Annotated in this window: 66 protein-coding genes and 23 pseudogenes (1 of these 89 running past the window's edge); 28 read left to right on the top strand and 61 right to left on the bottom strand. The window is 58.0% G+C overall.

From position 1 onward, the window contains the following. From ACVMB0_RS00005 to ACVMB0_RS00045, 9 genes and pseudogenes are all read right to left on the bottom strand, one after another. On the bottom strand, nucleotides 1-1,239 hold a 1,239-nt coding region (locus ACVMB0_RS00005), incomplete at its 3' end, for a pyridoxal phosphate-dependent decarboxylase family protein (protein ID WP_461344838.1). A 45-nt stretch (nucleotides 1,240-1,284) separates the two neighbouring features. Then, nucleotides 1,285-3,006 (bottom strand): hydantoinase B/oxoprolinase family protein, encoded by a 1,722-nt coding sequence (locus ACVMB0_RS00010; protein WP_461344839.1) that lies wholly within the window; start codon nucleotides 3,004-3,006, stop codon nucleotides 1,285-1,287. Then, nucleotides 3,003-5,084 carry a hydantoinase/oxoprolinase family protein gene (locus ACVMB0_RS00015; protein WP_461344840.1) on the bottom strand — a complete coding sequence of 694 codons (2,082 nt, stop codon included), beginning with the start codon at nucleotides 5,082-5,084 and terminating at the stop codon, nucleotides 3,003-3,005. The genes ACVMB0_RS00010 and ACVMB0_RS00015 overlap by 4 nt, the downstream gene beginning before the upstream one ends. An 897-nt stretch (nucleotides 5,085-5,981) precedes the next feature. Next, entirely contained in the window at nucleotides 5,982-6,773 is a 792-nt protein-coding gene (locus ACVMB0_RS00020) for a shikimate dehydrogenase family protein (RefSeq protein WP_461344841.1), read from the bottom strand. 360 nt (nucleotides 6,774-7,133) lie between these two features. Further along, nucleotides 7,134-7,910 (bottom strand): annotated as a pseudogene (locus tag ACVMB0_RS00025) (SDR family oxidoreductase). Between the two features lie 137 nt (nucleotides 7,911-8,047). Further along, the gene (locus ACVMB0_RS00030) at nucleotides 8,048-8,839 is read right to left on the bottom strand and encodes an amino acid ABC transporter ATP-binding protein (protein WP_461344842.1); all 792 of its coding nucleotides are present in this window, start codon (nucleotides 8,837-8,839) and stop codon (nucleotides 8,048-8,050) included. Nucleotides 8,840-8,864: 25 nt separating this feature from the next. Next, complete coding sequence (locus tag ACVMB0_RS00035) at nucleotides 8,865-9,509, bottom strand: amino acid ABC transporter permease (protein WP_461344843.1); 645 nt, start codon at nucleotides 9,507-9,509, stop codon at nucleotides 8,865-8,867. Next, complete coding sequence (locus ACVMB0_RS00040) at nucleotides 9,506-10,219, bottom strand: amino acid ABC transporter permease (RefSeq protein WP_461344844.1); 714 nt, start codon at nucleotides 10,217-10,219, stop codon at nucleotides 9,506-9,508. The genes ACVMB0_RS00035 and ACVMB0_RS00040 overlap by 4 nt, the downstream gene beginning before the upstream one ends. A gap of 125 nt (nucleotides 10,220-10,344) precedes the next feature. Next, on the bottom strand, nucleotides 10,345-11,202 hold the full coding sequence (locus ACVMB0_RS00045; RefSeq protein ID WP_461344845.1) for a transporter substrate-binding domain-containing protein: 858 nt from the start codon (nucleotides 11,200-11,202) through the stop codon (nucleotides 10,345-10,347). A 651-nt stretch (nucleotides 11,203-11,853) separates the two neighbouring features. Between ACVMB0_RS00045 and ACVMB0_RS00050 the strand changes: the two genes are divergently transcribed. Together ACVMB0_RS00050 and ACVMB0_RS00055 are read left to right on the top strand one after the other, a co-directional pair. After that, nucleotides 11,854-13,059 (top strand): acyl-CoA dehydrogenase, encoded by a 1,206-nt coding sequence (locus ACVMB0_RS00050; protein ID WP_461344846.1) that lies wholly within the window; start codon nucleotides 11,854-11,856, stop codon nucleotides 13,057-13,059. A 34-nt stretch (nucleotides 13,060-13,093) separates the two neighbouring features. Next, a pseudogene (locus ACVMB0_RS00055) lies at nucleotides 13,094-13,841 on the top strand (MBL fold metallo-hydrolase); the annotation flags it as partial. Nucleotides 13,842-14,239: 398 nt separating this feature from the next. On the opposite strand, the gene ACVMB0_RS00060 reads toward ACVMB0_RS00055, so the two are convergent. From ACVMB0_RS00060 to ACVMB0_RS00115, 12 genes and pseudogenes are all read right to left on the bottom strand, one after another. Next, the gene (locus tag ACVMB0_RS00060) at nucleotides 14,240-15,226 is read right to left on the bottom strand and encodes a Gfo/Idh/MocA family protein (protein WP_461344847.1); all 987 of its coding nucleotides are present in this window, start codon (nucleotides 15,224-15,226) and stop codon (nucleotides 14,240-14,242) included. Nucleotides 15,227-15,372: 146 nt separating this feature from the next. Continuing rightward, complete coding sequence (locus ACVMB0_RS00065; RefSeq protein WP_461344848.1) at nucleotides 15,373-16,731, bottom strand: GMC family oxidoreductase; 1,359 nt, start codon at nucleotides 16,729-16,731, stop codon at nucleotides 15,373-15,375. Continuing rightward, the gene (locus ACVMB0_RS00070) at nucleotides 16,732-16,965 is read right to left on the bottom strand and encodes an NAD(P)-binding protein (protein WP_461344849.1); all 234 of its coding nucleotides are present in this window, start codon (nucleotides 16,963-16,965) and stop codon (nucleotides 16,732-16,734) included. A gap of 103 nt (nucleotides 16,966-17,068) precedes the next feature. Beyond that, nucleotides 17,069-18,004 (bottom strand): electron transfer flavoprotein subunit alpha/FixB family protein, encoded by a 936-nt coding sequence (locus ACVMB0_RS00075; protein WP_461344850.1) that lies wholly within the window; start codon nucleotides 18,002-18,004, stop codon nucleotides 17,069-17,071. Beyond that, nucleotides 18,004-18,753: an electron transfer flavoprotein subunit beta/FixA family protein gene (locus ACVMB0_RS00080; RefSeq protein ID WP_461344851.1), complete on the bottom strand. Its 750-nt coding sequence runs from the start codon at nucleotides 18,751-18,753 to the stop codon at nucleotides 18,004-18,006. Before ACVMB0_RS00080 ends, ACVMB0_RS00075 begins: the two co-directional genes overlap by 1 nt. Before the next feature lie 141 nt (nucleotides 18,754-18,894). Next, nucleotides 18,895-20,159 (bottom strand): annotated as a pseudogene (locus ACVMB0_RS00085) (Glu/Leu/Phe/Val family dehydrogenase). A gap of 237 nt (nucleotides 20,160-20,396) precedes the next feature. Next, the gene (locus ACVMB0_RS00090) at nucleotides 20,397-22,130 is read right to left on the bottom strand and encodes a hydantoinase B/oxoprolinase family protein (protein ID WP_461344852.1); all 1,734 of its coding nucleotides are present in this window, start codon (nucleotides 22,128-22,130) and stop codon (nucleotides 20,397-20,399) included. Nucleotides 22,131-22,249: 119 nt separating this feature from the next. Then, nucleotides 22,250-24,328 carry a hydantoinase/oxoprolinase family protein gene (locus ACVMB0_RS00095; protein WP_461344853.1) on the bottom strand — a complete coding sequence of 693 codons (2,079 nt, stop codon included), beginning with the start codon at nucleotides 24,326-24,328 and terminating at the stop codon, nucleotides 22,250-22,252. Nucleotides 24,329-24,405: 77 nt separating this feature from the next. Further along, nucleotides 24,406-25,674: an aspartate aminotransferase family protein gene (locus tag ACVMB0_RS00100; RefSeq protein WP_461344854.1), complete on the bottom strand. Its 1,269-nt coding sequence runs from the start codon at nucleotides 25,672-25,674 to the stop codon at nucleotides 24,406-24,408. A gap of 239 nt (nucleotides 25,675-25,913) precedes the next feature. Continuing rightward, nucleotides 25,914-26,885 (bottom strand): MurR/RpiR family transcriptional regulator, encoded by a 972-nt coding sequence (locus ACVMB0_RS00105; protein ID WP_461344855.1) that lies wholly within the window; start codon nucleotides 26,883-26,885, stop codon nucleotides 25,914-25,916. Nucleotides 26,886-27,078: 193 nt separating this feature from the next. Next, nucleotides 27,079-27,756, bottom strand: a complete 678-nt coding sequence (locus ACVMB0_RS00110; protein ID WP_461344856.1) for a fumarylacetoacetate hydrolase family protein — start codon at nucleotides 27,754-27,756, stop codon at nucleotides 27,079-27,081. Nucleotides 27,757-28,000: 244 nt separating this feature from the next. Beyond that, nucleotides 28,001-29,461, bottom strand: coding sequence for an FAD-binding oxidoreductase (locus ACVMB0_RS00115; RefSeq protein ID WP_461344857.1), 1,461 nt, complete (start codon nucleotides 29,459-29,461; stop codon nucleotides 28,001-28,003). A 1,591-nt stretch (nucleotides 29,462-31,052) separates the two neighbouring features. Here ACVMB0_RS00115 and ccrA point away from each other — a divergent pair. Next, nucleotides 31,053-32,210: a crotonyl-CoA carboxylase/reductase gene (ccrA, locus tag ACVMB0_RS00120; RefSeq protein WP_461349560.1), complete on the top strand. Its 1,158-nt coding sequence runs from the start codon at nucleotides 31,053-31,055 to the stop codon at nucleotides 32,208-32,210. Nucleotides 32,211-32,352: 142 nt separating this feature from the next. Continuing rightward, nucleotides 32,353-33,105, top strand: a pseudogene (locus ACVMB0_RS00125) (IS5 family transposase). Between the two features lie 124 nt (nucleotides 33,106-33,229). On the opposite strand, the gene ACVMB0_RS00130 reads toward ACVMB0_RS00125, so the two are convergent. Beyond that, nucleotides 33,230-34,768 (bottom strand): porin, encoded by a 1,539-nt coding sequence (locus ACVMB0_RS00130; protein ID WP_461344858.1) that lies wholly within the window; start codon nucleotides 34,766-34,768, stop codon nucleotides 33,230-33,232. Nucleotides 34,769-35,941: 1,173 nt separating this feature from the next. On the opposite strand from ACVMB0_RS00130, the gene ACVMB0_RS00135 reads away from it, so the two are divergent. Continuing rightward, the gene (locus ACVMB0_RS00135; protein ID WP_461344859.1) at nucleotides 35,942-36,346 is read left to right on the top strand and encodes a helix-turn-helix domain-containing protein; all 405 of its coding nucleotides are present in this window, start codon (nucleotides 35,942-35,944) and stop codon (nucleotides 36,344-36,346) included. A gap of 74 nt (nucleotides 36,347-36,420) precedes the next feature. On the opposite strand, the gene ACVMB0_RS00140 is transcribed toward ACVMB0_RS00135, so the two are convergent. Next, a complete protein-coding gene (locus tag ACVMB0_RS00140) occupies nucleotides 36,421-36,738 on the bottom strand; it encodes a hypothetical protein (RefSeq protein ID WP_461344860.1) in 318 nt (105 codons plus the stop codon). Between the two features lie 43 nt (nucleotides 36,739-36,781). Between ACVMB0_RS00140 and ACVMB0_RS00145 the strand changes: the two genes are divergently transcribed. From ACVMB0_RS00145 to ACVMB0_RS00160, 4 genes are all read left to right on the top strand, one after another. Further along, nucleotides 36,782-37,126 carry a transposase gene (locus ACVMB0_RS00145; protein WP_461344861.1) on the top strand — a complete coding sequence of 115 codons (345 nt, stop codon included), beginning with the start codon at nucleotides 36,782-36,784 and terminating at the stop codon, nucleotides 37,124-37,126. Nucleotides 37,127-37,204: 78 nt separating this feature from the next. Beyond that, the gene (gene tnpB, locus ACVMB0_RS00150; RefSeq protein WP_461344862.1) at nucleotides 37,205-37,552 is read left to right on the top strand and encodes an IS66 family insertion sequence element accessory protein TnpB; all 348 of its coding nucleotides are present in this window, start codon (nucleotides 37,205-37,207) and stop codon (nucleotides 37,550-37,552) included. A 71-nt stretch (nucleotides 37,553-37,623) separates the two neighbouring features. Further along, on the top strand, nucleotides 37,624-39,279 hold the full coding sequence (gene tnpC / locus ACVMB0_RS00155) for an IS66 family transposase (RefSeq protein WP_461344863.1): 1,656 nt from the start codon (nucleotides 37,624-37,626) through the stop codon (nucleotides 39,277-39,279). Beyond that, nucleotides 39,279-39,572 (top strand): hypothetical protein, encoded by a 294-nt coding sequence (locus tag ACVMB0_RS00160; RefSeq protein ID WP_461344864.1) that lies wholly within the window; start codon nucleotides 39,279-39,281, stop codon nucleotides 39,570-39,572. The genes tnpC and ACVMB0_RS00160 overlap by 1 nt, the downstream gene beginning before the upstream one ends. Before the next feature lie 139 nt (nucleotides 39,573-39,711). Here ACVMB0_RS00160 and ACVMB0_RS00165 read toward each other — a convergent pair whose 3' ends face one another. From ACVMB0_RS00165 to ACVMB0_RS00175, 3 genes are all read right to left on the bottom strand, one after another. Next, a complete protein-coding gene (locus ACVMB0_RS00165; RefSeq protein ID WP_461344865.1) occupies nucleotides 39,712-40,032 on the bottom strand; it encodes a hypothetical protein in 321 nt (106 codons plus the stop codon). Between the two features lie 1,452 nt (nucleotides 40,033-41,484). Next, complete coding sequence (locus ACVMB0_RS00170; protein WP_461344866.1) at nucleotides 41,485-43,947, bottom strand: CaiB/BaiF CoA transferase family protein; 2,463 nt, start codon at nucleotides 43,945-43,947, stop codon at nucleotides 41,485-41,487. Nucleotides 43,948-44,195: 248 nt separating this feature from the next. Then, the gene (locus tag ACVMB0_RS00175) at nucleotides 44,196-45,002 is read right to left on the bottom strand and encodes an SDR family NAD(P)-dependent oxidoreductase (protein WP_461344867.1); all 807 of its coding nucleotides are present in this window, start codon (nucleotides 45,000-45,002) and stop codon (nucleotides 44,196-44,198) included. Nucleotides 45,003-45,214: 212 nt separating this feature from the next. Between ACVMB0_RS00175 and ACVMB0_RS00180 the strand changes: the two are divergent. Further along, a pseudogene (locus tag ACVMB0_RS00180) lies at nucleotides 45,215-45,939 on the top strand (transposase); the annotation flags it as partial. Between the two features lie 137 nt (nucleotides 45,940-46,076). Here ACVMB0_RS00180 and ACVMB0_RS00185 read toward each other — a convergent pair. Further along, nucleotides 46,077-47,586 (bottom strand): annotated as a pseudogene (locus ACVMB0_RS00185) (ISNCY family transposase). Nucleotides 47,587-47,703: 117 nt separating this feature from the next. On the opposite strand from ACVMB0_RS00185, the pseudogene ACVMB0_RS00190 reads away from it, so the two are divergent. The 3 genes and pseudogenes from ACVMB0_RS00190 to ACVMB0_RS00200 all read left to right on the top strand — a co-directional run. Beyond that, a pseudogene (locus ACVMB0_RS00190) lies at nucleotides 47,704-48,155 on the top strand (IS5/IS1182 family transposase); the annotation flags it as partial. A 741-nt stretch (nucleotides 48,156-48,896) separates the two neighbouring features. After that, on the top strand, nucleotides 48,897-49,745 hold the full coding sequence (locus tag ACVMB0_RS00195) for an acyl-CoA thioesterase (RefSeq protein ID WP_461344868.1): 849 nt from the start codon (nucleotides 48,897-48,899) through the stop codon (nucleotides 49,743-49,745). Between the two features lie 890 nt (nucleotides 49,746-50,635). Continuing rightward, on the top strand, nucleotides 50,636-51,745 hold the full coding sequence (locus ACVMB0_RS00200; protein WP_461344869.1) for an IS110 family RNA-guided transposase: 1,110 nt from the start codon (nucleotides 50,636-50,638) through the stop codon (nucleotides 51,743-51,745). 1,602 nt (nucleotides 51,746-53,347) lie between these two features. Here the strand turns inward: ACVMB0_RS00200 and ACVMB0_RS00205 are convergent. Both ACVMB0_RS00205 and ectB read right to left on the bottom strand, forming a co-directional pair. Continuing rightward, complete coding sequence (locus ACVMB0_RS00205; protein ID WP_461344870.1) at nucleotides 53,348-54,391, bottom strand: ATP-grasp domain-containing protein; 1,044 nt, start codon at nucleotides 54,389-54,391, stop codon at nucleotides 53,348-53,350. Between the two features lie 588 nt (nucleotides 54,392-54,979). Further along, nucleotides 54,980-56,242 carry a diaminobutyrate--2-oxoglutarate transaminase gene (gene ectB, locus ACVMB0_RS00210; protein ID WP_461349561.1) on the bottom strand — a complete coding sequence of 421 codons (1,263 nt, stop codon included), beginning with the start codon at nucleotides 56,240-56,242 and terminating at the stop codon, nucleotides 54,980-54,982. 990 nt (nucleotides 56,243-57,232) lie between these two features. Here ectB and ACVMB0_RS00215 point away from each other — a divergent pair. Then, a pseudogene (locus tag ACVMB0_RS00215) lies at nucleotides 57,233-57,654 on the top strand (IS5 family transposase); the annotation flags it as partial. Between the two features lie 355 nt (nucleotides 57,655-58,009). Here the strand turns inward: ACVMB0_RS00215 and ACVMB0_RS00220 are convergent. The 4 genes and pseudogenes from ACVMB0_RS00220 to ACVMB0_RS00235 all read right to left on the bottom strand — a co-directional run. Then, nucleotides 58,010-58,166, bottom strand: a pseudogene (locus ACVMB0_RS00220) (ATP-binding protein); the annotation flags it as partial. Continuing rightward, nucleotides 58,133-58,657 carry a transposase domain-containing protein gene (locus ACVMB0_RS00225; protein ID WP_461344871.1) on the bottom strand — a complete coding sequence of 175 codons (525 nt, stop codon included), beginning with the start codon at nucleotides 58,655-58,657 and terminating at the stop codon, nucleotides 58,133-58,135. The gene ACVMB0_RS00225 and the pseudogene ACVMB0_RS00220, both read right to left, overlap by 34 nt. Nucleotides 58,658-58,800: 143 nt before the next feature. Beyond that, nucleotides 58,801-58,998: an IS66 family insertion sequence element accessory protein TnpB gene (tnpB, locus tag ACVMB0_RS00230; protein WP_461344872.1), complete on the bottom strand. Its 198-nt coding sequence runs from the start codon at nucleotides 58,996-58,998 to the stop codon at nucleotides 58,801-58,803. A 99-nt stretch (nucleotides 58,999-59,097) separates the two neighbouring features. Beyond that, on the bottom strand, nucleotides 59,098-59,283 hold the full coding sequence (locus ACVMB0_RS00235; RefSeq protein WP_461344873.1) for a transposase: 186 nt from the start codon (nucleotides 59,281-59,283) through the stop codon (nucleotides 59,098-59,100). 667 nt (nucleotides 59,284-59,950) lie between these two features. Between ACVMB0_RS00235 and ACVMB0_RS00240 the strand changes: the two genes are divergently transcribed. Together ACVMB0_RS00240 and ACVMB0_RS00245 are read left to right on the top strand one after the other, a co-directional pair. Then, complete coding sequence (locus ACVMB0_RS00240; RefSeq protein WP_461344874.1) at nucleotides 59,951-60,637, top strand: enoyl-CoA hydratase/isomerase family protein; 687 nt, start codon at nucleotides 59,951-59,953, stop codon at nucleotides 60,635-60,637. A 147-nt stretch (nucleotides 60,638-60,784) separates the two neighbouring features. Beyond that, nucleotides 60,785-61,355: pseudogene (locus ACVMB0_RS00245) on the top strand (transposase family protein); the annotation flags it as partial. A 476-nt stretch (nucleotides 61,356-61,831) separates the two neighbouring features. Here the strand turns inward: ACVMB0_RS00245 and ACVMB0_RS00250 are convergent. From ACVMB0_RS00250 to ACVMB0_RS00260, 3 genes and pseudogenes are all read right to left on the bottom strand, one after another. Next, nucleotides 61,832-62,650 carry an ABC transporter permease gene (locus ACVMB0_RS00250; protein ID WP_461344875.1) on the bottom strand — a complete coding sequence of 273 codons (819 nt, stop codon included), beginning with the start codon at nucleotides 62,648-62,650 and terminating at the stop codon, nucleotides 61,832-61,834. A gap of 109 nt (nucleotides 62,651-62,759) precedes the next feature. Further along, nucleotides 62,760-63,560 (bottom strand): ABC transporter ATP-binding protein, encoded by an 801-nt coding sequence (locus ACVMB0_RS00255; protein WP_461349562.1) that lies wholly within the window; start codon nucleotides 63,558-63,560, stop codon nucleotides 62,760-62,762. An 891-nt stretch (nucleotides 63,561-64,451) separates the two neighbouring features. Next, nucleotides 64,452-64,709 (bottom strand): annotated as a pseudogene (locus tag ACVMB0_RS00260) (transposase domain-containing protein); the annotation flags it as partial. Between the two features lie 488 nt (nucleotides 64,710-65,197). On the opposite strand from ACVMB0_RS00260, the pseudogene ACVMB0_RS00265 reads away from it, so the two are divergent. Beyond that, nucleotides 65,198-65,429: pseudogene (locus ACVMB0_RS00265) on the top strand (recombinase family protein); the annotation flags it as partial. Between the two features lie 657 nt (nucleotides 65,430-66,086). Here the strand turns inward: ACVMB0_RS00265 and ACVMB0_RS00270 are convergent. From ACVMB0_RS00270 to ACVMB0_RS00280, 3 genes are all read right to left on the bottom strand, one after another. Next, nucleotides 66,087-66,674 (bottom strand): IS630 family transposase, encoded by a 588-nt coding sequence (locus tag ACVMB0_RS00270; RefSeq protein ID WP_461344876.1) that lies wholly within the window; start codon nucleotides 66,672-66,674, stop codon nucleotides 66,087-66,089. A gap of 381 nt (nucleotides 66,675-67,055) precedes the next feature. Beyond that, a complete protein-coding gene (locus ACVMB0_RS00275) occupies nucleotides 67,056-67,241 on the bottom strand; it encodes an integrase core domain-containing protein (RefSeq protein ID WP_461344877.1) in 186 nt (61 codons plus the stop codon). A gap of 171 nt (nucleotides 67,242-67,412) precedes the next feature. After that, a complete protein-coding gene (locus ACVMB0_RS00280) occupies nucleotides 67,413-68,474 on the bottom strand; it encodes a D-alanine--D-alanine ligase (protein WP_461344878.1) in 1,062 nt (353 codons plus the stop codon). 188 nt (nucleotides 68,475-68,662) lie between these two features. Here ACVMB0_RS00280 and ACVMB0_RS00285 point away from each other — a divergent pair. Next, nucleotides 68,663-69,619: pseudogene (locus ACVMB0_RS00285) on the top strand (IS481 family transposase). Between the two features lie 361 nt (nucleotides 69,620-69,980). Here ACVMB0_RS00285 and ACVMB0_RS00290 read toward each other — a convergent pair. The 3 genes and pseudogenes from ACVMB0_RS00290 to tnpB (ACVMB0_RS00300) all read right to left on the bottom strand — a co-directional run. Further along, nucleotides 69,981-70,100 (bottom strand): annotated as a pseudogene (locus ACVMB0_RS00290) (3-methyl-2-oxobutanoate hydroxymethyltransferase); the annotation flags it as partial. A gap of 295 nt (nucleotides 70,101-70,395) precedes the next feature. After that, nucleotides 70,396-70,896: pseudogene (locus ACVMB0_RS00295) on the bottom strand (IS66 family transposase); the annotation flags it as partial. A 97-nt stretch (nucleotides 70,897-70,993) separates the two neighbouring features. Then, on the bottom strand, nucleotides 70,994-71,407 hold the full coding sequence (gene tnpB / locus ACVMB0_RS00300) for an IS66 family insertion sequence element accessory protein TnpB (protein WP_461344879.1): 414 nt from the start codon (nucleotides 71,405-71,407) through the stop codon (nucleotides 70,994-70,996). 47 nt (nucleotides 71,408-71,454) lie between these two features. Here tnpB (ACVMB0_RS00300) and ACVMB0_RS00305 point away from each other — a divergent pair. Then, a pseudogene (locus ACVMB0_RS00305) lies at nucleotides 71,455-72,551 on the top strand (IS3 family transposase); the annotation flags it as partial. A gap of 3 nt (nucleotides 72,552-72,554) precedes the next feature. Here the strand turns inward: ACVMB0_RS00305 and ACVMB0_RS00310 are convergent. The 10 genes and pseudogenes from ACVMB0_RS00310 to tnpA (ACVMB0_RS00355) form a co-directional block, all read right to left on the bottom strand. After that, entirely contained in the window at nucleotides 72,555-73,082 is a 528-nt protein-coding gene (locus tag ACVMB0_RS00310; protein WP_461344880.1) for a transposase, read from the bottom strand. Nucleotides 73,083-74,072: 990 nt separating this feature from the next. Continuing rightward, on the bottom strand, nucleotides 74,073-75,245 hold the full coding sequence (locus ACVMB0_RS00315) for a M20 aminoacylase family protein (protein ID WP_461344881.1): 1,173 nt from the start codon (nucleotides 75,243-75,245) through the stop codon (nucleotides 74,073-74,075). A gap of 44 nt (nucleotides 75,246-75,289) precedes the next feature. After that, nucleotides 75,290-76,276 carry an ABC transporter permease gene (locus ACVMB0_RS00320; RefSeq protein WP_461344882.1) on the bottom strand — a complete coding sequence of 329 codons (987 nt, stop codon included), beginning with the start codon at nucleotides 76,274-76,276 and terminating at the stop codon, nucleotides 75,290-75,292. Further along, nucleotides 76,269-77,276 carry an ABC transporter permease gene (locus tag ACVMB0_RS00325; RefSeq protein ID WP_461344883.1) on the bottom strand — a complete coding sequence of 336 codons (1,008 nt, stop codon included), beginning with the start codon at nucleotides 77,274-77,276 and terminating at the stop codon, nucleotides 76,269-76,271. Before ACVMB0_RS00325 ends, ACVMB0_RS00320 begins: the two co-directional genes overlap by 8 nt. A gap of 86 nt (nucleotides 77,277-77,362) precedes the next feature. Next, entirely contained in the window at nucleotides 77,363-79,063 is a 1,701-nt protein-coding gene (locus ACVMB0_RS00330) for a peptide ABC transporter substrate-binding protein (RefSeq protein ID WP_461349563.1), read from the bottom strand. 140 nt (nucleotides 79,064-79,203) lie between these two features. Further along, nucleotides 79,204-80,221: pseudogene (locus tag ACVMB0_RS00335) on the bottom strand (ABC transporter ATP-binding protein). Further along, a complete protein-coding gene (locus tag ACVMB0_RS00340) occupies nucleotides 80,214-81,173 on the bottom strand; it encodes an ABC transporter ATP-binding protein (protein WP_461349564.1) in 960 nt (319 codons plus the stop codon). Before ACVMB0_RS00340 ends, ACVMB0_RS00335 begins: the two are co-directional and overlap by 8 nt. 668 nt (nucleotides 81,174-81,841) lie before the next feature. Then, nucleotides 81,842-82,125, bottom strand: a pseudogene (locus ACVMB0_RS00345) (hypothetical protein). 350 nt (nucleotides 82,126-82,475) lie between these two features. Continuing rightward, nucleotides 82,476-83,363, bottom strand: a pseudogene (locus tag ACVMB0_RS00350) (IS110 family RNA-guided transposase); the annotation flags it as partial. 57 nt (nucleotides 83,364-83,420) lie between these two features. Further along, nucleotides 83,421-83,816 carry an IS66-like element accessory protein TnpA gene (gene tnpA / locus ACVMB0_RS00355; RefSeq protein WP_461344884.1) on the bottom strand — a complete coding sequence of 132 codons (396 nt, stop codon included), beginning with the start codon at nucleotides 83,814-83,816 and terminating at the stop codon, nucleotides 83,421-83,423. A gap of 277 nt (nucleotides 83,817-84,093) precedes the next feature. Here tnpA (ACVMB0_RS00355) and ACVMB0_RS00360 point away from each other — a divergent pair. Further along, nucleotides 84,094-84,565 (top strand): annotated as a pseudogene (locus ACVMB0_RS00360) (IS66 family transposase); the annotation flags it as partial. A 506-nt stretch (nucleotides 84,566-85,071) separates the two neighbouring features. On the opposite strand, the gene ACVMB0_RS00365 reads toward ACVMB0_RS00360, so the two are convergent. The 5 genes and pseudogenes from ACVMB0_RS00365 to ACVMB0_RS00385 all read right to left on the bottom strand — a co-directional run bounded on the left by ACVMB0_RS00365 (nucleotide 85,072) and on the right by ACVMB0_RS00385 (nucleotide 91,820). After that, entirely contained in the window at nucleotides 85,072-86,256 is a 1,185-nt protein-coding gene (locus ACVMB0_RS00365; protein ID WP_461344885.1) for a M20 family metallopeptidase, read from the bottom strand. A gap of 947 nt (nucleotides 86,257-87,203) precedes the next feature. Continuing rightward, nucleotides 87,204-88,429, bottom strand: a pseudogene (locus tag ACVMB0_RS00370) (IS3 family transposase). A gap of 257 nt (nucleotides 88,430-88,686) precedes the next feature. After that, nucleotides 88,687-90,076 (bottom strand): annotated as a pseudogene (locus ACVMB0_RS00375) (aminotransferase). A 9-nt stretch (nucleotides 90,077-90,085) separates the two neighbouring features. Then, nucleotides 90,086-91,344 (bottom strand): annotated as a pseudogene (locus ACVMB0_RS00380) (aldehyde dehydrogenase family protein). Continuing rightward, nucleotides 91,287-91,820 carry an aldehyde dehydrogenase family protein gene (locus tag ACVMB0_RS00385; protein WP_461344886.1) on the bottom strand — a complete coding sequence of 178 codons (534 nt, stop codon included), beginning with the start codon at nucleotides 91,818-91,820 and terminating at the stop codon, nucleotides 91,287-91,289. Before ACVMB0_RS00385 ends, ACVMB0_RS00380 begins: the two are co-directional and overlap by 58 nt. On the opposite strand from ACVMB0_RS00385, the gene ACVMB0_RS00390 reads away from it, so the two are divergent. Next, on the top strand, nucleotides 91,747-92,223 hold the full coding sequence (locus tag ACVMB0_RS00390) for an Lrp/AsnC family transcriptional regulator (RefSeq protein WP_461344887.1): 477 nt from the start codon (nucleotides 91,747-91,749) through the stop codon (nucleotides 92,221-92,223). The genes ACVMB0_RS00385 and ACVMB0_RS00390 overlap by 74 nt on opposite strands. Before the next feature lie 991 nt (nucleotides 92,224-93,214). Here the strand turns inward: ACVMB0_RS00390 and ACVMB0_RS00395 are convergent. Continuing rightward, on the bottom strand, nucleotides 93,215-94,108 hold the full coding sequence (locus ACVMB0_RS00395; protein ID WP_461344888.1) for a TauD/TfdA dioxygenase family protein: 894 nt from the start codon (nucleotides 94,106-94,108) through the stop codon (nucleotides 93,215-93,217). A gap of 1,441 nt (nucleotides 94,109-95,549) precedes the next feature. Between ACVMB0_RS00395 and ACVMB0_RS00400 the strand changes: the two genes are divergently transcribed. Next, entirely contained in the window at nucleotides 95,550-95,999 is a 450-nt protein-coding gene (locus tag ACVMB0_RS00400; RefSeq protein ID WP_461344889.1) for an avidin/streptavidin family protein, read from the top strand. Nucleotides 96,000-97,709: 1,710 nt separating this feature from the next. On the opposite strand, the gene ACVMB0_RS00405 is transcribed toward ACVMB0_RS00400, so the two are convergent. The 3 genes from ACVMB0_RS00405 to ACVMB0_RS00415 form a co-directional block, all read right to left on the bottom strand. Continuing rightward, on the bottom strand, nucleotides 97,710-99,959 hold the full coding sequence (locus ACVMB0_RS00405) for a di-heme-cytochrome C peroxidase (RefSeq protein ID WP_461344890.1): 2,250 nt from the start codon (nucleotides 99,957-99,959) through the stop codon (nucleotides 97,710-97,712). Nucleotides 99,960-100,023: 64 nt separating this feature from the next. After that, entirely contained in the window at nucleotides 100,024-101,394 is a 1,371-nt protein-coding gene (locus ACVMB0_RS00410) for a hypothetical protein (RefSeq protein WP_461344891.1), read from the bottom strand. Nucleotides 101,395-101,504: 110 nt separating this feature from the next. Next, entirely contained in the window at nucleotides 101,505-104,705 is a 3,201-nt protein-coding gene (locus ACVMB0_RS00415) for a hypothetical protein (protein WP_461344892.1), read from the bottom strand. A gap of 1,305 nt (nucleotides 104,706-106,010) precedes the next feature. On the opposite strand from ACVMB0_RS00415, the gene ACVMB0_RS00420 reads away from it, so the two are divergent. The 6 genes from ACVMB0_RS00420 to ACVMB0_RS00445 all read left to right on the top strand — a co-directional run. Beyond that, nucleotides 106,011-107,300 carry a hypothetical protein gene (locus tag ACVMB0_RS00420; protein WP_461344893.1) on the top strand — a complete coding sequence of 430 codons (1,290 nt, stop codon included), beginning with the start codon at nucleotides 106,011-106,013 and terminating at the stop codon, nucleotides 107,298-107,300. A gap of 87 nt (nucleotides 107,301-107,387) precedes the next feature. Then, on the top strand, nucleotides 107,388-109,064 hold the full coding sequence (locus tag ACVMB0_RS00425) for a hypothetical protein (protein ID WP_461344894.1): 1,677 nt from the start codon (nucleotides 107,388-107,390) through the stop codon (nucleotides 109,062-109,064). A gap of 477 nt (nucleotides 109,065-109,541) precedes the next feature. Beyond that, the gene (tnpA, locus tag ACVMB0_RS00430; RefSeq protein ID WP_461344895.1) at nucleotides 109,542-109,922 is read left to right on the top strand and encodes an IS66-like element accessory protein TnpA; all 381 of its coding nucleotides are present in this window, start codon (nucleotides 109,542-109,544) and stop codon (nucleotides 109,920-109,922) included. A 703-nt stretch (nucleotides 109,923-110,625) separates the two neighbouring features. Further along, entirely contained in the window at nucleotides 110,626-113,412 is a 2,787-nt protein-coding gene (locus tag ACVMB0_RS00435; RefSeq protein ID WP_461344896.1) for an ATP-binding domain-containing protein, read from the top strand. Between the two features lie 68 nt (nucleotides 113,413-113,480). After that, nucleotides 113,481-115,217, top strand: coding sequence for a ParB N-terminal domain-containing protein (locus ACVMB0_RS00440; RefSeq protein ID WP_461344897.1), 1,737 nt, complete (start codon nucleotides 113,481-113,483; stop codon nucleotides 115,215-115,217). A 4-nt stretch (nucleotides 115,218-115,221) separates the two neighbouring features. After that, on the top strand, nucleotides 115,222-115,343 hold the 5' end (the start) of the coding sequence (locus ACVMB0_RS00445) for an HNH endonuclease (protein WP_461344898.1). The gene runs 856 nt beyond the window's last position; 122 of the gene's 978 nt are visible here — the first part of the coding sequence; its start codon is at nucleotides 115,222-115,224; its stop codon lies beyond the right edge, outside the window.

The following is a 115,343-nucleotide window of genomic DNA, read 5'->3' on the forward strand; positions in this document are numbered from 1 at the left end:
GTAAGTGCGGAGATCGACTTTTCCGATTTCCTTGGTGCTTCGCACGTGATCGACGCATGCGGCCAGATCGGCAAAGTAGGCGTCGAGCGCGGGGGCGACGACGGGATTGAGGGCGATATGGACGGCTTTCGGCGTGATCGACTTGCCGACGAACCAGCCTTTTTCGGCCATGCGATCTGCGACCGCATAGATATCGACGTCCGGATCGACCGAATCGTACATCAGAATGCAGAGGTCGCTGGGCCGGAGCACCTGAAGACCATTGATCTGCTCGACGCCTGCGATAAACCGCTCCCGGGTTTCCATGATCACGCGGGCGATCTCGCGGTAACCGGCATGACCAAGTGTGTTCATCACCGCCCATGCTGATGCGATGGGACCGGCCGCCCGGCTCCCCTGGAAGGTATCGGTTACGTAAGTGCCGCGCGGCCAGTTGCTGAACTCAAAGCGCTGGTATTTTTGATAGTCGCGATCCGCAAACAGGACCAGGGACGCGCCCTTTGCCGCAAATCCATATTTGTGGATGTCGGCGGACAAGCTACAGACGCCGGGGACTGAGAGGTCAAAGGGAGGAATAGGATAGCCGAGTTCCCGCGCAAAGGGCGCCAGAAAGCCTCCTACGCAAGCATCGACGTGCAACCACAAGCCGCGCTTCTTAGCGAGCGCCCCGATCTCTTCGATGGGATCGAACACACCATGCGGATATCCAGGCGCTGAAGCGTAGACCATGCAGGTGCGCTCGTCGATCGCGGCCTCGAGTAAGCCAACGTCCGCACGGAAGTCGGATCGCAAAGGTGTGCGCACGACATCCATCCCGAGATAGTCGGCGGCCTTGTCAGCGGTTGCGTGACCGGAAACGGGCATCACGATCTTGGGGCGATCAATGCCTTTCTCCTTTCGTGCCCAGTCTCTGGCGGTTTTGATTGCGAGAAAGATGCTTTCGGTGCCGCCGCTGGTGAAGGTCCCTCCGGCGCGGGAGCCTCCGCCCAGAAGCCCAATGCCCATTTCGATGACTTCGGTCTCGAGAGTGGCGACGCTCGGAAACGCCTTGCGACCGAGCGCATTCTCAGTGAAGAACTCCATGTAAGCCTCTTGTGAGACCCGCATGAGTTCCTCAGTATAATGATAGACATAAACCGGCAGACGCCCATCTTTCCAGGCGTAGTCGCCCTGCTTCAGTTGACGCAAGCGACCTTTGAGCTCACTCCAGTCCGTTCCAGTTTGAGGCAGTGTAGCCATTGCTTTGGTACCTAATGTTTAATGGTCAGCGAGTGCGGTAAGCATTCAAGTGCCGGCGCGGAGCTGCCGAGTTTTGGCTTCGTCGATGCTGCATCCGTCGGGCGTGATGGCCACAGCATACTCTCGTTCGGCCGCCACAACGCTCACGATGCCATCGCGCACGTCACGCAACACGCGCGATGGATCGCGTGCTTTAGGGTCGCCATATCCGCTACCACTCGATGTGAGGGCATGAAAGGTCGCGGGTGCGTATCGTTCCACGCCATTTTTGGTCGCCTGAATTACTCTGCCATCCGGCAGTGAGACGGTTTGTTCTCCGATGGCACCTGGCTTGCCGCCGGCAGCACCGAAAGGCGTGCCGATTGGAATCGTGAAGGAATAATCGGCCGGCGTGAGCACCTCGACCTCGTAGTCGCATCCCGACCCACCACGAAAGCGGCCGGGACCGGCGTTGTCGCAACGAAACTCCTGGCGTCGGAAACGTACGGGGTACAGCTGTTCGTAGGTCTCGAGGTTGGGCAATGTGAGCCCGCCCAGGGTGATGAGACCGCCGATGATGTTGAAGCCATCGCGACCTTCAACGGCACCGCAGCCCCCCGCTGCGGGAAAGTTATGCATGACGTAGTGATCCCCGCTTGGGCGAAGACCTGACAAGATGGTCTGCACTCCGGGCCCCCAACTGGCCGAAGCGCGCTCGGGCAGAGCCTGTGCCAGCGCTTTCCAGAGCGCGTAGATAATCTCCCTTGCCACCGATATTGTGTTCATCGTCATTGGCGCGGGCGATCGCGCATTGACGAGAGTGCCTTCCGGCAGACGGATCTCGACACTGCGGAACGCGCCCTCATTCTTGGGCAGGTCGGGCTCGAAGAACGAGGCTAGCGCCATGAACACAGCCGACGTGCTGTTGGCGACCGAGCTGTTCTTGAAGCCGCGCATCTGGGGCGACGTGCCCTCGAAGTCGATGATCAGGCCAGACTCGCCGACTGTCAGCGTGAGGGCAATCCTGCTGTTAATTGGCTCAAAGCAATCATGCTCAACGGGCTCCTCCGCTTTCCAGGTCCCCTTCGTGAGCCGGGAGAAAGCGTCCCGAAAGCGTCGATTGGCGTGATCCAGCACGGCTTCGAAGAACTCGCCGGCCCGATCGGCGCCCAGCTCTTCGCCAAGCAAGGTGAGGCGCTCCGCGCCGATGCGGGTCGAGCCGATCATGGCGCGCACATCGCCATCGAGCGCTTCCGGCATTCGCGTGTTGAGCAGCAGCAGGCGCCACAGGTCCTCGCGCGGGCGACCCGCTTCGATCAACTTCAGGACCGGCAGCCGGATGCCTTCGTGAAAGATCTCCGTGGCGGCCGAATTGTAGGTGCCGGCAGCGCCGCCCCCGATGTCCACCTGATGCGCACGATTGCAGGCAAATGCGATAAGCTTGCCCCCCACGAACACCGGCCAGGCGATGACCCAGTCGGGCAAGTGATTGCCTCCGGCGGTGTAGGGGTCGCTCAAAAGAAAGACGTCGTCGGGCGTGATCGCGTCCTTGAAGTCGCGCAGGATTGCACGAACCGCAAAGCCGCCTCCGCCGGTATGGATCGGGATGCCGTCCGCCTGGCTCATTACAATGCCGCGGGCGTCGGCAATGAAGCAGGAGAAATCGTGGCTCTGGGTCAAATGCGGAGATCGGGCGGTGCGGGTCATCACCCCTCCCATCTGAAGCGCGATATGATCCAGCCGGTTCTGCACCAGCGCGAGCGTAATGGGATCCAGCGCGAGGTTCATAGAGCAGCTCCGATATGGACCAGGAAGTCGTCGGCGGGGTTGACCTCAACCACGTCCCTGGGGCCGACGAAGGCGGTGGTCGTCCGCTCTTCGATCAGCAGCGGTCCTTGCAGCTTGCAACCCGGGCGAAGATCGTCTCCATCGTAGACTGGGACATCCTGCCACCCATGCGTGGAATCAATCCACACGGAACGTTTTTGCCGCGGCACCGGTGGCTTTTGCTGTGGCTCTCGAGCAGGACGGGGCGACCAGTCCAGGCTGCCGCGGCCGACCACGCGCAAGGCCGTGATCTCAAGGCGACCGCCGGGCTGAATGTGCCCGAACAGACGCTGATGCTCGGCTTCGAAAGACTGTCGTGCCGCCGTCTCGTCAAAACGGTTCTCGCTTAAGCTGATCCGGACAGACCATTGCTGCCCCACATAGCGCAGATCGATCACGCGCTGGATCGCGCTCTTGTCGACAAAGCCCTGCCGGGACAGAGCGTCACGCGCCCTGGCCTCCAGCTGCACAAATCCAGCCTCCAGCGCCGATCGATCGACCCTGTCGAGGTCGGCGACAAAGACCTTCAGGTAATCCTGCCGCACGTCAGATTCCAATGTGCCCATGGCGCAGAAGGCACCGGCCGCACGCGGCAGCAATGCGCGCTTGCAACCCAGCGCGCGCGCGACGGCTGCGCCATGCATTGGCCCTGCTCCACCTGCGGCGACCAATGTGAAGTCGCCCGGGTTGTGCCCCCGCTCGATGCTGAGTCGCTCGACGGCGTGCAGCAGGTTTTGCTCCAAGAGACGGATCACACCAGCAGCCGCATCTTCGACAGAGAGGCCCAATGGACGTGCAAGCTTGTTCTCGATCGCACGCCGCGCCAGCTCGAAGTCGAGCTTCACCGCGCCACCCGCGAGCTTGCCTCCGCGCAACCGGCCGAGCACCAGCTGCGCATCTGTCACCGTAGGCTCTTCGCCGCCCAGTCCGTAGGCCGCAGGCCCAGGCTGTGCGCCAGCCCCGCGGGGGCCGACAGTCAACAGCCCCGCCGAGTCGACGGAGGCGATGGTCCCGCCGCCGGCGCCGACCGTATGGATCTCGACCGATGGAACCGTCAGATGATAACCATCGATCACCAGTTCGTCGCTGACCGGCACCTGGCCTTTGGCCATCACCATGACGTCGCAACTGGTGCCGCCGATCTCCATTGAGATGAAGTTGGGCGTATCGTCGGACGGAGCGCATCCCTTCAAGGCGCCTACTGCCGCTGCCGGGCCCGACAAAACGAGCATCACAGGACGGCTGGCGACTTCGGCGACCGAGACAGCACCGCCATTGCTCTGCAACATGAGCAGCGAACGAGGTAGACCAAGCTCGCGAAGTCTCGCGTCGAGGGCTTTGAGGTAGCGCGTGACCTTGGGAGCGACATAGGCGTTCATGACGGCCGTCGAGCCGCGCTCATACTCGCCCATGGTCGGCATGATCTCACTCGACAGCGAGATCCAGTCGCCATCCCAGCTCTTTGCCAGTGCCTCCCCAGCTTCGCGCTCGTGCCTGCTATCGAGAAAGCTGTTGAACAGACACACCGCGACCGATTCAACCCCTTCCTTCTTGAAGAGTGCGGCAGCACTGGCGACGTCCTCGATCGCCAGGGGCGCAAGCTCAGTGCCATCGGCAGCGATACGCCCGCCGACGGGCTGACGCAGATAACGGGGGACCAGAACCGGCGGAAATGGGGCGCGGTGGTCCCATTGGTTCTCGCGAATGCCGCGGCGGATCTCCAGGGAATCGCGGAAGCCGCTGGTGGTCAACATCCCCACCCGCGCACCCTTCTTCTCCAATATCGTATTGGTCGCGACCGTGGAGCCGTGCACAAACAAGGCGCAATCCCGCAGCAGCGAAGCGAGCGGCAGATCGAGCTCACTTGCCGCCAGCCGCACGACGTTGAGCACACCCTCGCTGGGATCGGCGGTAATCGACGGCGTCTTGAAGATCCGCACATGACCCGCGCTATCGCGCAGCACCATGTCCGTAAACGTGCCCCCAACATCAACGCCGATGCGCCAGGGTGCAACAATGGAGGAGGGAGAACCCGTCATCGCCAATCTTCTATGGTTTGAGGAGAAATTGACCGGGCACCGAGCACCCAAAAAGCTTGAATCTTCGTCCACAGCCACCTGGGATTGCGCTGACGGGTGCCTGTTTGTTCAGTTCGCTCTTGGGGCACAGGCGCATAGAGAGGCGCCTGACAACGGCGCTAAACAGCCGTTGACGAAAGTTGCTTACGTCGAGCATGGCCAGAGGCGCTCTCCAATCGCTGACACAAGCATATGAACCATTTGGTTCTGAGATTTGTCAATAGGGTCATTTGCTCCACTCGCACCTCTTGCTAGCGGCCTCGCGGTCAGACCAAAGCCGGCTATGTCGCAGAATGAGGGATCTTCCACTTCGCTTCGAGTCCTCAAGCTCAGACACAGGCGAATGCGCTTTTTGTGAGCGGTCGGAAGCCGCTTGTTGGTGAGATTCAGATCAAAGAGCAGTGTCGCGCTATTCGGTGACTTGAGGTGAGTGAGGCCCCGGCGGTATAGGGGCATATAGTCGTGAATGGCGCCGCCCGCTGCTACTTGCAGCGCATCCTTAGCGCGGCTCGATCCAATGCACACCGATCAGCAGCCGACGCGCGCTCGAAACCCGTTTCACGGCCGCACGCGCGTCGGAAAGTCTCCTCGCGATTTACCTGGGTCGGAGCAAGCAGCTGAAATTTCCAATTACATAGCAAGCCGTTCGTCCTACGCCGCCGATATTGCGCACGCGAGCCTCTTACTCTCAGAGTGAGAAATGGTCGCTCGCCGGAATTCAGTTCCACCCGAGACTAAGATTACAGTACCATGGCCGCGTATCACTGGCTAACGACGCTGCGCCCCTGGCGCCGTCGAGCTTCAAGCCCGCGACGGCAAACACGCAATACTCCAAGAAGCAGCCGCCGTGCAGATAATCTAGATGCCCAGAAAGTCAGCAACCTCGCCGATCTGCCCCTTGAGCATATGAATGCCCCGATGGATGCGGCAACCCTTAGCCTCAGCGGCATGAAGAAACGATGTCGTATCCGGCATCATGATGACTTCGGCAGCAACTTGTCCAGGCTTTAGCCGGTCGACATCAATCGGCGAGAGATCGGTTTCGCGCAATCCGAGAGACGTGCCGTTCACCACGAAATCTGCGGCGCTGATATCGTGGGGTGAACCCAAGATGCACTTGGCGGGATAAACCGTGTTGATTTGATCGACCAAGGCGAGAGCCTTATCTTCGGAGCGATTAGCAACTACGATTTGGGCAGCGCCAGCGTCGGCGAGAGCGGCGACGATGGCCTTCGCTGCCCCGCCCGCGCCTTGAATGTAAACGCTTGCGCCCGCAGGATCGAGCGACTGAGATTTAAGTCCCGCCACAAATCCCAAGCCATCAAAAGTCTCACCTTCCCAAGTCCCATCAGACGTTTTGCGTACCGCATTGACCGAGCCTGAGATCTTGGCCATCGGTCCCAAGTGATCGCACAGCGCCAACGTGAGCTCCTTGTGGGGAATTGTCAGGGTAAAACCCGGCAGGTTGCGCCATGTTTTAAGGCCTACCACAAATGTCGGTAGATCATCAGCTCGGACGTGGAATGGAACGAAGACTGCCCTGCTCCCGCGGTCGGCTATGATCTCATTCATTGCCTGCGGCGTTCTCACCTGGGCGATTGGATCAGCGATAATGCCATAAACCTTCGTGTTCCCGTCGATTACGAGCATGCGTCATACCTCCAACCACGCGTCATACCTCCAACCACTGGCGCCGGACATCCTCACGAGAGCGTAGCTCGTTGGCGCACATTAAACGATCTTGCCCAGTTCCATCCGCGACGGAAGCTTTCGCTCGACGAAAACAATACCGATGCTGCGGCGCTTCGTTTCAAGGATGAGCTGCGTCACTTCCGTCTGCCATTGCTTGTCCGGTTACGTCCAATGACAAAGCATCCAGCTCGATCATACCCCCTCGCGATGAAGGCGGCGAGATTCGCGTATTCGTTGGATGCTTCAAAGCGGTACTCATAGTCATCCAGACAGATTAGGCGCCATTAACACGCTGCCGGAGTTCACGCGGACTTCTGCTTAGCGCAGCGTTTCTTGATTACCGCAGAGACTGAGGGATTGGCCTGAAATGGTTCTGCCTGCATCAGAGATCAGAAACTGGATCATCTCCGCAATCTCCTGAGGCGGAATCATGCGCCGCAGCGAGACCAGCTTGAGCCATTGCCTTTCCATCTCGTCATACGGCAGGTTCTCTGCTTCTGCTTTCGCCGCAATAACGCGTTTTATACGTTCGCCATCAACGACCCCTGGCATAATCGCATTGATGCGCACACCCTCAGGACCCACCTCAATCGCCAACGACTTCATTAGTCCAACTAACGCCCACTTCGATGCAGAATAAGGCGTGCGGAGCGCGAAGCCGAGTCGCCCGGCCGTTGACGAGATAAAGATCACCGATCCGTCACGCTGCTTACGCAAGTAGGGAACTACGACCTTGCAAGCGACAAAGTGACTCTCGACGTTCACACGAAAGACATTGCTCCACTCGGACACATCCACGTCTTCGATATGCGCTGTTGGGCCGAAAATGCCAGCATTGTTTACAAGGGAATCGATTCCACCAAAGCGCTCAATCGCGGTTTCTAAAAAGCGCGTTTGCATACGCGCGTCGCCCACATCGACGACCTACGCGAAAATTCGAGGAAATTCCTTGCGGAGTCGATCGATACCTTCTTCGGAAATATCGCAAGTCGCGATTTCAGCTCCAGCAGAGATCAACTGCCTGATTACTGCTTGTCCAATGCCACCCGCTCCAGCCGTAATGATGACGCGTTTTCCCTTGACTGCAGTACGCATGTTTCAAGCTTCCTCTCAAGCCACTCACTCTTCCAAATACGTCGCCAAACTGTCGGGCAAGAAGTTGTCCATCGGGCTGACGATCGTACCCATGGACACATGACCCCGATCTCTTGAGACTTCGGCGAGCCTCTACGTCACCGGTGAAGAACCGATTGCAGGAAGCCTCGAGTTCGCTCGTGATTTGGATTGCTAAAGATCTGCTCTGCAGTGCCCTGCTCTAGAATTTTACCGGCCTCCAGTACGATGACTCTGTCCGAGATTTCCTTGGCAAAGCCCATTTCGTGCGTCACAATCATCAAGGTTACTTTCAGCTCGTGAGCGATATGCCTCACGACATCGAGCACTTCTCCGGCGAGCTCTGGATCAAGAGCCGACGTAATTTCGTCCAGAAGGAGAATTTCCGGCCTCAAGATCAGCGCTCGCGCGATTGCTATTCGTTGCTGTTGGCCGCCTGAAAGCTGAGCAGGGTAAGAATGCTCCTTGTGTCCTAGGCCGACTTTATTCAGGTATTCTTTGGCATCCTTTTCTGCTTGCGCCCTCGTGTGGCCCAAGACAGTGATCGGTGCTAGGACGAGATTCTCGCGGACAGTTAGATGCGGGAACAGGTTGAACTGCTGGAACACCATGCCGCAGCGGCGAAGGACACCCGCCTGATGTGCTCGTGACAGTGGTCTTCCGCTGCCGTCGAGCAGTGTGCTTTTCCCGAAGATTCGAATATCGCCGCTCGTCGGCCTCTCGAGGGCCATGGCCAGGCGCAGCACGGTGGTCTTTCCGGATCCGCTCGGCCCGATCAGCGTTACTTTTTCCCCCTGCCGCACCTGTAAATCGAGATCGATCAGAACCGGATGGCTGCCAAACGATTTGGAGACATTCTTGAACTCGACGGACCATCCGGGAGTGGCCGCGTCATTATCCCCGCTCGCCACGGGTGCTTCAAGTTGCGTAAGGGGGCTAAACATAGCGAGCGTTGTGTTTTGACAGAATGTAGAGAAGCGGCATGTTCAACAACGTGTAAATGAGTCCAGCCATCGTAAACGGCTCGAGGTATCTGGCATGTTGAAATGCGACGTCATGAGCTTGGGCCATGAGTACGGGTACACCGATTGTGAACATGAGTGCGGATTCGCGGAACATGCCAATGACGTAGCCAAAGAGCACCGGCGCCGAGCGCTTGACCATCAGGGGTACAAGGATACGCCGCCATCTCACGTAACTGCTCAAATGCAGGGCGTGGCAAGCGTCATGTAGCCCCTTCGGAATCGTGATGAGGCTGCCGCGGTAGACTTCCGAAGAATAGGCCGCGTACACGGTTCCGAAAACAAGCACGCCGACCGTCATTGCAGACAGCGTCAATCCGCCTTGAGGCAACAGAAAGAAGCCAATGTAGAGGAGCACAACGATCGGAACGCCGCGAAAAAGCTCCAGCCAAAATCGCACGAACAGCCGGAAGCTCGTACTGACATCCTCGATGATCGCAAAAACTAGGCCTACAATGAGTGCCACGATCGAACTTAGCGCGGTTACGACGACCGTATACCACACACCAATCATCAGATCGGGCAGGATCTTCAGCGTAAAGCTCCAATCCCAACTCATTGCGGGACTCCTGCCGTCGCAAATCTCTCAATAGGCGTTTCGCGACTTGCCCTTTGCAAAGCACGATTGAGCGGTAGCGTCTTCTCGATCGCGCGGAATATCAAACCGCAGGCCAGACAAAGAAGCCAATAGCACCCCGAAAGGAGCATCAGGACGATGAAGGTCTCGTACGTTTGACCGCGAACAAAGTTAGCCACGTAGAGAACATCTTGAACGCCGATAAAGCTAAGCAAGGAAGTCCATTTGATCATGGATCGCGCCGCCCCTCCGTAGGCAGGAACGATCTGGGACAAGGCCTGCGGTACGATAACCTTATGAAGAGTCTGGTAGGTACTGAGCCCTAACGCGTGGCACGCGTCAAATTGACCGGGGTTAACCGATTCGATACCCGCGCGCACAATATCCGCTCCATAGGCGGAGCCAACCAACGTTAACACCACGATGGCTACGGCAACGGGGCTTAGCGTGGGCATTCCAGGAACGAGCGGGAGGACAAAGAAGACCCAGAACAATAGCACTATTGCGGACGGCGCGCGAAGAGACTCCGTGACGAACCGCGCTGGCATGGCGACCATTGACGACTTCGCTGTTCTGGCAACGCCGAGAGCAGTAGAACCCACACTCGCAAAGACGACGATGCAAACCGAGAGCCAGACGGTAGTCCACAGACCACGCATCCATACTGGCCAATACTCCAAAACAGATTGCACCTATCAGAACTCCCTGCCGTCACGCCGGATTATAACCAGGCAATCGGATGCATCGCCGAAAGGCGCGAAAGATCCTGGGGAATGGCGTCGTGGGCTTCGCGAGAAAAGCCCCACGAAGCTCGATATCATTTACATGCAGGCGCGATATCGCCCGCGCTGCTGAAGGACGTCAAAAGCTTGTTCGTCACGTCCGCATAGGGCGCGCCAAACTTTTCCCACAGCTGCTTATACGTACCGTCCTTAATCAGGCGGAGCGCATGCTCGTTATAGGCGTCGCGGAACGCTTTATTCTCGATACGGAAAGCGGCCGCATTTGCGAAAATCGGCGACTTCTCGTCGACAACCAACTTCACGCCTTTTTTCTCAGGATCAGGGATTTGAGCCGCCGCCAAATACGCGTCGGTCCGACCACCGAGCACGGAAGCAATCCCCGCCTGATGCTCCGGAACCCCCACCATTTGATCCCACGCAACCCCTAGCGACTTGGCATAAAGGCCGTAGGCGGAGTTATAAGGCTGCACGACCGAAATCTTCAGACTTGGATTACGCGCCACATCATCAATACTTGTCAGCTGCTTCGGATTATTGGGCATGACAAACAAGGCGAGATGCGCCGCAGTCATAGGAGTCGAAAGCGCCATCTTTTGGCATCTATCGTCCACGATGTTGATCTGACCACCAACATAGTCGATCTGACGGGCGTCCAACGCCGGAAAAACCGCACTCCACTCGAGAAACACTGGGGTCATTTTGGGCAGCCCCATCGCCTTGAGGATCAGCCTGTTCATTTCAACGGCAACGCCCGTCGCTTCACCGTTCGGCGAGAGCATCATGTAGGGCGGTGACGGCGCAACCCCGACCCTCACCTCACCCGCCTCACGGATCTTGGCAAAAAGCGGGTCTTCTTGCGCGGCGATTGCCGTTGCACCTGATCCGACCCCGACCGTCAAGAACAGTGACAAAGCCAGCTGTTTGGCACGCATATTAGGACCCTCCTCTTGACACTGATGGCCTTCAAACGTCGGGGCGGATGCGAACTCCGCCGCAACCGGTACACCCGCTTCCTCCGCTCGCATTGAGCATATGTTTCTAATATATGTCAATAGGACCAAATGATCCTACTGGGCTATGGTGGACTGAGATTGGCGGTCGAATTCTGCAAAGCGACACAACGGAGCCGCCCGAGCGGCACGCGGATTCGCGGCGTCACGCAGTGAAAGTCGGCAGCGAACATCGCGCCGAACGAGACAGCGCAGACGGTTGAGCTCTCACGACCGCCTTAGTGAAAGCGTCGCCACTCCTCTGGCGCAAGACGTGATGCCTAAACAGTCAGAATATAGCGACTTCCCTGGTTCAGATTCGGCGCCGCTCACGATCATGATAGCGGTGAAAGCATCCGAGTTTAGCGACCAATCATTGCATCTAGGATGTGGATGCCCTTCGGCTTTATGCCGCCGGCAGCCGCGACCGTCATTACGGCGAAGGATCGCGTCATTCCTGCCATCCGGGATGTCGTTCGTGGCGCCTAAGGTGCTCGTAGCGACCCAAACAGAAGTTCGCAACGCAATTGCACTTGACGTCGCGGCGCTTTAATTGATTGGGCAATTAGGCAACCAGACGCGAAAGGACGATTCATGATCGTGCGCCCTCAGGCCAAGGACAAGCCGGCTGCGGCTTCTTTCCAGTGGGACGATCCGTTCCTGCTCGACGAGCAGCTCACCGAAGACGAACGCATGGTGCGTGACACCCCGCGCGCCTATGCGCAGGACAAGCTGCTGCCGCGCGTCACCAAGGCCTATCTGGAAGAAACGACCGATCGCGAGATCTTCAACGAGATGGGCGAGCTTGGCCTGATCGGCATCACGCTGCCGGAGGAATATGGCTGTGCCAATGCGAGCTACGTGGCTTACGGCATCGTAGCGCGCGAGATCGAGCGGGTCGATTCCGGCTATCGCTCGATGAACTCGGTGCAGTCCTCGCTGGTGATGTATCCGATCTACGCCTATGGCGATGAGAACCAGCGCGAGAGGTACCTGCCGAAGCTCGCCAGCGGCGAGTGGGTCGGCTGCTTCGGCCTGACCGAGCCCGACGCCGGCTCCGATCCGGCCGGCATGAAGACCCGCGCCGAGAAGGTCTCGGACGGCTATCGCCTGACTGGCAACAAGATGTGGATCTCGAACGCGCCGATTGCCGACGTGTTCGTGATCTGGGCCAAGTCAGCCGAGCACGACAACCAGATCCGCGGCTTCGTGCTGGAGAAGGGCATGAATGGCCTTTCCGCGCCGAAGATCGGTGGCAAGCTGTCGCTTCGCGCTTCCATCACCGGCGAGGTCGGCGTCGTGGTTCCCGAAGACGCGCTGCTGCCCAACGTCTCCGGGCTCAAGGGCCCGTTCGGCTGCCTCAACCGCGCCCGCTACGGCATCTCCTGGGGGGCGCTTGGCGCCGCCGAGGACTGCATGCACCGCGCCCGTCAGTACACACTCGACCGCAAGCAGTTCGGCAAGCCGCTCGCCGCGACCCAGCTGGTGCAGAAGAAGCTCGCCGACATGGAGACCGAGATCGCGCTCGGCCTGCAGGGCTCGCTTCGCGTCGGCCGCCTGATGGACGAGGGCAAGTTCGCGCCCGAGATGATCTCGATCATGAAGCGCAACAATTGCGGCAAGGCGCTCGACATCGCCCGCACCGCCCGCGACATGCACGGCGGCAACGGCATCTCGATCGAGTATCACGTGATGCGCCACGTCCATAACCTCGAGACGGTCAACACCTATGAGGGCACCCACGACGTCCACGCCCTGATCCTGGGCCGCGCGATCACGGGCATTCAGGCGTTTTTCTGATCGGTGTGGCGTGCGAGGCGAGTGGACTTTCCAACTGCGCCATGGCCGGACTTGTCCCGGCCATCCACGTTCTGAACGTGGATACACGCCGTTCAACCGCAATTTTCCTGTCAAGCCCGGTATCGTCGAAGACGTCCGTCCCGGCGTGCGCCCCGTTCTCTGCAACAATCCGAGCCCGTTCACCTTCACTGGACGGTCAGCTACATCGTCGGCAAGGGCAATGCCTCGATCATCGGTTAGCGCCCCGACGCCGAAGCTCATGCGGGCACGCTGCTCGACGGCGTCCACGGCGAGACCGTGACCCATATTCTCGCTACCAGTAGGCATCGCGATCATTCGCCGAACGCGCGGACCAAGCAGGCGACCGTCGCCAGCGTCCATGCGGAAACTCCGCATCGCTTCTCACGGCCGCTCTTCGAGAGGAGCACAATCCGGAATCGGCCGCCGACTGCGATTTTGCACCCGACGTGAAAGGTAGCCACGGTGATGTGGTCAAGGGTGAAGGCTTCCGGAAGAAAGCCGTGAGCAACGCCGGGCCACACCGCGAACCATCTCGCCTTCGCCTGGCCCGAGCGAAAGCTCATCTTCGTTGGCGATCTGGTTGGGGTGTTCGATCGACCCTCGATTGTCACGCCGGCTAACGGCTCGATGATCGACCATATGGTCTAGCTCCGCGGATCGCGGCGCGCGAGGCATCGATCCTGAGTCGCCCCGCCGAGGGCGACGCCGACAGCCAGACCATGCTGCGGGCTATCTATATCGGGATCGATCCGCGGCCCACGAGGATCGTCGCAGAGCGCCGCGGGATACCACTATGAACGAATGGTGCTCTGATACGGACGCACCATTGACATGCATGGCGGCGATCTAAGAGAGAACGTGTCAAAGTTCGTGCTCTTCCAACGACACACAGTCCAGAGTGGATGTCAGGGCGCGTCACTCGGCTGTGCTTCGATATAGATGCCGTGCTTGACCTGCTGGCGAGCTACATGCAGAAGCTGACCGCCTCCTAAAGCCCTCGCACAACAGACTCAAGTTGCGTTTAATGTTGAAGCCAAGCGAAATGAGCTATTGGACGGAGGAGCAATCTCATTCCATGTGATGGAGTGCTCAACATCGTCCTTAGTCTCGGCATCATCGATACGCTCCCCTATCGCAATTCCGAAAACCACAGCATCTCTTAAGATTCGACGGCGATGAAACGGTCCTCTCTTACTGACTTGAAAACCGCCTCGAGGGCGCCGATGCCCTTCACAATCTCGTCGAGGTGGATTGGGTATTCCGTCTGATCGACAACAGACTTCGCAAAAGCCTCGAGTTCTGCGCGTTCAATATCGACGGCGGCGAAACGTGTCGTTTCCGGATCTTGGCCGACCCGGGCAAGTGTGAGCTGTTGATAGCCCTGCATCTCAGCCCAGCCCTCCGTTCCGAAGACCTGAAGTCTCCAATTTCGTGCTGTCGCTGTTACCGTACTCAGGTAGCCTGTAAAGCCACCCGCGAACTCGATCTGAACATCGGTGGTGTCGTCCACATCTACCTGGAGGAATTGCTTTCGTGACCTCGCTCTTACGCCCGTTATCGGCCCTGCCAGGCCAATCATTGCATCTAAGACGTGGATACCCATCAGCGTCATGCCGCCCGCGGGAGTTTCGGAATGACGCGCGCGCCAATCCTCGGGCGCGAAATGAAGAGCTTGCGGCGCCGAAAAGTTGCCTTCTAAATGCAAGACACGACCGATCCGACCGCTATGCAGGATTTCTTTCAACTGCGAATACGCGGGTAAAAACCTGCGATTGAATCCCACCGCTAGTTGCCTTCCGGCAGCCCGAGCAGCGACTATGGCTTTCAAAGCTCCAGCAACATCCAGCGCTAGGGGCTTCTCGACGAAGATGTGCAGATCTGCCTCTGCCGCCGCGCAAATCTGATCGACATGCTCGCTATGCGGCGAAGCGATAACGACGGCATCGACAGACCTCGATCGCAGGAACTCTTCATAGCTTTCGAAGAGGTGAAGCTTCTCCTGGAGGGCGAAAGGACGATGCTTGTTTGGTGACCGGGTATAGCCTGCCACAAAATGCGCGAGTTGACTTTTGGGGTTTCCGTCCTCCTGGATCGCTCGCACGAGCTTCTGACCCCACTGCCCTAGTCCTACGATTCCTAATTTCATTATTGGTGTCTCCTCAAAGGACAGTGGCTCGCCCAGTGCGGCCATTCGGAAGCGATAATACGAGGATTGGCTTTTGCAGACCTGAGCGTCGCGGAAGTGCGGCGCATCACTTTGGCCCGCGGTTAGGCTTTAAAAGAGTATTCACTTCAAGCAGCCTTCAGCCAGTCGGCTAGTTTCTCTCCCATCATCATGCAAGTCGCGCTTAAATTCGCGCTGACGACGAACGGCATAGCAGAAGCGTCGGCCACGTAGAGATTTTGCACACCATGCACTGACAACCTACTGCCGACGACGGCTGATGAATCGACACCCATTTTACAAGTTCCGGCAGGATGAAAAATGCCTCTCGCCGTCTCTTTGACGAACGCCTTCAGCTCATCGTCGCTCTGAAGCAGGACACCTGGTTTCAGCTCTTCGAGAGCGCGGCTCCGAAGCGGCTCCGTATCAAAAATCTCCCTCAAGATCTTATGGCCCGCAACGAGAGTGTCGGCGTCACGCTCGTCGGCAAAGAGATTGGGGTGAATCTTGAGGGGGTCACGCACATCAGACGAGGCCAACTCGAGATGACCAGAAGAGTAAGGCCGATGAACGTTTACAATTGCCGTGACGGCAGGCCGATCCAGAAATCGAGGCCCATTCGAGCCCAACTCATAGGCCCCGGGCGTGAACAGAACTTGAAAGCGCGAACGCCAGTTTCGGGAATCTAACTTTCGCGCCAGGACCACCTGAGTCATCGAGCTCGCTGCTGGCCCATGTCCAAGAAGCAGCCAACGCAATCCCACCGCCAATTTCTCCATCGGTCCGACTATCATGTTGAGTGTTCTGGTATCCACTCGAACCACGTGACGCGTACCGGCGTGATCTTGGAAATTGCTGCCGACCCCTGGAGCGTCAACAAGAACATCAATACCAACACGTCTCAATTGCGCGGCGGGTCCGATGCCTGAGAGCATAAGAATGTGTGGCGAGCCGAACACCCCAGCACTCAGCACAACTCCTTTCCGAGCCTTTAAGGTAATGCGGCTATCACCTGCAATCACTTCAACGCCGGTCGCCCTACGATTCTCGAACAGAACGCGCCGAACTTGCGTATGCAACATTAGGCGAAAGTTTCGACGCTTGACCGCCCGCCGGACGTATGAGCGCGCCGCGCTATATCGCGAGCCTTTGAACTGCGACACCTGGGGAAAGCCAACGCCTTCGTACTCTCCGCTATTGAGGTCCTTTATGTGCTTGGCCCCATGGCCTACGCAAGCTTCCAAGAATATCTTTGACATCGGATGTGCGGACCTCAAGAACGACACCGGCTGCGGGCCAGCATCGCCGCGCGTCAAGCTTTTACCCCCCTCATATCTTTCCAACTTACGAAAATAGGGCAGAACGCTCCGGTAAGCCCAGTCCTCGTTGCCGAGTGAAGCCCAATCGTCGAAGTCTTCGACGCTGCCGCGAAGAAAGCACATTGCGTTAATCGCACTCGTTCCCCCAAGAACTTTCCCGCGAGGCATTTAGTCGCGCTGGCCCGCTCGCGTCAGGTCCGTCTCTGCGGTGAAACACCAGTCATACTTCGGATCCCCATACAGCGAACCTGCAAGGCCTGGCATGACGATCTTAAGCGATTTGTCTGAGCCACCGGCCTCCAAAAGGAGCACTGACAAGTTAGGATCTTCAGACAATCTCGAAGCTACGACGCTCCCGCCCGAACCCGAGCCAACCACGATGTAATCGAACTCTGGTTGCACGCCCGCTCCAAACCTTCAGCCTTGCGACCGGTGCAACGGCCGCGCCACCGGATCATATGATCCAAAGATTGTCAATATGGACCGCGCGCTTCTAGGGGGCTGACTATTTTCTAAGTTCTTCCGCCAGTTCCGGAACTGCCTGGTAGAGGTCGGCGACCAGGCCGTAATCGGCGACCTGGAAGATCGGCGCGTCCTCGTCCTTGTTGATCGCGACGATCACCTTGGAATCCTTCATGCCGGCCAGATGCTGGATCGCGCCGGAAATGCCCACCGCGACATAGAGCTCGGGGGCCACGACCTTGCCGGTCTGGCCGACCTGCCAGTCGTTCGGCGCATAGCCGGCGTCGACCGCCGCGCGCGAGGCACCGACACCGGCCCCTAGCTTGTCGGCGAGCGGCTCGATGTACTTGGCGAAGTTCTCGCGGCTCTGCATGGCACGACCACCGGAGACGATGATCTTGGCCGAGGTCAGCTCCGGACGGTCGCTCTTGGCGACCTCCTCGCCGACGAAGGTCGACAGGCCGGGATCGGCCGCCGCCGCGACGGCCTCGACCGGCGCGCTGCCGCCCTCGCCGGCTGCGGCGAAGGTGGAGGTGCGGACCGTGATGACCTTCTTGGCATCCTTCGACTTCACCGTCTGGATGGCGTTGCCGGCATAGATCGGACGCTCATAGGTGTCGGGCGCGACGACCTTGATGATCTCCGAGACCTGCATGACATCGAGCAGTGCGGCGACGCGCGGCATCACGTTCTTGAAGCGCGAGGTCGCGGGCGCGACGATCGCGTCATAGGACGGGGCCAGCGAGACGATCAGCGCGGCCAGCGGCTCGGCGAGATCGTGCGCGTAGGTCCCGCCGTCGGCGAGCAGCACCTTCTTGACGCCGGCGAGCTTGGCAGCGGCGTCCGCCGCGGCCTTTGCGTTCTCGCCGGCGACGAGCACCTCGACATCGGCGCCGAGCGCGGCGGCCGCGGTCAGGGCCTTGTTGGTTGCATCCTTGAGCGACGCATTGTCGTGTTCGGCAATCAGCAGCGTCGTCATCAGAGCACCCCGGCTTCGTTCTTGAGTTTCGACACCAGCTCGGCGACGTCCTTGACCTTGACGCCCGCCTTGCGGCCCGCCGGTTCAGTCGTCTTGAGAACCTCGAGGCGCGCGGCGACATCGACGCCGTAATCGGCGACGGTCTTCTCAGCGATCGGCTTCTTCTTCGCCTTCATGATGTTGGGCAGCGACGCATAGCGCGGCTCGTTGAGACGAAGGTCGGTGGTGACGATCGCCGGTCCCTTCAGCTTGACGGTCTGCAAACCCCCGTCGACTTCGCGCGTGACCTTGAAGTCAGAGCCTTCGACCTCGAGCTTGGAAGCGAACGTCGCCTGCGACCAGCCGAGCAGCGCGGCCAGCATCTGGCCGGTCTGGTTGCTGTCGTCATCAATCGCCTGCTTGCCGAGGATGATGAGGCCAGGCTGCTCTTCTTCCGCAACCTTCTTCAATATCTTGGCGACGGCGAGCGGCTCGACGGTGCCTTCGGCCTTCACCAGGATGCCGCGATCGGCGCCCATGGCAAGACCAGTGCGGATCGTCTCCGATGCTTGCGCCAGTCCAATGGAGACCACCACGACCTCGGTCGCCTTGCCGGCTTCCTTCAGGCGCAGCGCTTCTTCGACCGCGATTTCGTCGAACGGGTTCATCGACATCTTGACGTTGGCGAGTTCAACGCCCGATCCATCGCCCTTGAGGCGCACCTTGACGTTGTAATCGACCACCCGCTTTACCGGCACTAAGACCTTCATCGATCCTCTTTCACTCAACAATTTGGAGGAAGGCATCAACTCGCGACCAATCTTGTGCTCGGTTTGATCTCGCCTGCTCCTCGCTGGGGTAAGCACAACGACTGGCCGCCTCTTCAATTGACAGAAGAAGCTTTGCGTTCATCAAGGAAAAAGCCCCCTGGTCTGCTTGGCTGACTGCACGACGCTCACGCCGATCGCCATGGCCGCCATGCGATGCGAGATGCGATCGCGCCTGGCACGGGCTATCGTTTGCTGGAATGAGCGTTCGAGAATTCGGTAAAGACGATCGAATACCTCAGTTTCCTCCCAGAACAGCCGCTGTAGATCCTGTACCCATTCGAAATAGCTGACGATGACCCCTCCCGCATTACAAAGGATGTCGGGCAGCACGAAGATCTCGTCGCCTCGTTGTTGCAGGACAGCGTCGGCCTCCGGTGTGGTAGGACCATTAACGCCCTCGGCGAGGATACGGCATTGAAGTCGGGAAGCGTTCTCCCCGGTGATGACCTGCTCGATCGCCGCCGGCACCAGAACGTCGCACTTTCGGAGCAGTAGTTCGGCGGGCTCAATGAGTCCCTGTGCGGAGAAGCCGGCAAGCTGCCCGTTTTTCGCCATGTGGCGCTGCAAGCCGGCAACATTCAGGCCGGCAGGATCATGGTAGGCTGCGGTATGGTCACAGACGCCGACGATCTTGACGCCACGCTCGGCAAGGCAATAGGCCGTCACGGATCCTACATTGCCGAAGCCCTGGATGATGGCGGTCGCCCTGTCCGCACGGATCCCAAGGTGATCAAGTGCGCGCCCGACGAGATATGCCACCCCGCGTCCGGTCGCTTCGCGGCGACCGAGCGTGCCTCCCGCCGACACCGGCTTGCCGGTGACGATCTCGTTGATCGTCTGGCCCTGATACATGGAATAGGTATCCATGAACCAGGCCATGACTTGCTCGTTCGTGCCCATATCAGGGGCCATTACATCGGTATGCGGACCAACGAAGGGGATCATCTCCTGCATGTAGCGGCGCGAGAGCGCCTCGAGTTCGCGCGGAGACAGGGCGTAGGGGTCCACGGTAATGCCTCCCTTGGCGCCCCCGTACGGAAGCCCCGCTAGGGCACATTTCCAACTCATCCAGATCGCCAGAGCGGCCACCTCGCCGATGTCCACCGAGGTGGCGAAACGCGTTCCGCCTTGGTCGGTCCCAGCGTTAGATGATGCTGCACACGGTAGCCTTGGAAGACCTCGGTACGACCGTCGTCTCTGTGGATCGGACAGGACACCGCGACGACACGCTTGGGGTAAAGCAGCCGATCTCTATCCATCTCTAGAATCTGGAGATGATCAGCAACTTGAGCGAATTGCTGCCTGGCCATCGCGAATACGGGACCGCTATAGATTGATGTGCTCATTACTGCTTGTCCAACTTAGTCGACGTGCGAAGCCAAAGGCTCCTCGGGAAAGAAAAGCGGCCGCCCCAACCAGGGGCGGCCAGTGATGGTCCGTCGCGGGAGGAACTACGACGAACAACTTCAAAGAGATCGCGTTCGGGAAACTATTCAAAACGAGCTGGAGTTCGGCAGTGGCTTTACTGCCGCCGAGAACAACCATCGCTACCTCGTGCAGCCCGTCATTTCCTCTCTTTTTGACTAGCGCACCCGATGCCTTGTTTGGGTGGAAACGACCGACTTACGGTCTGTTGAAATCTCGACCCCATAGATCGCCAAAGCTGTTTCTGGCGAAACAAGTTCGTCACGAACGTCGCGCAGGACCGCACCAGGATCCCGCTTGTGAGGATCTCCCCACCCACCACCCGCGGACGATTCGATAACCAAACGAAACGGCTTGACTTGCTGAACACCGTATTGCGGGCAGTAGAACTCTTCTCCCGTCGTCGAATCGAAAGCTTTCAGCGAGCCTTTAGCACCCCAAAGCCCGCCATTGACGCCCGCGCCCGTCGGCTTGCGGGCGCCCTCACCACGCAGTGAGTGCTCTCCGCCGGCTAAGACATCGGCGACGTAATCGACGCCCGTTCCGCCCCGGTATTGGCCGGCGCCTGCGGAATCGGAGCGCATTTGATAGCGATGGATGCGGATCGGATAACTCTGCTCATAGGTTTCCACATTCGGAATGAACATTCCGCCTAGTGTCATCTGATGGCTGGTGGTCGGGAAACCATCGCGCCCGTTCACCGCTCCGCCACCTGCGCTGCCGTGCCAATGGTAGAGCACGAACACCTCGCCCGATGCCTTCGTTCCGGCCGAGCTGCTATGGACAGACTTGCCCCACCCCGCGCAGGCGCGATTTGGCTCTGCCTGTGCTAACGCACGCCAACAAGCGTTCATGATATCGATCGCTGGAAAAACGGTATTCATCGTCATTGGAGCCGGCGGCAAGGCGTTTACGATCGTGCCTTGAGGAGCAATGATTTTCACGCAACGATAGACACCTTCATTGCGTGGAATATCGGGATCGAGGAATGAAGAAAGAGCGCAGTATACGGACGAGTGCGTATTGGCGATGCCGCTGTTCTTGAACCCTCTGATTTGCGGCGACGTGCCGGTGAAATCGAACGCGATACTGTCTCCAGCGATGGTCACTTTCACCCGCGTCTCAACATCGACGCTTTCGAAGCAGTCCGTGTCACTGACGTCGAAACCTTCCCAGGTGCCGTCCGGAAGGGCCAAGATCGCTTGGCGCATCCTGCGCTCTCCATAATCCAGAAGAGACGTCAGATATGACCTTCCCGTCTCGATGCCGAGCTGGCCGATGATCTCTGCCATGCGATTGGCGCCGATACGCGTGGAACCCAGCATCGCTCCGAGATCACCCTCCATCAGATCCGGGCAGCGCGAATTCAACAGCAGCATTCTCCAGAGGTCGTCTCGACGCTTGCCAGCTTCTACAAGCTTGAGAACAGGCAGCCGAATTCCCTCGTGAAAAATCTCTGTAGCAGCGGAATTGTAGGTCCCAGCAGCGCCGCCTCCAATGTCGGATTGATGAGCGCGATTGCTGCAGAATCCCACCAGCTCGCCGCCGAAGAATACCGGACGGATGAGAGTCCAATCGGGCAAATGGTTGCCGCCTGCAACATACGGATCGCTGAGAATGAAGACGTCGCCGTCCTCAATCTGGTCCGCAAAATCCCTGAGGACGGCTCGAACAGCGAAACCGCCACCGCCAGAGTGGACCGGCAGCCCGTCCGCCTGCGCGACCGTCTCACCTGTTGCGCTGCTGATAAAGCAAGAAAAATCGTGACTCTGGCTAAAGATGGGACTGCGCGCCGTACGGATCATAATCGCGCCCATCTGCACACTGATGTGATCGAGCTGCTTCTGCAGAATTGCCAACAGAACAGGATCGTAAGTCGCCGCGGTGTTCATGCTTTCACCTATCATTCTCGCGCCAACTGGCGGACGAGCCCATCTGCACCCACATTCAGCTCGCCATTCGGTTCGCCGGCCGCAACCTCGCCAATCACAGCCCTTGCTCCTTCACGGCCTTATCCCCGAGCTCCCGCGTGAGCGATGGACATGTGATAATTACCCGCTTCAGTCAGAGTGACCTGATCGCCTGGGCCGACGAAGATCGTGGTGGTGGCCTCCTCGATCACCGCTGGGCCAACAAGTCGCTGACGCGGCGTCAGGATTGTACCGTCATAGACAGGGATAGTGGCAAATCCGGTCTCTCTATCGATCCAAACGCGCCGTCGGGACTGCGGCACCGGATCTGAAGCAGCTGGACGAGCGCCAGTGACTTCGAGCGGATCCAGGCTGCCAATCGCTGCAACACGAAGGTTCACGATCTCGATTGCCCCACCGGTCTGAACGTATCCAAATAAGCGCTCATAAGCGGCTTCAAAGCTTGCGCGAACGATTGCGGGGTTGGTCGAGGGACACTCAACAGCAACTGTCCATTGTTGGCCGAAGTAACGCAGATCGTACCCGCGCCGGAGAACCGCGCGAGCCCCCTCGAAGCCTTCTCGTGTCAGGATTTCGCCCGCCGCCGCTTCAATCTGTTGGAACCCGCCCTCAAGCGAGTCACGCGACGAAGCGGCTTTGCTGTCAAGGTCCCGCAGCCAACTTCGCAGATGGTCGTGTCGAAGATCCGAATTGCACATGCCGAAGGCGCAGAACACGCCCGCAAGACGCGGCACGTAGAGACTTGAACTGCCGAGCAGTCGAGCAGCCGCTGAGCCATGCAGAGGCCCAGCGCCACCGGCGGCCACAAGCGTAAAACTCCGCGGATTGTAGCCCTTCTCGAGCGAAGAACGTTCGACGGCGTGAAGGATGTTACGCTCAACCAGCTGGATGATGCCAGCGGCGGCGTCCTCAACGCTTAGCTTCAACGGCTGAGCGACATGGACTTCGATCGACTTCTTCGCCTTGTCAAGATTCAACGTGATGGCGCCCCCGGCATAAGGACCCGCCTTAAGTCGACCCAATACCAGCTGGGCATCGGTCACGGTGGGGCGTTCGCCGCCGCGGCCGTAACAGGCGGGACCCGGCATCGAACCAGCACCTTCGGGGCCAGCCTTCAGAAGGCCGGCACCATCGACCGAGGCGATGGTGCCGCCGCCAGCGCCGACGGTGTGAATGTCGACCGCGGGAATATTCAAATGGTAGCGGTCGAGCACGATCTGGTCGGTCATACTGACTTCGCCGTGCTGCATCAAAGTGACATCACAGCTTGTGCCGCCAACCTCAATTGATATCAAATGGTCCGACCCGGCATCATTTCCGAAGAACCTGAGCGACCCGATCCCTGCTGCGGGACCGGACAGGACCAGATTGACTGGCGCATGTCCGATCTCGTCAACCGAAATTGCACCGCCGTTCGATTGGATCATCAACAGCTTGCGTGGTAGTCCCAATGCAGCCAGTCGCTCGGCCAAGCTTTTCAGGTAAGGAACGACCCGCGGTGCCACATATGCGTTGACAACGGTCGTCGAGGTTCTTTCGTACTCCCCGATAACTGGGGCAATCTCCGAGGATGCAGTCACCCATACTTTGGGGAGCAGTTTCTGCAGCTCGGCTTTCGCGGCGCGCTCATGAGCGGGATTTATGTACGCATGCAGGAAGCAGATCGCGACCGCATCTACCCCTTCCTCCTCAAAGACACGCGCAGCGGCCGCAACGGATGCAGGATCAAAAGGAATCCGGATCGTGCCATCCGCCTCCATCCGCTCTGTGACTGGCTGCCGAAGATATCGAGGAACGAGGACTTGCGGAAACGGCCGACGGTGGTCCCAAACGTCTTCTCTGATAGACCGACGGATTTCCAAAGAGTCACGAAAACCGTCGGTTACCAACAATCCGACTTTCGCGCCTTTCTTTTCGAGAAGCGTGTTCGTGGCAACGGTCGAACCATGAACGAATAAGCCCGTGTTGGCGAGAAAGGCCTTAACGCTACTATCCAGAGATCGAGCAGCCAGCTCGACTGCCGCAAGGACACCTTCAGTAGGATTTGTGGGGACCGATGGTGACTTGAATGCCTCTACCCTGCCCCGAGCATCGACGAGAACAAGATCGGTGAAGGTACCACCAACATCAACTCCAACTCGGAAAGGCGCAACTAACATTGAGTGGGTCCCATAAAAGCAATCTCGGTTCTAGCCCTGACTGCCAAAGTGCTGCATCTGACTCTTGCGCTCGCCGATCAGGCCACAGCGCCGCTCTCGTGCTCCGCCAGTTCTTTGGCAACAACTGCGACCAATTTGTCCGCGATCAAGGAGATCTCAGTCTCGGTCATTGGGGTCGACAATGCGCCCGAGCAGTTCGGCGTGAGCAAGACGCCCTGATCGAGCATCGCAAATTGTATCTGGCGAATGAGCTGAGCCGCCTCCGGATTGGCATACGCCGTCCGGTAGCCGGTGACATGAGCGGCTCCCAAATGGAGCCTGAACAGCGACCCCATGCCGGTAATGGTGGCCTTGACACCGCGTACGGAGAAGCCGTCTTTGACCTTATTCCGGAGTTGATCACCCAATCCGTTCAGTCGCTCGATAGCTGATTGCGAGTAATGCGCAAGAGACGCGAGCCCCGCCGCCATACTCAAAGGATTACCACTGAATGTGCCGCCCATTGCGACTTTCGGCTTGCCTTCGGAGTGATTGAAGACCGACATCAGATCGGCAGATCCAGAAACGGCTCCGATAGGCAGACCTCCGCCAATAATCTTTGCGGTCGTGATCAGATCCGGCTCGAGGCCGAAGGAGCGGGATGCTCCATCGAATGAAAGACGAAAACTGATGACCTCGTCAGCGATCAGCAAGATTCCATCACGCTGGCAGGCCTCGCGTAGAACAGCCGTCGTCTCTCTCGACATCGGCACGGTACCCGCCCGAGAGGCGAGAGGATCGACAACGATTGCGGCGAGCGATCGCCCCTCGCGACGAAGGATGTCGGCGCAGCGCTGAGGGTCGTCGTAGGGCAACACGACCGTTTCGTTAAGAACAGACTCCGGCATCCCCAAGCCGAGCCGCACAGACGCGGGATCGCCGTTCTCATCACTCCAATTGACGGGTGTAGGGTCGAGGCTAACCTCCATCCAATCATAGGCGCCGTGATAACACCCTTCGAATTTTGCGACCCTCCCTCTTCCGGTGATGGCGCGCGCAGCCTTCAGGGCAGAGAGCACCGCCTCTGTTCCGGAATTACAGAAGCGTGTCTGCTCCATTCGTGAATTGCGAACAGCCAGAGCCTCGGCAAGCAAAATCTCGCTTTCCGTCGGCAAGCCGAAAGCGGTTCCCCGGATCATCGCATTGTGCACCGCATCGAGGATCGGAGGAAATGCATGACCGTGAATAAGCGAAAAGAAGTTGTTGGCGCAATCGAGAATTCGCCGCCCGTCAACATCAACGACCCAGCACCCTTCACCACGCGAAGCATAGGGCGGGTGGGGCTTGAACCATTGAGCGGCGCGCATTGATCCACCCGGCACGACCTTGGCCTCGCGAACGTACGCGGCCTCGGACCGCGATTTCGCCTGAGGCGCAAGTTCTCCTGCCCCAACTCCTCGACGTGGACCCGTCATTGGCACTCTCCGGAAAATCAGATGAGTCAATGAACAACATGATCCTCTGTTATGTCAATAGGATCATTTGATCCATGCCCGACAAAAGCGCACCGCAGCGGCGAAGCTCAACAAAGCAATCCGCAGGACGGCTAGCGCTTTTTTCGCTTGTCTTTTGCCGCTGCCTTTCGCGAAACGGCGGACGCGCGCCGCCGGCGCTTGATGAGCTTCCCAGAAAGGAGATATTCGCCAGATCCGTGCAAGAAACGTTCGTTTTCGCGAATCCTGGCTTGCGCCGGCTCGCCGAGACGGCCGATTGCCAAGGCAGCGAGAAGATGGGCTATTGCAATCGCCCCGAGGGTCGACTCGGGGAATGCTTGCCCGGATGATTGTGCGACGAAATGAAGGCCTTCTAGTTCACTCATCGGTGCAGCGAAGCTATCGGTAATCGAGATTATGCGAGCCCCAGAACGCGACGCCTTCTCTGCGAGCTGATGAACCAGGCGGTTGAAGGGCGCAAAGGTTACCGCCACAAACGCATCACCGGCTTCCAGGTCCTCAAGGACACTTTCAACTGCACCTCCAGGGCTATCCAGCAGGATGATGTTCGGCCGCGCTTTTCGTAACGCATACGCCAATGTGTAGGCCGGAGTGAAGGAAGTTCTCCTGCCGCACACAAATACTCTTGGTGCGGCCGCTAGAAGATCGACCGCTTCGGTGAGTCTTTCCTCAGAGAGATGTGCACGAGCTCGCCTGACAACGTCGAGCTCCGCCGCGAAAAACGATTCGACGAAGTCATCCAATCGGGTGCCTTCGCCCACTTTATGTATTAAAGCCCTAGCGGTTTGTTCATTGCGGGTTGGCGACAGGCGATCCCTCTGCTGACGATCGCGCATGGTGTCGATGAAACGCTGCCGTAGTTCGCCGTAGCCAGGCAACCCCATGCGCTGAGCCAGACGGACGAGGCTCACAGGCGGGACGTTTGCACGTCGAGCAATCTCTCGCATCGAGTGGAAGGCGGCTTCGTCCGGATTGTTGATGAGATAGTGAGCCGCCTCGACGGCCTGTCCGGACAAATCGACGCAAATTTCCTTAATTTCCTCAACCAGATCCACTGATCCCACGCGGCATCTCCTATCGCGCCAATCCAATTGACCGGTCGACATACTCTAGCGGTGCCGTCCGTATATGACCACCCGTCTCTTGTCAGACCACGGCGGACGTGCGGCACGCTCTTCAGCGGAAGAGCAGTTGTCCCGGGATCATCAGCTTGACTATGTGACGCAATCAGACCCAAAGCTTACGAGCCGTATACCGCTATTCAAGCGATACGTCCGAATTGCCAAAAAGATCGACGCGCTTAAGACGGTTGCGCAGCTCGCCCAGACCTGTCGCGCGTACGATAACCTCGTCGCCTTCGCCCAGCGAGATTGGCGGGGTGCGCGCAAAGCCTACGCCACTTGGTGTGCTCGTTAGCAGTACGTCTCCGGGCCTCAATGTCATCCCAAATGAGACCTCCGCAATCAAGTTCTCCACCGAAAAGGCCATCTGGGAAATCAGAGCGTCCTGGCGGACTTCTCCATTCAACAGGCATTGAAGTCTGACCGTCTCGAGGTCGACTTCGTCAGGAGTCACAAGATATGGGCCGATCGGCATTGTCCCGTCGATGCTCTTACCCTTAAGCCAGTGTCCGCCGTGCCGACGCTGCAAGTTCCGCTGCGAAATATCATTTGCTAGATAAAAGCCGAAGATGTGGGCCGCGGCTTCGCGCTGCGGGATGCTGCGACCGGCCTTTCCGATGACCACGGCCAATTCCGCCTCGTAGTCCCATTTTGTCGAGATTCTCGGGTCGAACGCGATCGGATCGCGCGGCCCGATAACGGTATCGGGCCCCTTCGTGAAGAAGGTCGACGCCTTCGGCAGCTCTTTAATCTCCTGGTTGGCGCGCTTCTCCTTGCCTTCATTAAAGTGATCCAGATAGTTCCATCCGCGCAAAGGATGTCACGGCGAAAGCGCCGAATGGGAGCAAGGAGAGACAGACCTGCGAACGGAGTGTGCTCAGCTTCCTTCCGGCCGACCAATTGCTTAATTTCGGCCAGCGCTTCGATTCCCCCTCTATGATTAGATCCCTGAACTCTTTGAGCAGCAGGATAGCTGTTTCTCCCGATATCGCTCCGACCTCGGCTGCATCACGATAAATCACACTCGCAAGCTTCATCTGCTGATCTCTTTCAAACGGTTACGCTTCGAACCGCATCAATGCGGCAGCACCCAGGACCTTGCCCGGATTCATCAGATTATCAGGGTCGAACGCTCGTTTGATCTGAACCATCATTCTAAGATCGACAGCGCTTTTGAAGTGCTCGAGCTCCGCAATGTGCATTAGCCCAATTCCGTGCTCGGCGCTGATGCTTCCGTCCAGGTCAACACTTGCTTCATGAACGATGAAGTTAGCGCGCGCAGCCGCCGTTTCCCGTTTCTCGTCGGTGTCATAGAACGCTCTATCGAACACAATGATGACGTGGATATTCCCGTCCCCCACATGACCAGCATAGTACACCTGAGCGGCTTTGAATTCATGCTTGAGCCGCTCGTCTACCTGCTCGATGAAGACCGAAATTTTCGAAATAGGAACGCAGGTGTCGTTGGCGACAGAGAATCCCTTTCGCATGTTCGCTTCAGAGATTGTATGTCTTAGCCTCCATAGACGCTCGGCTTTTTTGGAATCTGAGGCAATCACTGCGTCGTGGATCAACTCGCGCTCAAGCGCCACCGCTAGAATCCGTTCAAAAAGTTCGTTCGGATCCCAACTGGTGCTGCTATCGGCAAGCTCGGTCAAGACATACCACGGCGAGGAAAGTGGCATCGGCGATGACTCTTCGTGGTGCGCGAGAACGTTCTCGAGCTGGCCCTTGGACATGATTTCGAACGCCTCGACCTTGCCTCCGGCGCCATCCGAAAATAGTCTGAGAAGGTCGACAGCCGCCTCTATGCTTGGCACTGATACCATCGCAGTCCCGCTATTTGTCGGTTGCGGAAAGAGCTTAAGCGCTGCGGCAGTCACGATCCCCAAGGTTCCCTCTGCACCAATGAAGAGCTGCTTCAGGTCGTATCCTGAATTGTCTTTTCGCAGGACCTTCAAGCCATTCCAGATTTGACCGTCGGGCAGGACGACCTCCAAACCCAACACGAGATCTCGCATATTTCCATAGCGCAGAACATTTATGCCACCAGCGTTCGTCGAAACCAGACCGCCGACTTGGCAACTGCCTACACTACCAAGCAGCATCGGAAACAGCTTGCCGGCCCTCTCCGACGTCTCTCGAAGAGTCGCCAAGATGCAGCCTGCTTCGACAATGACCGAATTGTTTAGAGTATCTATCTCTCTTATCCGGTTCAATTTGGAGATGTTGAGAATGACGCAAGGACGATCGCTGATGGGGACAGCGCCTCCAGTCATTCCGGTATTTCCCGCCTGCGGGACCACTGCTATCCCGAGGCTGCGACACAACTTTACGAGTTCCGATACCTGCTCCGTACTTGTGGGCAAGACGACGGCCAACGCTTCACCCTTGTAACGGCGGCGCCAATCCATGAAGTAGCCAGCCGTCTCGGAAGGCGAAGCGATAACCCCCTTCACCCCGGCAATCTGGATTGCGGCGGAAATCAACCGCTGGCGCGTCTCGCTAACGTCGGACACAGTTCTAAGCTCTCCCGTCAATACGAAAGGCGCATGAACCATTTGGTTCCACATTTTGTCAATGGGTTCGCACGATCCCTTTCTGATTGATATCACTCAATTGCGTGCCTTAGGCAGCCGTCGCTTTGGTGCCGCTGCGTCATCTTTCAGCCATTAGCCACGCATTCGCGGAAGACTTGCAATCCCTCGTTGGGCTCCACAGGCCGGCGCTGAAAAGGGATGTAGTAAAGGCACCAAAGCGAGCTAAGGAAACGCGAACAGCACCATGCTCAATCGTGCCCAAAAGCAGTATCGCGTGAGGCCGAGCTCGGGGAAGCAACCATCCGTGCGACCGGCGGCGACGTCACTACGAACGAATTGGTGGGAGCGGAGCGGCGTTCGACAAGCCGCCGTCGCTTCCGCCAAGGGTAAGAAGTGTCTCCGGCTCGCCCGCCGTGACTGGTTGTGTGCGAAGGAAAATCAGGCTACTCCGCCCGGGAGCTGCTGGAGCGCTCCAACGGTCGTCTTTGTGGCACGAACAACACCGCCGCAGCTAAGTTGCCCGCGAGGCGAAAGAACTGCGTCAATCGCAGAAAGCTGGGAGGATACTTAGCGGCCCTTGACCCTCCAAGAAACAGTAGGTGATTCTCCTGCACTTCTCTGTATTCTACCATCAGGAATTGTATTTGAAACCTGAGAGTGGATTGCAAGATGAAAACTTGTGTTACGCGCATCTGACTGGCTGAATTCAAGCAGATCGGGAGCACTTCATGAAAGCGCTTAACCCAGCAACGACTTTCGCACGTCCGCGAAAAAGGTACATTGCGTGTGCCTGGAAATCTGCAGCCGACAACCGACAGAAGCAGCTACTGAGCATCATTCAACTGCTTCACTATGCCGAGGCCGAGATACTCGAGCTGGAACTCGAAACCTCGGCCGTTCTCCTGGCAGCTGTGATAACCCACCTTACTCAGCACCTGGATTAGTGCACGGCCGGATACAACTGCGGCCTTGGCAAGGCGTATCTTCCTCGTCAGTACATGGGAGGCATACAGAGTGAGGCGAGTAGAACCGCATCTAATCCAGCTAATAGTCCGCGGAAATAATCGGCTGGACGCAGTCAAAAGAATCTTCTCTTTATTGCTGTTTTCTTCTATTCACGAAATCTCCAAGTTATTGTATTAATATCTTTCACCTGTTCGGCGCGGCGCGCATCTTGGCGCACACCCGCGAGCTCTCTCGCTGATCAGCCGGCAGTCTGAGAAGCAAGAACATCCGTTTCACAACTGCCGTACGGCCGGAGCCTATGAGGGGGAGGAATTGTCTCACTTGTAGAGATCGATGAGCTCACGGCTGTCTCGGCAGCCGCGCAAGCCGTTGCGCCTGGCTCGCCTGACATCCATTTTCAACACAAGTTAACCGCTTGATGTACGTACGAAAAGGACCAGCCGTGACCGGGCTCGTTTCCTGTGACTGTCGCCATCTCTTCGAGGGGCTCAATGAGCAAGGTCAATCAACACGAAGGACATCGGTCGTGAATAGTGTCGAGACGATTGAGAAAGATCTTTATGAGATCGGCGAAATTCCGCCGTTGGGCTATGCACCCAAGAACATGTTCGCATGGGTTATACGCCGGGAGCGGCATGGTGACCCAGAAAACGCTATGCAAGTCGAGGTGATTGAGACGCCCGCCGTCGGGCCTGAGGATGCCCTGGTCATGATTATGGCGGCAGGGGTAGGCTACAACGGCGTTTGGGCGTCTCTCGGGCGGCCAGTTTCGCCGTTCGATCTGCATCGACATCCTTATCACATCGCAGGATCGGATGCCGCGGGAGTTGTTTGGTCTGTTGGAAATCGAGTCAAGAAATGGAAAGTGGGTGACGAGGTTGTTGTCCACTGCCATCAGGACGATGGCGATGATCACGAGTGCAACGGCGGGGATCCCATGTTGTCGCCTTCGCAGAGAATTTGGGGTTATGAAACTCCTGACGGATCTTTGGCTCAATTTGCACGGGTTCAATCCCGTCAGCTGTTGGCAAGGCCAATCCACCTGAACTGGGAGGAGAGCGCGTGCTACATGGGCACGATGGGCACTGCATACAGAATGCTGTTCGGCCATCACCCGCACGCCGTTCGTCCAGGTCAGAACGTGCTCGTGTGGGGGGCAGCTGGCGGGCTGGGCTCGATGGCGGTCCAGCTTGTAGCACTGATGGGCGCTAACGCAATCGGCATTGTTTCTGAAGACTCGAAGCGTCGCTATGTAATGTCATTGGGTGCCAAGGGCGTGATCAACCGTAAGGAGTTTGACTGTTGGGGACGGCTTCCGAATAGCGATGACCTCGTGGCATACAGGGATTACATGAAAGAAGTTCGCCGATTTGGCAGAACCGTCCGGGAGATTGCAGGAGCAAATACCGAGATCGACATCGTCTTCGAACATCCTGGAGAAATGACATTTCCCGTGAGCTGCTATGTCGTGAAACGGGGCGGAATGGTTGTATTCTGTGGAGGGACTTCTGGTTACCATCTTACTATGGATGCTCGCTTCGTGTGGATGAGACAAAAAAGAGTCCAGGGCAGCCACTTCGCGAATCCATACCAATTGTGGGAAGCTAATCGGCTTGTTCATGAGCGACGTATCGATCCGTGCCTTTCGGAAGTCTTCTCTTGGGAGGACATTCCACTGGCACATAGGAAAATGGCAAGAAACGAGCACCAGCCAGGAAACATGGCTGTTCTCGTTCAGGCGAATGCGGCGAAGCTGAGCTGATAGTTTATTGCCGACCGTCGTTTGGGGGGGGCGGCCATCCACATCTGTAATCTGATTGGTCAATGGCCACTAGGTGGTGTGGACCCTAAGGATTCCCTTTTAGGAGCAAATCAGATTCAAGGCTGCTTTTGAGGAGGCAACCTTGGGTGTGATGGACCGTTTGGTATTGAGCGACCCAGCGTGGAAGCGGATGGCGCCGCTAATTTAAGGGCTCCGCCGGGCGCGACAACCGGATGTTCGTGGAAGGCGTGCGGTGGATCGCGCGTACGGGTCTCTCTGGCGCGATCTCCCGCAGGTCTTTGGCGATTGGAACAGCGTTGTCCGACGCTTCAGCCGATCAAGCATCAAGGGTGTTTGGTGGCGGATCTTCGAGGCGATGTCCGATGATCCGGACTCAGAATATTTGATCGTCGATTCCACCATTGTTCGGGCGCATCAGCACGCCGCGGGCGCCAAAAAGGAGGGGTCCGAGGATCAAGCAATCGGCCGCTCGCGCGGGGGCCTGAGCACCAAGATACATCTGGCCGTTCGAGGCTTGGGATGTCGGTGCGGTTCACGCTGACCGCGGGTCAGAAGGGCGATGCACCGCAAGCCGCCGCATTGATCGAAGGCTTATCCGCGAGGTTTGTCATGGCCGACCCCACCTATGACGCCGATCACTTGCGCCAAGCCATCGCCACCAAAGGCGCGCTGCCGTCATTCCCAACAACCCGTCACGCGCGCTCAAATATCCGCTCGACAAGCACCTCTATGCCTCTATGCCCAGCGTCACCTCGTGGAATACTGCTTCTCAAAGCTCAAGCAGTTCCGATGCGTCGCAACCCGCCTCGAAAAGATCGCCCGAAATTATCGCGCCGTAGTCACTCTCGCAGCCATTGTCCTATGGATGCGTTAGTGTCGACACCACCTAGTCCGACCACATCGAAGTGCAGAACAAGAAAGACCTCCGGCGGGCATGCCGGAGGTCTTCAGGGGGGCAACCATCGAGGTCAATCGTCTGCTAGTCTTTAATAGAAACATCACCAATTTCGTTGCGCACGTAGTAGCACCGAACCCGCGCCTTGATTTCTTAACTCGTAAACCCCAGCGGGCTTGGCGGTACCCACTTGTAACGGCAAGGCCACGGTGCTTCCGCCAGCATATTTCTGGTCAAGCATCGCGTAAACGAGTTCAGCCGTGAAGGTTATATTCTTGACCGGAGTCCAACGTGTCGCCGAACCAATCACAGAATAATTGAAGTCCGGGCTGCAGCCAGCAGGACCGCTCGAAAGAGAAAGATTTGCGACAACCGCGCTGCAGATATAACTCTTGGCGCTTCCATTGTATCGCACTGCGGCCCACGCCCCGAAGAGGCTCGTATTCCAATACGGATTCCAGTTATGGGTGTAACCACCCTGAAAGCCATAGGATGTGGTCAATTGCATACCTGACCCGGACACGAACACCGCGTCCGACAGACCAGCGATACCAACGCTCTGGTACGCACCGGGGAGGCCCTTGCCGCCGTACATAGCGTAGGTGCTGGACGCATAGTCCTGGAAGTTATAGCGGCTCGCGCCGTTCGTATAAACAGCGGACATGTTAATTGTGTCACCCGGGCCTGTTGGAATGTTCTTGATCGACAATGACACCTGACCAGCCCAGCCCCACTTGTCGTCGGGATGCCCAGTCAACTCTGTAGCGCCGTAGTAGGCTGCGTGATTGTCATGCGCAGCGAGCGACGCTTGGAAGAGTCCCCAAGGCTGATCGACACGAAGCATCGCAACGAAATCGGGAGCCGCCGTGCCCGCGATATCGTTGCCGCCATACGCGCCGACTGCAATACCCGCCGCAGAAGCGGCACTGACATTCCAAATGTTGCTCGTGTAAAGCGCAACCTGATCCTGAGCCGACAAGGACAAGGAGATGCCTTGGCCGAAATCGGCTGTGTATGTTAACTGATTCGCAGGATCCCAGCCGCCACCGCCGGGCAGCCCGTCCATGGCGTTCGCAGGATAGTTGGCCCATGGCGCCGAGAACTGCGACTGGGCCTTGCCTATGGTGAGACCTGCGAACTGGATGAATGCGTAATAGACTCCGACCGTACCATAAGCAACATTTCCCGAACCCGCATTGGCAGGCGCCGCAGTTCCGCCAAGGGATTGGTAGACGGTAGAGCCGTTTCCAACACCACTATAGCTGCCTGAAGTCCAGGTAAAGACCGCATCGAAATAGGTTCGAAGCATGCCATACTCGGTTGCGGTACGGGTATCGATGGTCAGATCCTCGCGAGAACGCCACGAATAGGCGTTGCTGAAGCGGTTCTGCGCGCCGCTTACACCACTATTGGGTACATCAACGTTCCCGTTGGAGTGGGCGTTTAGTTCAGCACGGACATAACCGCCAAGTTTGATGCACGTTTCGGTGCCGGGAAGATAGTAGAAACCAGGTCCATACAACGAACATACCTTCACGTATTCGATCGCCTTGGCTTTTGACACCAGATCCGCAGCCTGCGCCTCGCCCGCGACGACGATTCCAATTGCCGACCCGAGCAGAATGCTTTTCATTACTCTCATAGGAAGCCCCCCAAAATCGTCTCACCGCCGAAAGTCGCCTCTCCGCCCGCAGTACGTGAGATAACCAACTTCGCCTCGGCCGCCCCAGATTGTGCGATCTGCGGGCTCTTTTCGAAACGCACGCCGGTCGACTGGATCGATGCGCGTCGCGGCGCGGATCATTCCGCCGCTCGCCTGAAGAGGCTGACACATCAGGTGCGTAGTCGCAGGGCAACGTTTGCACGCTTCGAACGAAATGGGGCGTACTGACCGTTACCGTGCTTTGGCCGCTTCACAACGGTTCACCTCGTACTGATGAATATGTTTCTAAGCTGCGGATTGAACGAACCCGCTGCGCGGTAGGGGGACAAGCCTGCTGAACAGAGGTGTCCTATCTGAGAGGATGTTGGTCGTCGTCGTGCCACCACACTCAAGACAAGGAGACCCAGATGGCTAGTCGTCCGTAATCCAGAGCTCATTCTCATGGTGACGGTGCAAAAGGTAGGCGAGAGATCACACCTCACTCAATCCGGAAGGGACTTGCGTAGCGGCATTTTACAGAACCTGACGTCGACATACGGACGATACCACAAGCTCACCGCGTTCAGGCAACGAGGGCTTGCGAAGCGGTGAACCGGCAGTTGATCGTTTAGCACACTTGCTAGCTTTACCGCCGCGGCAGCCGAACCGCCAATCGTGAGTGAGGTGTTGCGGTCACTCAGGCCGCCTTTCGACTCGCCCGTTTAGGCTTTTCGACCAGTTTGGGATCACCTAGAATGCCGATGGTGCCCTTGCCTGCACTTGAACAGCTTGAATCGGCCCAACAGATGCATGACGCCCCCTGGCACAGTTGCTAGCTCGCAGAGAATGCGGGAATAGCTGTGCTGGTACGTGAACGGCGTGCGATGGTGGTAGTCGTCATGTTGGTCAGGTCGCCTTCGGTCGCCGAGATTTCGGGTTGTTCCAGCAGTCAGTTCGAGTGGATCTACCCGCCTTGCGGTACGCTCTCAACGAGCCGTGACGATTACGACTCGACGTCTGAAGCTTAAATGAGCGATGAGCCTGTTCGGCCGACTGTTGGTCACGAGTGCGAAAAAGCTTGGCGTATCGCCGCAAGCCCATTGAACGAGCTATCTGGAACTGTTACGGATTTCGGTCTACCGATGTGAAAAACTCCTAAGAGCGACTTAATCCGTGGCATATACCGACCTTGACACGAGAATTGGCGAACGCATTCGAACCCAGCGAAGGCTGGTCGGCCTGACCCAGAAGGAGCTCGCCAGCCGATTGGACATAGTCTTTCAGCAACTGCAGAAGCACGAAAATGGCACAAGTAGAGTGCCGGCCAGCCGGCTTTATGAAATCGCTCAAGCGCTGAACACTCCGATTACACATTTTTATGAAATCGACGAGAGCATAGCACCACGACGGCGCTCACCACTCTTCGACGTCTCAGCCATAGCTGGCGCACAAAGGGGCAAGCTGGCAAAACAGGTTCTTGAACTTGTCACGGCGTTCATGAAGATCAGGGACGAGCATGCGCGAACGGACATTGTTTCGTTGATTGTCAGACTTTCGAAGTCAAACGCCAAGCGATAGAGTCGCCCTCGGACGGCTTGCGAGCTCAACAACGGCGTCCAGTCATTAGGTTTGGGGCTCCGGCTGGCGCTGACTTAAGGTGCTGTTGTGGCGCCGTTCGCAAGACCAGCAACATGTGCTTGTTTTCCCTGAAGCTTAAAATTGCGCGAACCGGCAAGCAAGCCTTGATTGATTAATTCGTTCGGCGGAAAGTGAGTTCCGGAAACGTCGAGAATTCGCGCACGCGCAATAGACGCCTCCACGACGTTTCCAAAATCCGCGACCTCGTGAAGCAACTTGTGATGCAGCCCCAGAAAACCGGACCCATACTCGCTCGTCGTCGGGGCCTGAACGACAAAACTCTCGAGCAGATATCCGCCGACAACACAAGTGAATCCGTATCGCTCCGGCAAGGGCCGCCTTGCGCGGTGCGATGGAGGGTGAAGACATAGGCGTATGATTGACCATACGCCTAATTCGAAGGTCTCCCGACTGGAATTTGTCTCGACGGGTACTCGACGCCGTTGGACGTTGGAAGAAAAGGAACGGATCGTTGCCGAAAGCTATGGCGGCCCACGATTGGTGTCAGTGACGGCTCGGCGCAACGGGTTGTCTGCGAAGCCAATTGTTCACGTGGCGCCGGTTGACGCGCGAGGATCGGCTGAGCGGGGATGCCGAGCCAGCGCTTGTTCCTGTGGAGATCGCCTTTACGTCGGCTCTGGCACCGAGGTACGCGCCACAACCGCCATCTTCGGCTCCTGCGCAGCGTCCAGGGGCCGGAATAATCGAGATCGAGCTTAGCGGCGGCTGTCGCGTTCGCGTTGACCGGGATGTTGACGCCGAGGCACTGCAGCGGGTGCTTGAGCTTCTGAGGCGGCAATGATCCCGATCCCGAGCGGCGTCAGGGTCTGGATCGCCACCGGCCACACCGACATGCGCCGCGGCATACAAAGTCTGGCCCTGACGGTACAGGAGAGCTTGAAGCTCGATCCTCATGCTGGCGATCTCTATATCTTCCGCGGTCGCCGCGGCGATCTGGTCAAGATTTTATGGCATGACGGGTTGGCCATGTCGCTCTATGCCAAGCACCTGGGCCGCGGCAAGTTCATCTGGCCCTCAGCATCGGCTGGTGCGGTGTCAATCTCGGCGGCGCAGATGGCCTATATGCTGGAAGGAATTGACTGGAGGAATCCACAACTAAGCTGGCGGCCACAGAGCGCGGGTTGAGCAGAAGAAATCTGCAGCTACTGGAATTTTGGGGAGTCACAACGCGCTCGATATGTGATTCACTGCGTTGCATGGATGCTGATCGTGGCGCTGTTCCGGATGACATTGCGGCTCTGAAAGAGGCTTTGGCCGTCGAGCGCACGAAGGCGTTAGAGGTTGTAGCGGAACTCGCGGTCGCCCGCGCGAAAGCCTCGGAAGACGGCGCGCTGATCGCCCAGCAGAAGCTGCGGATCGCCAAGCTTGAGCGTCAGATCGACGGACAACGGTCTGAACGATCATCGCGGTTGATCGACCAATTGGCGCTGACGTTCGAAGAGCTGGAAGCTGACGCCACAGAAGACGAGCTGGCGGCGGAACGAGCTGTCGCGAGGACGACGACGGTACGCGGATTTATACGCAAGCGCGCCGAGCGCCAGACGTTCCCCGAGCATCTCCCACGCGAGCGGGTGGTGATCGATCCGCCGACGGCGTGCGAATGCTGCGGCGGCAATCGCTTGCGCAAGCTCGGCGAAGACGTGACCCGGACGCTGGAATCGGTGCCGCGTCAGTGGAAGATGATCGAAACGGTGCGCGAGAAGTTCTCATGCCGCGACTGTGAGAAAATTAGCCAGACACCGGCGCCATTCCATGTGATCCCGCGAGGATGGGCGGGGCCAAGACTGCTGGCCATGCTCCTCCATGAGAAGTTCGGCCAGCATCAGCCTCTGAACCGGCAGACCGAGCGTTACGCGCTGGAGGGCGTGCCGATCAGTCTGTCGACCGCAGCCGACGCCGTTGGGGCGTGCTGCACGGTATTGGAGCCGCTGTTGCGGCTTTTGGAAGCCCACGTCATGGCAGCCGAACGCCTCCATGGCGATGACACCACCGTGCCCATGCTGGCCTTGGGCAAGTGCGATATCGCGCGATGCTGGGTCTACGTGAAGGACGACCGCCCCTTCGGCGGCTCAGATCCGCCGGCGGCGATGTTTTATTACTCGCGCGATCGAAGTGGTGAGCATCCGCAGGCGCATCTGGCCAACTACACCGGCATCCTCCAGGCCGACGCCTTCGGCGGATACATCAAGCTCTACGAGCCCGAGCGAAGTCCTGGGCTTATCAGCGAAGCGGCCTGTTGGGTCCATGCCCGGCGCCCGTTCTTCGCCATGGCGGATCTTAAGGAGAACGCGCGGCGCAAAGCGGCCGGAAAGAAGGAGATCGTCATCTCGCCCGTCGCCATGGAAATCGTGCGCCGCATCGACGCTCTGTTCGAGATCGAGCGCTCTATCAATGGCCAAAACGCCGACCAACGAAAGGCTGTTCGCCAGGCGCAGAGCGCACCGCTCGTCGCCGATCTGGAAGCCTATATGCGCGAGCAGTGCGCCAAGCTCTCCCGCGGTCACGATCTGGCCAAGGCCATAAACTACATGTTCAAGCGCTGGGCCTCCTTCACACGCTTCCTCGACGATGGTCGCGTCTGCCTCTCGAACAATGCAGCCGAAAGAGCGCTGCGCGGCATCGCATTGGGCAGAAAGTCGTGGTTATTCTGTGGGTCCGACCGCGGAGAGCGCCGAGCCGCCGCCATGTATAGCCTCATCGTCTCTGCCAAGATGAACCACGTCGACCCTCAGGCCTGGCTCGCCGATGTACTCGCTCGCATCGCGACCCACGCCGCCCACAGGCTCGATGAGCTGCTGCCTTGGAACTGGAAGACCGCGCAACAGCAAGGCCTTGCGGCACAGGCGGCTTGATGGGGCACGTCAACAAGGTCAGCCACGTGTTCACTCTCAGCCATGTCGCTGAGATGCTCGGCGAAGACGAGGAATGGCTGTTCGAGGTCGCCGAAGAAATGGACACCGAGGATGGCCAGCTATGGGTCGTCGGTGTCGATGAAGACGGAGTGATGGCGTTCACCGATGATGGAATCGAGAACCTCAAAAATCTGATCCAGATCCACAAGGACGCTCCTTGGATCATTGAAGAACGCCGCCAGGTGCTCGCGGCGATCATTAAGCCGAAGGCCGAAAAGCCCGACGAGGTTTAGCCGGTAACCGGACAAACCGGCCAGCCGGCGGCCTACGCGCATGCTTACGTGAATCCGTGCTTCAGTTCCCACACAATCATCTTCGTTCCTAGCGCGCCGATGCGCCAATCGCAGCTTAGAGCGACCTGAAAGCGCAGTCCTATGGCATAGCAGCCGACTGCGACAACTGTCGGTTTGGTGAAGCAAGCATCGTAGAATAAAGATCGACCAGGCGGTCAATATACCCCTGCATTGCAGCAATTCGGGGAAGCCAGTGGGTACGAACATCCAAATAATAAAAAACACATATGATGAGATCAACTAACTTGCTGACGCTGCCAACGGGCATAATGTCAGCTAAGCACTTCTTTCCCTTAAAACGAAGACTCATGCTGATACCAATGGGATTTGGTGCTTCATAGGCTTGGGTCGTGGTCGAGTAGCTCAGCCATTCGGCTTTCGCCCTCAGAGATCCGGTCATGCGGCTTTCGCCCACCCGGCTCTTTCCTAGAGTGACCCGCGTCATATCCGCGCCTACACCCATGTACGAGTGATGCGTGGAGTTGGCAGGCGGAAGCGTGCCGTGAGCGTCTCGAACTCCGGTCAGCCCATGTGCCGACTTTTCTGGCTACCGCCGTCTCAGACAACGCAGCCAATTTCGCGGTATTTCGCGGTGGAAACCGTTGAGTGCTGGATAGTTGTGCGGGCTGCCACAGTAGGCATAGTGACCACCCAGCACGGCGGCGAACCACTCGTGCTGCCCTCAAAGGCAAGAGCACTTCCTGGTGGTAGCGAGTACCCGACCCGTGGCTGTTTATGAAACCGACATTAGCAAGAACGTTTTCCACCTCGTTGGCCTGAGCTGCGACGGCACACCCGTTCAGTGAATTCGCTTTCGACGAGACACCACTTCTTCAGTTCTTTGCACGCGCAGTCAAGCGTACTCGATATGGAACCCTGCGCCGGCTCACAGTAGCTCGCCCGAAAGATACACGCACTTGGTCACAAGGTGCGCTTGATCCCCACGCAATTCATGAAGCACTACGTGAAGTCAAACAAGAAGATATTATCGACCCGGAGTGAGAGACGGCGACACGGCCGACAATGCGCTTCGTCGGAGTGAAGGAAAGCCGATCAGGTCGATCTTCAAACCTTGCACTGAATCTCGTGACCAGATGGTCGGGTCGAGGACACGCCTGATCAGTCAGATGCGCGGGCGTTCTGCCTCGTGTACGGCGTAACTTACGTCAGAGTGCCGAACTCTTCAAACTCGATCTGCCGCCGCTTTGAACGACGAAGGGAACGATTTCTCGGCGGTAATGCGATCTCTATGCCGATCTCAGCGTCTGGAAGACCGGATCCGCTAGGTGAAAAGGAGACCGCAGCAGTCGCCGATCGCGAGGACGTTACATGCGACAATCCCTGGCATCGGCATATTAGGCGCGACTGCCGTGCTTGCCGCAATCGGCAAAGGGCTCGAGATCCCCGAGCGCCTGCCCAAGCGCAACGGCTACTGCGACTGGATCCAAGAGACCCGCGCCGACACGATCGAGCTACGCGCCCCCGAGCCCGCGCAACGGCTCCTACGGTTCCAGCCCCGGATTCCCCATTGGAAATTGCGATCACCGCCCTCGTGCAGGCAGGTTATGTGCAGGGCGCCTGCGGACGATCTTAGACACGATTTGCTACGTGATCTCCTACGCATCTGCCGACTTAATCACGTCCAGACCAACTGGAAGAACATGCGCGCTCATCCCTGCGATCCGACCACTCCTCATCGATGGTATTCGAACTTTGCATGTAGACGTTTCCAGCAACCCACTGCAATACGAAGCGTCTTAAGAATTTTAACCGAGCCGTCGATTCCAGCATACGTATCCTCGTCGCTAGATCGACGAGCACCATTACATCGGAGCAGAGGCCATTACGGCTTCTAGGTTCGATCTGACGCCCGTCTCGTCCCCGCAATCTCACTTTCCGAGAGCACTGCCGTCCCAATAATGCCGTCGTTGACTAACTGCGCAATCTCACATTCGGAAAGACCAAGAAGCTCTGACAGCACTTCTTCATTGTGCTGTCCGAGTGTCGGCGCAGCTGTGCGGATCGCATACGGCGCGGCACCTTCGCGAATAGGCATTGATGGCTGCGGATGTAAGCCAACGAATGCTCGTTCTATATCTTGCAAATATCCTCGCGACTTAAGATGACGATCATTGAGAAGATCAACTGGTAGGCGAGCCACGCCAGAAGCTATCCCCGCTGCTTGCAACTCAGACATGGCCTGATCCGCGTCTCGCGAAAGCGTCCAGGCTGAGATTTCTGCTTCGATCAAATCCTCGATCTCCCGGCGACCTTCTGCTGATTCCAACGACGCGTCCCTGCCCCAGTCCGGTCGACCAATAAGCCGCGCAAGCTTACGCCACATGTCCTCGCCCGTAACCGCTATGATGATCCAGTTGTCTTCACCGGCGCACTGGAAGCTCCCGTGCGGCACGAACTGGGGATGCCGATTGCCGTATTTCGTTGGGGGAACACCATCCATCGAGTGGAGGGTAATCCACGGCGCTGCGAACGGCATCATACATTCAATCTGCGCGAGATCGACAAATTGCCCCTGTCCAGTGTTCCGGGCGTGGACCAGAGCGACCAGAACAGCAGCGCATCCGTTCAACCCACCAACTGCATCTCCAAAGGCAGTATGGCTCATTATGGGCGGACCATCGGGCCTTCCTATCACGCTCGGCAAGCCCGATCCCTGTTCGAGAGTTGAGCCATAGGCCCGGCAATCGCGATAGGCACTGTCTGCGCCAAATGCAGACATCGACATCATCACGAGTCGCGGGTTCAGCTTCGCGAGAACGTCGTAGCCAAGCCCGAGCCTGGGCAGCACATCAACCGAATAATTGTTGACGGCGACATCAGCTTTCTCCACAAGGCGTTTGGCGAGTGCCACGCCTTGCGGCCTCGTCAGGTCCAGCGTGATACCGCGTTTATTGCGATTCATAACGCAGAAGCGCACCGTCTTTTCGTACATCCGCCCATCGATGTAGGCAGGACGCCGGTCAACACCGCGCCACCAGTCCGGATATTGAGCGGCCTCGATCTTGATCACATCAGCGCCAAGATCAGCCAGTGTTCGGGTACATAATGGCCCCGCCCAGCCCATCGAGAAGTCGATCACGCGAATTCCATGCAACGGCGGTCGCGCCTCACCCACGGAATGTGTCCAACGCCCATTAGCGCCGGTTGCACGTCTCGCATTCTGGGAAGTCTGCTGCTGGCCGGGCACCGGCACCTTCCCGCCCCGACGAGGCGGAGTTGCTGTAAGCCGCTGGGCAGAGCCGACCGTCTGGCCACTTTCTTCGCCCAGCACGACGGGCACGATGGCGCCTCGTTCACTTTTCTCGGGATCAAGGAGCAGGTCAGAAATCTCGGGCACCGGGACGATTGGTATTTTCCGCCTCCGTCCCTCTGCGAACCACTCCAGGGCTGTCCGCGTCTTCAATGCAGGAATGAACCTTGCTTCGAGCTCTACGGCTCGCTGCAGACGATCTTCCCCAACAACCAGAGCCGCATCATCACACAAATCAGAAAGACCGAGCATGTCGCAAAATGCGCGCCATTGTGCTGGCGTTACCGTGGTGACACCGACCCACCCGCCTTTGGTCGGATAGATACCCACTGGAAAGCCAGGCCAGAAACGATTTAGTCCAATTCTCCGCATCACGTCGCCGCGCGCGAATGCCTCGAACATTAGATAATCACTCAGCGTGAGGGTCGATTCGAAAATGCTGAGGGACCACGAGCGACCTCCTTGCCGATTTCGAGCAATCGCGGAGGAAGTCGCAGCGATAAAGCCCCAAAGGCCCGCGAGGATACCCGTCTGGAAATCAGGTGCGTGCAGTGGCGGCCCTTCGACCGGCCCAACGAGCTTGATGAGGCCGGCTAACGCACGGACGGTTGAATCGGTTGCGGCAAATCCTGCATATGGTCCGCCCTCGCTAAACGGGTGTGCTTGGATGTATATTAACCTAGGGCACCGCTGGCGAATTGCGGCAACATCGATATTTGGGCAACTTGCCGGATCGACGTGGCGACCATCAATCAAGACATCGCACTCCTCGACCAGTGCAGCCAGGTGAGCGGTCGCATCGGGATTCGCCTCATCGATGATAATACTCGATTTGTTGAAGTTGAGGAAAGCAAACCACGCGCTATGACCCAGTCGGGTCACCGGCGCACACTTGCGAAGGGGATCGCCAGCTGGCGGTTCCACCTTCTGCACGTCCGCACCAAAATCTGCGAACAACCGAGCACAATAGCTTGTTGCGGCCGAACTTCCGATCTCAATGACGCGCAAAGTTGAAAATACTTCCGTCGAGGGTTTTCCATTCATCATTCTATTCCAAGTGCACTTGTTAAACTGATGAGCCACCACGGTCACTCGCGCAATATCACACACGGATTTGCTAATGGGTTGCTCTGCAGGTTGGCCATGACCATGAAGGGTATATAAGGCTGACCTAACGGATACAGCTGCCGAAGCTAAGCGCCGCCGCTGAAGGGCTCTCTAGACGCGGTTCATGTCTCGTTTGGCTTCCTGCTCAATGAAGCGGTTGCGGCAGCAGTGCGATGAACATGGCCTCACGCGCCGAACTCTCCCCCTGTTATATCGATGGTTGCGCCTGTGATAAAGCCAGCCATCGGGGAGGCCAAAAAAGCAGCTACGTGCGCAACTTCTTCGGCTGTCCCAAAACGCCCAACCGGAATCCGACTGAGAGCAACGCGATTTACTGGGACGTCAGCTGGTCCAGTTAGATCGCTGAGAACCCGCCCAGGGGCAATGCAGTTGACCGTTATACCATAGGGAGCAAGGTCTCGCGCAATAGCGCGGGTTAGTCCGACTAAGCCGGACTTCGAAGCGGCATAATGAGGCCCTGCGATCAATGGTATAGCACGGCCTGCGATCGATCCTACATTGATGATGCGCCCCTGGCCTCTTGCGATCATTGCTTGTGCAACCAGCCTCGTGAGAACGAACGGACCGGTGAGATTAACGTTGAGAACCCGCGTCCATTCCTCTAGCGAGGTCTGCGGTAGCCACGGTGCATTCGCATCGACGCGCTTGGGCGAGATACCTGCATTGTTCACTAGAATCTCAACCTCGCCCCAACGAGCGCGGACGCGGTCAATGAATCCCGACACTTCATCATGTTGCGTCACGTCGTGCGCTTCAGCATAGAGCCAATACTCCGAGCGCCCCAGAGTTTCAAGCGCTCGCTCAACATGCTCTGCTCGCGTCGACATGAAAGCGACCTTATAGCCATCTGCCAGGAACCTACGCACGATTGCAAATCCAATCCCCCGTGCACCTCCGGTGATGAATGCAACGCGCCCGTGCCTTTGGTCTATGGACGTTCCTGATTCCATATTGTGTGGCAGCTCGTCCATGTAACGCCAACGTTGGCACTCAGGTTGTAAACCGCACAGACCAGCAGCGTCAGCGTCCCATCGACACTCTTCTAACTGAGCCGGGTCATGCAATCTCCTCCCAAGACTGGCAGTCGGCAGTGAACCCGAGCCGGATGATTACTATTGACATCTTTCGACCCCGGCGCCTTCGCGGTAGATGCCTAGCGTACGATGTCTCGTCCACCGCGCGCATTGGAACACCTGAAAACGGGCGTGTAGCGCCGATGGACTGGAACCTCATCCTGAATGAGCGCTTCGGTTCGGTGTGCCAAGCAGGGTCGGGACAGCCTGGCTTGCCGACGCGGCTAGTCGCCGGCCTGTTCATTTTGAAGCACATGCACAACCTATCAGATGAGGTGCTATGCGCTTGCTGGATCGAGAACCCCTAATACCATTACTTCTGCGGCGAATTGAACTTCTGACATGGCGACAGCGTCTCGGCAAGGAACAGCTCGCCGCGTTGATCCAGGAAAGTCTTTCAGTGGCGCACGAGACCGGCGCTATCGGTCCAAGGACTTGGAACGGGTGGTCGTCGATACCACAGTGCAGCCCAAGGCAGTTGCACATCCGATCGACGCGAGGTCTGCTGCATCGAGCAATCATCAAGCTGGTGGGGCTCGCCAACCGTGAGCCGCCACGCCAGAGCTATCTACGCCTGGCCCAAGCGCGCCCCCATCATGACCGGCCCGCTATACCCACGCCCACCAGTTCAAACCCGCCCGGCGGCACCTCAGGCTCCTGCGGACAAGGCTTACCGGATCATCCGCGACATCCGCCGCAAGTTTGATGACGTCACGGTGCCGGAAGCTCGCTTCGGCCTTTATCGCAGCAGGTGCGCAGACAGGATTAGCATCAGCGCGGTCCGAAGGCCTATGCGTTACATGCTCCGAAGTTCAGTGCAACGGGCAAGGCTAAAGTATAGCGCGACAATCAGGATGAGAGTGCGGTCGGTTACCTCATTTATTTTGCTCCTGGCTTAGGTTGAGGAGGAGGCCGGGTGCGGAGATGGCCGGGGTTTCGGAGCGCCGGCCTCCTCCGCTGGCACCTGGCACATCATTGGGGTGTTGTGACCTCATACCCCGGCGGCGTTTTCTCCGTAGGAACGAATAGTAACGCGTTCGCTTGCTCGCTGCGCCAGGATTTAAGCCGACGTTGAAGCGTTCGAAGAAGCTGTTCGGATAGGCTCCAGGATATTCCACCTGCAACCGGGTGAGCAGTTCGCTGCCAGTCCGCCAGGGCTCGACCTCAAACCATTTTCGCAAATCTGGCGTTGCTCTGATGAGCGGGTCGGGACGGCGCCGGCCTCTTTTCGCTTTCACGATTGGCCGATCCGTCGGTCGCATAGCTCCGGCCTTCCAGGCGGTTCGTAGGCTTGCCAGAAAGAGATCGATCGATTGCGTTGCCGCAGCAGGATGGGCGATTGGCTGTGTATCCGCGAGCGCCGCGAGGCGCTCCTGTGCGACGCGGATATCGTGCAGCAACACGACCGGGTCGAGGGCGGCATAGATTTCCTGGAGATGGGCGCGAACCTCGTCGGAGGTGCGAGCGTCGGCAGCCAAGCGCTGGTGTGGCGTTGTCGGCGCGCTGTACGTTGCGCACACGCGCACCGTCGCGCTGTTTGGCTATTAACTTGAACGAAGGCTGGAAGAAATTCACGAACAGCCGCGCCGATCGGTAGAGTTCAGCCAGCAGTGTAGCCGCCTCCAGGCCCTCGAACCGACGATAGCCGATCATCCTGCGCACGACCGCGCCGTTCTTCTGCTCGACGAACGCCTGGTCGTTCTTGCGGTAGGGCCGGCAACGCGTGAAGACGATGTTGCCGGCATCGCAGTAGGCCTTCAGCGTCTCGTTCATAAATACGGTGTCGTTGTCCGTATCGCGGCCGAGCAGCGCATAAGGCAATTGTTTGCGCAATTCCGTCGACACCGTACTCAACAGCGTCTGTTCGCGCACGATCAGAGGGGCGCACTCCGTCCAGCCGGTAGCAATGTCGGTGAGCACGAGGGTCTGGATGAAGCTGCCGCGCGCCGATGGATCGCTATGCGCGACAAGGTCAGCCTCGACGAATCCCGACGCCGGATCGTTCCAATCTGCCGACGTCCGTATTGGAACACTACGACGCAATGAGTGCGTCGCGTGCCGCCGGCGCCTGCGACCTAATCCTTCTCGGACCCGCACCAATGCGCGGTCGAGTCGCAGCGCTCATCGCCAAAAGTTTGTCGCGGATCTCGGCGGCAAGGTCGAGGTGGCCGTGCCGTTCCATCGCCTCAATCAGCGCAGGCATTAACGCCTTCAGCCGCTTCCCGCAGATCCGGTCTGACGCCTCCCAAAGGAGCACGAACGCGTTGTGTTCTGCCTCATTATAGACCCGACGTCGCGCCCGCCGGCCTGGGCGTGCACCATCCTGACCTCGAAGTACTCGCATCGCATGCTTGCGATGGAATCCAGTGATGTCGACGAACTCGTCCAATATCCCCGCCTTCTTCGCGCGATCCGAACGCCGATAGCGCGCGCCTGCCGCCGCTGTCAGTTCCTTCCGCGTTGCCATGCTTAGCCACCCCATCTTCGCCCCCGCTCGTTCCCAATCCAAGGGCGCAATTTACTTGAGGCAACGGCTCAGCATCCGGTAACGATTAAGGCGAGGCAATGCGGAGTCTCACCCTGATCGCCGCCGCGCACTAAAGCCCGCGCGCCCTACAAGTTCGGCTGCAAGATCCAGCATCGCCACCCCTGTGACGTCTCCGAAGGGCGGCCAGTTCGTGCTGCATGCGAAGGCCCTGCATGACAATCCCTTCGAGGGACACACGCTCGGTCCCGTAATCGCCGACATGGGGAAGCTCATCGGCGTGGAGGCTCGCGGTATCCACGTCGACAAAGGATATCGCGGTAATAACTACCGCATCGGTTCAGGGTCTGAATCTCGGGTCAGCTCCGCCGCGTCACAGCTTGCATCCGTCGCGAGATGAAGCATCGCGTGGCCGTCGAGCCCGTCATCGGCCACGTCGAGCCGAGCACCGCATGGACCGATTTTCTCAAGGGACGCCTCGGCGACGGCATCCACGCTGTTCTCGCCGTTACTGGCTAGACTCCAGCCTTCTGCTGCCATGGCTCGCAGAGATCTTGCGTGTAATCATCCAGCCTTCTTCGAGCCCGTCCCGGCTCGAAACACCGCTTGAGCCGGCCGCCGCGCCAGTTCTTCACGAACGACTTGTTAGTCGCGGCAAATGGAGACGCGATCGCTACTGAACGTGCAACGATCGCTCTGCACTGAAGGACAGCTAGGCTGGCCAGCCTCTAAGCGGGTTGGCAGTTGTTTAGATGTTACTTACCGTTATTCCAGTTGTTTCCTGCATTAAGTCAAGACCACCTAAAGCCTCCCCGGCGGATCGGCCCTAGGATATCTGCGATTCTCACTATTAATTTCGAGTGATCGACCAGAGAAAGGGCTCGCCATCAAGTTTGCACCACTGGCAGGTGTAAAACGCCTTTGTCGATAACCTAACAATGACGTCAGTATTCGTGCGCAATCCAAGCTCGAACTTTAATTTGCTTATGTCCTCCTCCGCACTGTGAGCAACTGGCACGTCTATTGCTGAGGGAGGCGAAGAACCACTCAACTGCAGGCTAATCGCCCGCGGGTTTAAGCTCGATTTTTGCCGATTGATGGCGCGCGCGCTTCCTAAATGAGGCTCTGCCAAGTTCATGGTTGACCGCGCCCGCAAGGTAAAACAGTTGAAACGGCTAAGCGGCTTCAACCGGCGGACAATGTCAATCTAGCATGAAGCGATAGCATCGCCACAGAATACTGAATGGGTCTGGATGATTCAGACTGTGCCATGATCCTAGAATGTCACCAACAGCGAAAGTACGTAAATGTCCAAGTGTTCCGACGGCCTCCTCGGTGTGCTCGATCTCGAAACGGTCGGAGTAGACCTGTTCCGCGGCAAAAGTCCGAGAACCAGTTGGCGATGGGTCTTTGGCGGACAGGTAATAGGGCAGGCGATGGTGGCGGCATGCCGTACGGCGAAAGGCCGGCTTCCGCATTCCCTGCATTGCTATTTCCTCCTGCCTGGCGACCCGCAACTGCCGCTTGAATATGAAGTCGAACGCCTGCGCGACGGCAAGCGCTACTCGACGCGACGCGTCACGGCGGCCCAGAAGAGCACCCCAATCTCCTCCATCATGGTATCGTTCCACGCAGAGGAGGATGGCATCTTCGACCATCAAGAACAGATGCCCCCGGTGCCGCAGCCGAATAAAAATGCAGCAAACGAGGTATCTGAGCAGCCAGTTTTCGCCGAGCCGATGGAATTTATCCGCCGCAATTACGCGATCGATTTGTGCCCGGTCGAAATCGGCCGCCATTTGGGGCAGAAGACGGAAGATGGTCGTATCTATACTTGGGTCAAGTGCGCCGCACAGTTGCCCGATGATCCGGTGCTGCACTTATGTGTTCTTGCTTATATATCGGATATGTCGCTGCTCGGTGCTGTGACTGCACGCTACGGCCGCACGCTGTTCGACAAGGGGATAGTATCGCTAAGCCTCGACCATGCCATGTGGTTTCACCGGCCGTGTCGCGCAGACGAGTGGCTACTCTCAGCGCAGGATTCGCCGAGCGCGCAAGGCGGCCGCGGGCTCGCGCGCGGGCTCATCTTCAAGACCGACGGCACGCTAGTAGCGTTTGCCACGCAAGAAGGTTCGGTGCGCAGAAGACGCTGAATCTTGGATGTACCAACCATCGTATCTGCAATCATCGACGGTCATCTTGGCGTGCCCGCATGTGTGTCAGACCTATGGCGCGTTCATGGCCGTGACTTGAGAGAAGCGAGAACGTGAAACGATATTGGGTGGGGCGCGCCATGGACAACTGACCTTCCGGCGTCACGAGGGATTGCCCCCTTGGATAGCCGACGAGAGGCAATGAACGAGGAACGAATCACTGAAGGCTCGTGTGAATTGATCCACCGTGGCAAGTGATGATGACACCGGATGACGTGGCTGATATCTTGCGCTTGGGAGCGAGCGGGGTGCAGGCGTTCAAGTCGGCTGAGCGTCCGAAACGGATGGTTGACCTTGAGAGTTGGTTGCGTGAAAGGCTCATTCGGCATCGCGGCAAATTTGCCGAGAGAGGCGTGGCAGTCAGCCGGAGAACGCTGCAGCGCGCCGTGCAGCCCCTATCATCAGGCCCTAAATGCCGAAGCGCAGGCAACGACACGATTCGAGACAACCGCGGATCGACAGTTGCAGATCGACTTCGCGGAGCGTCTGGAGGATATCGGGTGAAGGTCAAGCATTCGTGGCGACACTCAGTCATTCTCATCGGCTGGATGCGCGCGCGGTACGGACCGGGAAGAGAACCGGTTCGCCGGCGCTCGATAGCACATTCACCACCTTCGGCGGCGTTGCCAGAGACGTGCTGATGGACAACCCACGCGCGCTCGTGGTGCGTCCACGAGGCGGTGATCCGGTCGGTTCAACGACAAGCTCATCGCGTTCGGGAACTAAGTCCGTATGTCCTTTAGCGCCAGCATAGCGGCGCCACCGGTCTCCGTCACAGTCGAGCCGCCGCCGCGCATGAAGGCGCGGCGGCTCGACATCGGAGAGCGCAGATGCAGAAGGTTCTTTACGTGGGGCTCGACGTTCACAAAGTCAGCATTTCGGTAACGGTGGCAGAAGACGGGCGCGAAGGAGCGATCAGCTTCATCGGAGCGGTGCCAAACACTCCGGCAGCGTTGTCTAAGCTGAGCAAGCGATTGGCCAAGGACGGCCATCGACTGGACTTCTGTTACGAAGCCGGTTTCTCCGGCTACGGCATCTACCGGCAGCTGACCAGCCTGGGGCATGGCTGCACTGTTGCCGCGACGTCCTTGATTCCGCGCAAGCCAGGGGAGCGGATCAAGACGGACCGCCGTGACTCCCAGAAGCTGGCAATTTTGCATCGTTCCGGCAATCTCACGCGGGTCTGGGTCCCAGACGAGGGACATGAGGCCATGCGTGATCTCACCCGGGCTCGGATGGACGCATCCATGCACCTCATGCGGGCGCGACAGCAATTGCTGGCATTTTTGCTGCGTCACGGCCGCACCTACGATACCGGCAAACATTGGACACAACGGCATCGCTCGTGGCTTGCAGGCCAGACGTTCGATCAGCCGGCGCACCAGATTGTCTTCCAGGACTATCTAGAAGCAGTTTGGACAACCCAGGAACGGCGTGATCAGCTTGTTGACCGCATCAGCGCCATGGCCGCCGATTGGACAATGGGACCTCTCGTGGAAGCGCTGCGCGGATTACGAGGGCTTGATCTCATTTCAGCCGCAACATTTGTCGCTGCGATCGGCGATCTGGCTCGCTTCGAGAGTGCTCGCCATTTGATGGCATATCTCGGCCTGGTGCCTTCGGAGCAGTCGAGTGGTGAGCGGATCCGGCGTGGTGGCATTACCAAAACCGGCAACAGCGAAGCTCGGCGCATGCTCATCGAGGCCGCCTGGAGCTATCGCTATCCACCTCGAGTCGCGAAGGAGAAGGCTGAAGTGATCGTCCGTCTTCCAAAGGCAGTCCGGGATATTGCCTGGAAGGCACAGCTGCGGCTCTGCAAACGATATCGGACACTGAGCGCTGGTGGAAAGAAGCCAACCGTCGTTGTGGCCGCAATCGCGCGAGAACTTTGCGGCTTCGTGTGGGCGATCGGCCGGGAGGTGAAGCCGGTGACACTATAGTCAAGCTCGCGCCGGCCTGTTTGGCCGGGAGCAGGACACTCGGTCAAGGCAACCCTCGCGAGCCCCATCGGGCAGGCATTCAAGCCGACGCCCGCACTAAGTCCGAGGTAGGCCTGCGACGAAAAACGTTCATGCGGTCCCAACCCGCGAATGGAAGATTGATCGACCGTCGCCATCGTCGTTCTGCTCCCGACCTGACAGTATCACCTTGCGACCGTACTCAACGCCGCACCTCCGGTGCGGTGAAGGGCGCTTCGCGTCTTTTCCCTTGCAAAAGGACATGGAATGGGGCTTACGCCCTCACGCCTGCGCACAGCATCAAACCGCAAAGAACAGGATGGACGACGGCGTTCGGCCGAGTGAAGAAGGACGCGATCGCGGAGCGTCGCTCGCGAGCTAGGAGGCGTTCGAGGCGAATCGCGTCCAATGGATGCGTGAGGTGCGACGTATGTATCCACGGCACGACGCGGCGAGATTTCGATCGTCAGCCTCGCGCGTGAGGAGGCAAACCGGTTGAAACCGCTCGGCGGCTGGCGTCGTTTGGATCGTTGCGCGAACTGACTGCGTCGTGGGTAACGATTGCGCCGTTGAGATCGACAAGAATAGCTACTCGGCACCGCGGCGCTTTATTAGCGAGCGCGCGACGATAACGGGGCCGGCACCGGCGAAGTACCGATTTGCCATGGATTGCATCAGATTGCGGTTCACAGACAAGCCGGAGGGGCGCCGTGAGGCTCCGAAGTTCGGGGTTTCGCATCTTCGAGATGCGCTTCATCGGCTCCTTTGCCCCCACTAGAATGCTGTCGTGGCGTCAGTCTCAGCCACGCCGCAAAGCTCACGAGCGGATTTGAAGCCGCCGTGGATCTGGCACCAGCTCCTTGATGGTTGAGCCGTAATGGCTCCAACGCCGGGAATCGTAGTCAGTCGGCGCATGTCCTTGTCGGCCTTGCCGCAGCAGCAATGGCTCGCTCGAGCTTGTCAATCTGGTCCGCCTGGGCCTCGGTCTGATCGGCAACTGCCGTCAGGGCGGCGCGCTGCCGAGCAAGCGGACATCTGCTACATCCCATGCGATTGCAACAACGCCTCGGCCTTTGTCCAGCCCGCGGCGGCAATGATGCCCAACTCGGTGAGATGCGAGCGCAAGGCGTTGATCGTCTGCGCTTTGCAGAATCAGCCGGCTTGATGACCGAAAGTTGCTATCTCGCGCGCCCAATAATCTCGCGGATCGGCTATGATCGGCACTGCGGGCAGGCTCGCCGGCCACTTCTCCACAATGGCGACGAATTCAGCCTTGTTTTGCGAATGCGGCTGAGTTCTTCAACGGCCTGCTAGGTGAGATAGGGGTTCCCCTCAGGGGCGATTTTCGTCTAGCCGGGCGGTTCAGCACAAGCGAGCGGCGCTCATCGCGCAGCGATTCAGATCCCCCTTCTCGATCTCTCCAACTCAGAGCTGAATAGGAGATTGAACCGCAGCGACTGTGCCTTCAATTATCCTTTGCGGTACTCCTGCGTTGACCGCGCGCCGATCCTGCGGCTGCATCAAAGCATTTGACGCGCCGTGTTGAGAATTTTCTAAGAAAGCCGTCTAGGCCAGTGGCTGACATCATGAACGATAATCCTGCTGAAAGTGAGAAATGATCAGCTCTGCGACTTTATCCGAGCGATCGATGCCCGAAGCTATTTTTGCATCGTAGAGCCCTCCTGGGTTTGTAAGATTAAGTTCGATTATGTAAGGATAAGCCATATCAAGTGCGACAAAATTAACCCCGTATCCCATCAGCTTCCGACCAATCGACTCGGCGAGCTCGATTTCAGCGGGGTCTAGTTCGACTCCAATCGGCTTTCCTCCTTGAGCGATGTTTGACCTATGATCGTCTGGATTTCTCTTCCGACCATGCCAGGCAACTGCATGACCGCAAGCAACGACGATGCGCTTTTCGCCTTGCCTTACTTCGGTGATGAACTGCTGAAGAACAGCATACTCGGCTTTAAAGCCGCCTAGGCCGAACCCGACCCGATTTTGCGTGCCGAGGGACGCGCGTTCCGTGAGACCGCCAAATTCGCTTTGCGCGTCAGCATTTCCAGTGAGGCATTGGAGGATCGTTCGAACATTTGGTCCTTTGGGAGGTAATAGGAAGACGTTTAGACCGCAATAAGCATTTGGCGGCTTGGCCACCCACCAGAGATCTGGACTCTCTAGGTAGCGCTTCCAAAGTAGAGAGAAATCATTCGATTCATAAGCAAATGCTCTATTCTGTTTTGGAACAACGTGGCCCAATGCATGTTTTGTCTCGAGGAATAAAGCGCCTTCAATGCTGTTGACGAAAGCGGTATGTCGTGACGCGAGCCAGAGCATTTGCCCCACATTACGGGCAACAGCGGGCGGCCCGAAACTGTTGACCCAGACAAGCTGGCATTCGTCAAGGAAGTATACTCCCGGAATTCCTTGCGCCGCGGAGCCGAGACTGTGCGGCTCTTCATGTGCTGGAACTAGGACACCCCGTGTAAAATAACGATAGTCGTCTGATCCGATAGCCGTGCTCTCGCCGAAAACTACTTCCCAGCCGAGTCGACGGAACGCATTGCTGATGGGTACATCATTTTCGCCCAAGCATTCTGGTCGGCTAGTAAGTATGAGTAGTCTCATCACGCTCTCCTCGCAAAGTTAAAGCTTCAAGTTGCCTTAAATGCCTGGTGTTGCAGCAGATAGGCGAGCTCCAGTTGCTTAGCGCTATTCGCGGCGATATCCTTTGATGCCGTTTTCATGTGTTTAATCGCTGTTGCTGCTCGAACACGCAACAATCATGGCAGTTTGCTCTCACGATTTAAGCTGCCGATTCTGAGTAACATGCTGAGCAGGCATCGTGCGGGTTTAAACTTACAAGATGTTTATTTTCGTCGAAAAGCAAAAGATAGGAACAGCATCGACCGGGCAGAGTGCCGCTTGCCGAACGACTTTCTGTTCGTCCGTTTGTGGAGTACATGAGAATGCCTCCGCCGGTTGCTACGTGGCAGAATTTTTAAAGGAACGACAAGAGTACCGGAGTCTCCCACTCCTGGGAGGACGTGGCCATGACAAGCAATGCGACGAGCAAGTTTTCACTGGAGGTTCGATTCCGTGCGGTTCGCATTGCTTTGGATCACGCCAGCAGTTGTCCATCTTGCCATCGGGCAGCCGCTTCACTGGCCCGCGCCGCACGTTGCAGTCAATGTATCGGCGCGTTTCCGCGCGAGGTCACGACAACCCGATCTGTTTCACCGCCTGATTCAACGCTTGCTCGAATATTTCAAGACCTTGATCGAGCGTTTCAATATCGATCGTGAGTGCGGGCAGGATCTTAACGACCTGATCGAGAGAGCCACATCGCTCGACAACTAGCCCTCTCTCAAAGGCGCCGCGGGTTGTAGCTGCCGCAATTTCAGGCATTTTGCAATCAAACCCGAGGGCCATGCCACGGCCCCGAACCGCAAAATTGTTTCCGTGACTGAGCGCGATGAGCTCAAGCCGGCGCCTCATAACTTCCCCCAACCGCAACACTTCTTGCGCGAAGGTCTCGTCCCGCCAGTAAAGATCTATAGCTGCCGTTGCAGATACAAGCGCAAGGTTGTTTCCTCGAAACGTGCCTGTGTGTTCTCCCGGCCGCCATGCATCGAACTCTTTTTTGATCAATACCACCGATAGTGGCAGGCCATAGCCGCTTAAGGACTTCGACAATACAACGAGATCTGGCGACAGATTTGCGAACTCGAAGCTAAAGAATTGACCCGTCCTGCCGCAGCCCATCTGGACATCGTCAACTATGAATAGAGCGCCAGCACTCGTCGCTGCGGCTTGAATTGACTGCAACCATTCCCTACTGGCGACGTTTACGCCACCATCCCCTTGTACCGTTTCGACGAGAATGGCAGCCGGGAAATCGATGCCGCTGCTCTCGTCAATCAGCACTTTTTGCAGGTAGTTCGCTGTATCAATGCCGGGACCAAGGTAGCCATCGTAAGGCATGAACGTTGCGCCCGATAAGGCAACGCCGCTGGCGGTACGGTACGCGCGGTTACCGCTCGCGGCAATCGCACCTAAGCTCATGCCATGATATCCATTCGTGAATGAGATAATGTTTTGGCGTCCTGTAACCTTGCGCGCGAGCTTTATTGCAGCCTCGATAGCATTGGCGCCGGTTGGCCCCGTAAACTGGAAACAGTACTGCAGATTTCGCCTTCCAAGTATGACAGTGTTGAAGGTCTCCATAAACTCGAGCTTCGCGGGAGTGGCCATGTCGAGCCCATGGACGACCGCGTCAGATGCCAGATAGTCGACAATGGCCGCTTTGAGTCTATGATTGTTATGGCCGTAGTTCAGTGCTCCGGCTCCCGAGAGGAAGTCCACGACGTCTCGACCATCCTCCGTTAACATCATCGAGCCACGCGCTCGACTGAATATGGCTGGGAATGAACGAGAATACGTGCGTACGTTCGATTCCAACGCATCTAACGTCCGCATCTTGCGTGATCCGCTAATGGCTCTAGCCATGATCATCTCTATCATCTCTGTCAAATCAAGTAATTAGAGGAGATAATGAATCGTCTCGGCGCAAGCCGCGCTTCCTCGCTGTCGTCCGGAGACTCAACTACCTGAAACTCCGTGGCAACGAAGCTACCAAATCCGGCAGTGGGCTGCGCACCATTATCATGCGCAAGCCGCGCCCTCCACCCAGAACCTTTCTAGAGCACCAGGCTTAAGAATTCTCGAGCGATAACCACAAAGCGGGAAGGTCGCCGCACTGCCAATGGCAGCCACCAGCGCAGTGGCGTTCAGCGTGCCGATGCCAGGAATGCCGGTCAGCCGATGATCCCGGTTGTGGGCCCGGGCTATGGCAGAATTCAGCGTCAAAGGCGGCGATGCGGCGATCCAATTTCTCTCAGCGTGTGCGCATATCCCCAAGCAGGAACTCATGCGCGGGCTTAATGTGCTTGGTGTAGCGTAGCCCTTGCGCCACGATGTGGCCACGCTCTAGTACAAGACTTCTGATCTAGTTCGTTAATGATGCGTGTTCGGCGACCAGACGGTCGCACATCGGTGCAGCGTTTGAACGTCAAGCTGCTCCTCGACCTTGAGTTCAACGAAGCTCATGGTGGGTCGCGCCGCCGCTTCGGTGCTATAGCCTCGGCATCGCGGTCGCCGTTCTTCTGGACCTTGACGTAAGGGCGCACGTACTCCCATGACATCAGCCGAACCTCGTACCCAAGGCCGCCAGCGAGCGGCCCATATGATGGGCTCAGCAGCATGCTTCGATCGCCATTGTGCAGGGCGCACGCTTCGCGGCGAATGCGATCATCACCCGTCGCGACGCATCCGGCGCCGCACAACGATCGTCCCGCGTTCGTCCAACCAACGACCCTGCATGGCCCGGTCGATACCAAGGACCGCTTCTTCCATTTCTGAACACCGACATCCTTGACGACGGCGGTGGGAGGGGCGGGCCATCCATAAAGGGCGTCTGAAGATCAGGCGATCAGTCGTTCGCGCGGCGGCTTGAGCACGAAGATCCATATGGCCGTTCGCGATTAAGATTCCCTGTACGGTTCACGATCACCGCAGGCCAGAAGGGCGATACACCGCAGGCCACCACATTGATCGAAGGGTTGCCCGCCGAGGCTGTCATGGCCGATAGCCTATGATGCGGATCACCTACGACAGGCCTTGGCAGCCAAAGGGGCGCTCGCCGTCACCCCAAACCGGTCATCGCGCTCAAGCACCCGCTCGACAAGGATCTCTATGCCCAGCGTCATGTCGTAGAATACTGCTTCAGCAAGTTAAAGCAGTTCCGTCGCATCGCAACCCGCTTCGAAAAGATCGCCGGAAATTACAAGGCCATTGTCACTCTTGCTGCCATCGTCCTATGGATGCGATAAGTGTCAACACTGCTTAACCCGGTGAAGGGACATTCGAGCTTCTGCAGAAATGCGCGAGCGCCCCGGCTGATCTTCTCGCAATCGTGGCAGGTTGCTGATTCCGATGATCTCGCCGGTTGTAGCGATTTGATCTCGCCTAGGATTCCGAGATGATCTCGGCCACCGTTCCGATTTGATGCCGCCCGGGGCGCGGGGCGTTCTGGCTGTCTGGTTTCTGGCATCGGCGAAGCCGTGTGCTCAATCTTGAATCGCGGCTCGACGGCCAGGTTTTTTTCTGTTGCTTCTGCTGTGGGCATCATGTTGGCAGCGCTCCCACGTTGTCAAAGCGTAGCGGCATGTCCATAGCGTCATAGGCTCAAGCCTTTCGGTCGGGTTTGCGGGTTCGCCGCATGCTTTCGTCGTTGAGATTGATCCAATGGGCGTTATGGACCAGGCGGTCGAGGACGGCGTCGGCGTTGATCGACGGGGAGCTGGCTGGTCACGATGGTGGAGCCGCGGCCGTAGCGGTCCTCGCACGAGCAGCGACGGCAGACTTATTTCGGCCCTCGAGGCGTTTGTTGACGTCCTCGCCGATCTTCGTCATGGGGCCGCCACCGCACGGACAGCACAAGTGGGCAGGCAAGTAGCCCCGATTGCGATGGCGGTCCTGATCCGATCCAGCGCGCGATTGCTTCCTGATGACCGCCGCAGCCTTCTCCTGCGCCGCGTCCAGGACGCCTTGCGCGATCTCCACGTCATCGAGCGCCAAATGATATGGATCTGGCCGCAGCTTCTCGGACTTCGATCCGAACTTCTCTCGGCGTAGTTCGCCGAGAATGACCTCCACCGACGCCGCGCTTCTTCCGACGTCGCCAGCGCCGCTTGATGTTTGCTCAACGCTGCCTGCGTTTGCGCCAAAAGCGCCCTTCAGGCGTTCGTTCTCGTCGCGCAACGTCGCGGTGCTCATGCGCCATGTCAGCACATCTCCGCCGTCGGAGTCTTGCCCAACTCGGCTGAGAGCCATCCTGCCGCACTTATTCAGCGATCTGTGGACATCGCGCCTCCTCCGGGCGGACCAAACGCCAATCCAGGCCCTCGAACAATGTCGCGAACGTCGCCGGCGACATCCGCATCACGCCGTCCGCAATCTTTGGCCAACGAAAAACTTCAGCCCTCAAGACGTTTATGCACCAGCACCAGGCCCGTTCGATCCCAGACCAGAATCTTGATCCGGTCCGCCCGTTTCGACCGGAACACGAAGGCCGCACCGCTGAACGGTCGACCAAGCATCTGCACCTTCGCAGCAAGCCCATAGACAGGCCGCGTCGCGATATAAATCTTCAGCTCGACGCCAGGTACGATCATCGTGACACTCGCACCGCGCGAATCACCCGAGATAGCTGCTCCTCATGCCGGAACCTGACGCAAACGGCCCTTCCACGACAGCGGCGCGAATGGCTGCTGCTAAACCACGCGCGACGACAATTCGCCGCGCTGTCGGAAGCGACGACGCCAATCGTAAACCTGCCAGCGCGTCGCCCCGTGCTTGCGCGCCTCCTCCGCGACCTGAGCCCCGGACAACGAACTTTCCGCGACGATCCGTGCCCGCTCGGCCTCCGAACGACGACGCCCGGACGGCCCCTCAAGCACTTCAAGCCGGCCGACTGACCCAACCGACGCCGTCTAACCGGACGTATCGTCCAATCCATCCCAAACCTCCGCTCAAACGAGGCTTCTTCGCACATATAACCTAACACGGAAGTCAGGGTATCGGCTTAGCGCAACAATTGGTATTAGGATTCTTCTCAACGGGCGTGCCAGGTTCATCATGTCATCGGTCATCAGTGGTTCCTCGGCCGCGCTGGCGTGTCGTAACCTACCGGAGAACTGCCTGGCGAAACGGCCGCTCGCTACTGGCGCTAATTGGGAGCGCGCGTCCGGGCGGCGCTGAGCTACACCACCAACGGAACACGACCTCCGTCAGGACCTTCAGCCGGTTAACCGGCCGCGCTGATGGCTCGTCCAATTGTGTGTCGCCTTTGCTATCCAGTCCTCCGTTTAAGGAGGAGGCTTTCGCACATTGCACCCAATCCGGCCTTCGTCACTGTGCGACATCTGAAGTTCATTGCACAACCGTGCCCGCCACAGCCAGCAGGAGTCGTCGTTTAAGGCAAATGCAGTGCTTAACTTGCATTATGCGGCCGTAGGCAGTGTCGTCAAGATACTCGATCTCATTATAGGTGTTTTCCTTATTGAAAGATTCTTACGAAGTGTGCAGGGTGCGCCCGCCAGATGGGACATGATGATCGGAGAGACTATGGCGATGTTGGAAACCGAGTCACAAGGTGCGGTTCTGGTTGCACGATTCAATCGGGCCTCCACCCACAATCCGATGAGCCTGGAACTTGAGGCTGCAATCCGTTCAATATGCCTAGAGACAAATGATAATCCGGAGGTGCGGGCCCTTGTATTGACAGGAGGGGATAACAAATCTTTTTGCGCCGGCGGCGATTCTAAGGAGGTGGCCCAGCTGTCCGGAAGTGCGGCGATGCGGGGGTATATTGATCGGTTGATTGATTTTTATTCTACGATACTTAGCATCACGAAACCAACAGTTGCTGCAGTTGATGGCTATGCCATAGGAATCGGCTTGCAGGTCGCTCTATGCTGCGACTGGCGCATCGGCGGGCCAGGAGCGAAGCTGATTATGTGGGAACTGAAGCGCGGCTTCACTTGTATTGTTGGTGGGTATCTGCTCGAGAGTTTCCTCGGTCGGGCCGCGATGACCAGCATCGTCTATGGGTGCGAAGCCGTTCCGGTTTCCTGGGCATTGGATCACAAGTTGCTCCACGAGGTCGCGGATTCTGGAAACCTTGTGGAGGCGGCTATTGCGCGTGCTAGGACTCTCGGCGATTTTCCGGAAATCACTTTTCGCCGGACGAAGAAAATAATCAATCAAGGCTTGATTGCTGGTTTGCGCAAACTCGCGCAACAGGAAAAATAGGAAAACATTACTCGTGTTGCGAGCAAAACGCCGCACAATAGCAATTTAGATCCCTGCTAGATCCGAACGACGTTCATTGCATCTGAGCTGCCCCCGAGCATTTCCTCCAGATGGAGCTAGAGTCCGGCGCTGAGCAAGGACGGACAGATGAAGCGAGCAAGGTTCACGGAAGAGCAGATTATCCCGGTGTTGAAGGAGCATGAGGCTGGAGCGACGACACCTGGCTCGCAAACACGGAGTCTCCAAGCGGCTGAAGGCGCTCGGGGAAGAGAACTGAAGCTAAAGAAGCTGCTGGCCGAGCAGATGCCTGATGCGGCGGCACTGCGCGAGCTTTTGTCAAAAAATCGTAGGCCCCGCCGCAAAGCTCGCCGCTGTGGAGCACCTTGAGCGGCGGGCCTGCACGATCGTCGACGCGCATCGGAGGATGATCCGTTACCGATCTCGCCGCCCGCCGGATACGGAGCTTCGTGTTCGACTGCACAACCTCGCCCACGAACGCCGATGGTTCGGCTACCATCGACTGTTCATTCTGCTGCGGCGAGAGGGCGAACCATCAGGGATCAACCGTATTCACCGGATCTATCGGGAAGAAGGACTCGCGGTCCGCAAGCGGCGGGCTCGCCGCAAGGCCCTGGGATGCCGAGCGCCGATCCTGGTGAAAACGAAGCGGAATGTACGCTTGTCGCTGGACTTCCTCCACGACCAGTTCGCCAATGGTGAAACTCGAGGGCAGGTCATGCCCTCGACGCCATTTAGATCAGGAGAACCGGTATCTGCTCTGGCCGCGTGCTGCAAGAATGTACACCTAGCTAGACTTCCCTAAAATCGCCCCGATTACTCCAAACGAATAGTGGATTTAGCAGGGGCCGCATTCGAATGCGGCGTGATATCAATGGCAGGCAAGCCTGCCTAGTCGCCCCTCCCATGCTGCGTCCAGTGTTGAGGGAGGATAGCTTCCCAATCGAGGGAGGCGGTTGTATCAGTAGCATTTACAACTCAGTCTCTTTGATTGGTGACTTTGATCTTGGTGCTCAGTTCTCGAATAGAGAGGACAATCGCATGATTTTCACTTTCTTTTAGGCTCGAAGCTGGCGCGCTGTGCGCTCGGATCGCCGTCAATCCGAGCATTGAGCGCGGCGACCGGTTTCCCAGCGACTCGAACAGGTCGCTGTTTGGTGCGCTCCCCCAACCATTCTATTCGCCGTTCGACAGCAGCGAGCCGTTCTTCTTGGCGCTGCGCAAAAGAGCAAGGAATATCCCGAAAGAGGCAGCCAGCGATACTAGATTGATGGCCAGCGCGCTCAGCATTAGCTCGGTCCTGAAAGTGTGCTCGATCAACAGCGCGCGCATACCCTCGAACACATAGGTCGGCGGCAGTGTCCACGCGACGTATTGCAGCCAGACTGGAAGCACGCTGACAGGATAGTAGACACAGGCCAGCGGCAGGATCGCGAACATCAAGGTCCAGACGATGCTCTGCGCCCCAAGTCCATTTCGCAGCACCAGGCCCGAGACGAAGATGCCGACCGCCCAGCTCGTGAAAATCAGATTACAGAAGTAGGCAATCAGTGGTAGGCCGAGGCCATAGACGTTGAAGTGAAACAGGACGAACGCGAGCAGCGTCATCGGAATGACCCCGATGGCGAGCCGGATCAGGCTCATGACCATGAGCGACAGCAAAAACTCGATCGGCTTCAGAGGACTTATCATGAGATTGGCGATGTTGCGCGCCAGCATCTCCTCCAGGAACGAGATGGAGAAGCCGAGCTGTCCGCGGAAGAGGATGTCCCAGAGGATGACGGCGCCGATCAGCGTGCCGCCGGCGTGCGCAACGAAACTAGCATTCTCGGCGATGTAGAGCTGCAGGAAGCCCCAGGTGATCACTTGCAGCGCCGGCCAGTAGAGCAACTCCAGCAGCCGCGGCCAAGACGATACCAACAGATACCAATAGCGCAGGACCATCGCGCCGATGCGATGCACAGAGATGCCGCGTTGGAGGGACAGCTCGGTCATGGCTGCCCCCGGTACCCCAGATGAGCGAAGCGATATCCGTCACCTTTCTTGCGCTGTTCCCGGGTATCGCAGCACTCGCCCAGGCCGCGCAAGTAAGACAGGAGCACCCTCATCGTACTGCCTCCTGCGACTCGTTCATGCGGCCGCGTGCAACGTCCAAAAACACCTCTTCCAGCGTGGTGCGGTTGTAGCGCATCAAGATAGATTCAGGCGTGCCGTCGTCTTCGATGCGACCCCGCTTCATAATGATGATGCGGTCGCAGAGCCGCTCGACCTCGAGCATGTTGTGCGACGTCAGCAGGATGGTGGCGTTATGCTGCTTACGATAGCGTTCCAGATGCGTTCGCACCCAATCGGCGGTATCAGGATCGAGCGAGGCGGTCGGCTCGTCCAGCAAGAGCAACTCGGGCTGGTTGATCAGCGCCTTCGCGAGCGCAACCCGGGTCTTTTGCCCGGTGGAGAGCTTGCCGTTGGCACGGTCGATGAAATCGGTGAGGTCGAGATCATCAGTCAGCCCGGCGATACGGCCAGTCAGGTTTTTAACGGCGTAGAGCTTACCGAATACAGTGAGGTTCTGCCGCACCGTGAGCCGCGTCGGCATGTCGATATAGGGCGTCTCAAAATTCATCCGCCCCAGCACGGACGCGCTCTCCTCGGGCATGCGATGTCCTAGCACCTGCACGCGGCCGGACGTCGGCAGCACCAGGCCCATGATCATCGCGATGGTGGTGGTCTTGCCCGCACCGTTGCCGCCCAGAAGACCGGTGATGCTACCGCGCGGCGTCGAAAAGGAGATGCCATCGACGGCGCGGGTCTGGTTGTAGAGTTTGACGACCTGGTTGACCTCAATCGCGACGGAAGCGGGGTTGTCCGCGACCGCTACCCGGTAAACCTTGTCATTGCGGGTCATGCGGAACATTCTTGCTTATCCTGGACAGGCAATTGCTCGATGAGCAATTAATCGCCTGACTTGAATGTGAGCCCAATGCTGAGATGGCACAGTCGCGCGCTCCGCCGACCAGCCATAGCCGAACCAAGTCGACCTTTTTCAACGAGCACCGGATGCGGCATCCAGCCGTTCTCGAGTGTACAATAATTCGCTCTCGACATTCTTGGATGACTTTGGTCGCGAAAGAAGGTTGAATCTCTCCTTGAGCATCAAGATTATCTTGTTCCCATCGAGTTTAGCAGATGGTCGAGGGCTGCTACTGCCGATCAGGGCGCCGTTGCACGCACTGTTCGTTCCCACCGAGCTTTGTGTTCAGAAGGGCTCCCTCTGACACCCAAAGGGTTTCGTGTGGTTTCGCTAGACATATGAATCAGCTATGTTGTGTTACTTTGAAACTGACTGAATCGAAGATCTGGCAGGTCTTCGACGTATGTAGTTCGCACCTCATGAGAATTTACTCCGCCTCAAGAATTTGATGGGCGACCAAGCGTTGGCTACTTACCGGCCATTCATACGCAGGCCCGCGTAACGAATCGTTTGCAGCAAACTTCGTGCCATCTGCAACACGACGCCTTAAAGACCGGATGGTACCATCAGATAATGCTGAAGATTGGGGAGCCCAGCAGATCGGCCCCCTTTCAAATCGATACGTGGATCAGATCGTCCGCAGTTCAACGTCACGTTTTAGCCATCTAATGAAATAAGTCTAACAGAACGCGTCGGGTTGGTCACCGTCGTACGCTCCCGCAGTGCCTTCAATGCGACCTTCGCGCTCAGCGCCGTTTCATTCTTCCGTCTCGCCCTTGCGTCATTCTCCGCTAGCATCTCCCACAGGCCAAGGCCGGTTAGTCGTCAGCTCGCGAATCGCGCCGCTTGCGCAGCAATCGCTGATGCTGGCGTCCAATTCCAGGTCAGAAGCTCGTCCAGCCGTTTAGCTGTGGTAGACGACGACGCAAGTGAGGATATCCGAGAGTCAGGCCTGCGGATCGACGCCATTCATTTTGCCGTGATGATCAAGCTATTTTTGGAAGCTTCCGCGCGCCGTCCGCGGCGATCAGAGCCGCAGAGCAACCGGGGTTTTCGTCCAAGCGCCGTTTGCCGTTCATTCCGTCCATGTCGGCTATCGATGGCATCCCTATTTTGGCCGGAAGGTGAATGTGCGTCGCGTAGATCAACGCGCGTCTGGGCAGTTTCTGCGGGTCGGAGGCCCATCGGGCACTGTCATTATGACGCCCGGCTGGATGATGGATCCGACCATATGCGCGGAGATGACCGCCGGGCCGCCACGAGTTGATCTTGCCGTATCGTCAGAGCTGAAGAGGCTAGTCACAACGCTTGCCGTTTCCACAAACTCCCCGAGCGATCGAACCGCTTGGGAAAACGCCGATGAAGCAGGCGCGCGTAGTTTTACAGATCTCAGGCCGCCAACCGAACCTGATATTCGAGCCTGGCAGGCTGGACAGGATGAACGAGGCGAACGGGCGAAGGTGCTATTGAACCCTCGCCCAAGTCCTCAGGCGGCCGGCCCGGAGGCCGAGGCACTCGCTGATGGCCAACACTGACCAAGAGCGCTCCCAAAGCGCAAAGCCGCCGTTTATGTGCGGCAGTCAACGCAATCCCAGGTCATGACCAACCTGGAAGACCAGCGGCAGCAGTACGATCTTGTCGATACTGCGCGCCGGCATGGTTTCCGACATCGAAGTCATCGACGATGACCTCGGCCGCTCTGCAAGCGGAACGATAGTCCGACCTGGCGTTGATCGTCTGGTTGGCGCCGTACGATGCTTCGCGGCTTCGCGCAACGGCCCCGACTGGTACCATTTCCTGAAACCAACGCAACATTGGGTTAGGTTGGGGAACATCTGCTGCACAGATCAGACAGGCTCAAATGTTTCAATTGGAAGAAGTCCGATGGCCCGCTTCCGACCGAGATGAGCCGTTGCAGCTCTAGGTCGAGAGATGAAGAAGCTAATGGTGGCTCTGTTGCTAAACAAGCAGATGCTGCGGGACGTGATCTGCCGAAAGCCCTGAAGCCTGATCGAAAGCGGAGGCTCGTCGACGACATGATGGTGATGGGTGCCGCAAGCCTGCGCCGACTCTTGAGTTCGACCGGTCAACCGGCCACAACTAGTCTCGTCACTCCGGCCAGGCGACCCTCGAAGATCGGATCAAGGAGATCTGCCATGCTCGCCTGCGCTACGGGCGATCGCCACGTTCACGTGTTGATGCACCGCGAAGGCTAGCGTCGCGCCAGAACAAGATTCGCCGATCTACCGCGAATTGGGCCTGCCATTGTGCAACAAATCGTCCAACGCGGGGAAGGCCAAGCTGCGCGATGACCGCCGCCAGCGACGAGCCCGAACGAGGCTTGGGCGATGGACTTGTCCATGAACAGCTGGCAGCCAGCGGAAAGACGACGAAATGGGGTCGAGCTGGGTTGGCACGCTGGCCTCGACGTGACGCAGGAAGGCGAGGAAGTCCTGATGACTATGGTGGGGGTTTGCACTGGGCGATGACCGCGTCGTCAAGCACGTCGAGGGCGGCAAACAGCGCGGTGGTGCCGTGGCGTTGGTAGTCGTGGCTGACGTCTTCGATGTAGCTGAACCCCATGGGCAGCACGGGCTGGGTGCGTTCGAGGGCCTGGATCTGGCTCTTCTCATCGACGCAGAGCACTGCGGCTTTCTCGGGCGGATTGAGATAAAGCTCAACGACGTCGCGCAGCTTCTCGAGCAACAAGGGATCGGTCGAAAGTCTGAAGCTGCTGGTGCGGTGAGTTGCAGACCTGAAGAGCTGGAACAGACGGTGGACGCTGCTCTTGGCAAGCCCGGTCTCTTTGGCGATCGCGCGCACGCTCCAGTTGGTTGCGGCCTTGGGCTTGCGAGCGAGTGTCTTGGTGATCAACTCGGCCACCGCCTCATCCTCGACGGTGCGGCGCCTGCCACTACGCATTTCGTCGTAGAGCTCCTCAATCCGTTCGGTGATGAAGCGCTTGCGCCATTTGCCGATTGTATGGGGACCGACGCCAAGCCGCGCCGCCACGATAGCGTTGCCGGGCTTGCGCTCGCCCTCCAGCACGATCTCGCTCGCAACGTCAGTGCCGCCGGCAACGAGCGCGACCGCTTTATGGCCGAAGGTGCGTGCGTTCGTCCTTCGATATCGTGAGTGTCGCTTTTGGCCGGCCGGTTCGCATCGGGTAGCTCCTTCGATCGGGATACCCGAGACCCACGCAATATTTATGCTATGAACGAACGGGACGGAACCCTAAAAGGGGACTGCAATAAAGTGGGAATCCCTGCGACGATCCGAGTCGATCAAGGCAGCAAGTTCGTGTCGTGCGACCTTGACCTGTCGAGCTACCAACGCGGTGGACGCTGGACGGCTCACGCCCTGCAAGCCGACCAATGACGCGTTCATCGAAGCCCTCAATGGGCGCTTTCGGGCTGGTACCTCAAACGCTCATTGGTCGCCGACGTAGTTTTGCAGCAAAATAGGCGTTCTGTTGCCGATCGCCTCGCGGGGCCATTCCTCGTTATAGTAATTGCGCCAAGTCTCCACCTTTTCCCGGCGGTCCGCAAGGCCGCCAACGTGATCAGAGACGCAAAACGCTAGTTCCAGGTGGTCCAAAGTTCGTCCTCGCTGCAAAAAACCACCGAGACGCTAAGCGCCACCGGATAAAAACTCAGGGAAAGGTCAAGATCAACACCGCTGAGGGCTTTATTCGCGCCCACCACAATTGCGGATGTAATTCATCTGTCAGGATATACAGCGCCAAGTGAGGCAGGAGCTGTGGCAACGGTAGAAGTAGAGCAGAATTCATAGAGCTCGCTTTGCCCGTTGGGCGCGTACAATCGCATTTTCAAGTAGTTTGTGTACCAAGTTCGAGTATGTTAAACCTGTCTCCTTCATCATCCTCGCAAACATACTGGAAGGTCTCAGGATCGGGGCACTGCCTATCTCGTTAATTAGGAGCTCTCCATCGGGGCGCAAAAAAACGTCGACCCGTGCCAATGCCTCGCACCCGACCGCCCTGAACGCTTCGCGAGACAAGGCTCGCACTCGATCAACGTCCGCCTCGTTCAGCTCCGACTTAATGTGAATTCTTACTCCATTCCCATCCAGCTTCGCTTGAGATGTGAAGAAGGAGCTCTCATCAATCGGGATGATTTCGCTTGGCCACGAACACAGTAGATCATTCGGCGGATCAACGTCCTGTAAAATGCCACACTCGAGCTCCCGCGCTTTGACATGCTCCTCGACCAAAACCTTTCCGTCATAACTGAACGCGAGCTGGACTGCAGCCTGAAACTCAGATTCGCGAGTTACCTTACTGACGCCTATAGAAGAATGAAGGGTTGCGGGCTTTACAAAGAGTGCCCGGCTGCAGAGGGCCTTTTGGGCACATTGAAACGTCACGTTCTCTCCAGCCACCAAAACCAAAGACCGAGCTATCGGAAGGCCAGCTCCGCGCAATGTTTGCTTAGCAATTTGCTTATCGCTACATATCCACGGTGCCGGCCCTCGCGATCCCACAAAAGGTACCTGCGCCGCTTCCAACAGGCCCGAGCAGCCATAGGGAGAGATAGGAAACACTACGTCAACGTGAATTGTGGTGACATCTCCGCTGTCTCGGTAAACGAGGGCATTGCCACCGCCCCCCGGCAGAAACATCAGCTGAGTGCCTGAAGGCTCCACGCGTGAGGGAAATTCTCTCGAATGCTCCAGTAGCCACCACTTACCATCCCGTGCGACGCGAACCAGTATCGGGCAATAACGCTTCCTGTCCAACGCTTCGTAGACACATTTGGCCGACGTCATTGACATATCAAGTTCGACGGGGCCGCCACCAAACACCAGCGCAACGTTCAGTATGGTCATAATCAGCATCCCGTGTGAGAGTGTCACCCGCGTCGAACGTCAATATGCATAGGGTCACAGGACCATCGACAACGATGACATGCAACTACCAAAACTCAGGATCTCAGAATTACAAATATCTTACCTACTAGGTGTTTAGTCCCAAGATTTGATGGGGCATTCTTATCGCACGATTCGAAGTATGCGCTATGGGACAAGTTCTACGCGGCTGCACCACCACCGGAGGCTGTCATCGAACAATACAAAATAGTCAAGAGAGCCTGAGAGGCCTCGCCAGGCGCACCGGGATCAACCAGAAAACTGTCGCGAAGTGGAAGCAACGCTAGACCGTCGCTGATCGTTCGACTGGCCCTAAGGAGGCCAAGTCGACCATCCTTTCCATCGAAGAGGAGGCGATCATCGTCGCTCTCCGGCGGCATACGCTGCTGCCGCTCGACGGTTGCCTCTATGCGCTGCAGCCGACCATCCCGTATCTAAGGCAGTCATCCCTGAATCGCTGCCTCCAGCGCCATGGCATCAGCCGATTGCCGGTTGTTGACGGCAATCGGCCTGCGAAGAAGAAATTCAAGGCTTGTCCTATTTCCGTATCGATATCGCTGAGCTCCAGACCGCTGAAAGCAAGCTCTACCTCTATGTTGCCATCGATCGCACCAGCAGTTCGCCTTTGTGCAATCGGTCAAGAAGACCGGGAGGACCTCAGCCTCGGTCTTCCTCGAAGCTCTGATCGCGGCCGTCCCCTGCGAGATCCACCCAGTGCTCACCGACAACGGGATCGAGTTCACCTTCCCGCCGCGCTACGCCAACGTTCCGACGGCAAGATACGTGACGCATATGTTCGACATGCGATGCCGGAAAAATGGTATCGAACATCGGCTGACCAAGATCAAGCATTCCTGGACCAACGGCCAGGTCGAGCGCATGAACCACACGATCAAGGAAGCCACCGTCCAACGCTATATCATTACGATCGATACGATCAGCTTGAAGCTCGCCTTGCCGGGTTCATCACAGCCTACAATTACGCTCGGCGGCTGAGCACCCTGAAGGGCGTCACGCCCTACGAATACATTTGCAAATGCTGGACTCCCCAGCCAGAACGATTCAAACTCAACCCGCGCCAGCAAATGCCGGGACTAAACACCTAGAGCAGTCGGTGCACGAATGCGGTCACCTCGGGAGCCTCGATTGATCGAAGCTATTGTGTGGGACAATATCGCTCGGATCGGGACCCCTCCCGTTTAGCGGCAACGCACCAGTCGCAAGACGCGCATTCGAGTCGTGGATCGACGCGCTCCATGAGAGTGGCGTTTTTATTTTGGCACACATAAAACGGATTCCCTTCACAGTAGGGTTATAGGCGGAGGAGCTCAATATACTGGCGCACGAGAGATGTGCATTGATTCTACTACCGCGCACCGCTGTGCGTGCGAGCGTTCCCGATAGGTCATTCGAGATCAAGTAGCAGGAATTCACTTGTGCACCAGCGCAAACGGAGGTGGCAAGAACGCAGCCATCCTCCTGCAGTCGAAAAGTCTTATCGAGCAGACGCAAAGCGTCATGTGCTTTTCGGTCCTGCACCTTGAATCCTCCTATGACATTTACACTCTGTGGGGTAAGACCGAGATGGAATGGCAGGAGGTTCGCAGTGGTCATGACGATGAGACGTCCCTCACTCGCGAACACTGCGGAGCAGAGAACGTGAGCGCTCAACGTGACGATCTGGTACGTTGCTCGTGCTCTAAGTCCAAGCCTTTCGACCAATGGCATTTAGAATACAGGCCTCATAAACAACGGATAAAGCGTTTTCCTTCAACAACCAGGAAACACAAGATTCTCCCCGGAGCCGCGCCGTACGCCGAGACCGATCCAATGAATGCGAGACCATCAAGAGGAGTCCTCAGGAGTTTCGTAAGAGTCGTTCTCAGGCCACGGGTTTGAAGGTTTGAGCGCGGTGGGCCCCGGGCAATAGCTGGTCGATGTCGCGGTTTGGATGCCCCGTTGACGATCCTTATCAGGACGTCGGTGAGATAGGCGAGTGGATCGACGTCGTTGATCTTGCAGGTCTCGACCAAGGTTGCGACGACGGCCCCATGTTCGGCCCTCCCGTCGGATCCGGCAAACAGCGCGTTCTTGCGACTGAGCTTGATGCCACGAATTGATCGTTTGACCGTGTTGTTGTCGAGTTCGATGCGGCCGTCATCGATGAAGCGCGTTAAGCCTTGCTAGCGAAGGGCGTAGCGGATGGCCTCGGCGAGCTTGATCTTGGCTGATGAGAGCCAGCTTGGCGCGCAGCCATATCTCGAAGGCATCGGCCAATGGTCAGCTCTTCTGCTGCCGCATGAGGCGACGCTTCTGCGCTGCGGCCGCGGATCTCCTTCTCGATCGCATAGAATGCGACGATGTGCTTCAGCGCCTCGCTCGCATGCCGGCAGAGCGGCAGGTGATCGGCATATTTGGGACGTCGGGTGACGACAACGCGGAACTGCGCCGGCACCATGTCCAGCCCCTCGCTCTTATCTTCACCGATCCGGTGCAGTTCGCCCCGGCAGCAGGGCAGGTCTTGTCGACGATGTCGACGACGACTTCGATCCGCGGCAGATGCGCCGGCAGTGCCCTGCGGTTGACGCGGCGCTTGCGCGCCCGAGCAGCGTCGACAATTCCACCGCCGACAAACGCATCACGCCATCCTCGATCTTCGGCCAGCGGCAGACGCCTTCCTCGAGCCGCTTGGCGAACAGGCACAAACCCGTACCGTCCCATAAGATCAGCTTGATCCGGTCCGCCCGCCTGGCACGGAACACATAAACAGCACCCGAGAACGGATCGGCCTTCATGTGCTCGCGTACCAACATCGCAAGCCCCTCCATTCCCTTGTGGAAGTCGATCGGCTTGGTTGCCACCATCACCTGAACAGTTCCGGACGGGCCGATCACCGGCTTGCCTTAAGCGCATGTGACCTGCCCCTGAGTATTTCCTCCAGATGGAGTTAGAGTCCGGCCTGAGCAAGGACGGACAGACGAAGCGAGCAAGGTTCACGGAAGAGCAGATTATCGCAGTGTTGAAGGAGCATGGGGCTGGGGCGACGACAGCTGACCTGGCTCGCAAACACGGAGTCTCCGAAGCGACGATCTACAATTGGAAGGCCAAGTTCGGCGGCATGGAAGCTTCCGAAGCCAAGCGGCTGAAGTCGCCGGAGGAGGAGAACGCGAAGCTGAAGAAGCTTTTGGCCGAGCAGATGCTCGACGCGGCCGCCCTTCGCGACCTTCTGTCAAAAAAATGGTAGGGCCCGCCGCCAAGCGCGCCGCTTTGGCGCACCTGAAGGCCGCGATGGGCTTGTCGGAGCGACGGGCCTGCATGATCGTCGGCGCGGATCGGAGGATGATCCGCTACCGATCTCGCCGCGCTGCGGATACGGAGCTTCGTGTTCGGCTGCGCGACCTCGCCCACGAGCGCCGACGGTTCGGCTACCGTCGGCGGTTCATTCTGCTGCGGCGGGAGGGGGAGCCATCAAGGATCAACCGCATTCACCGGATCTATCGGGAAGAAGGGCTGACGGTCCGCAAGCGGCGGGCTCGCCGCAAGGCCATGGGGTGCCGGGCGCCGATCCCGCTGGAAGCGAAGCCGAATGCGCGCTGGTCGCTGGACTTCGTCCACGACCAGTTCGCCAACGGGCGTCGCTTCCGCATCCTCAACATCGTCGACGATGTCACCAAGGAATGTCTGGGCGCCATTCCTGACACATCGATCTCGGGCCGGCGTGTGGCGCGGGAACTGACGACGGTTGTCGCGCGGCGCAGCAAACCCGGCCTGATCGTCTCCGACAACGGCACCGAACTCACCTGTAACGCCATGCTGGCGTGGTGCTAGGAAACCGGCATCGACTGGCACTTCATCGCACCGGGCAAACCAATGCAGAACGGCTTCGTCGAGAGCTTTAACGGCCGGATGCGTGACGAGCTCCTCAATGAGACGCTGTTCTTCGGTCTCGACGATGCCAGGGCCAAACTCGCGGCATGGGTCGCCGACTACAATGGCGAGCGCCCTCATTCCTCGCAGCAATACCTCACGCCCGCGGCCTGCCTACGCCGCCACTCTCACCGCAACGGACGCTCGGCTGCGCAACCCCGACCAGCTCCGCCGATCGTCCGTTGCTCCACCCGCGCCACTTGGCGTACAAACCACCGAGACTCTAACTGCCGCTGGATGAAAGTTCAGTGGCAGGTCGCATGGAGGATGGACGCAATCATCGCCATGTCCGCGCCTCGGCCGACCCGGATAGTGACGCCTTCGGCTTCGATCTCGATGCCCCGGCATCGCATGGCGAGCCCGGGCATCCGGCTTGGGCTTGCGTCGCGCTGTCTTGCGCTCATGGCCAGCAACCGCGACTGGTGCCATGGCGTCTACCACCGCCGGTACAAACGGCAGATCGCCAGCCATCGGCGTCGGCAACCGGCGTGCTCGGCGGCGCCAGGTGAACACTTGTTGTGGGCTCAGCCCGTGTCGCCGGGCGATCTCGGAAACGACCGCGCCTGGTACCAGCGCCTCCTCGACGATCCGGGCCCTGTCGTCCTTGGAGAACCAACGACGGCGTCCCGTCTCCGTGATCACTTCCAGTCAGCGCGCCGTCACGTCCGACTTAAGCGTATGGTCAAGCACAGACACAAGCCGATCCCTTCAAAGAGATCGTGAAACTCGCCTATCCTATGTGCCGCGAGAAGGTGGGAGCGGAACGACGCTTACGGAGTTTCGACAATAGCCAAAACTCTGTCGAGGCCCTTATCGAGCATCAGAGTCTCAATTTCTAGAAAATCCTGCATCAAAATAGTCCGGCTCGACAACATTCACGCGAATGCCACTTACCCGTATGCCGACACGCGTGAAATTTGAGAGAAGCAGGCGCTCTGCTGTCTCATACCCCTGCAGACGCAACGAATACGATATCCCTCGCACGATCTGATGTATCATAAGTCTAGCCGCGGTTCGTAAAAGTAGCACCACGCTCATGGGCCGTTTCTCGTATGATGAACCCAGTCTTTATCAGTCAAAGCCTCGATAGTGTCATAAGGAATGTGACCGGAGTTCACCATCAAACAATCGATTTCCCATGAGCCCGACCGCCTGCTGAAACAACACGTCTACTTCCGTAGCGATGCGCGAGGTCCGCGACGAATCTACGGGTGCCCCGATTGCAGCTTGTCTCGCAGATCAGCGGCAGCTCCATCCAACGCCGATCGATCGCGAGCACAGATCGCAACATGCGCACCGTCTCGCAAAGTCCCGATTGGAAAACCACACCTCTGCTGCCAACCAGGACCTTTTTGCGGCTCCTGCAATTCATCTTAACTCCTCTGGTTGAACGCTGAAGCGCGCTGGTTTGCGCTGCTCATTCCGGCGACACACCAGCCAGCTGATAAATTGACCGATCTGTATGGCGGCGTCTCGATGGCTGACAGCCCAATCCTTCGGGCACAGAGCGATTCATGTGCGCTGCGAGGAAGAACCGCGCGCTTTTGGCAGCGCATGAGCCGCTGTTCAACGCTGTCCCGAGGAATTTGGCTAACAAACCACGATCACCCCTCCGACGGCGTCGAGAAGCTCTCAAGAGACTAGCGAGCTTTCCACGAGCTTGATCCAGAATGATGTCCCGTACAAAATAGCATCGTCGTTGAAATCATACGCGGGGTGATGGAGGCCCGCGCTATCGCCGTTCCCGCAATAGATGAATGCACCTGGACGTTCCTGCAGCATGTAGGAGAAATCTTCCCCTCCGAGTGCGGGCCGGCATTCGAGCACGTTGTCTTCACCCGCGACCTCTTTTGCAACCCTAATCGCAAAATCGGTCTGTGCGGCATGATTGAAGGTGACTGGATAGCCGGGTCGGTAAGTGACGTCTATCTTCGCACCGGTCACTTGAGCGATACCGGCGGCGATATCATGCACCCGCTTCTTGATGAACTGACTGGCCTGTGGCGTCAGCGTACGGATCGTACCGCGGAGTTCCGCAGTCTGAGGAACAACACTAGCCTCCGTACCGGAATGGAAAACGCATACCGAAACCCCCGCTGGCTCCAAGGGATCAATGTTGCTGGCCATAATCTGCTGCAGGGCAGTCGTGAGCTGCGCGCCGACCAAAACCGAGTTGACGCATTTATGGGGCGCCGAGGCATGGCCCCCATGGCCTTCGATTCTGATTGCCATCCCTTCTGTCGCCGCCAAGATCGGGCCTTGACGAATAGCGAAGCGACCGATCGGAATTCCAGGCGAGTTATGCATACCAAAAACCTGCTCGATACGGAAGCGATCCATCAGACCGTCTCTGATCATTGCGGCAGCACCTGCACCCGACTCTTCAGCGGGTTGAAAGATCATAACGACGGTTCCGGCAAAATTCCGGGTTTCGGCAAGATAGCGCGCCGCGCCTAACAGCATCGCGGTGTGCCCGTCATGACCGCAGGCGTGCATCACACCTTTGATTTTCGAAGCGTAAGGCCGGTCGGTCGCTTCGTCGATCGGAAGCGCATCCATGTCGGCGCGCAAACCGATTACTCTCATGTCGGCACTGCTTGGAGCTTTCCTGCCCCTGATTACGCCAACAACGCCGGTCCTGCCCAAACCGGTCGCTACTTCATCGCAGCCAAATTCGCGCAAACGCTCCGTCACGAACGCCGAAGTACGGTGGACATCATAGCCAAGTTCGGGACTTGCGTGGAGGTCCCGACGCCAGGTCAGGATGTCAGAATGAAGAGCGGCGACACTATTCAGCACGGGCATTGGAATTCCTTTCTTACGATTGGTAGGGGTCTAGCTGAGGTGACTCATTTGCGCAGCCGGGGATCCAGCGCCTCCCTAAGGCCATCACCGACATAGTTGACACTGAGGACAGTAAGAGAAATCACAATGCCTGGCCAGAGAACTAGCCACGGGTAGTCCTGCATGTATTCGATTCCGTCGTAGAGTGCTCGTCCCCATGTCGGAAGATCCGGTGGAAAGCCGAGACCTAGGAACGACAGCGTACTTTCCGTCAGGATGGCCGTGGCGATTCCAAGAGTGGCCGAAACTACAATCGGCGACATGATATTGGGTAGAACATGACGCAATATAATCCGGCGAGGTGGAGTGCCGATGCTGCGCGACGCGAGCACGAATTCACGGCCTTTGATGGTCAGCACTTCCCCGCGCACTATGCGGGCCGTATTCATCCAGCTGGTTACACCGATAGCCGATACGATCAGAATGAAGATTCCCATCTCGAGACCAAATACGCTGGCAAGCGGATCGCGGAACAGCATCACCATGACCAGTAGGAGTGGCAGCACCGGCAATGCCAGAAACAGATCGGTGAGGCGCATCAGCGGGCCGTCGAGCCTTCGGAAGAAGCCGGCAAGGACGCCGATAAGAGTGCCGATAAAGATCGAGATGAACATTGACGTCAGGGCGACCGCGATCGAGATTCGCCCACCAATCAGCATCCGCGCCAGGAGATCTCGGCCAAGCTGGTCGGTGCCGAGCGGGTGAGCCCAGGTTGGTCCCCGATTGACCATCGTAAAGTCAATGTACTCGGGGCTGATACGCCACACATGGGGGCCGAGAACGGCACCGAGGATAATCAGGATGAAGACGGCAGCTCCGGTCACCGCGCCATTGTCATTCTTAGACTGGTCCCAGATATCCCACCAACCATTGCGTGGCGACACATCGCGAATCCCAAGTTCTGAACCGCGCAAGTGATTGGCCGTCATTGTTTCCGAGACAATTGCATCGATCGCTTCGCCCGGTTGGGGATGGCTTCGCAATTCAGTCATAGCGAATCCTCGGATCGAGCGTTCCATAGAGCAGATCGGCGATCAGGTTGAAGACGACGATCAGTACAGCGAACATGAAAACCAATGTTTGTACCATCGGCAGGTCATGGGCGTAGATGGCACTGATCAGGAGCTGACCAATTCCGTTTACCTTGAAAATCTGCTCGGTAACGATGGCGCCCGCAAAGATTCCCGGCATCCCGAGTGCGATGAGCGTGACTACCGGAATCATCGAATTGCGCAACACGTGGATGAATACTACAACCGCTTCGCTCATGCCTTTGGCCCGCGCTGTGCGCACGTAGTCTTGGCCGAGGTTGTCGAGCATGGACGAACGCACATAGCGGCTGGTGTATGCGGCGGTCTGTATCGCCAGCACCATCACTGGCATGGCCATCTGGCGGAGCTGCTCGAGAAAGCTGCTCCAGCTGTTGATGACCAGGTTGGTGTTGTAGATCGATGGAAACCAGTTAAGGTTGACGGCGAAGATCAGGATCACCAGAGCGCCTGTGAAGAAGGACGGCATGGCAAGGCCTAACATCGAGAGAAAAGTGCCGAACTGGTCGAACACGGAATAGCGCTTATAAGCAGATAGGATCCCAAACAGCAGAGCGACCAGCACGCCAACTATATAGGCAAGTCCGACCACAGACAAAGTTTGGGGAAGACGCTGGGCGACGATCCCGAAGACGGGGCTGTGCGTCTGCCAAGAGATGACGCGCTGCATGCTGTCTGTAAAATGCGTTCCGAACAGGAGGTCCAAGCCATGCAGTGGCTCGACCAACAAGAACTGCTTCAGCCATAAGAGATACTGCACGATCAGCGGCTGATCAGCGCCGAGGGCTATTCGCATTTTCTCACGCACTTCGGGCGGAATCGTTATCGGTATGTCTGCCAGCGGATCACCGGGCGCTACTTTAAGCAGAGCGAAGACGACGAGGCTGATTAATAGTACGGTTGGAACTGCAGTGAGCAGCCGCCGGATGGCATAGTTGAGCATGTTTTGCGCCTATGACTCTCGGCCGGTTACGTCCGCTCGGGATGTGGGGACATCGGAAGCTGCATGCATTTGAGCCGCGAGTAGTCTCACTTCCTGCGATACCAATCCTCGATGTTTCCAAACGGGGAATCCCAGGGAAAGATGACTCCGCCCAGAGTATTGGAGACTGCCATTGGGCCGGCACGCCAGACCAGTGGCAGGTACGTGTTGCTGTCCACGGTCAGCATGTTGTTCAGCTTCTTGAAAATTTTGGCGCGTCTTTCAATGTCAGCAGTATTGCCAAGTTCGGTCACCAAGGCGTCGTAGTCTTTGTCACAATAGCGCGCGTAATTTGTGTTGCGCCACTGGTTGTCTGCGCGTGGCGCCTTATCGCAGGTGTTGCCTGCCACAAACGTGCCGGGTTCGACACCTGATGTGAAGGTGAACATCTCGACGTCCGCGTAAAACTTCTGATATGTATCCGGATTACTGGGATCGGTGCTGAAGAACACCGAGGCGTTGATGTTTCTTAGTTCTACATGGACGCCAATCTCACGCCACCATTGCTTGATGATCGCCTGTAGCTGCTGACGAACGGCATTGGTGGAGGTCTGGAAGGTGAGCTTCAGCCTCTTGCCATTCCTCTCTCGGATCCCATCGGGGCCCGGATTCCAACCGGCTTCGTCAAGAAGCTTCTGGGCGCCCTTGATATCCTGCTTTAGGCAGTTCGTGTTGCCCACGGCGAAGCGCTCCGGCGCCGATATGATGTCGCAGGTCGGCTTGCCCATGACGTCGTAGCCGATCTTGGTGAGGGTCGCTCGGTCCAGCGCCATCGACAGGGCCGTGCGCACACGAGCGTCGCTCAGAATCGGGTTCGGATGCTTGGCGCTCGATCGCTCCTCCGGCGGGAGACTTGACGAAGGATCCGTCAGGTTTAGCACCAGAGCTTCGACTGCCGTGCCGAAGAACAGGGACAGTTTACCCTTGCCTGCTTCCTCCATTTTCTTCAGGACGTCCGGAGCGACCACCGGGTTCCAGGCAACGTCATATTCGCCGCTCTGCAGGACTGCGCGGGCCGCTCCCAGCGCGTCGCCGCCCCCTTTGTAATTGACCTCGGCGAAGGCCGGCTTGTTCGGATCGCGGTAGGTCGGGTTAACATTGAGCTGGATAGCGTCGTTCGGCTTGAAGGAGGTAACGACGAACGGTCCGGTGCCGATCGGGTTAAAGTTTGCCTCCGTGCAGGTCGACGCTTTCTCACCCAAGCAATCGGAGAATTGCTTGGCCTGTATAATCGGAGACCACTCCCCGACGAAGGGACCATACGGATCCGGCATCATCTGGTTGAAGCTAACCTTTATGGTCAGCTTATCTATCGCCTCGACCTTATCTACGCCTCGGAAATGGTTGATTGACGCGCAGCCTGTTTTCGGATTCATGCAGTAGTTGGCGGTGAAGACCACGTCCTTCGCAGTGACCGGCGTACCGTCGGACCATTTCAGACCGGGCTTCAGCTTCCAGGTGATCGACTTGGAGTCATTCGACACGCCGCCGTTTTCGGTGGTCGGAACATCCACTGCAAGCCGCGGGAAAAGCTTGGTGTTCTCGTCGCGCCCGGCTAACGGTTCGAGCACCAGCGAAGCGGCGTCTCCATCCTTGTCCCCGCCAGACAGATAAGGATTCATGATCGATGGCGCCTGCCAATAGAGAATATTGACGGTTCCATCTGTGCCGCGCCCGGGCGCCGCGAGTGCGGGCGCCACCAAGAGTGTTGCCGCGGCTCCCAGAGCCAAGAACGAGTTCAATTTCAACATTGTATCTCCCCTTGTTCGATGACTAACCAGAAGGACTGCGCGTCCAGTCGCTATACTCGTCCGCTAGACCCATCCCTCATGGGAGAATGGACCCATGGCGCAATGAGCCTCTTTCTAGGCTGTCAGTGCTAATCTCTTTATTCGGCGCGATGACAGGCAACCCATCGGTCGCCCGCCAGCCTTCTCCAAGCTGGTTGTTCTGCTTCACACTGAGCGAAGGAGATCGGGCAGCGAGTGCGAAAGCGGCAGCCAGAAGGCGGATTTGCTGGACTCGGCACGTCCCCCTTCAGGATTACCCGTTGCCGCGCACGTTCAATTTTCGGTTCAGGCACTGGGATCGCGGAGAGCAACGCCTTCGTGTAAGGATGTAAGGGGTCCCGAAAGATGAGACTGCACGGAGCGAGTTCGACTACCTTTCCGAGATACATCACCGCGACGTCGTCACATAGATGGCGAACCATCGAGAGGTCGTGGCTGATAAAGAGGTAGGTCAGCGAGAACCGATTCTGCAGATCCTGCAGCAAATTTATTACCTGGGCCTGAATGGAAACGTCGAGGGCGGCGATCGGCTCATCGCAAACGATGAAGTGAGGATTTAGGGCGAGCGCTCGTGCAATGCCGATACGCTGGCGCTGGCCACCTGAGAATTCGTGTGGGTAGCGGTTGGCGAACCTCGGATTGAGACCGACAGATTCGAGCAGCTCGCCGATCCGCCTCTCCTTGTCATTACCTTGCAGCGCACCGTGCTCGTTCAATGGTTCGGCGATAATTGAGCCGACGGTCATGCGGGGATTGAGGCAAGCCTGCGGATCCTGAAAGATCATCTGCATCCGCGGGCGGATACGACGCAGTTTTTTGCCTTGGAGATGCGTGATATCCTGGCCGTCGAACAGGATGCGACCGCGGGTCGGATCGCAGAGGCGCAGGATGGTGCGCCCCCACCGTCGACTTGCCGCAGCCGCTCTCGCCAACCAGGCCGAGGGTGCGACCTCGCCTCACTTCCAGATTTATCCCGTCCAGCGCTCTAGTGGCGCCAACTTGGCGGCCGAAGACACCCGCATGGATCGGGAAGTGCAGTGCAAGGTCAGTGACCCTCAGCAGGATGTCATCCTGACGGGCCTCTGCTTCTCTGACGACGGCGCTTGGCTCAGACATCATCGCGCGGTCGCTGCCTGATTACGTCCCACCAGCACGCCGCTTCGTGGCCTTTGCTCACGGCTACGAGCGGAGGTCTTTCGCTGCGACACCGATCAAAAGCGTGCGGACATCGGGGCGCGAAGGGGCAGCTCGTGGGAAAGGCAGTTAGATGAGGCGGCTGCCCATTGACGCTCTTCAATCGGTCACGTGCGGTGTCGGCGCGGGGCAGCGTTTCCAAAAGCGCGCGTGTATAAGGATGATGAGGGGTTGCGTAGAGATCATCGACGGCAGCGCGCTCGACAATGAGCCCGGCATACATGACGATCACCCGATCGGCTATACCGGCTACTACACCGAGATCATGCGTGATCCAGATGATGCTCATCCCAAGTTCCTGGCGCAGCTTTCCAACCAGCTCAAGAATCTGCGCCTGGATCGTCACGTCCAACGCAGTCGTCGGCTCGTCCGCGATGAGGAGCTTTGGCTCGCAGGCGAGTGCAATAGCAATCATCACCCGCTGACGCATGCCGCCGGAAAACTGGTGAGGGTAGTCGTTTATCCTCTCCTGTGGCGATGGAATGCCAACAAGGGAGAGAAGTTCGATCGCGCGTTTACGCGCCTCGCCCCGACGAAGGCCGAGATGCTTGCACAACGGCTCCATCAGCTGGTAGCCGACTGAGAAGACCGGATTGAGGGACGTCATAGGATCCTGAAAGACGAAGCCGACTTCCCTACCGCGCACCTTTTGCATTTCGCGATGGTCAAGCGCCAACAGATCCCGCCCGCCCAAGCGAACCTGCCCCGAGACAATGTTGGCAGGCGGTGTCGGCAGGAGCTTCATCAGCGACATCATAGTGACGCTTTTGCCTGACCCACTCTCGCCAACCACGCCCAGAAGCTCGCCGCGGTCAATATGGAAGCTCACGCCGTTGACTGCATACACGCAGGCTTTCCGAGACCCAAAGGTCATTTGAAGGTCGGAGACCTCCAACACAGGCCTCGAGGCCTCTCCTTGAACTGACTCGCGCCTACCTCGATCCAAGGTCGCTACGCAGCTTACCGCTGCAGCCGGCCGCTTCTGTTGGCGCAAGGGAGATACTCCTAGTCCTTCCATTACGGGTCCATTTATGAGCGGCGTTCTGGCGCGGTTTACCCGTGGCTATGTTTACTCAATTCGGCTGAGGCGGCAGAAGCACCAACCTCTGAAGACGACCGCGAACGGAGAACAGTCAGCCCGGCTTAGCCGCTGCCTCGCTTGGGCCCACGACGCTGACTGGCGATGAACCGGACGCAGCTATCTCTGCGGGCGATCGAATAGGTTACCTGCCCCACAATGACTCGCGAGAAAACGCAGTCCACGATACCAATCCCGTGCAGGGATCATGAGGGCGAACGACCTTGGGTGCATGAGGTTCGTAGGCTCGCCGAAAGCCTCATTACTTGTCTCCTTAGAGCTCCCTAGCCTTGCTCTTTCGCAAGGCTGATGATTTGAAGTTTGACTTGCCCTCGATAATACTGCGTTCCTATAGTCGAATTCCTTTAATACCGTGCTTTAATTCGTCAAAATTCTGCGCCGGCAGCAAAAATATGAGGTTTTCGGACGAGGGTGCACCAACCTCTAGCAGGCTGTTGAAGGACTCAGCCGCGTTCGCAAACGAAGGCTGAATCGTCGCCATTTGTAGAAGTGGCCGACGAGCTTGTCTGCAGCCTATCATAGCCCCATCCGCAACCGCAGGACGGATCGTTTTCGTCGCGCCCTTCCCATGAGAACTCCGCGCACGCCGATCCTTCGCGGGTGCCGTAGCGCACATCCAGGAAGGCCTTGAGAGCCCCACACAGGCGATTTTGCCATCGGACTTGCCCTGGAAGGTGAGATGCGCCTCCTTGACAAAATCGAGGAACTCGCTATCCCAGACGTCCATCTCGACGATGCCCTAGCGGCCTGCAAAGGCGTTAGCTGTCATTCGGCCCTTTAATTGCGGTTTGATGTCAAGCAGTCTCTCCTTTCTTGAAGGCGGTAGCGCTCGATCTGTCGGAGCCCGCCGTTGCGTAGACAGGGTGAGCGCGGGTGGTGACTTGATGCCAGTCCGGTTGCGGTTTGGCGTCGTTGGACTCTGATGCCATCGCTGGGGTCATGGTCCCTTCCGAGGTCGCGCAGCGCCTCATGATGATGTCCGGGGCGGACGCCTTAACGTCTGCAGCGGGGTACGGTCGAGCCGCCACCAGCCGAATGAACGAGATCGCCACAAACCACCGTCCCAGCGGGACATCGCTAGTCGGCGAACCGGACCAGGAGCTGATAAATGGCCTGCACCCAATCGAACGATGTGCCGTCGACCCAGACGCAGGGTTAGGATCACGGCGATATTGCGGGCGATGGCGACCTTTGCCTTTCTCATGCCAATTCGCTTGGCAAGCTTTATTCCCCAAGCCTTGAGAGAAGACCATTTCTTCGTTCGATAAAGCAGCACGGTCGCCGCCTCGAAGAGGTAAGTCCGGAGAAGACGGTCGCCCCATCGGGATATCTTGCCATTGATGTCCGCTTCGCCAGATTGGCTGCGCCCCGCTGTAAGACCCAGATAGGCGCCGACGCTTGATGCCGTCGGAAGCGCGATGGATCATCGATCGTATGGCGGAACGTCAAGGCGGTCACCACGCCAACACCAGGAACCGTCATTAGGCGACGCGTCGTCTCATCCGACTTCGCCAACTAGCGGACGTCGTTGTCGAACTTGCCTTGTTGCTTGCAGATCTGCTCATGGATCGACAGAAGCGGCACGATCACACGTAGGAGCTGATGATCTTCGCCCAATAGCGCGCGAACCTGATTGCGGAATTGCAGTCGGACCGCACGAGGGAACCGCAAGCCGTATTCTTTGACGAGACTGCGAACCTGGTTCTCGATATCTCGACGAATGGCCACGAGCCGGGATTTCGCCACGAGTACCGCACGGATCTTTTGACTTTCCTTGCTCTCCTTGCTCTTGACCTTGACTTCCCGATACCAGCCAACCCGCACCAGTTCGGCCAGACCTCGAGCATCGTTCTGATCGCTTTTGTTCATACGCATCGACAAAGCCGTGTGCGCATGCCGAGCGTCAATACAGACCACTGGAAGATCGACCCTACGAAGCTCGTGCCACAGCCAACTCGCCATCGCGGCGCATATCGGTATGGCCGGTCGCGAGCCACACCCGCACATTACCCGGTATGGCGATCATCGGCGCTCAAGCACCTCGAGCACCCGCGCCAGCGCCTCCGGGTCGACGTGCGCATCCACTCGGATGCGTCGCCGGTTGCCAAGATCGATCTCGATCAATCCAGTACGCGCGGACACTACGGAGCGCACCCGGCCGCCCCCCGCAGACAAAAGCTTCGGAGTTTCCTCCACCTCCGTAGCGACGATCTGCACCGGCGCAAAAGATGGTACAACCTGCTCAGATGTCCGTGCTTGTCGACGCCAGGTAAACACCAGGCTGGCCGCGACTCCGTTGCGGCGCGCAACCTCAGTCACCTTCGCGCCCGGCACCAACGTCTCCTCGACAATCCGCGCCTTGTCGTCCTGCGACCAGCGCCGCCGCCGCTCCAGCCTGCCCAAAACCTCGACCCGCATCGCCTGATGACCTTAAAGCTAGACTTAAGGTCATACGCTTCGCGAATTACCTCACGTCACGCAAGACGGCGTCCGTCGGATGCGTACCGCGCTCACCCCGTCTCCGCAACCCGACCCGCTACGACGGGCCGAGCGCTACCAATTTGTCGCATGGCTTCAAAAGGGAAAAGAGAACTTGACATCAAGCCGCAATTAAAGGGCCAATTGACCGCTACGTGGGCCTGATGCAGGCCGATGCATTCGATGGGTACAACCAGCTCTACAAGGCCCGATATAACTGTTCGAGATCGAGCGCACTATCAACGGCCAAACGCCGGAACAGCGGCTTGCGGTACTCGTGATCGGTCGAGGCCGATCGTCGCCGATCTCGAAATCTGGATGCGCCAGCAGCGAACCTTGCTCTCATCAGGCAACAATACTGCAAAGGCGATCAACTGCCTCCTCAACCGCTGGGCCTCGTTTACCCGCTTCCTGGACGATGGCCGCGTCTGCCTCTCGAACAACGCTGCCGAACGAGCCTTACACGGTGTAGCTCTCGGAAGACGAAATTGGACCTTCGCCGGTTCAGATGCTGGCGGCAATCATGCCCCGCTGTCTATACCCTGATCGAAACCTGCAAGATGAACGACGTTAGTCTGCAAGCCTAGCTCGCTGACGTGCTGGCCAGGCTTCGAGATCACGCCGTCAACAGAGTCGCAGACCTGCTCCCGTGGAATTGGAAGGCGACCCAACAGTCCAAAACGGCTGCTGCCCGAACGCCGCGGCAAACCGGCGCTCCTGCCCGGACGCGTACGGAGCACAAAGGGCGGACTCGATGATCGAGCCAAACCTGCAGCGTCGCCCTTCACCGAGCGCGCTGCTGTCACGTCTTCACCCGCTCAAGCGAGCGTGCCAAAAGGGCGGCCCTCGGGGTCGCCGGCGGTACCTGCCGCCGAGCGCACCGGCGGCCTCTTGCGCATGCTCCACCCGAAAACGCCCGCTGAGCCTCAAGATGACGGCTCACTCCCTCCAGCTGGCTCGCCCTTGATACCGCTCTAGATTGCATCGTCACAACGCCCATCCCTTGCAATATGGAGACAGCATGAGAGTAGACTGACATTGACACGCCGCTCTGAGCCAATGCCTGAGGCTCGGGAGCGAGCTTAGTTCAACCACCACAGGCAGCAATTAGCCTGAGCCCACTTCGATAGTCGGCCGCTCAGCATGCGAGAGATTCAGTGCAGTTTGCGAGGTGCGCGTGGCACCCCAGCCACAATCAGGAATTCAGCAAGTCCAGAATATATCTGACGGTGAGCACAGTCGTCGGGATGATGAGTTCATCGGATGCGCCGAACGTCGATGTATGCACAAACGACTCGTTGCCTGGCGCGCGGGTGCCAAGCCAGAAATAAATCGAGGGTACGCATGCGGCGTAGAAGCCGAAGTCGTCGCTCCCTGACACCGGCATCCTCTCGCTGAAGAAGGCGTCCCGACCCGCGGTATCCTGAACGACTTGGCGGAATCTCCTCACCATTTCGGCATCGTTGACGACAGCCGGCTCGCCTCGGCGAATGACACATTCGGCACGACCGCGGTGCATTGCAGCGATGGCTTCCGCGACTTCACGCACGCGCTGTGACAATAGCGCCCTGCGCTCCGAGCTACCTGTTCTGATTGTTCCCTCCATGACGACAGAAGGACATATGATATTGGTCGCCTCGCCGCCATGAATGGTGCCGATCGTGATGACCGCGCCATCATCGATCGGCATTTCGCGCGAGACCACCTTCTGCACTTCGTTGACGAACGCTGCGGCGATGGTGATCGCGTCGACGCCGTTATGAGGCGAAGCGCCATGCGCCATCTTGCCAGTGATGGTGAGCTTGAACTGATCGGCGGACTTGGTTACCGCGCCTGCCTGGGCGCCGAACATACCGGCGGGAATTCCAGGACTGACGTGAAAACCGACAGCCCGATCGAAGCCGTCGAGCAACTTTTCGTCTTGAACCGTGCGTCCACCTAGGGGCTCCGCTTCTTCGGCTGGCTGGAAGAACACGCGGACCATACCTGCGAAGTTGTCCCGCATCCGATGCAAAGCGAGCGCTATGCCGAGCGCAATCGAGCCGTGCATGTCATGACCGCAAGCATGCATGACACCACTGATTTGGGAGCAATAGGGCAGATCCTCTCGCGTTTCGTGGATCGGTAGTGCGTCAATGTCGCCGCGCACAGCGACCGCGCGCTTTGGACCGGAGACACGCCCTTCGATATCAATATACAGGCCAGTGTTGTGGAATGTCTTGGCACCGTTCAAGTCGAAGCGTTGCAATGTTGCCCGGATCCGCTCCTGCGTTTTCCACTCCGCGTTCGAGAGTTCAGGCTCGCGATGCATATCGTGGCGCAGCTCGATTACTGCGTCGCTCTCCGCATCTGACAGAAGGCCGTTGCTGCATGTACTCATCGAATCGGTCCCTATAATGTGCTCCGTTCCGCCCGGGCATTATCTAATACATAAGACTAACACTCGTACTAAAACGGTTATCGGCAAACTTCTCCGCTGTGAAGCGTATATATCAAGCTGAGTCTCTTAACTTTGTGCATGAATTCTTCGCCAAAGCGAGCCCACTGCCCCGCGTATCGGCTGCACTCCACCCGCGACAGGGCGTACACTCGATTCGCATGACCGGCTCAAAAGGTACAACAGCCCGGCACGAAGGCTCTCATCGCGCTCGTATCCACGTGCTCGAGATCTACTCCGGGGCTTTGGCCGTCGCCCCCTTCTACTGCCCTTCGCATGGTCCGCAACTGGCTCATGGCTGAGAGCGAAGGTTACAAGTCCAAGGTTGCACAACGATAAACAATTCACGTCGGGATTGCCGATGAGACGGCCTCAAAGCAGATTGAGCTCCGACACTTCAGGAGCGGCAATGGTTCCCGCTCACTAAGCACGAGTAATGCGACGTACTTGCCGCTTCTAGACCAGACTTAAGATCGGCACAGCCTCTACTGCAGGCGAAAACGAACCTGCAACGGGGTGAGGCGCATAGGAAGAAGCCAGTAAGATCGGTGCAGGGCTTGCCATCAACGCCGCGCACAAGTGCCGCGATGATCCCGGCGGCCGCATCGGACTTTCTTACGCCCGGACGGATAACGTCTTTCGTGCGCATCATGCCAGCATCAGCATTCGCTGCAGCCTCTCGCATCACTGCAATTTGACATCGGATATGATTCCCGGATCTAGTGGACGCCATTGGCGAAATCGACGATTGTTCCCTTTGGCATTCGGGCCTGAATTTTTTCGGCTGATTGAAGTCGGGATTGGCAATGAGACTTTCCGCATATCAATGACGCGGCTGCTATCGATGAACATTTGACGCATTGCCGCTGGTTTGACCTGCCCCTGAATTTTCATCCAGCGGCAGTTAGAGTCTCGGGGGTTATAGGCCTTGCGGCGCGGTGGAAGCAACGGGCGATCGGCGGAGCTGGTCGGGGTTGCGCAGCCGAGCGTCCGTTGCGGTGAGAGTGGCGGCGTAGGCAGGCCGCGGGCGTGAGGTATTGCTGCGAGGAATGAGGGCGCTCGCCATTGTAGTCGGCGACCCATGCCGCGAGTTTGGCCCTGGCATCGTCGAGACCGAAGAACAGCGTCTCATTGAGGAGCTCGTCACGCATCCGGCCGTTAAAGCTCTCGACGAAGCCGTTCTGCATTGGTTTGCCCGGTGCGATGAAGTGCCAGTCGATGCCGGTTTCCTAGCACCACGCCAGCATGGCGTTACAGGTGAGTTCGGTGCCGTTGTCGGAGACGATCAGGCCGGGTTTGCTGCGCCGCGCGACAACCGTCGTCAGTTCCCGCGCCACACGCCGGCCCGAGATCGATGTGTCAGGAATGGCGCCCAGACATTCCTTGGTGACATCGTCGACGATGTTGAGGATGCGGAAGCGACGCCCGTTGGCGAACTGGTCGTGGACGAAGTCCAGCGACCAGCGCGCATTCGGCTTCGCTTCCAGCGGGATCGGCGCCCGGCACCCCATGGCCTTGCGGCGAGCCCGCCGCTTGCGGACCGTCAGCCCTTCTTCCCGATAGATCCGGTGAATGCGGTTGATCCTTGATGGCTCCCCCTCCCGCCGCAGCAGAATGAACCGCCGACGGTAGCCGAACCGTCGGCGCTCGTGGGCGAGGTCGCGCAGCCGAACACGAAGCTCCGTATCCGCAGCGCGGCGAGATCGGTAGCGGATCATCCTCCGATCCGCGCCGACGATCATGCAGGCCCGTCGCTCCGACAAGCCCATCGCGGCCTTCAGGTGCGCCAAAGCGGCGCGCTTGGCGGCGGGCCCTACCATTTTTTTGACAGAAGGTCGCGAAGGGCGGCCGCGTCGAGCATCTGCTCGGCCAAAAGCTTCTTCAGCTTCGCGTTCTCCTCCTCCGGCGACTTCAGCCGCTTGGCTTCGGAAGCTTCCATGCCGCCGAACTTGGCCTTCCAATTGTAGATCGTCGCTTCGGAGACTCCGTGTTTGCGAGCCAGGTCAGCTGTCGTCGCCCCAGCCCCATGCTCCTTCAACACTGCGATAATCTGCTCTTCCGTGAACCTTGCTCGCTTCGTCTGTCCGTCCTTGCTCAGGCCGGACTCTAACTCCATCTGGAGGAAATACTCAGGGGCAGGTCAAGATCCTCCTGCATGGCGTCCAGAAACTGGCATGCAAAATCGACTGCTACGGCCATCCCTGAAGCACGGGCGCGGCGATCACAATAGGCGGTAGTCAGCGAACGTCATGAAGCAGGCGGCAAGCAAGAGGCTTAGCTGCCCCTTGCGCATAGAGCATCTATTTTTCGGAAGGTAAGCTCGCGGATCGCGGAGCCGACCGAGCAAGGCAAACTTGCGTGCTCACGATACCTCTACTTGTTCGCCAATTCGTCCATCACTTGTTTGGTTGCTTGATAGGCCAGCTCAACGATTTCGTCGATCTCAGCCTCCGAAACAACGAGAGGCGGTGCAAAGCCAAGAATGTCTCCATGCGGCATCGCTCGGGCAATAAGCCCGCGATCACGAGACGCCTTTGAGATGCGGGGCCCGACTTTCAACTCCGGATCAAATCGCCGTTTTGTTTGTCGATTCGCGACATACTCGATTGCCCCGAGCAAACCCACCCCCCGAACTTCCCCCACGATCTCCAGCTGTGCAAATCGGTCCTTGAGTCGCCTTTGAAAGTGAGCGCCGACGGTGTGGGCACGATCGCTCAGTCGCTCCTTCTCGACGATGTCGAGCACAGCATTGGCGGCCGCTGCCGCGATTGGATGGCCGGAATAAGTATAGCCATGAGAGAATGGTCCGACGCGATCAGCAGCCTCCTCCATGACCCTGTAAACTTTCTCGCCGATGATGGCTCCCGAAAGCGGCATGTACCCGGACGTCAGCCCTTTAGCGACCGTGACAAGATCTGGTTCGATCCCGTACTGCGTGCTACCGAAGGCCGCGCCGGTTCGACCGAATCCACAGATGACCTCATCGGCAATCAAAAGGACGTCGTATCGTCTTAGCACCGCCTGGATTTCACGCCAGTACCCCGCAGGCGGAGGCGTGATGCCACCTGTGCCGAGCACTGGCTCAGCAATGAAAGCACCAACCGTCTCTGGCCCCTCTCCCAGGATTAATTGTTCGAGCTCGGCTGCTCGCCGGCGAGAAAAGTTCTCTTCCGTCTCGCCCGATTCAGCGCCCCAATAGTAATGCGGCGCGCCTGTATGCAGAACGCCCGGGAGGGGCATGTCCATATGATCGTGATAAAATGACATGCCAGTCATCGAACCGGAGATCACCGAGCAACCATGATATCCGCGCTCACGCGAGATAATCTTTTTCTTCTTAGGCTGGCCGCGTAGATTATTGTAGTACCAGACGAGCTTTGCTTGAGTCTCGTTGGCATCCGATCCCGAGAGCCCATAAAACACTTTACTTGCCTTGCAAGGCGCCATGCGCACGAGGCGGTCCGAAAGTGTGGCCAGTTCTTCGGTCGTGTGCGCTGCATATGTGTGGTAATAGGCTAAGCTGTAAGCTTGGCGCGCGATGGCTTCGGCCACCTCGGTACGACCATAGCCGATGTTTACACAGTAAAGGCCGGCGAATCCGTCAATATAGCTGCGGGCCCTCTGCGTCCTTGATATGGATACCCTTTGCGCCAGTGACTATGGTCGGGTCGCCAATCTTACCGGTGGCGAACTCCTTGAGCTGAGTGAAAGGATGCAGAACACTTGAGCGATCCCGTTCAGCAACGGTCTTGATGTCGACCATGTCACTCTCCTAAGCCGCCAGGTGACCGAAGCAGTCGTATTTCAGCTCCATAAACTCTGCTAATCCGTGTCGTGATCCTTCGCGACCAAGCCCAGATTGTTTCCATGCCCCGAATGGAATGGGTGGCCTGGTAAACGAGGCGGTATTGATACCGATCATGCCGCACTCGATTCGCTCTGATAGCCGCATCGCTCGACGCAGATTGTCCGTGCAGACGTATCCCGCTAGCCCCATTTCGTTAGCGTTTGCCCGGGCGATAACCTCATCTTCCGAATCGACGGGAAGAACGGCTACCACCGGTCCGAATGTTTCCTCGCGAGCGATGAGCATGTCGTCGGTCACATCGCCAAGTGGCGTTGGCGGGACGAAATTGGGGCCCAAGCTCGCGCCTTGCTGCGGCGAGACAACACGCACCCCCTTCTTCACCGCATTATCGATGTGAGACCTACATTTGTCAGCGACTGACAACTTGGTCATTGGCCCGATATCTGCTGTTGGCTCCAGACCATGGCCAATTCTCAGTTGAGCTATCCTGGCGGCGAACTGGTCCACGAAGGCACCGCTTCTATGAACGTAAACGCGGTTAGCAGCCAAACAGTCCTGAACAGACATCGCAAATTTTGCCGCCATCACCCTCGACGGCCTTCTCAAGATCGAAATCGTCGAACACCAGAAAAGGAGCATGACCACCCAATTCGAGTGATACCTTCTTGACATCTCGGCTGCACCTTCAAGAAGCAAGCAGCCTACTTCCGTAGAACCCGTAAACGAAAGAGCGCGTATTCTCGTATCCCTCATCAGGGGCTTCGAGAGTTCGATCGGATTGCCGACGACCACCTGAAACACGCCTTGCGGGAGCCCAGCCTGCTGCGCCAGCCTAGCCAGCGCCAACGCAGATACGGCGTCTCAGGAGCAGGCTTCACAATGATTGTACATCCGGCCGCGAGGGCGGCCCCTGCCTTCCGTTTGATCATCGCCATAGGAAAACTCCACGGGGCTATCGCCGCCGCGACACCTACTGGCTGCATTCGCACGTGAAGCGGGCATCCAAGCTTATGGCTCGGGATCGTCTCCCCGTATGCGCGCTCCCCTTCTCCTGCGAACCACTCAAGAAAGCTGGCATCGTACGCTATCTCCTGGCGGGCCTCAGCAACTGGCTTACCTTGCTCGCTGGTCACCAGGATCGCGAGCTCCTCCTCATGCTCGTGCATCAACGAGGCCCAAGTCCGGATAATTGCACCTCTCTTTGTCGCAAGGATTCTCGCCATGCAGGAAACGACGGCTCAGCCGCAGCTATGGCCACCTCCATCTCTCCGGCCCCGCAATGAGGAACAGCCGCGATCTCTTCGCCCGTCGCGGGATCAATTACGTGGTCTCGTTCGCGGCCCGAGACCCACTGACTATCAATGAGTGCTCCTCCGGACAGAAAATCACGACGTAGCAGATTTTGCAGATACCTGTTAGCCAGACCGACCGAATGCAGACCTCTGTGCTGGGTACTTTGAATTACCATTTGGGGGTCCCACCCGGTCATTTTGTTGAAATTGCCCATGCAATCAGGATACTGATAGTGCCAAGGGATTTGCGTCGCATTCCCCCGTCGATCGGACGGTTTCCTGCAACGCACATGCAATTCGCGACGGAAAGCACCTGAAGGCTGGAGCTCAATCATGCAATACGACCGGATAGACGCCCGTATCCTGGAAATCGTCCAGAAAAATAACCGGCTGACTTCCGAGGTCATCGGTGAAATGGCTGGCCTTTCTGCTACCGCGTGTCAGCGCCGGTTGAAGCGACTCCGCTCAGACGGAATAATTGAAGCCGATGTCGCGATCGTTTCCGCGAGGGCGGCGGGAAGACCCATCCAGATGCTTGTGCTGGTGAGCCTCGAACGAGAGCGTTCAGACATCATTGACAAGTTCAAGAAGGCCATCAAATCCTCGGCCGAGGTCGTCAACGGCTTTTACGTCACTGGCGACGCCGATTTTGTTCTCTACATCACCGCCCGTACCATGGAGGACTATGAGCAGTTCACGCGTCGCTTCTTCTATGAGAACTCGGATATCAAAGGTTTCAAAACGATGGTCATTATGGATCGTGTGAAGACAGGTTTTGCCATTCCGATCGAATCTCCGTCGGAGGAGTGAACGGAGCGCTCTTTCTTCTGCTTAGTCTTCGGGACTTAATGCCTTGCTTTATTGCTTCCGGGATGACTGAACGTTCGCAACCTATTTAGATCCGCTTTCCATTCAGAACTCTCAAGCGTTTTGTTCTAGTTTCTTGAGAAAGGATCGCTCGGCGTCTTCGTCATGAAGGTATGATCGACAGCCATTACTTTCCCAGGCGCCCTCCACCAATCGATATCCCTGTGGCACACTAACTCCCAACACGACAAGGTCCCGTCGATCTTGGTGCCGTATGGATGCAGTTCGCATAAACGGGTGAACTGGAAGTCTTTCTAGGCGGCGCTCCGGGCTACGCCGAATACCTCGTTGCCATCCGCGGCCCCGCCCGTCCGGAGCACCCACATATGCGCCTTTGCGGCCCGGAGCGGTTCGATCCCAACGTCGTCGACTGGAAGGCGCTTGAGCCCGTCAACGCGTTGTCCGACACTTGGAAGCCGCGGCGACGCGCCGCGCGGCTCAAATGGACGTCAAGCGCCAATCGAAAGGACTCGCAGAGCTACGCTGTACGCTGGCGGACTGGGGCGGCCACGCCGCCTGGCACCTGCGTCCGCTGCACGAGCGTCTCGTAGCCAAGCTCAGGCAACGGCCATCCGAACAGCGACATCGATCGGCTGCTTCCGTGGGTCCACCGACGTCAAGACCTTAAAGCCGTGGCCTGAGAACAAGGCTAACGTCGCACGTCGGATTTTCGTGGATACGCTGGATGGCTCCGCCTGGATATTGTTCAATTATGTCCGTGAGGCGCTTGAGTGGAATCCGTGCGGGCGATGCCCCGCGTGCGGAGGCAAGACTGAGGAAAAGATGGCTCAGCTACAAATACCCGTTCGTGCCGGCTGGCCTTCAGCGGCCAAGAGATGCGGCTCGCTTGGCCTGCCAGAACCAGCACGTGCCACAAGGGCTTCTCAACTGTTTCGTCTTGCTGCGCCTTGGTGATCCGGACCAGTTGCCCCGATCAGGCCGCCTCGGCGGCCCTCGAACTCAATCTTTTGAGGGCAGGCACGCCCGACCCACTCGTGACCCGCCCCCCGATCGAATGACGACCGCCCGGTTTTAGGGGGTAGCATTCCGTCGCGCGATTATCCCAGACAGCGATGTCGCCGGATTTCCAGGTCCAGTACACCGTGTTTACCGGTGCAGTGATATACGATTGCAGCCGCTCGAATAGTCTTTGACTGGGATACCGCTGCAGACCGACAAAGTGCTGGATGGACCGACCGAGCAAAAGGAGACGCTCTCCGGTCTCGTGATGGACGCGAACGATGGGATGCGTCGTCTGATAGTTTGTTCCAGTGGATACATCGTCCAAGCACTTCTTATAAGATTCCGTGGCCCGGTCCATTACAGCGTAATCGAAAGCGGCGCAGCGAACAGCCCAGAGATCGTCGGCAAGCATTCGTAGCGAGTCCGGAAGATCAAAATAGGCAGCCGCAGTGCTCGACCAAGCCATGTGATCGCCGTAAAGCGGTGTCGCCGCACCGCGAAGGATCGCGATTTTTGAACGCACGCTATCAAGGCTGTCGTCCATGTTCATCAGATTCATAGGGCTCGCGCGATCTAATTGCGTTTTCGGTGTCGCAAAGTTTCCCCTTAGGTCGACCGTTGTGGGATGCGGTATGAGCGAGCTGAGCCGTATGGCAAACCGCTGCTGCTCGTCGTCATTAAGATGTCCCTGGTCACGGAAGAAGATGACTCTATGCTCGAGCAGCAGCTGCTTGATGGCTGCGACGACCTCGTCCGGCAAATCATCGGATAGCCTGATGTTCCTTACCTCGGCACCGAGCCGAAGCGCTTGCTTGACGATGTCTGCGCGAGGAATGATTGTACCGATGGTCGTTGTGTCGGTCATGACGGTGCCTCTGCCTATTGATATCTAAACAAAGCTCCTCGACTTATCGTGGCTTTACGCGCGGCAAAGGTTAACCAGGCCATTTCGCGCGCCTTGTGACGCAATCTTCTGCGCACTTACTTAGCCGCACGATGAACCAATCCTGACTCCGACACAGACCGCCTATCATCCTGTAATCAGACGCTGTCCGCATGGTGATGCACCTCACTATCCGTTACGATCCGACGACGCGTTCCGGGTAACGCCGCTCGACCGATTTGCAGCATGATCAACAGCCTGGCTCCGACATCGCAAATCATAGAGACAATCCATGTCAAGTCCATGAAACGAAACCAGCTTTGTTTTCGATCCTGAGTAACGTTCGCTTCGTCTCCGAACTCAACCTTGGAAAATCCTCGAAGAACGATCGCTTCGTCACCTCACCCAACACCCGTGGCCATCCGCATGACGAAGAACGAACTGGTTTGCCGCCTTCTCACGAAGCTAATCGGACAGAATGCCGCACTTCGGCGATGACTCGATCTTCTATCTCAGATCGATGCACGTATCTAGCACCACTGTTACGAGAGTGCGATCATTTCTTCGCGATTTAAAGTTGCTCAATGAGCGCGCCTGGTCTGCCGTTCTATTGGGTTGCTCGTTCTGATTTCGCCAAGCAGGAGACCGCGCAAAACTCGAACGCTGCAACTCCCATTGCAGCTTAACAACGGACTCAATCCCTCGATTTGCGAAATCTGCTCTCGCCGACTCAGGTAGTTGGTGGGTAGTCCGGGGTCGCGACCTGGTTTGGCTCCGTCCAGTGGCGCGTGATTTGCCTCTGGGAGCGCGATCTTTGGCTTCCTGGGCGCCCACTCAGCAGAATAGGCGCGGGCCGGGCATGAAGCCGTGCGGCTCCGCGCAATACAGCGACTTCGCACTCTTGCATTGCAAGCCGTAAATTCTAGCAGGCCATCTTTGTCTCCCGCACTGCTATTGGCAGCACGGCACTGAATGCAATGCAAATCGCGTGAGCACGATCACACACGCACCAAGAATGCACGGTTCGAGAGAAGACGATGAAAGAATGCACAATCAGCGCAACTACGCCGGCATGCAACCAAAACGGCATGCAACCCTTAGTTTTGTCGACGTGCCATAGTAAGCTTCCGTCACCATGCATGTAGAGACGAGCCAGCATGTAAGGCTGGCTCGTCTTAGCCGGCGGCTTCTCATCGCGCGATCCCAAGGCAAAGAAGGCATTTGAGACCGCTCTCGCAATCGGCACAGCAACGACCGAAGCACAATCTAGGCGTCGTTCTATTTGGACGCTCACATATGGAAAACGTTAGTTCCTGGGCGAAGGATTGGCGGTTTCGGAAGCTACATGGAGTAAACGATGTCTCTGGAGACTTGGAAAATGACGAGATCGATAGCTTTGGTGTGCTTGTGCTTTGGAATGGTAATGGCCACTCCGGCAAAAGCGCAGCCCATCTGGACCTGGACGAACCAATATGGCTCAACACTGAGCGTCAACAGCTTTGACCAGAATACGGGAGCGATCTCCGGAACATATACGAACAATGCGAGCAATAGCTGTGACGAAGGCGTGCCTCAAGCTGCAACCGGGTGGCTGGCTCAAACCAATCAAGGTGCAGCGATCAGTTTCACTGTGAACTTCGTCGGATGCGGCTCGACGACCGTGTGGACCGGGCAGCTCAATTCCGCGTCGGGTTTTCAGGCACTTTGGCTGCTCTCACTCGCAGAGCCGGTAGTATGGAACGGCATCAGCGCCGGCGCCGACACTTTCACATTCAAGACCGGCGACAGGACAAAATTGCTGTCCGTTGCTGGCGCGGCAACCGAGAGCAACGCAGGCGAGAAACTGTCGAACTCAAAAAAGAGCCCGAAGTGACACCAAACTCTAATGGCGGGCTTCGATCCCACTAGACTCTAGACTGGAACAGACGGCCGAAGGCTGGTTCCTGCGCATAAACCGAATGATAACTCTGGTTAGCTGCGCGCGCAGTAGCCACTCATCGCTGATTTGACGCGCGGCGTGCGGCGAATGGTCTGCTTATCCGTCACGCAGCACGATTGCCCACGCTTTGCGACCCAAGTCGCTGACGCCGTCGCTCGTCTTCTCTTCACTGGGCCTGCTTCGGGTCGCCTGGTAATCAGCAGCAACGCATTGCGGCGCTTCATCCCAATTCGGAGCGTTCAAAGGCCCCGTCCGGCCATTTTTGCACGATGTCCAAAATTCCGCAGATTTGATTAAAGTCAACATACCGCTTGCTAGTGGCGGTCCGAGACCTGCCCTCCGGATAGGCAGACCGCCCACGATAGCCTTCAATTGTTATGGTCCCCTCACGCAACGTTGTCGGCCCGATCTTCGCCTTTGAACCTTCTGGTGTGAATCGGTGGGTCCTAATCGGCCAGGAAGTCATCTCGCGCTCATCGTGTCTACTCGCCAAGCTGTCCACATTCCTCGCAGGCTGCTTGATCAATCGCCGATGAGCTCAATCCCGCTTCATGAGAGCCGCATGTTCCGGTAAATGACTGCCTTACCGCGGCCCAAGCCATCCCGCGGAAGCCTGGCCGTTTCAGAGCTGCCTCCATGACGGCCCGCTTCGCGAATGCTATCGCGTCGCCGGCGCTCTACCGAGAGATCCGAATCAACGTGCTTAATCCTGTTTGGTAGGGTCGGCGGAACCGCTCCCTCCAGTTAAGTGGCGACGAGAGCCTTGCTCGGGCCACATTGACGGGGCGCCGGTCAAGGCCTTTCGCCCAACTTGCTTGAGAACTTCAACGGAAGTCTCGCCTCGCGATGCGGCTTCCAGAATTTTGGAAGCGACGTGCGCTCGGGTACCCGTCTCGTGACGGGGCACGCCCTTGCAAACTTCATCCAGCACTCGACGGAGGCAGGCGATGGTTTCGGAGTCGAGCATAGCAGGTCCCCTCCAATCGAGGCGGTGCAATGAAGTACACCGCAAACGCAAACTTCCCGACGAAAATATTCTCAATTCGATAGCACGAATGGCATGAAACGCTTTTTACACCATGTTACTTATGGTTGTATTATCATACAGTAAACGGCTCGCGCGTCATCAAGCCTGACTTCTTTGGCGAGCCGCCACACTTAGGAAGATTGTTCGATAGCCTGCTCATCTTGTAACGCCCCGCCAGTGAACATATCCGCCCGCGGCACATCATCAACGATCGTCGAATATTCTTCTGACCAAGCTCGGTTCATGCGCCAATGTCGGCGTACGCACCCGAGTTCACTTCCGAGTGGATGTCTGCGCATCTGTATGAAGCTCGATCGCGGGAGCACCTCCCGAGTTAGTGGCCCGAAAGGACATCGGACTTCTACTCTCGGCGGCCAGAGCCCAGCTGCTGCTTCAATTGATCAACGAAGCTGAGCGGAGCCCTGGACATGAAGCTCATCAAACCAAGGACCACGGCCGTCATTCAATGCCTGGACGACATTGGACAACTCTTTGTAAGGGCACCGAATAAGATGTCTCGACACGTGCACAGTCCTTACGTCGACAGTATTCTTCCCGCAGATCGGCTTGCTCCGTATCCCTGTGACGAACCCTGAGCTCTCAAGCTAACGGCTTCTCTACAACGTCTTTAAATACTCAAGAAGTGCTCGCCTTTCGGCGTCAGTCAGTGCCGGACCGATGACTCCAGGCGGCAGCTTCGTAATATCAGTTTCCTTGCCCTCGAACGAATGCCCTCGATTGCTGTTGCCAAGCAGCGATACGTTGAAGTCAGTTAGACCGGGCGCGCAGGCATCGCTCGCTCGCACTTTCGCAAGCAACCCGACGTTAACAGGATCAAACTTGCGGCTACCGACGCAAAAAGAACTCGGCCGCCGGCCCTGCGGCAACAACATGTCCTTCAGCGTCGGCACTGACCCGTTGTGCAGGTACGGAGCTGTTGCCCAAACGCCGTCCAGCGGACGCGCGCGGTATTGAGGTTCAAGAGCAAGGACATCGTGGTCCTTGCCGTTACGGCTCACCCGGGCTCCAACATACGTTCGCGGGTTTTGGCAGTTTTTCCTCGGCCCCCACATCTGCTGCTTGACCGTTTCGGGAGAGTTGTTCGTAACGTTCCATTGATCGATCGTCTTGCCCACCACGTCCATCAGCGCCAGCACAAATAAGGGATCTGCCGACCGATCTGTTGGAAGGCCGCAGCCCCAGGTCTTGTTGAGATCATCGACTGGATTCAGACCGAGCGAGTCGGGTAAGTGAACACGCCGCGTCGTCAGGACATTGGATTGTTGGCGATCGGTGCCGATCACGTTCACCGGCAGCTGAACGACGTTGAAGTACCGGCGTCCGCCGATCTCCACCCAATTCTTCTCGCCCTTGGCCGATCGATCCGGGTTCTCCGGCTTCCAGAAGGAATCTTCCGGCCACTTTGCGTCGAACGCGGGATCATGTACGGGTCCTCGGTGGCATTCAAAGCAATGCGAGCGATAAAGATCCCGGCCCTTCTCAACGAGTTTGTCGTCGATGGTCCAGGCCGGGTCGCCTGGGAACCTGTCCTGCGCGTCCTTCCATCGTGGCGCGACAAGGCCGTCGAATTTCCTGCCACTTGCCTCTGCGGATGAGAATGGATCGGTCCCGCGCAAAAGCTCCTCGAAGCGCGCAATGTCCAACAGATGGATGGATGATTCAAAAAGCGGCCGGCCCGGCGCGGGTGCCCGCATATTGATTTTCGCGCTGACGCCGAGCGCTTCGCCGGAATTGCGAACAAGCTCGTTGAGGACAGAGGCGTCATACTGCGCCCACAGAAAGTACGGCGTGTCCCAGATCGGCGGAAAGCTTACGGGCGCGTCGTTACGCGCGAAGTTGCTCTTGAGAAGCGGATCGGAGAGTTCGCCGGTCACAGGATCCAGGAAATTGGTGTAGAAGACCTGGTTTCCGATCCGGTTCAAGGCATCCAGTCGGCCGAACCCCTCATCGAGATCCGAAACACCCTGCCCCGCCAAAAGGCCATCGCTTGCGGTTTTTTGAGCTTTGATCTTTTGAAGTGCTAGCTCCAGATCACTTCGCAGCTTCTTGCGATCAATGCTTCGACCTTCAATGCTTTCCAGCCGGTTGGCGAAGCGTTCGAACCGCCACGGCAGGATCAGCGTGTAGCCGATCGATAGTCCAATGACCCGTTCCACCTCACCGAGGTTGACCATCGCAGGTCCACCATCGAAGCGAATGCTGACATTCTTGTACTCGAGGTGACCGGTATGACAGGCGGCGCAGGTTAATCCGATCTGATCTTCGTAGAAGGCCCCCGTTGTCGGATCGATGCCCCCTTTCAGGATTGCGAAACCGACCGGCAAGCCCGTTGGGTTGTCGGGCGTGCTCGCCGTCCAAGTGGAGCCTGTCCCCTTCGCATCCTCGCGGTAGCCGTATGCAGGTGAGCTCGCATCAAAGTCCTTTGAGCTCGGACTGGGGATAAAACCAAGGCGTCGCAGATATTCATTGTCGGTCAAGCTCGTGTAATGGATCGATAGCTCGGGACGTTCGAGAGCCAGGAACCAGCGATAGGGCACGGGAATGGTCGCGGTGCCCTGGGTGGTATGGTGGAACCAGTAACGCTGCCGCGAGCTCCAGTTCTGGGGCAGCCAATATGCGCTATCGATCTTCGACGGCGCCGGCAGCGTCGCCGGCAGCAGCTGGGCAACCAGATTTGCGCCATTCTTTATCTTGAGCGCCGTATCGCGAAGCTTTTCCGGTACAAAGTACGCCATGCCCGCGACCAGTGCCGCCACGACGAATACGATCGCGACCAAGAGACCGATGACGTGAGGCAGCCGCCTCAGCCGGCCACCGGCCCAAGAACTGAACGAACGTGCCCCCATGGCAATCCTCCCTCATTTCAAATAGCGCGTGTCGCTGTGCGAGCGCGCCGGACGATGGCGCTGCTTACTTGTTCAGCAATTGGCTATTGATGAAGGAGACGACGTCGGCGGTCTCGGCTGCGGCGCGTCGGGTGATGGTCGCGGCCGCAGGACCACCATGCAAGAACGAGGGAAACCAACCGAAATTGCGAACATTCCAGTCTTCCTTCGGGAGAACCGCTCGGTTTACACCGGGTACCGCAAAGCCCTGCACTTTCCTTTTGAGTGGCTGCGCCGTCTCGGTATGACAGCTCACGCAATCGGTATTGAAGAAGTGGCTCTTCTTCGTATCCGCAACGATGTTGACGATCTCGAGCACACGGCTATTGGGAACGTTGCCATCGATGAAATCGGCCGTGGAGACGCCCTTGCGGTTGGAAATCGCCAAGGGAGGATTCTGCAGCGCCGCGTGGCGGCAGGTCACTGGATTCTGGTTATTCGTGACCGGCCGCGGGACCACATGCGTGTCGCCGACGATGCTGAACATCTGCGCAGCATGGAGGCCATCGAGCGTCGGGCCCGGCACTGGTATCAGCCCGGACTGCGGCACCCTTAGCATCGAAACGAACACCCAGGGTTCGGGCGGTGAAATGCCCATGACAGCCATAGTGTTGAGGCGTTGCGGCGAGAGATGCTTCTCCAGCACGGCTTTCACCGCATCACGAAACGGCTTTGCAGAGGAGCCGACCAGGCCGGGGTGCACGTTCATGTCGCCGGCAGTCGAGATCTTGACATTGCCGAACTTTCCAGCGGCAAGTTGATCGCGCAGAGCCGCAATGTCCCGAATGATCGCCTTGAAAGTTGCGTCGTCAGGCTTGAAGCGCGGGAATGGCGCGCACCCCTCGAGCGGCGGATCGGGATCGAGGTTGAAGCTGAAGATCAGGTGGCCGGCAGTGTCATGGACCTTGAATCCGTCAGGCCCATTGGTCACGGGTTGAATGATCAGCCGGATTTGCGGCTGCCGTCCAAACTGGGCGACGACGTCTGGGGATAGGCCCGGTGCTCCCGGATCAATCCGGATGCCCGCAACGAACCAGGCATCGATCTTTTTGACGGCATCCGGCAGATGGATGTGGCGCGCGCCGGAGTCCGGCACGCCTTCGCGTTCGGGATTTTCGGCGTTTGCGATAAAGCGCGCGAAATCCTCATCAGACAACAGCCGGTGCGCGGCCCCAGCGGGACCGGCAAGGTCGGAGATCGCAATCAAATTGACGAGGTCTGCAGGCGTCTTGGGAGGCGGAAACAGGATGGACACGTCGTTGGCCGAAAGCGGCTTCGATGACGTCTGGGCCTCTGCTGTTGCTGGTCCCAAAGCACCGCAGAAGATCAGTCCCGCTGCAAGCAGATTTATAAGGACCCACCCAAGCATCGAGCGGCGGATTTCACCTTTCGCCATTGTCGGCAATTCCTCATGTAAGATTGAAAACTCGAACGTCTGATCGAGATACAACCGTCTTCAGCGACATATTCTGCATATTTTGGCGCGCAGCCGCGGATAAAGGACGTTCACTCGCTACCGTAAAACTTGCTTTGCAATGTCTTGAGTTGAGTAGGATGCAAAGCCTCGTCTATGCAGTTGAAAAACATCTCACTTCTTGCATTGACACGCTCTCGATCAAGGGGGCCATGGTCCATGTCTGTTTGCAGGGCGCGCACGGCGATCCAGTCCTTTGACGGATCATTGAGCAGCTCAAACAATGTTCCATTCTGATAGGGATGACGCTGAAAATGAGCGAAAGCCACCTTGGCTGAGATCTTCGCATCACGCAGTGCGTCGGGGAGCGCGAGGAGATCAAGCCCTTCCAGATCGCCGATTTCTTGTATCTGGCTCTGCGCTTCCTGATATTGCTCCCGCCCCACCAGTTGGTACATTCCTCGTGGGCGAAACAGCCAACCGTCGTCCGTCCCCGTCTGGTTTCCGAACGGGTTGCCCTCGTAGCCAAGAACAAAATTCGCCAATTCCTTGGGATGATTGAGCAATGCCTCGATCGCGATAGGCGGTTTATTCGCCGCCACCAGATCAGCGTTGTTTTTGGCGATCCGGTCGCGCCATTTGCGCGGCAATTGCGAGACCGCGCTGTAAGAGAAATTCTCGCTGCTGCGGGTAAAATCAGCGCTGTCGTAGGAGATTGCTCCCAGTATATAGGCGAGGATCCGCGGATCGGTTTCTGCGACGCGATCCCATTCCTGCAACAACGCCTTGACCTGCTCGGCCTGAAAATACGCCATATAGCTCTTCCGATATGGCGGCAGGGGCGCCGGAGCCGGCGAATGGTCCTTGATCGATACCGCGAGCTGGTGCTCGTAGGCGGCAACTTGGTCGCGGTACTTCTGATAGCCGCGCTCCTGCAACCACCTCCTCTCGTAACAGGCAAGTAGCGGCTGCGGCTTGATCTTTGGAGCGGGCCGGTACTCTTTGCCCAACTCGTCGGCGTAAGCAGCTTGGGCGAGCTTAGCATCTCTGAGCGTTTCAAAGGCAGATGCGACGGATCCATTCAAGAGATGAAACAATTTCACCTGTAGGCAATCAGCATTGCTCTGCTTGGTCCGAGATTGATCGAAATCATCCTTTGGCACGCAATCCCAAAAGCGACCACTGCTCAGCGAGATGATATCGTCGGTTTGCTGAGACAGGGTCCAGCCAAGCGGCAGGCTGTAGAACAAGCCGGTTATTTCGGTGCGGCCAAATGTCGGAAAACGCTGTACGCTGGCAACGAGGTCGCTTTCCGGCGCGCGATCGATCGTGGTTGCGTGATTGAGTGCGACATAGGTCCGCGAGGTACGCGTGCTCAAAAGCGCGCGCACCGGCTCCATGAGCTCACCGAACATGAAGGACCCATGATCTCCGAACTGGCCGCTCACCAGCGACAAAAGATAGATTCGGAACTTTGGCGCATCGGAAGTGCCCTTGATGCTGTTGAGACGCTCGATCAGATCGAGAGCAGTCTCGATTCCGGAGTTCTCGACATAGCCACCGTCCACCAGGCGCGCCTGTGGATTGGCGGTCATGCAGTCATTCTTTAAAGGAACCGTCGCCGCCGGCGTCACCCATGGAAAGCGCGCGCTGGTAAACGCCGCCGCGCTGAGCGGAATGTGGAGAGAACGGCTTGTGACGGTTTGATCGGGGCCAATGCCGGTGCGATCAAGCATTGCCAGAATGCAAAGGTCCTTGTCTTTCGCGTGCAGCGGGTCGATATCGAAGGGAGAGATCACAACTCGCTTGCCGCTACCGGCATCCGTCGTATTCAGCAACAGCGCGGGCATATTGTTGTTTGGCGCCCAATGTGACTGGAAATCGGCCTTCAGCAGGTTGGACTGTGCGCCGGTCCCCTTCTGGTTCCTGAGCATTCGGTCTGCGGCATTTTCCAGCGTGTATTCCAGAAAGCGCGCGCGGTCGAAACTTGGAATCGCGAACGGAGAAAACAGCTGGGTGAAATCAGTAAAAAGAAAGCCGGCAACCAAAGGCGAGAGAAAATCCGTCTCCAACACGCTTGCAACGCGCTGTTCTACCGGCCCGGACGCGTCGATGTCCTCGGCGCGACCGACGCCGGCGAGAAAGTCTGCGATCTTGGGGCATGTCTTTGCGTCGGGAGCAATCGCATCAAGTGGCGCATTGTCGGCATGAAGCGCAGCCGCGAAGACTGCCGAGCCGACGCTTCCGCCGGAGACGCCGCTGATCGCAAACAGATGTTGCCGAAACGCCGGACAGAGATCCTGCATTCTGGCAAGAAAGCGGGCTGCGTTGTTGGCTGCATAGATGCCACCGCCCTGGGCCGCCACAATGAACACGGGATATTCGCCAAGCCTCTTGGCCTCGGCGACCCGCGGCTTTTGCAAAATCCATTCGCGAAATGCCTCGACCGCAGAGATGCGGGCCTTCTCTTCCGGCTGGCCGGCTGCGATGGCTAATGTACGCAGGCCGTGATCGTCACTTCCAAATAAGGACGCAACCAGGAACAGGCTACCGAACACAACCGGTATGAACGGGAAATTGAGCCTGATTGTCAGCAGCGCAAAGTGCGTCGAAAGAGCAACCACGCACATTGTAAAAAGAGCGATCACGCCAAACGAGCCAACGAATTGCGCAAGCCTATCGGGAAGCAGGAGGAAGCCAGCCGTCAATAGCGCGATGCCGGCGATCGTGAGCGCAAGAAATCTATAGCGGATGAAATAGGCATTGTTCGCCCGGCTCGCGAGCTCGGTGGCGCGATCTCTTGCTCCCATCCGCCAGGCAAATACAACAAACGCTACGAGCAGGATGAGCATGGCGAAGGCCAGGATGAGCAGCAGGTTGCGCTCGAAGGCAAGCGCCTGAGCCTGGATACGGAAGATGCTTCCGACTTCCTCGACCTCGCCGATCTTTTCAGCCGGCCGCGAATCGAGTTGACCTAAGGTCGCAGCGAGTATGGGCAATGCGCCGAGGATGACGGGTGCAAGTCTGATATAAAGGGCCAACCGGCCTGTCGCGCGCGGCATGCGAGCTATTGTTGCAGCGGTGAGCTGAAACGCAGCCGCCCAAATCGTTATCGCGATCACGCCAATGGCGATGAACTCTTTGACAGTTGTCCAGCCAATGTCGTCGGCGCCTATTCGGTAGAGCTCCTGAATTTGATCCGGCAGGTAGAGCAGAACGGAAATGGCGACCGAGAGAATGATGATCCATCGCAGGTTGCGCAATAGTGTGAACAATTGCTCGCGCACAGTCATCGCCTCGTCCCCTAAACTTTCTACGTCAGAAGATCTCAGCAAATATTGGCTTCGATTCCAAACACGGTCGAGGTCTCATCGAGCACGAATGCCGAAGAGCGCTCGCCGCCCCCAACGAATAACAATAGATCCGCTATCGGGCAGCGGGTTGAAGACAATGAACTTAACCTGCAGTAGTGGCGCGATTTATCGAATATTTTGCTGGACGGTCAAGAGATTTTCGATGTGGATGAGGCGAAATGGATTGCTCGATGTTTTTCATCTCGGTCCAATGCAGTTGCGCACTTTTTCCTCGCTCATTCGACTGAGACGCAAAGAAGGCGCACGGCGCCGCCGCACTTCTTCCTGCTATCGTCGGTCGCATTCATCGATCGGTCCATTGATCGATGCGTCTTGACGTTGACGAGGGCTCGGACGCCTTTAAGACCTAGCCTTCTTGAAGCCGACTTTGAGCAAGAGGAGAAGAGCTTGCGCGCGGCGAGACCGCGGACGCGCTCAACCCGGTCCGAGCATCAATGATCGTGCGCTGACGCCAGACGTTCGCGCGGATCTCGGCCGATCGGTTCCCCATACCCGGCGATTGAGCCCACTCCATGGATGAACACGTGATGACCTCGGCCTGGTCGAAACCACCTCGCTCTTGGACAGAAAGGCGCCCAATCAGCACCCGCGTTCGTGGTCGGTACAAGTCGAGGATTCCGCGAACCGACAACGCAAGCCCCGCCCCGGCAGATGTCATTTGCCGCCAGAAACAGCCGCACGTTAACATGGCAGCAGCGCTTCAGATCGCCCTTTGGAGGGCACGGCCGCACAAAGAGCCGCGCTAGCTGGGTGTCTCAACCCAGGATAAGTTCGGTTGGTGTGATCAGACATGCACCCTTCATTCCGGTCCGAACCATGAAGTGTACGGTTTAGCGGCATGAGCACGCAGGCAACTGACCAGCGAGACAGCGATCAAGGTTTTTTCTCCTCACGCCCAACGATCACGCAGTTGATACCCTCGTTGGTTTGGAGTCTGTCTGCTGTCTGCATGCCCGCGTAGCGCCGCAGGCTGAGACATCGCTGACGATGGGTCCGATGGCGCGCGCCCAGCATTGTCTGTCCGATTCGGACAATCGCCTGGACATCGAGCAACTAATCAATATGTAAGAGCCGCATCAGTCATTTGCGTCTTTGAACAAACCTTGCATCGATCATCGTCGATGCCTTGTGAGCGTATAGTCAAAAGGGTAGCGGGACGCTTGCGCGTCGGCTATCAACCCGGCGAATTTTAGAACGCGGAATCATATTCGGGCAGTCACGGCTTTGGACATCACCGACGAGCAGTGGCGGGAGAACGCTTTCAGCATTCCCGCCAATCTGAGAGCTGTGCCTCGCAGCGAGGACGACGACGGTTTGCGACACGCCATGCTTATGGTCTGGGCCGAGCTCGCCAAGGCGTCGGCCACGATCAAACATTTATACTCGCTTGTCCCGGAATCGATGATCCTCGAGTTCGCTGCTACGCTCGACATGCGAGCGCCCGACTATGGTCTCTCATTCGGCGGCACGGAGGCCTACGAGGAAATCGTGATGCGGCTCGGCGGTTGTCTTCGCGCCATGGAGCGTGAATACACCGAACAGGATCTGGGTTCGAGACCGACTGATCCAGCCGGGTGGCTCGTCGAACACGCAGGGCATTGTGCCTATCTGATCCCCATGGGGCGCTTAGCGTGGAAGGATCCAAAGGACCCTGCCCAAGACATGCGCAACTTCGACCAACGCGGACTTTTGCGTCTTCGGTTCGTCCCAGCTGTCGTGGACGGCGCGAGGGTTCAGATTGTGAAGGCCGACCGGATGGCCAGGAAGTCGTCGGCATTCGGGGCCGTACTGTTTCCTGATTCCACCTTCGACTGCGACGAAACACCGACGAGGTTCTTCGTCAGAGCGGTCAACATTCCCAATGGCGAAACCATTATTTCCGATGCGTGCAAGGCGGCTCACACCGAACTCTGCATGACCACCGTGTTTCCCGAACTCATGATTGACCCGCAATCACGTCGTCTCATCGAAACTCAACTTGTCGAGAAGCCCTGGCTCACCGAGGGTGAAATGCCGGACGCACCTGGAATCGTCGTCGCAGGCTCCTGGCATGAAGTGGAGAACGGCGAGCGATACAACATTGCTACGATCTACGACGGTCACGGCGAGCGGATTGCTCAGCACAAGAAGCGGATGGCTTACAAGGACGCTGAAGGCCGCGTGGAAGACATTCGGCACGGAACTGAGCTTGTGGTCGTGGTGCTGGAGGAAGCCCTTTTTGGCTTCGGCATCTGCCTCGATTTCTGTAATAGGTGCTATCATACTCCTTATGGGTGGCTCGACGTCGACTTCGCAATAGTCCCGTCATGCGGCAACGAGGTCACCATGGACGGACACATCCGGACCGCGAAGGATTTGGACAATGAGCGAAAAACCCGCAGTTTTGTGGTCCAACAGGCCTATCCGCCACTGGGTCAGGCTGCCGGTTTTGTCCTGAATCCGGACGGGAACTCATCGCGCTGGGCGGCAAAAGAACTTCTGACAGGCGCTCCCTGGAGCGTTTTCCGCGGCTAAACGTTACATGACCGTTGACTTGGCGTTAAAGGGCGCCAATGTAAAGCGTACCAAAATGAGTTCCACGCCCCTTTCTTAGCTGGTCTAATGTCCGCCACCGACCGCAAGGCCTTCGAAATATCGCTCGATCGGATCGGGCGCGGCGATGCGACGCCGGCCGAAGCGGCCGCCGCGATCCGCAAAGCGCTAACCAGCGAGCCCTCTTTGGCAGAGCGGGTCTATGATGTGCTGCGCGACGTCACGTGGCGCACGCTGACCTCGCGCTCCTTCGGCGGCGAGCTTTCGCAATGGTTTGAGGTGGTGCGACACGCTGCGGCACTTGCCGCCAGCAGAAATGCCGGCGGGATGTCGGAGAGAATGCGCGCCTTTGCCGACCTGATCTCGCAGTCAGCGAGATTTGCTGAGCTCCAACCATTGGAAGAGGTCCTTAGTCGAAAACACACCAAGTCGCTTCTGAGCGCCATCGCAGGCGCCGGTAAGGCCGTTAGCAACATCGCACTGATGAGTATTCTCGGCCTTCGAGAGTCCAACCTTTCGAGGGTGACCGGTGCCCTGCAGGGAACGGGGCTGATCGAGCGATCCTCATCGGGAAAGGAAGCAAGCTTCGCGCTGACTGACCTCGGTCGCCGCGTGGCGCGGGAACTCGACATCGCCGTCAATGATCCAGCCACAGATCGCGAATGGTGGCATCAAGCGCCCTATCCGTTGGCGATCTGGACGGCAAGCGGCGAGCCGGTCGGCGCAAATGCGGCGTTCTATCGACTAACCCGTTCAAAGGAGCCTCATGTCCTCCCGTCGCTTGCCGACTGGAAAATGACAATTGCGAAGACGGCGCGCGATGAACGGTTGACCTCCAAGGATACTTGGCGGCTGCAGATCGACGACGCGACTTGGATACAATTCATGGAGACTGTCACGTCGGATGGTTGTCTGTGTATCCTTGGATCAGACGTATCTTTGGCCATGAAGGCGATGAGCGAAATCGAACATGCGCTGAAAATCGCAAAGGAGGCGGAGGCGCTGGCCCGACGCGAGCTCGCAGATATAAAAAATCGCCTGGTGGCTTACCAATCCGCGAATTCGCACGTCAGAGACGAGATCATGAGCGTTGCCGCGCGGTCGAACCAGCGCGTGCGCGAGACTATCCATGGCTGGACACACACCACGGACAATCCGATTGTACCGAACGAACTGCACGCGGTGGAGAAGGATCTTGGCGCAATGCAGGTCGCAGTGCGTAACCTCATGGGCCCCGTCTTTACAGAGGGCAAGTTTGCTTCCGGCTGGATTGACCCGAACCATGTCGTGACAGAAGCCATGAACACGGCAAGGGAGCTCGATCCGAGTATTCATGCCACCGCATCGTTCGGCAAGGTTCCGAGAGTACGTGGTGCGGCATCCCCACTGCGTACGGTTCTCAGTCACATGGTCCTCATAGGCACTCGTCATGGCGCATACGAATTTAGTGGTGCGTTGAAAGGATCCAAACTGGTCACAACGGTACGCGTCAAAAGCCCCGATGAGCACGCGCAGCTCACGCCGTTCGAGGTGGTGACGAGTTCCGGTCTCGGCTATTGTCGTGCCATTGTGGAAACCAACGGCGGAGCTTTCGAAGTACGGGAAACCGATTCGGGAACTGACACCATGATCGTGTTTTCTTGGCCTGTAGAGGGCAGGACTGCGCACGGAGGCAAGATAAAGTACGGACCACCGGCCAAGGCGATCAAATCGCGCAGGCGCCCTGTTCGCGGAATCGTCGATTAGCCGCTGAGGCTGCGGCTCGATGATTGGCTTGAGCCTGCAATCTACCGGAACCCGCCCTTCAATCGTTTGTTGGCGGAGAACCACGGAGGTCCACGATAGTCGTTGCATTTTGTAGATGCCTCGCCGCAGACATGCTTACGCCAACGTCTTGGACCTCCGCGCACCAGGGCAGTTGTGCCGAACCGGCTGCTGAGGCGGACTTGGTGGCATCGATCCCTCTTCCGCGCATTCATCGATGGCGCAGCGCGCTCGTCATCTATCGCTTAAACTCCCGAACGCGCTGGCGCGACGAGGTGGGCGGCGAGATCTGGCCGTTCCGAGGGCGTCATTGCTATGAGACCGGTACGGCCGACTTGAACATAATTCCATCAGCCTGCGTTAGTCGTACGCATCCGTCGGGCGCCGTCTTGCGTGACGCGAGGAAATTCACGAAGTGTGTAGCCTTAAGTCTAGCTTTAAGGTCATCAGGTCGAGGTTTTGGGCGGGCTGGTGCGGCGGCGGCGCTGGTCGCAGGACGACAAGGCGCGGATTGTCGAGGAGACGTTGGTGCCGGGCGCGAAGGTGACTGAGGTTGCGCGCCGCAACGGAGTCGGGGCCAACCTGGTGTTTACCTGGCGTCGACAAGGACGGACATCAGAGCAGATCGTACCATCTTTTGCGCCGGTGCAGATCATCGCTAAGGAGGTGGAGGAAACTCCGAAGCTTTTGCCTGCGGGTGACGGCCGAGTGCGTTCCGTGGCAGCTGCGCGTACTGGATTGATCGAGATCGATCTTGGCAACCGACGACGCATCCGAGTGGACGCGCATGTCGACCCGGATGCGCTGGCGCGGGTCCTCGAGGTGCTTGAGCGCCGATGATCGCCATACCGGGCAATGTGCGGGTATGGCTTGCGACTACCGATATGCGCCGAGGCTTCGCGCCCCTGGAATGCGAGCCGCGGCCCTGGAAGATTATCGAGCATGTCCGCGAAAAGTTCTCCTGCCGGGAGCGAGGCGATTACAGAAGCGCCGGCCCCCTCCCATCCGATCCCACGAGGCCCCGCCTTGTAGGCGCCGCGCCATGGAGATCATACTGACCGGACGAAAGGTCACCGCTGACGTGGCTCTTGGCATCGGTCTCTGCGAAAAGGTGGTCCCCGGCGCGACCGAAGAGATGGCTCACGTATCGCCTGGCTTCCGCAGGCTGCGTCAACGCCTATCGCCGGAACGCCTATGAAACCCATGGTCTCGGCGTACGGGACGCATCGAAACGAGAGTGGGCGAACGGACTGGAGGCCCATCACCCATCACAAGGAAGGTGCTGGAGGCGGACCGCGCCTTGCCGCCGGGAGGGAGCGCCATGGATCGTTCATCGATATCGCCTAACTTCGTCGGTCCAACTCCGATCGAGGTCAGGCTTGACGAAAGTATAGGTGCTGCCCCGGATCCCCAGCTCAGCGCAGTATTTCGGCCATGTTCCCCATGAGTGGCCAGGCAATCTGGTCAAATCCGCCAAACCCGCGGGCCATCGAACTTGCAACTCTAGGACGAATGGCCTTAAATCGCATCCGCGGGGGAAAACATGGACCACGATCAGAACCGTCTGAGATCGTTGATTGATCTCGGAGAACACATTCTCGCTGCCCTTCATACGATATCGGACGCGGCCCATGACGCGTTGTCGCAGGGGCAGTTCGGGCCCTCACCAGCATCCCTTCTGCGGCAGTCGAACATGATGATCGGCGACGCGAAACCGGAGCGCTTCATCGGCGCCACCGCCGCCGAGACAAGGGACGCGCTGCGCAGGTTGACTGTGGACCCATTTGTGGCCCGCATCGAAATCGACTGGACCGAAGGCAAGGCTCATAAGCAGGAGACCTACTATCTGGCACGCGGGTCCACCTGTGGCTTTCTCTCGACGATTCCGAAGGCGCATTTCATCAGTTCGCTCTCCGACCTGGGTGCGATCGCCGAATTCGACGCGGGCGAAATCGCCGAAATCACCACGAAGGGTCGCGATCGGAAGGGGCGGATCCTCAAGAAAACGGTTCTGTCTCCCAAGCTGCAGGAAACGATCTGGGATGCCGTAATCAATTCCTTCGATATCGCGGATTGGGGGACGGTCTCCGAAATAACCCGCTCGGACTCCCTAAGAAAAGCCATCCAGTCGATCACGACGCGCCTCGGCGGTCCGGGAGTTCTCGACGACGTCGTCGGCGAGCTGATGAAGCAGATCGCCGAAGCACAAGCCGAGCGAAGTCGAACTAGACGCAAAGTTGTAGAGCGGATCGCGCTCCGCGACCAGCCAATCCTCAATCGATTCCAAGGCGAGATCTTTCGTCTGCCGCTGGATCGGCGAGTGGTGATGCTGGGTCCGCCAGGTTCGGGCAAGACAACCACGCTCATCAAGCGGTTGGCCCAAAAGCGAACATTCGAAGCGCTCACCGAGGGCGAGCGCAATCTGGTCGCCGGGTACTCCCGAGAGAGGTTCATGGACGCCGCCAGCTGGGCGATGTATTCACCGTCCGAACTGCTCAAAGAGTACTTGGGGCGCGCGTTCGCCCGCGAAGGCGTTCCCGACGACCGCAATGTGCGCACATGGGACAAGGAACGCCCGTACATCGCGCGCGATGTGCTGAACATTCTGCGGTCGGGCAGCTCCGGACGGTTTCAGCTCGAAGCGGAACGGTCGATCTTGGCCGACGAGAGCAGCGCCGGGCTGGCGAGACTGCACGACGAGTTCTCGCGCAACGTAGAGAGTGTCCTGCTGACCCGGAGCGAAGAAGCGATCTTGAGATTGGCAGCAGTAGGCGATCCCACCATAAAGCGCTTCGCTCTGGAGATCCGAGCATCGCTCGGAAAGGACGGCAAATTGTCGTTCGACGACATGCTGCGCCTAGTCGATGCAGGCGACGACCTGCGCGGCGAGATCAAGCGGATCGACGATCGAATCGAAGCCGAGACCACGGGCGCTCTCAATTCGATACTGCGGCGGAATCCATTAGTCTTCCAGGAGACGATGGACGCGCTTCCGCAGTTGCGGGGCGACGACGAGGATGCCGGAGAGGACGATGGAGAAGAGGATCTCGCGCAGGGAGTTCCACCCGATATTCGCTCCGAGGCTCTGGAACTGCTGAAGAAGACGATCCGGGACCAGGCGCGCGCTGAGGAAGCGCAAGGCCGGATCGGCGGTCGGTCCGCCCTCGTCAGCGAATTGGTCGGAGCCCGGATGCCCGACCGTTCGCAACTGAAGCAGCTTGGATCGGATATCGTGCTGCGTTCCCGAATACGGGCGTTGGTTCAGGCTCCGCGGTCGGCGGTCTTGGGCGTGCCGGCGATCTACTCCCGGTTCCGCCGCCAAGCCGTCCGCGAGGGCAGCGCCTTCTTCAAGACGGGCTCCGACGTTTCCGCCTTCGTCGCCCGCCACCAGATCTCCGCGCACGAGGCGGACATCCTCATTCTCGTGATGCTTCGCAACGCACGTCGTTTCGCGGCGCATGCCGGGAGCGGCCGCACCCACGCCGCAGCCCGCAACGAGTGGCTTGCACGCATCCAGAGCAGATATCTCGCTCAGGTCTTCGTCGACGAAGCAAGCGACCTGTCGGCGGTGCAGCTTGCCTGCACGGTCGAGATGGCCGACCATCGGATGCGATCCTGGTTCGCTTGCGGCGATCTTCGGCAACGCATCACGGCGCACGGCATCTCCAATACTTCCGAGATCGAATGGGTAGGCCGACATACCGGCGTCCGCATCGATGTCTGCAAAGTGAATGTCGGCTACCGGCAGAGCCAAAACCTCCGCGAGCTATCGAATGCATTCGCCATGATGCTCGATGCCGATGCTTCCGAGCGGACCGAGCCCGTCAAGGGCGACGAGGAAACCGATGTGCGTCCGCTCCTCGCGGAGAAATTGGAAGGGCCCATGCTCGCAAAATGGCTCGCCGACCGGATCATCGAGGTTGAAGCTGCGGTGGGAACGCGCCCCTCGATCGCGGTATTCGTCGACGAGGCGGCGCTGGTGGATCCTCTGGCCGCAGCGCTGCGGGACTGCCTCAAGCCACAGAACATCGCGGTCATGGGCTACAAAGACGGCCTGGTCATCGGCGACGAAAGGGAAGTCCGAGTCTTCGACATCCGACACGTCAAGGGAATGGAGTTCGAGGCCGTGTTCTTCGTCGGCGTCGACGACATGGCTTCGCGCAATCCAGACCTGTTCCACCGTTTCCTCTACGTTGGGATCACCCGCGCCGCAACCTACCTCGGTCTGACCTGCCGCACAGCACTGCCCAATAGCCTCGCCGCGCTTCGTCCCCATTTTTCGACCAGGCATACCTGGAACGATGCCGACGGAGCCTGCTCCGCCTATTGAACCAATTGCCGACCCGCCTCAGCACGTGTAATTCCGCATCCCGTCCCCAGCGTTCATCGAGCATTTACATGCAGACGAAGTCATTCGATTATCCGGCACTTCTGGTCCGTCAGGGATCGGAGTCTCCGCCTCTGGTCCTGTTTTCGGCTTCCGCCGTCGACATCGAGCAATGGGTCGGAGTTCCGCAGAAGACGCGAATACTCGACGATGGAGAGACGATGGGCTTCCAGCGGGACGACAATCCCCGCCGCGTCGAACAGATCGCGCAATTCTATCAAGATCCGCACAACGTGATCCATAATCCGCTGCTTTGTGCGATCAGGAAGGAGGAGGGGGTGGAAGTCTCGTTCGTGCCGACAAATCAGGCCGAACTCAACAACGCCAACTGCGCCGGCAAGCTGACGATCACGCTCACCAAGCGTTCCGAGCAGCCCTTGGTCGAATTGTTCCGCGACGCGAGATTGGCGCTCGAACAGCGCGTCCCTGAGCTAAGCAATGTAACTCTCTCGAACGAAAAGCTCGCTTCGATCAGATCGCGTATCGACCAATCCGTTCCGATCGAAGAGCGCGACGAAGAAGACGAACGGGATGACGATCCTGAAGAGGGCGGCGGATCGGATACCCCGGAGGAGGCGCTGTTCGACGAGTCACACGTGGCGGAGTTCTGGCAGGAACTCAAATCGCGCGAGGTGCTCCTAGGAAAGCTCCCGGACTTCGACCAACAGGAGTTCGTCGGCTTCTCGCGACAGGCCGTCGAGGCGTTGCTGCGGCCGATCGTGCTGGTTGACGGCCAGCACCGACTTCTAGGAGCCCTAAAGGCCGCCCGTGATTCGATCGACGAGAAGAGCGAGCCGTACCTCGCGCGTGTGGCGGCATTGCTCCAGTCCGGCACGCCTGCCGCGGATATCAATCATACGATGCTCGACGAGAAGTCGCGGAGACTTCCGATATCCCTGCTCCTCGACGAGAAGCCCGGCGAACACGTCTTCCAATTCGTCATCGTGAACCAGAAGGCGACCCCGGTTCGTCCCGCTCTCCTCGGCACGATCATATCGACCAGCCTGTCCGAGGGCGAATTGGACCCCATCAGTGAAAGGCTCGAAAAGGCCGGCGTCGGACTGGAGGAAGCGAAGGCCGCGACATTCTTCGCCAGAAATCCGAACAGCCCTTTCGCCCACCTGGTCAGCCGCGGGTTTGACGACAGCTCCTCGGACCTTCTGCCATGGACGGTACTGCGGACGCTGATCAACATCTTTCGTAACCTCAGCGGCGCGAAATTCTTCCACCAGGGCTCGGGCGGTCCGGACTACGCGAAAGCGTGGGCCCATTGGTGCCTAGCCGGTTCGGAAATCGTCGATTCCGATTCCGAAGACGTCGAAAAGCTTCGCAAGGCTTGGGCCGAAGGCGGCGGGCCGTGGCGCGATGTATTCATGGCATTCTGGACCGCGGTCAGAGACAATTTGGGCGAAACGGAGAATACCGAAGCGCCGAACTATTGGGGACGTCCCCGGACCTCGAACCTCTTCAACAAGCCGATGCTGATGACGCTCGCCACGGACTTCTTTTCGTTCATGAACGATACGCGGCGGACGATCGCCAGCGCCGACGACGTCAAGGCGGCCGTCGACGAATGGCTGCGGGACGTGAAGAAGCAGTATTTCGCGCGAGACTGGAAGTTGGCCGGCGTCAAGAAGGATTCGGTCGGAACACGCAAGCAGTGGGCCAAGATCTGGTACAACTACCGTCGGGATCCCTTGCGCGTACCCGCCGTCAGCGCCTTCTCGGTACTGTACAAGGAAGGCTGATCCAGTGTCGCTGGACCGGATTCTGAAGCACGTATCCGAGACGTCTCTCGAACCCGAGAGCTACTGGCGGAAGGCCGATCTGGTGGCGATGTCGTCGACGCCGCCGGACAGCATCCTTTCGCGGAA

Source organism: Bradyrhizobium sp. USDA 4451 (genome assembly GCF_054822585.1).

Excerpts from the sequence above, each read along its gene's own strand:
- ACVMB0_RS00010 (WP_461344839.1), bottom strand. The coding sequence starts at position 3,006 with ATGAACCTCGCGCTGGATCCCATTACGCTCGCGCTGGTGCAGAACCGG.
- ACVMB0_RS00015 (WP_461344840.1), bottom strand. The coding sequence starts at position 5,084 with ATGACGGGTTCTCCCTCCTCCATTGTTGCACCCTGGCGCATCGGCGTT.
- ACVMB0_RS00020 (WP_461344841.1), bottom strand. The coding sequence starts at position 6,773 with ATGCTCGTAATCGACGGGAACACGAAGGTTTATGGCATTATCGCTGAT.
- ACVMB0_RS00035 (WP_461344843.1), bottom strand. The coding sequence starts at position 9,509 with ATGAGTTGGGATTGGAGCTTTACGCTGAAGATCCTGCCCGATCTGATG.
- ACVMB0_RS00045 (WP_461344845.1), bottom strand. The coding sequence starts at position 11,202 with ATGCGTGCCAAACAGCTGGCTTTGTCACTGTTCTTGACGGTCGGGGTC.
- ACVMB0_RS00050 (WP_461344846.1), top strand. The coding sequence starts at position 11,854 with ATGATCGTGCGCCCTCAGGCCAAGGACAAGCCGGCTGCGGCTTCTTTC.
- ACVMB0_RS00060 (WP_461344847.1), bottom strand. The coding sequence starts at position 15,226 with ATGAAATTAGGAATCGTAGGACTAGGGCAGTGGGGTCAGAAGCTCGTG.
- ACVMB0_RS00065 (WP_461344848.1), bottom strand. The coding sequence starts at position 16,731 with ATGCCTCGCGGGAAAGTTCTTGGGGGAACGAGTGCGATTAACGCAATG.
- ACVMB0_RS00075 (WP_461344850.1), bottom strand. The coding sequence starts at position 18,004 with ATGACGACGCTGCTGATTGCCGAACACGACAATGCGTCGCTCAAGGAT.
- ACVMB0_RS00080 (WP_461344851.1), bottom strand. The coding sequence starts at position 18,753 with ATGAAGGTCTTAGTGCCGGTAAAGCGGGTGGTCGATTACAACGTCAAG.
- ACVMB0_RS00090 (WP_461344852.1), bottom strand. The coding sequence starts at position 22,130 with ATGAACACCGCGGCGACTTACGATCCTGTTCTGTTGGCAATTCTGCAG.
- ACVMB0_RS00095 (WP_461344853.1), bottom strand. The coding sequence starts at position 24,328 with ATGTTAGTTGCGCCTTTCCGAGTTGGAGTTGATGTTGGTGGTACCTTC.
- ACVMB0_RS00100 (WP_461344854.1), bottom strand. The coding sequence starts at position 25,674 with ATGCGCGCCGCTCAATGGTTCAAGCCCCACCCGCCCTATGCTTCGCGT.
- ccrA (WP_461349560.1), top strand. The coding sequence starts at position 31,053 with ATGTTCGCATGGGTTATACGCCGGGAGCGGCATGGTGACCCAGAAAAC.
- ACVMB0_RS00130 (WP_461344858.1), bottom strand. The coding sequence starts at position 34,768 with ATGAGAGTAATGAAAAGCATTCTGCTCGGGTCGGCAATTGGAATCGTC.
- ACVMB0_RS00145 (WP_461344861.1), top strand. The coding sequence starts at position 36,782 with ATGATTGACCATACGCCTAATTCGAAGGTCTCCCGACTGGAATTTGTC.
- tnpB (WP_461344862.1), top strand. The coding sequence starts at position 37,205 with ATGATCCCGATCCCGAGCGGCGTCAGGGTCTGGATCGCCACCGGCCAC.
- tnpC (WP_461344863.1), top strand. The coding sequence starts at position 37,624 with ATGGATGCTGATCGTGGCGCTGTTCCGGATGACATTGCGGCTCTGAAA.
- ACVMB0_RS00160 (WP_461344864.1), top strand. The coding sequence starts at position 39,279 with ATGGGGCACGTCAACAAGGTCAGCCACGTGTTCACTCTCAGCCATGTC.
- ACVMB0_RS00165 (WP_461344865.1), bottom strand. The coding sequence starts at position 40,032 with ATGACCGGATCTCTGAGGGCGAAAGCCGAATGGCTGAGCTACTCGACC.
- ACVMB0_RS00170 (WP_461344866.1), bottom strand. The coding sequence starts at position 43,947 with ATGAATGGAAAACCCTCGACGGAAGTATTTTCAACTTTGCGCGTCATT.
- ACVMB0_RS00175 (WP_461344867.1), bottom strand. The coding sequence starts at position 45,002 with ATGGACGAGCTGCCACACAATATGGAATCAGGAACGTCCATAGACCAA.
- ACVMB0_RS00195 (WP_461344868.1), top strand. The coding sequence starts at position 48,897 with ATGTCCAAGTGTTCCGACGGCCTCCTCGGTGTGCTCGATCTCGAAACG.
- ACVMB0_RS00200 (WP_461344869.1), top strand. The coding sequence starts at position 50,636 with ATGCAGAAGGTTCTTTACGTGGGGCTCGACGTTCACAAAGTCAGCATT.
- ACVMB0_RS00205 (WP_461344870.1), bottom strand. The coding sequence starts at position 54,391 with ATGAGACTACTCATACTTACTAGCCGACCAGAATGCTTGGGCGAAAAT.
- ectB (WP_461349561.1), bottom strand. The coding sequence starts at position 56,242 with ATGCGGACGTTAGATGCGTTGGAATCGAACGTACGCACGTATTCTCGT.
- ACVMB0_RS00225 (WP_461344871.1), bottom strand. The coding sequence starts at position 58,657 with ATGGCTCTCAGCCGAGTTGGGCAAGACTCCGACGGCGGAGATGTGCTG.
- tnpB (WP_461344872.1), bottom strand. The coding sequence starts at position 58,998 with ATGATCGTACCTGGCGTCGAGCTGAAGATTTATATCGCGACGCGGCCT.
- ACVMB0_RS00240 (WP_461344874.1), top strand. The coding sequence starts at position 59,951 with ATGGCGATGTTGGAAACCGAGTCACAAGGTGCGGTTCTGGTTGCACGA.
- ACVMB0_RS00250 (WP_461344875.1), bottom strand. The coding sequence starts at position 62,650 with ATGACCGAGCTGTCCCTCCAACGCGGCATCTCTGTGCATCGCATCGGC.
- ACVMB0_RS00255 (WP_461349562.1), bottom strand. The coding sequence starts at position 63,560 with ATGACCCGCAATGACAAGGTTTACCGGGTAGCGGTCGCGGACAACCCC.
- ACVMB0_RS00280 (WP_461344878.1), bottom strand. The coding sequence starts at position 68,474 with ATGACCATACTGAACGTTGCGCTGGTGTTTGGTGGCGGCCCCGTCGAA.
- ACVMB0_RS00315 (WP_461344881.1), bottom strand. The coding sequence starts at position 75,245 with ATGCCCGTGCTGAATAGTGTCGCCGCTCTTCATTCTGACATCCTGACC.
- ACVMB0_RS00320 (WP_461344882.1), bottom strand. The coding sequence starts at position 76,276 with ATGACTGAATTGCGAAGCCATCCCCAACCGGGCGAAGCGATCGATGCA.
- ACVMB0_RS00325 (WP_461344883.1), bottom strand. The coding sequence starts at position 77,276 with ATGCTCAACTATGCCATCCGGCGGCTGCTCACTGCAGTTCCAACCGTA.
- ACVMB0_RS00340 (WP_461349564.1), bottom strand. The coding sequence starts at position 81,173 with ATGACCTTTGGGTCTCGGAAAGCCTGCGTGTATGCAGTCAACGGCGTG.
- tnpA (WP_461344884.1), bottom strand. The coding sequence starts at position 83,816 with ATGCGGGTCGAGGTTTTGGGCAGGCTGGAGCGGCGGCGGCGCTGGTCG.
- ACVMB0_RS00365 (WP_461344885.1), bottom strand. The coding sequence starts at position 86,256 with ATGAGTACATGCAGCAACGGCCTTCTGTCAGATGCGGAGAGCGACGCA.
- ACVMB0_RS00390 (WP_461344887.1), top strand. The coding sequence starts at position 91,747 with ATGCAATACGACCGGATAGACGCCCGTATCCTGGAAATCGTCCAGAAA.
- ACVMB0_RS00385 (WP_461344886.1), bottom strand. The coding sequence starts at position 91,820 with ATGACCTCGGAAGTCAGCCGGTTATTTTTCTGGACGATTTCCAGGATA.
- ACVMB0_RS00395 (WP_461344888.1), bottom strand. The coding sequence starts at position 94,108 with ATGACCGACACAACGACCATCGGTACAATCATTCCTCGCGCAGACATC.
- ACVMB0_RS00400 (WP_461344889.1), top strand. The coding sequence starts at position 95,550 with ATGGCCACTCCGGCAAAAGCGCAGCCCATCTGGACCTGGACGAACCAA.
- ACVMB0_RS00405 (WP_461344890.1), bottom strand. The coding sequence starts at position 99,959 with ATGGGGGCACGTTCGTTCAGTTCTTGGGCCGGTGGCCGGCTGAGGCGG.
- ACVMB0_RS00410 (WP_461344891.1), bottom strand. The coding sequence starts at position 101,394 with ATGGCGAAAGGTGAAATCCGCCGCTCGATGCTTGGGTGGGTCCTTATA.
- ACVMB0_RS00415 (WP_461344892.1), bottom strand. The coding sequence starts at position 104,705 with ATGACTGTGCGCGAGCAATTGTTCACACTATTGCGCAACCTGCGATGG.
- ACVMB0_RS00425 (WP_461344894.1), top strand. The coding sequence starts at position 107,388 with ATGTCCGCCACCGACCGCAAGGCCTTCGAAATATCGCTCGATCGGATC.
- ACVMB0_RS00435 (WP_461344896.1), top strand. The coding sequence starts at position 110,626 with ATGGACCACGATCAGAACCGTCTGAGATCGTTGATTGATCTCGGAGAA.
- ACVMB0_RS00440 (WP_461344897.1), top strand. The coding sequence starts at position 113,481 with ATGCAGACGAAGTCATTCGATTATCCGGCACTTCTGGTCCGTCAGGGA.